A 115,343-nucleotide genomic window follows, 5' to 3' on the forward strand; every position below is an offset into this window, starting at 1 on the left:
TCGGGCTGATGAAGCGGGTGGAGGCGTTCATCGCGAAGGGCATCAACGCCACATCCCAGCCAGACAGATAGCCGGGCAGTTCGTCGTAGGTTTTGCTGCCCAGGTAATGGATGTTGTCGGCCTGGGGCAAATCGGCCGAGTCGATCTTGGCCACCGGCCCGATCATCACGAACTGCCACTGCGGCCGCTGCACGGCAATCGTGCGCAATAGCTCCACATCGAAGCGCTCGTCGATCACGCCATAGAATCCGAGTCGCGGATGTGCAATGCCGGTTTGATCGGCAGGCTCCTGCTGCGGCGCGCGAGCTGCAGCAAAGTGCGCCACGTCCACACTGCTCGGAAACGCATGCGCGTTGGCATGCAGCGCGCGTTTGGCTTCCCATATGCTGTAGCCGCCGGTGAAAACCACATCGGCACGCTGCAGCAGTTCGCGCTCGCGTTGCACCAGTTCGGGCGGCGCACCGCGGAAAGCCGACAGCTCATCCATGCAATCGTAGACGATGGTGCGTGGATGCAGATGCGCACTGAAGCTCTGACTCATCGGCGTGTAGTACCACAGCAGCAGATCGCTCACGCCGAGCTCGGCCAGGTAGCCGTCCAGCAGCCGGCGCTGCACCTGCACGGCATCGTCGCCTTCGCGCCCGGCCGGCAAACGCGGCACCAGGACATGCACGCCGCCTTCCTCGCCACGCACCTGCAGCCACGGATCGGGCTCGTCGCAGGCAATGGGTTCTTCCCAGAATAGGACGTTGAAATCGCGTGCAAAGCGCGCCATCAGATGCTGCGGGCGCTGATAAACAAAGCTCCATCGCAGATGCGACAGACACAACAGCGTGGGCCGTGACGCGTCGAACTGCGGCGCACTGTCGGATGCAACGGCTCGGCGGGTCTTGCCGATAGCGTATTGGAACTGACCAGCCCAACTCATGGAATGTCCCCAGTAAAAGAAAAGAAAGAATCACCGCGCATCACGCGCGCGAAAGACGGTCGGCGACCACCAACGTGCGTGCCGGTTCGCTGCGCCGCCGCCCATCCGCCGTCAGCATCAGCCGGCGTGCCGGTGCAACGAGTTCGCGAGCAACCTCGCGTTCGGGTACGGTTGCCGGTGTGCGCTGCCGGGGCAGGCGCGAGGTGGCATAACCATCTGGGTACATCGACTGCCAGCGCCAGGTGTCGCGGCACATGCGGTCCAGGTCGTATTCGGCTTTCCAGCCCAACAGCCGATTGGCCAGCGCGGTACTGGCGAAATACACCGCCACATCGCCATCGCGGCGCGGCGCAATGCGCAGCGGGATGCGGCGACCGCTGGCACGCTCGAACGCGGCCGCCACTTCGCGCACGCTATAGCCGCGCCCGGTGCCGAGATTCACCACCAGCCCCTTGCGTTTGCGTTGCAGGTAATCGATAGCATCCACGTGCGCGCGTGCCAGATCCATCACATGCAGATAGTCGCGCACACCGGTGCCGTCTTCGGTGGGGTAGTCGTCGCCAAACACATGCAAGGTATCGCGGCGACCGACCGCAACCTGCGCGATGTACGGCATCAAATTGTTCGGCACCCCGCGCGGGTCTTCGCCCAGATAGCCGCTGGGATGCGCACCGACCGGGTTGAAGTAGCGCAGCAGCGCCGCGTTGAACTCCGGCCAGGCCGCGCTCAGATCGCCGATCATTTCTTCCATCATCAGCTTGGTGCGCCCGTACGGATTGATCGCCTTCAACGGCGCGCTTTCCTTGATCGGGCTGATGTTGGCGTCGCCATACACGGTGGCAGACGAACTGAACACCAGGTTGGACACCTTGGCGATGCGCATTGCACGCAACAGCGACAGCGTGCCGGTGACATTGTTGTTGAAATACAGCAGCGGCTCGCGCACCGATTCGCCCACCGCCTTGAGCGCAGCGAAATGCAGCACCGCATCGATGCGTTTGCTGATCAGCAGCTCTGCGAGCTCGGGTGCACGCACATCCATGCGATGGAATTCCGGTCGAAATCTCATCAGATGCTGCAGATGATCGAGCACGCGTTCGGACGAATTGCTGAAATTATCGACGATGCACACATCGTGTCCACGTCGCGCCAGTTCGACGCAGGTATGTGAGCCGATATAGCCGGTACCGCCGGTGACCAAAATTCTCATTGTTGTCTGCCTTGTGGGAGCGCTGACGCGCTAGCCTGCCAATGGCGCGGATGCACCACCTCGCACGTTTCGATGCGTGTTGCGTGATGTCATCGCGCCAGCAGTGCTGAGCACCTGTGCCACGCACGAATGGCGGGCAGGTCTGGGCGAGAAGTAAGGGGGGGCGTGCATCACGTCCAACGCAACTTATGTTAGGTGGCGCGGCGTGAGAGCAGACGCAGTGGTTGGTGTGCGCCATGCGAGTACAACGTTGACCGGATGCTCACTGCCTCTGTGTGTTTTCGTTCGTTCGCTGATTGCCAATGCAATGCGGCTGATCAACCATCGGATGCGACGCAGCATCAAGCGTGCCGGGCAACAAAAAGCCCGCATCACTGCGCAAGTGACGCGGGCGTGGCGACACCTTGAATATCGCGTTACAGAGTGACTGCACCGCCGGAAATCATCAGTAAGGTGCCCGACGTATAACTGGCCGTATCGGATGCCAGCATGACATACGCCGATGCCAGCTCGACCGGCTGACCAGGACGGCCCATCGGCGTTTGGCTGCCGAAATTTTCTACCGAATCTTCGTCCATGCCCGACGGAATGAACGGCGTCCAGATCGGGCCCGGCAGCACGGCGTTGACGCGAATGTTTTTCTCGGCCAACACGCCGGCCAAGCCAATGGTGAGGTTGGCCAAGGCGCCCTTGGTGGCCGCGTAGGGCAGGATGTTCGGCGTCGGCTTCTTCGACTGCACCGAGGCGGTGTTGATGATGGAGCCGCCATCGGTCATCAACGGCACCGACAAGCGCACCAGGTTGAACACCGCATGCACGTTGGTGTCGAAGGTCTTGCGCCACTCGTCCAGAGTGATGTCTTCAAAGCTCTGGAAATACTTCTGATAGCCGGCGTTGTTGACCAGGATATCCAGACCACCGAACGTGCTGTTGACCTTGTCGATCAACGCTGCAGCCTGGCTGGGGTCGCTGATGTCGCAGCCGACCAGCAATGCGTTGACGCCGGCCTTTTCAATCAGCGCGCCGATCCTGGCCGCGTCTTCCTGCTCATCGGGAAGAAAGGCAATCGCCACATCGGCGCCTTCGCGCGCATACGCGATTGCCACCGCAGCGCCGATGCCGCTGTCGCCGCCGGTGATCAGCGCACGCTTGCCTTTCAGCTGGCCGTGACCGACGTAGCTGTCTTCGCCATGGTCCGGGCGCGGGTCCATCTTCTCGGTCCGGCCCGGGAAGCTCTGCTGCTGTGGCTTGAACGGCGGGCGCGGGTAATTAGGCAAGGGCATTGGGTGTCTCCTGACGGCGGGGGTCACGGGTCTGAGCGTCAGTGTGGTCACGCAGACGTAAACATCCGGGCTAAGCCATGTGGGCGGCATGTGTGTTGCGCGCCGGGAAATGGCTCGCGTATTCACGCCATGCGCAATACCACTGCGTGCACTGGATATGTTCGGTACCCAAACTTCATGTGCTTTTGCCGACCACGCTCGATACTGCGCGCATCGTCAGGAGGTCAACCATGTTCTTCCGCCGCAATGGGCTGTCGTTGTGTTTGCTTGCGCTCACGCTGTTGTTTATCGGTTGCCAGATCTACGCCGGGTTGCATGCGTTTAACGAAGAGTTGACCGAGCAGGGTCAGGCGACGCTGCAGCTGGCTGCGTATCTGCACAGCCCGCACTTCATGTCTGCACTGTTCGAGAACTGGGAGAGCGAGTTTCTGCAGATGGGCATGTATGTGTTGTTGACGGTGAAACTGCGTCAAGTAGGCTCAGCCGAGTCGCGTCCGCTCGATCCGAAGGAAGAAACCACCGACATCAAACCCGGTGCAACGCCATGGCCGGTGCGCGCTGGCGGGCTATGGCGACGCTTGTACGAGCATTCGCTGGCGATCGCCTTCGGCGCGTTGTTCCTGATGAGCTTTGTGCTGCACTTTATCGGTAGCTGGCGGCTGGCGTTGCTGGAGCATGCGCAAAAAGACTTGCCGCCGATCACCGTGCTCGACCATTTCACCAGCGCATCGTTCTGGTTCGAGTCGATGCAGAACTGGCAGAGCGAATTTCTGGCAGTGTTTGCGTTGGTGGTGTTGACCATCTGGTTGCGGCAGAAGGATTCGCCGCAGTCCAAGCCGGTGCAGGCACCGCATTCGCAGACCGGCGGGTAGCGCCGCCATCAGACCTGCTGCGCTGCCATCAGGCGGGCGCGGTCGACTTTGTCGACAGGCATCACTTCACGCCATCACATGTCTTCGTTCACCACCGTGCAATGCGCCAATGCCTAGCGTGGTGCCACGACGACGCAGGAGAGCAGCATGGGTAGCGAACCGAAAAAGCCATGGGGTCCGGAAGATGATCAGCAAAAGCCATTCACCCCGCAGGAGCAGCGCAACGAGGACGTTGAATGGAAGGTGCACGACATGCCCGACGACGATCCGGAAGTGAACAAGGCCGATCCAGAGCATGATTACGAACGCCCGGATGGTTCGGAAAAACGCTGAGGCCATCCAGCGACCAGACAGAAAAGCGCCCGCAGATGCGGGCGCTTTTCATTTCAGGCGTTCGTCGAGTTAACCCACACTGCGTTGCCTCGACGCCACGCGAGGCAACAGCGCTCAATGACCAGGGAGATACCCCAAGTCTGCTGCGGTCTTGCCGCGCAACAATCGATAGACCATCGGTCTTGAGGATCAACCAGGTACTGCCAAGCAGCGCATATGGCGGCGCGCACGCAGCGCCGCCATATGCGCTGCTTGGCGCACCACGCACGACCACGCTGCGTGCCGGGCATGTCACCTCGCCAGGCATGCCGTACCCAGCTGCGCAGGCGAACTCAACAGCAGGTCGGCTCACGCGCCGTGCAGAAAATGAAGATCGTGAGCGCGCCCTGCACGCCATCTCCACAGTCGGCGCGTAGGCTGTTGGTCATCCAGCGAACTCGGCGCATGTCGTCGAGCGGATTGGTCCGACGCCGCGACTGGTGTCGCTCACGTCAGCGCCGGCTGACATTCTGCGTTGCGATGCAACAGCGCAAGCGAGCTGATCCACGCATCGATCAAGATGGCGTCCGCGTTCGGACTGGCGTGGCAGCCGTTGCAAACCTTGCACTCCTTGGCGTTTCGGCACTTTCGACGCGGCGACCGACCCCGGCCATGACGCTTGGCACTGGCATAATCCAGCGCTGCCGTGCGTACTTCGCTCACATTCACTGCGGCGAGCTCGATTTGGGGGAGAGCGCCGCACGGCGCATATGTCGTGACAGCAGCATGCAATCTCGATGTGATGCGCAGACGCGGGTTCGCGCCGCTGTCACAATTCTCAATTGAACATATCTAGTCATTGCGGACAGAAGCGCTCATGGACCCTCTTTCCTGCGCCATCATCGACGACGACGTGGAGTTCTGCGATCAGGTGGTTGAGTTAGCCACCGATAGCGGCTTCCGTGCCAAGGGCATCCACACCCTCGGCGAAGCCAGCCATTGGCTGGACAGCAACTTCCCCGACTTGCTGGTCGTGGATGTTGGTCTGCCCGATGGCAGCGGTTTCGATCTCATCGAACGGCTCGACCCGGATCACACGCCACAGATTGTGGTGGTGTCGGGCGATTACGCCTACGAAACCCAGGGCCGCGCGCAGCAATTCGGCGTCAGCGAGTTTCTCACCAAGCCTTTCGAGCCGGAACGTCTGGAGCGGGTGCTCGGCGGGCTGCGTGAAGCGCAGCGGGGCAACCTGGGCATCGTCGGCAATAGCGACAGCGTTGTGCTGCTGCGCAAGGACATCGTGCGCGTGGCGCCGACCGATCTGAATGTGCTGGTGACCGGCGAAACCGGTACCGGTAAGGATCTGGTCGCGCGGGCCATCCACCGTGTGTCCGGCCGTCGCGGTCGCTTCGTGCCGGTCAACTGCGGCGCGATTCCGGAAGAACTGCTGGCCAGCCAGTTGTTCGGTCACGAGCGCGGCAGCTTCACCGGTGCCGATCGTCGGCATGCCGGGTTCCTGGAACAAGCCGCCGATGGCACGTTGTTCCTGGACGAAATCGGCGAAATGCCCAAGCGCCTGCAGGTGTACCTGCTGCGGGCGATCGAATCGCGCAGCTTCATGCGTGTTGGCGGTAACGAGGAAATCCCGTTGGAGGCCCGCGTTGTGGCTGCCACGCATCAGCATGTGCAGCGCGAGCACGCTGTGCTGCGCGAGGATCTGTTCTATCGCCTCAACGAATACCCAATCCAGGTGCCGCCGCTGCGCGAACGGCGCGGCGACGCGCGTCTGCTGGGCCTGCGCGTGATCGACGAGCTCAACGTGCAGTATGGCGAGCGCAAGCTGCCAACCAAATCGTTGCTCCGCTATCTGGCGTATCACACCTGGCCGGGCAACGTGCGCGAACTGCGCTCGTTCATTCGCTATCTGTATCTGCGTTCGGATGGGGATCTATTGAGCGCGCCGGAGATCGAGCAGACCGTGCCGCAGGCCGATCAGGACGGGTTGTTGATTCCGGCTGGCTGGACCATGCGTCAGGCCGAAGACGCCATGATCGAAGCCACACTGGCACGCACGCGCTTCAACAAGAAGGCTGCGGCGCGTGAGCTGGGGATCAGCGTGCGTACGCTGCACAACCGGCTCAGCGACAAGGACACCTAGTGCCCGATGCATCACAGGGGCAGCGGCGCGACCTGCTGCACAAGTTGCGCAACCGTCTCAACGTGATGGGCTTTGCGCTGTACGCCATACGCAACGAATCCTCCAAGCCGCTGGAAACGCTACGCAGCGCGCATCAGTCCGCTGTCGAGCTGCTCAATCAAATCGGCGCAGAAGAACGCGCCCTGCAGCATGCCGTTGACGCATCCACAAAGACACCACACGCGGATGGCAGCGATCAGTGATGCTCGGCTGGCTTGGACTGGTTGCTCAGCAGCGTCGTGATCGTGCGCGGGTTGTACGGCTTCATGCAATACGACAGATGCGCGAAGCGCTGCGGCAAGGTGTAGCGGTCGTAGCCCGAGCAAAACGAAAACGGTACACCGCGCTCCATCAAGGCATCGGCCACCGGAAACACCGGCTGGCCGCGCACATTGACGTCCAGCAACGCCCCATCGATGGCTTGGCCCGAATTGACTAGCGACAGGGCGTCGGGCACATTGCCGACGGGCCCGACCACGCTGACGCCGGCTTCCATCAATAAGTCGTTGAGAGATTCAGCCAGTAAATAATCATCCTCGACCACGAGGATGCGGCGGCCGTTGAGTGAATTGTCGAGCATGGGAAACTCCAGGGCGTTGGCGCAATCACAGACGCGCGTTCGCATGGTGCGCGTAGCCCGGGTTAATGCCGTGCGTAAGCAGGCGCTTCCAAGACCGGTCTCTGCAACGCGCTGCGCACCTGCATGCGCGTGGTGCGTGACAGTCGAGACGGGTTGGGCGATGATCACAGATTGCGCTTGAAGTCCGGCGCTGCCGATGTGATCGCTGCCATGACCGACGACGAATCTTCCCACGACGACACCGCGCCTGATCCCACCACGCATTCGCCATTGTTCATCCTTGGAGTCGGCGCTGCCGGCCTGGATGCGACCCGCTTGGCCGAATTGCTCGACGCGGTCGCAGGCGCTTCCAATCTGGCCATCATGTTGTTGCTACGTGACCGCCAGTTGCTGGACGAGCAGTGCCTGCGTGAATTGCTCGGCAAACAGGCCACGTTGTTGGTGGTGCCCAAAGATGGCGATCGGTTGCAGCCGGGCCGGTTTTATCTGCCGCCCAGCGATACCTTGGTGACCTTGGAAGAAGGTCGTCTGCGTCTGCGCACACTACTGGATGACGAAAGCGATCATGGGTTGATCGACAGCTTCTTCGTGTCGATGGCGCACGATCAGGACGGCAATGTGATCGGCCTGATCATGGGTCGCTTCGATGGCGACGGCACCTTGGGCACTGCGGCGATCAAGGAGTGCGGTGGCCTGGCGCTGGTGGTGGACGATGCCTTGTTGCAAGGGCTGGATCTGCGCAGCGCTAGCAACCCGGCCGCGATCACCGACGATATCCTGCCGCTGCCACGCGTAGCCGCGCGCATTGCTGCGCATATGCAGCGTCATCACGGCTTCGGGCATCCCGCGCCGGTGGGTGTGCGCAACGGCAGCGAAAACGACAAGCTCAGCCAGGTCGCCGGCATCTTGCGCAATACCACCGGCCACGATTTCCACGGTTACAAGCGAGCCACGTTTTTGCGCCGCGTACAGCGGCGCATGCAGGTGGTGCAGGTGGAAACGCTGGAGCAGTATCTGGAAGTGCTGCGCAATCGCTTCGACGAGCCGTTGCAACTGTTCAACGATCTGCTGATTGGCGTGACCCAGTTCTTCCGCGACCGCCGCGAGTTCGAGTTTCTTGAGCAGCAGGTGATTCCGCGGTTGTTTCAGGGCAAGCACGTGGGCGACAGTCTGCGCGTGTGGGTATTGGGCTGTTCCACCGGTGAAGAAGCGTATTCGTTGGCGATGCTGTTGCGCGAGCATGCCGACACGGTAGATGCCGCGCCACGCATCCAGATCTTTGCCAGCGACATCGATGGGCGCGCGTTGGCCACTGCGCGGGTGGGGCGCTACGCGTCCAGCATTGTGGGTGAAGTTTCACCGAAACGCTTGCGACGCTGGTTCGTCAAGGAGGGCGACACCTATGTGGTGAGCAAGGAGTTGCGTGAGTTGTGCGTGTTCTCCCAGCACAGCATCGTCAAGGACCCGCCGTTCTCGCGGCTGGATCTGGTGTCGTGCCGCAATCTGCTGATCTACCTGGATGCCGAACTGCAGAACCGGGTGATCCCGATCTTTCATTTCGCGCTCAAGCCGGGCGGCTATTTGTTTCTGGGCAATGCCGAAAATGTCTCACGGCATGCGCAGTTGTTCTCTCCGGTGGAGCGCAGCTTCCGCGTGTTCCAGCGGATCGATGCCGACAGCCGCGTGCATGCCACGTTCCCCAGCTTGCCGCTTGCGCCTGCCGGGTGCGTGCCGGCGCCGCCGCAGCGGCAGCGGCAGCGCACCTCCAGCAATGCGTTGGTGCGCGCCGGCGAGCGCATTGCCGACCGCTACGCGCCGGCCTATGCGGTGCTGGACGAACATTTCGATGTGCTGCACTTTTCCTCGCAAGCCGGGCGTTTCATTCGTCCCGGTAGCGGCGCGCCAACTCTCAATCTGCTCAATCTGATCCATCGCGATCTGCGCCTGGATCTGCGTAGCGCGCTCAGTCGCGCCGAGGTGGACAAGTCGCCGGTGCATGTCAAGGGCATCCAGGTGCACGAAGACGCATCGAGCTGGGCGGTGGATCTATTCGTGGAGCCAACCTCCGATTCGGAGGCTCCGCGTGGCTATGTAGTGCTGTTCCAGGAAGTGGAAGCGCGCGAACCGGTGGAGCTGCCCGTGCCGCGCGAAAGCATCCCCGACAACGAACATGTGCAGGTGCTGGAAAACGAACTGCGCATCACCCGTGAGCGGCTGCAGTCGATGATCGAAGAGCTGGAAAGCACCAACGAGGAACTCAAGTCCTCCAACGAGGAATACCAGTCGCTTAATGAAGAGCTGCAAAGCGCCAATGAGGAGCTGGAAACCTCCAAGGAAGAGTTGCAGTCGGTCAACGAGGAAGTCACCACCGTCAACGGCGAACTGGCTCATCGCGTGCAGGAGTTGGCGCATGCCAACAGCGATCTGAAGAACCTGCTGGAAAGCACCCAGATCGCCACGGTGTTCCTGGACAACGAGCTGCGTGTCACCAACTTTACCCCTGCCGTCACCGACATCCTGCCGCTGGTGGAAAGCGACATCCGCCGACCGATCAGCGACATCAAGATGCATGTCGACTATGACGAGCTACAGGACGATGTCCGCCGAGTGATCCGCACCCTGGCGGTGCTCGATCGCGAGGTCGAAAATCCCGGCACCCACGCGCGTTACATGGTGCGTATGCTGCCTTATCGCACGGTGGACAATTTCATTGGTGGCGCGGTGCTGACCTTCATGGACGTCACCCCGCTCACGCGCGCCGAGCAGGCGCTACGTAGCAGTGAGCAACGCCTACGTACCCTGATGGAAGGCATTCCGCAGCTGGTGTGGCGTTCGCTCGATGGCGGTCGCTGGACCTGGTCCAGCCCGCAATGGTCCAGCTACACCGGCTGGAGCGATGCCGAGAGCCTGGAGCTGGGCTGGTTGCAGGCGGTGCATCCGGACGAGCGCGAGCTGACCATGAAGGCGTGGCAGGAGAGTACGTCGAACGGCGAGCTGGATGTAGAGCACCGCCTGTTCAACGCGGCCGAGCATGGCTACCGCTGGTTTCATACGCGCGGCGCACCGGTGCGCGACGAGCGCGGCCAGGTATTGGAATGGCTGGGAACCTCGACCGAATCGGACAACCTGCGTCGCCTGCAGGAAGAACAACGCGTGCTGGTGAGCGAGTTGCAGCACCGCACCCGCAATCTGATCACCGTGGTGCAATCGGTCGCCAAGCAAACTGTGCAGACCAGCCAGAACATGCCGGAGTTCGCCGGCAAGTTCGAAGACAGGTTGTCTGCGCTGTCGCGCGTGCAAGGGTTGTTGTCGCAATCGGACAATATCCCGACCACCATCGGCGCGTTGCTGCGCATGGAACTGGATGCGCTCGGTGCCACGCCCGATCAGCAGCGCATCATGGTCGAAGGCCCGGACGTGGCGTTGCGCAAATCCGCCGTGCAGACACTGGCGCTGGCATTGCACGAGTTGGCGACCAACGCACTCAAGCACGGCGCGCTTGCGGTGGACACCGGCACCTTGTCGATTCGTTGGAATGTCGAGTCCAGCGGCGACACGCCAGTGCCAGTGCGCTTGGTGCTGCTGTGGATCGAGGAAGGGGTAAATCAAAAACTGCGTAACGATCGCGACAACGCCGGCGGGTTCGGCCGTCGCCTGATCGAAAAAGCCTTGCCGTACAGCCACGATGCGCAAACACGCTACGAGCTCAGCGACACGCGGCTGGAATGCGAGATCCAGTTGCCCCTTAACTCGCTGCAAGGTTGAGTTGGATTGCATGACCCCAGACGCGTGCAAGCGCGTCTGCACTGGGTGGAATTGATCGTGCGCACGGAGGCGTGCACGCCGATGCATTGAGTTGCATATTCGATTCGATGCATGACGCATCGCTTGATGGTGGGGTTCGCTGCAGCCACTGCTGTTTGCAACATGCGGCGTTAGAGTGGATGACAAAACGTCGCGAGCGGTCGCCGGGTGGGTGCGCACAGCCCGGAGGAACCGCGGCTTACGTGTGGTGCATCATGCCGATTCGGAGCACCGGCCGCGCCCGCCTTGCGGTGAGCGCAGTGGTTTTGTTGGCCACTCTTACGTTAGCGCGCTCACAACGCGCATGTCGCGCATTCGTTAGTGCACCACAGCAACCTCTGCTGCATGTATGGGCGACAGCACGTACATGCAAACGCGTACCGTATGGAAAATCCTGCGCGACGGTGCAGATCTTGCGGCATATTCGACCTTCGCATTGCGCGCGCAGCAACTGAGGCCGGGTAAAACGCTTGCAGCGTCCACATCTGCGAGAGTCAAAAACTTGGCTCGCATTGTGCTTAACCACTGATGTCGTCGAGATGCACACAGTGGAGTAGTCATGATTACGCGCATTCTTCAGTTGTCTGCCCGCGCGGCGAGCAACGCGTGGGTTGAGGTCGGTGTGGGTGCCGATGCCGACATTCTGGTCGCCGACCGTGGCGGCAAACGCGAGGAGCGTGCCACCTTCGGACGGCGCGCGCCGGGCCAGCAGCGTTCGATCCATATGCAAGAACCCGGTTGGTTGGGTGGCGTTGATCTGGCCATTTGGGAAACGCAGCGCTGCGCGATTCCGCTATGCGGATTCGCCTGTACGGCGTCGGCAGACGGTACCACCGCAGCCACTTGGCTGAGCCAGAATGGCGGTGCCGTGTACGCGGCTGGCCTGCGCAACGTGATGGATATCGGCGGCCGCTTGCAGATGGGATTTTCGTTGCTGGTCGCCTCATCGGTAAGCATGCCGACGCATCGGCCTCTGTGTATCGACGGCGATGTAGGGCAGTGGCTGCACGCTAGTGGCAACGAGGCCATGCGCCATCTCACCCCATGGCGGTTGGAGCGTTGCACTCCTGTTGCCGGTGTGCGGCCGGAATGGGCAAGCGAAGAGCGCTCGGCGCAGGTCGCGCGGGTGTGACCGATCATGCCAGGCAGCATAAGGAAGGGGCCCATCGGGGCCCTTCTTCGCTTCAGTTACCGGTTTCTGATCTCGGCGACAGGACAACAACACGAGTGATTCAACCCATCGCTAGCGCGTGCACACGATAGGCCGATTGACGTGCGTCGTGCGTATCGAGTTCGGAGGTATCGTGCATGGCAACTCCTGTGGCGTGCCAAAAAAGAAACCCGGGTCGCGAACGATCCGGGCCGGTAATGGGCGGCACCCATCCGGTTTAGCGCTGAATGTCGCCGGTGGTGGAGCCGGCACCTGGGCCTGCGCCCAGGTCGGCGCCCGTCACGCGATCCAGTTCCGGGTTGGACAGCAGACGCATCGACATCGCATCCAGTGCGGCCGTCTGGGTCGTATCCAGCGCTACCGTCGCCGAGCCATCGCCGCCATCGACCGCGGCCTGCAGCTCGCGGTCTGTCACCACTTCCCACTGCTCGCCAGCATTCCACGGGCCGACCATGTCGCCTTCGCCCTGCGAGTTGTTGTAGTACTTGTCGGTGAAGCGCGGATCGCCCGGAAGCTTGCCCGGCGGGAAGTTCGGCTCGATCGAGTACAACGCTTTTTCGAACGACTTTTGATGTGCCACTTCGCGCGTCATCAAAAAGCGCAATGCATCGACGATGCCCGGATCATCGGTCACGGTAATCAAACGCTCATAGACCAGCTTGGCACGTGCTTCGGCAGCGATATTCGAGCGCATGTCCGCGGTGGGGCAGCCGATCGAATCGACATACGCTGCGGTCCACGGCACACCACTGGAATTGACCAGTGCCGGACCACCGCCATACAGAATCTGCTGGGTGTGGCTGGTGCTGTTCTGGGTCATGGTGCGCATCTCCATGGCTTCTTCCATCCCCTCGGAGAGCACTGCTTTCGGACCCTTGTTGAGCATGGCGATGATCGAACCGATCACTTCCAAATGGCTGATTTCTTCGGTTGCAATATCGAACAACAGATCCTTGCGGCCCGGATCGTCTTCGCCCAATGCCTGGGTGAAATAACGCATCGCAGCGGCGAGTTCGCCCTGCGGGCCGCCGAACTGTTCGAGCATCAATGTGGCCAGATCCGGATTCGGTTCGGCAACGCGGACGGTGTACATCAAACGCTTGTTATGCATGAACATGGGTCGTGCTCCATGGCTGACGCCCGGTGACTGCGGCCACTCAAGGAGCGGGCAGAAACGTGGGGCTTTGGCTTTCGGGGGATGCCCGCAAAAGATGCGGGCCAACGCAGGGCGGCCGTGCCGACCTGCGCGATGACTCAAGCCGCTTTGCTGGCCTTGGATGCTTTTTCGTTACCGCCTTGCTCGGCGAGCGAAGTCAGCTTTTGATCGGTGGCCTTTTCTTCTTCCAGCGTCGCCAGCAGCAGCGGCAGCGCGTCGGCGTAGCCCAGTTGCTTGGCCATCGCGGCGATGGTGCCGTACGAGGCAATCTCGTAATGCTCCACCTTTTGCGCACCGCCGATCAGCGCGGCATCGCGCACCGGGCCTGCTTCGATCTCTTCGATCACCTCGCGGCTTTCTTCGACCAGGCCTTCCATTGCAGCGCATTTGATGCGCTTGAGCTTGATGCCCAGCGCCTCCACGACCTGATCGATGCGTTCAATCTGGCCCTGGGTTTCTTCCAGATGGAGTTCAAAAGCTTGTTTCAGCTTCGGCTCGGTTGCTGCGCTGGCCAAGCGCGGGAGGGACTTGGTCAGCTGCTTCTCCGCGCTGTAGATGTCCGACAGCTCGTGGATGAAAAGTTCTTCGACAGTCTTGATCGCCATGGATGGCTCCTTTCAAGTGGTTAGAGGGTTGAAACGATGCGATTCACCGCTTGGCGGTGACGCCTTCCAGTTGTTCGCGTTCGAGAAACGCGAGCACGATTGCCTCCTGATGCGCGAGGCGTTATGCGGCCATCTCGATCTCTTGCTGCAGGATGTTTTTGCAGCTCTGTGCCGCCTGCGTTTGGCCGGCAACGCGCGTTGCGACGACGAGTGCGCGATGGGTGGCGATCTCCAGATGTTCAAAGGCGTCGCTGATGCTCACGCCCTTGGCCACTTCATCGGTCATGACTTCATCAGTCATCAATGCATCGCCGGCGGCACGCATGCTGACCGTGACGCTGCCGAGCATGCCTTTGACGGTCGGAACGCTGCCACAGACCAGGTCCGGACACTGCCGCACACTTGCGGACTGCTGCTGCGTTTTTTGCACGTGTTGCTCCGGCCGCAGCTTGAACGCGGGGTAATGCGCAACGCGCGATGCCTTCGCGGTCGACAAGGTCTCAGCTTCCTGCTCCATCGCATCAGCATCCTGCAGCCACATCACCAAGCGTTCTCTGGATTGCACCGTCGTCATCGTCGTTCGTATCTCAGGGCAGTACCGCGTAGTCGCTAAGCTAGTCCGGTGAGTGTTAGCGCGATCGGTGGAAACGGTGATCCCGATGCGATGGCGACCTGTGCTGTGGCGCAGGCTTGGCGACAGTTGGATGACTCGATGGCGATCGAGCTGGAGCGTGCCAGGCTGGCATCGAATCCGTCCTGCAAGGTGCTGCGTGCACAGCTCTGGCGTGTATCGGTTTCTGCAGCGATGCAATCGCGCGGCACACTGATTGCGACCCCAGCATGACGCCTTGACGCCATCGCCCCCAGCACCGATTGCCATGGCCAGGACCTCGCTTCCGTTTTCGTCGCATCGCGCTTCGCGGGGCCGACCTCAGGGCCGGCAGCCATGTCAAATCGACGCAAGTCTGAATACGCACTGACGACAAGCGGCCGCTTCTGCGATCATTGCAGGCTTGTTGCCGGTTCACGGCGTCCTCACAGCTAGGCTCTTCATGTCCGAACAAACGCTACACCGCGACGTTGGCCCCTTCGCCCTCATGCTCACCGGCTTGGGTTCGATCATTGGTTCCGGTTGGTTGTTCGGTGCCTGGCGCGCGGCGGGATTGGCCGGTCCGGGCGCGATCTGGGCCTGGATTCTGGGCGCAGCGATCATCACCACCATCGCGCTGTCTTACGCCGAACTGGGCGCCATGTTCCCCGAATCTGGCGGCATGGTCCGCTACAGCCACTATTCGCATGGCTCGCTGGTCGGCTTCATCGCCGGCTGGGCCAACTGGATCGCGATCGTCTCGGTGATCCCGGTCGAGGCCGAGGCCTCGGTGCAATACATGGCCTCCTGGCCGTGGGCCTGGGCGCAAGGCTTGTATGCGCATGCGCCCGGTGGAGCAGGAGAGTTGTCGGTGCCCGGCCTGCTGATTTCGGCGGCGCTGGTGCTGGTGTATTTCTTCCTGAATTTCTGGAGCGTCAAGCTGTTCGCACGCTCCAACACCTTGATTACCGTGTTCAAGCTGGTGGTGCCGGCAGCGACCGGTGTGGCCTTGATCGCCAGCGGCTTCCATACCGAAAACTTCAGCGTCGGCGTCGACGGCGGTACACACCTGCTCGACTTGGCCGCGATACTGACCGCAGTAGCGACCGCCGGCATCGTCTTCAGCTTCAATGGTTTCCAGAGCCCGGTGAATCTGGCCGGCGAAGCGCGTAACCCGGGCCGCAGCATTCCGTTCGCAGTGTTGGGCTCGATCGCGCTGGCCACGGTGGTCTACGTGGTTTTGCAGGTGGCTTACATCGGCGCGGTGCCGCCGGATCTGCTGGCCAAGGCCGGCTGGCACGGCATCGATTTCCGCTCGCCGTTCGCCGAGCTGGCCATCATCGTCAACCTGCATTGGCTGGCGATGCTGCTGTACATCGATGCGTTCGTCAGCCCCAGCGGCACCGGCATCACCTACACCGCCACCACCGCGCGCATGGTCTACGGCATGGAAAAGAACGGCACCATGCCGTCAGTGCTGGGCAAGCTACACCCGGTCTGGGGCGTGCCGCGCATGGCGATGTTCTTCAACTTGGCGGTGTCGTTCGTGTTCCTGTTCTTTTTCCGCGGCTGGGGCACGCTGGCGGCGGTGATCTCGGTGGCGACCATCATTTCCTATCTCACCGGCCCGATCAGCGCGATGGCGCTGCGCCGCCACGCACCGGAACTGCATCGCCCGCTGCGCATCGCCGCGCTGCCGGTGCTGGCCGGCGTGGCATTCGTCATGGCGACCGAGCTGCTGTATTGGGCGCGCTGGCCGCTGACCGGCGAAATCATCCTGTTGATGGTCGTTGCCCTGCCGGTGTACTGCTACTACCAGGCCAAGCAGGGCTGGCCGGATCTGCGCCGCAACCTCAAGGGCGCGGCCTGGATGATCTGCTACCTGCCAGTGGTCGCGCTGCTGTCCTGGGCCGGCAGTAGCCATTTCGGCGGACAGGGCTACCTCGGCTACGGCACCGATCTGGCAGCGGTGGCCGCGGTCGGCCTGGTGTTCTACATCTGGGGCGTGCGCAGCGGTTGGCGCACGCCGTCGGTCGAGAAGGCGGTTGCGCAGGCCTGAGCGCCTTCAAGCAAGATCGCTGACAAAAAACGGCCGGTGCATGCGCGCCGGCCGTTTTTGTTTGCCTGTGCTGGCGTTCTTGCAACTGGATCAGGAATTGACCACCAGGCGCGGCGCCCCATCGAAGCGGTCGAGGTCGCGCAGCAGTTCGGTGTAGCGCCGCAGTCTGCCCATCTCACGCATGTTGACGATGTCCTCGTGGCGCAGCTCGCGCCTGGAGGTCACTTCCTGCTTGTAGCGCAGCACTTCCGGATAGCGACGCGTCATCTCCAGCGCATCGGCGACGCACTCGACCGAATCGGCGTCCGGTGTCACCCGTGCGCGGCTGTTGAATGCCCGCAACCAGCGCTCGAAACCGGCGCTGTGATCGAACAGATCGGCGATGTACCACATGATGAACAGGATCGACGCCCACGAGGTAAAGATGATCACCACGCGGCTGAAGGTCAGGTGGTAGTCGTTTTGCCAAAGCTGGTGCGTGATTACGCCCAGCAACACCAGCGAAATCGTTTGCCAGCCTATGATCGAGGCGATCACCCATTGTTTCTTGGCGACGCCGAGCAGGGTGAGTTCCTCGTCGAGCTGCTGGTCGGTCTTGTCGCGCCAGTAGGCGACCTGCTCGTCGAAAGAGCGCCGATGGAGTGCGTTGTCCTGCAATAGCAGGCCCAAACCCTGGAACAAAGCGATCATGACAGGCTCCTGACGAATGGCTGGTACGAACGACTTGCTGCACTGGCGGCTGCCGGTGCCCTGGAGCGACCAACCCAACGCCGGGCGATGCATGGCGTGCGTCGGACGCCCTTAGTTCTAGCACTTTCGCTGTGCTTGGCAATGCCTCAAACGAGCCGACGGCCGCGCAATCTTGCGCATCTGCGCACAAATCATTGAATTCATGCGGTTTGCGGGCGATGGCGCCAGATCGCAGCAATGCTGCATCGCTGATCTTGTTGCACTGCACACCTGATACTGCATCGTTGCCGCTGCCATCGAGCCACTGACCAGCCCGTGGTGCAACGGCCCCAGGCAGCTCACCGCATCGCCCACACTTGCGAGAAGCCGGAACAAGCGCCGCCGAGCAGGCTGATGCCCTGATAGGCGTGCAGGCGAGGCTGCGACATGGCCTTGCAACCGTCTGCGTATCATTGCCGTATGTCAGCCGTCCTGCGTGCCCTTACCGCCCCCGCCGCCGAACAGATCCGCCGTTGGGTCCTTGGCGCATTTCCGCGTGGCCAGAGCAGCATCGAATACGACCAACCGCTGGGCGATGCCGGCATCTTCGGGCCCGACAGCGTCACCTGGCGCGTGCATTCCGAATTCCCCGGCATGTTGTCCGGTGGGTTGTGCGCATTGATGCTGCAGCTGCTGCACCCGCGCGCGCTGGCCGGGGTCTACGATCATTCCAACTTTCGCGCCGACCTGACCGGGCGGCTGCGTCGCACCACCAATTTCGTTGCCGGCACCACCTACGCGCCACGTGGGGAAGCCGAACAGCTGATCGCTCGCGTATGCAACATTCATTCGCATATCCGCGGCCATACCGCCGATGGCGTGCCGTACGACGCCAACGATCCTGAACTGCTGACCTGGGTGCATGTCACCGAGGCCTACGGCTTTTTGCAGGGATGTCGGCGTTATTGCCGCGAGGTGCCTACCGCCATCGCCGACCGCTACTACGACGAGGCACGACGCGTGGCCGAAGCCTTGGGTGCCACCGATGTGCCCGCCGGCCAGGCGCAGGTGGATGCGTATTTCGCCAACGTGCGCGGGCAACTGTGCATGGACGCGCGCTCGCGCGAAGTGCTCGACATCCTCACCAGCATCCAGTTGCCAGTGCCGGCGGCAGGTCTGTCGCGCGGCGTGTTTCTCGGTGCCGGCACCGCGTTGTTGCCGAGCTGGGCCAGCGACATGCTCGGCCGCACCACGACGCAACGCGCGCAGGCGCGTGCGTCGGCACGTTTGCTACGAAGTTTGTCGCCATTGTTTCGTACGGCGCTACGCGATGGACTGTCTGCGCGTGCTTGCCGCCGCATGCAATTGCCGCCAGCGATATTGCTGAAGTGGCCTGAGGAGGTGTGAGGCAGCTGCTGCAGACCCACGTAGCCCGCTTTGCCCTGCGCGCAGCGCCAACTGCGCTGCAATCCTCGTCACCGCGCCCAACCACTACCAAATCTTTACCCGCTGCGTGGGCGCCAGATACAACTGCTCACCTTGCTTTACATCGAATGCCCGATACCAAGCATCAAGATTGCGCACGGTTTGCGCGCGGAAGCGGACGGGGGCGTGCACGTCGGTGAGCACTGCGTTGCGTAGCGCCGCATCGCGATACTTGCCGCGCCAGGCCTGCGCAAAGCCGAGGAAAAAGCGCTGATCCGGGCTGAACCCGTCGATGGTCTGCGGCTGCTTGCCTTGCAGCGATAACTGATACGCGTCGTAGGCAGTGTCCAGGCCGGCAACATCGGCGATGTTCTCACCCAGCGTCAGCTTGCCGTTGACCGACAAATCCTCGAACGGTTTGTAGGCACTGAACTGCGCGGCGAGCGCGTTGCCGGCGATCTGGAATTTCTTCAAGTCCTGCGGCGTCCACCAATTGTGCAACTCGCCGTGCTCGTCGAATAGCGCGCCCATGTTATCGAAGCTGTGGCTGATCTCATGGCCGATCACCGCGCCGATCGCGCCGTAATTCACTGCATCGTCGGCAGCCGGATCGAAGAACGGCGGCTGCAGAATCGCCGCCGGAAAGATCAGGCGGTTTTCCAGCGGCACATTCAGCGCATTGACCTCCTGCGGCAGCATGTACCACTCACGGCGATCGACCGCCTTGCCCAGCTTGGTCAGGTTGCGGCGGTACTCGAACAACGTGGCGCGTTCCTCATTGCCCAGCGCATCGTCGCGGCGCACGTCCAGCCCGCTGTAGTCGCGCCAGCTGTCCGGATAGCCCACCGCCACCGTCAAACCGGCGATCTTGGCCTTGGCACGCTGCTTGGTGTCCGGGGTCATCCATTCCAGCGCGTCGATGCGCTTGCCGAAGGCGGTGACGATGTTCTTGACCATCTTTTCGGCGCGCGTCTTGGTCTGCGCGCTGACGTACTTCTGTACGTAGCGTTTGCCAACCGCCTCACCCAACGCGGCATTGGTTGCGTCGATGGCGCGCTTCCAGCGTTGGCGTTGCTGTGGCGTGCCTTCCAGCGTGGTGCCGTAGAACGCGAAGCGCTCATCGGCGAATGCCTTGGACAGATAAGGTGAGGCGCGGTCCAGCGCGCGAAAACTCAGGTAGTCCTTCCAGGCCTGCAGCGACTCGGAGTGCACCAGCGCCGATAACCCGCTCACCGCTTGCGGTTGCCAGACGATGAAATCCTGCTGCGCTTTCAGACCTGCTGCCTCGAAGAACAGCGCCCAGTCCAGGCCGGGTGCCTTTGGCGGGAAGTCGGCCTGTGTCCAGGCATTGGCGCCGGCCTGCACATTGTTGGTCTGCTCGGCGGTGGCATGCACGCGCGCCATCGCGGTCTCCAGCATCAGGATGCGCTCGGCCTTGGCCGGCGCGTCGCCGATGCCGGCAAGTTTCAGCAGCTTGACGATATGCGCGCGGTAGGCCTCGCGCAGCTGCGTCATGCGCCCGTCATCCAGATAGAAGCTGCGGTCTGGCATGCCTAATCCGCCCTGCACCAGATATGGCACATAGCGGCCGGGATGATGCAGATCCTGCGAGACCCACAGGCCGAACAGATGGTCGGTATGGAAATTGGTGGCGTTGAGAAGATCCACATCGGTGCGCAACTGGCTGCCCAAGATGCGTGCCAGCGCCTGTTTGTCGTCCAGCTGCGCGATCGCATCCAGTTCCGGTTGGACCGGACGCACGCCCTTGACCTCGATGCTGGCTTCGTCCATGTAGGCGGCGTAGTAGTCGCCGATCTGCTTGTCTTCGCCGGTGACATGGTCATTGGCGGCTGCGCCTTCGATGATGTCGCGGCTATGCCGCTCGGTTTCGATGGCGATGCCGACGAAGCTGTTGAAACTGGAGCGATCTTCGGGAATCTGCGTGGTCTTGACCCAGTTGCCGCTGGCGTAACTGAAGAAGTCATCGCCCGGCACCACGCTGCGGTCCATGCCGGCAACATCGAAACCGAAATCGCCGAGCTTTGGTGCGCTGGGTGCAGGCTTGATGTGCGCGTTCTTGGCCGGCGCTGCGCTATCGCGGTGACACGCGGCCGTGGTCAGCAGCGCGGCAGACATGACAGCGATCAGAACGGGGCGGTGCAAAGGGGCCATGCGGCGCAACTCTTGAAACCTAAACAGACAGCGCAGTGTAAGTGGCCTGCAGTGCCGCGTCCCGGTTCGAGTGCGGGGTCCGCCGTGTAGCGGCATATTGCGGACACGCCCGGTTCAGCGCCGACGCTGGTACCAGAAGCCGAGTGCGTCGCGGGTCTGCAGCATGCGCCGCCCGTGCCACAGGAAGCGCAGCAGCAAGCCGAGGTGTTCGCGCTTGGAAAAGCTACGCAGCTTGCGGTCGGAGGTGTGTACGGTCTGGCGCAGGATCACAAAGCGCCCACAGCGCGCCAGCGCCCGGCTGAGTGCCACATCTTCGCCAGCGTAGTAACGCGTATCGAAGCCGCCCGCACTGACGAAAGCAATGCGTGTGCAGAACAAAAAGCATCCTGGTGCGATACCGCTGGTACGAAAAAACCAGCCAAAAAGCGCTTGCGCGACACGTTCGTACCACACGCGCTTGCCATGCAGATGCACCTGCGCGCCACCGCCTACCGCACCGGCATCCAGCGCTACCAATGCTGCGCCGACTACCTGCGGATTGATCAGCGTATCTGCATCCAGAAACAGCAGCCGGTCGCCTCGCGCCAGTTGTGCACCGGCGTTGCGGGTGGCCGCGATATGCCGCAGCTGCACTTCCAGCACCTGCGCGCCGTGTCTACGTGCCATGGCGGCAGTGTCGTCATCACAGGCGTCGGCCACCACGATCGCTTCGTAGTCCAGCTGCAGGGTCTGCGCACAGGCATGCAGGCACTGCAGCGTGTCGCCGATCAGTGCGGCTTCGTCATGGGCGGGAATCACGAAGGACAGCATTGGGCGTCTGGCTCGTGCGGTGGTGGTGCCAAGTGTGCGAGCCGTACTGGCGTGAGCGTGTGAGTCGTGCGCGGCCGCAAGCGTCTGCGGCCGCGCGGCGTCGACTCAGCGGTCGACTGCGCGCATCATCGCTTCCGGGTAACGCGTGCCGGACGCGGCCTGGGGCGGGAAGATCGCATCGATGCGTGCGAGTTCGTCCGGCATCAGCGCCACATCGAGCGCGCCGATGTTTTCTTCCAGATAGGCGAGGCGCTTGGTGCCGGGGATCGGCACTAGATCCTGGCCCTGCGCCAACACCCAGGCCAATGCCAGCTGGCCCGGAGTGATGCCCTTGTCGGTTGCGATGGCCTTCACCTGTTCCACCAGCTGCAAGTTACGGGTGAAGTTCTCGCCCTGGAAGCGCGGCGAATGGCGACGGTAATCATCGGCATCGAAATCGCCCGGCGACGAGAACGCGCCAGTGAGGAAACCGCGCCCCAGCGGCGAGTAGGGTACGAACCCGATACCTAGCTCGCGCACGGCAGCGAATACCCCGTTGTCTTCCGGCTCGCGCGACCATAACGAATATTCGGTCTGCACCGCGGTGATCGGATGCACCGCATGCGCGCGGCGAATGGTGGCTGCGGCCGCTTCCGACAGACCGAGAAAACGCACCTTGCCTTGCTCGACCAAACGCGACATCGCACCCACGGTGTCTTCGATCGGCACGTTGGGATCCACGCGGTGCTGGTAATACAGATCGATATGCTCCACGCCTAGGCGGTGCAGGCTGGCTTCGCAGGCGGACTGCACATAGTCCGGGCTGCCGTCGATGCCGCGCACCGACGGGTCGTTGGAATCGAGCTTGATGCCGAACTTGGTGGCCAGGAACACCTCGTGCCGGCGCGAAGCGATCGCCTTGCCGACCAACACTTCATTGGTGTGCGGGCCGTACATGTCGGCTGTGTCGAGCAGGCTGATGCCGTGATCGAGTGCGTGGTGGATCACGGCAATCGAAGCGGCTTCGTCGCTGCGATCGCCATAGAACGCGCTCATGCCCATGCAGCCGAGACCGAGGGCGGAAACGGTGGGGCCGGAACGGCCAAGCGTGCGGGTATGCATGGGGGAAGCTCCGTGCAGTAAAGAGGGAGGACGGTGCAAGAATGGCCGGCCGCGCGTTAGTGCCGCGTGGCCCGAACGGTAAAGCTGCGGTCGGTGTAATGACGCGCTGAGGGCTCCGGTTGCGGCGCGAGGCTTGTAGCGCTCTGAAGCATTCACGATGCGGTGCGTTTCAGTCTCATAGGCTGAGACGCCATCGCCGCATGCTGACCGCGTGAAAATCCTCGACAAACTCGCCATTCTCGCCGACGCCGCCAAATACGACGCCTCCTGCGCCTCCAGTGGCGCGAACAAGCGCAATTCGCTCGGTACCGGCGGCATCGGTAGCACCGAGGGTATGGGCATCTGTCACTCCTACACGCCCGACGGCCGCTGTGTGTCGTTGCTGAAGATCTTGCTGACCAACTTCTGCGTGTTCGACTGCTCGTATTGCGTCAATCGCGTCTCCAGCAACGTGCGCCGCGCGCGCTTCACACCGGAAGAAGTGGTCACGCTGACGTTGGACTTTTACAAGCGCAATTACATCGAAGGCTTGTTTCTCTCCAGCGGCATCATCCGCAACTCCGACTACACAATGGAGCAGCTGGTGGAAGTGGCGCGGCAGCTGCGCGAGGTGCATCACTTCGCCGGCTACATCCATCTCAAGACCATCCCCGATGCAACGCCGGAGTTGTTGGCGGCGGCCGGTCGCTATGCCGATCGTCTGAGCATCAACGTGGAGCTGCCGACCGAACAGGGATTGACGCTGCTGGCGCCGGAAAAAAGCGTTGGCGGCATTCGCTCGGCGATGGGCGAACTGCGTTGGCGCATCGAAGAAAATCAGCTCGAGCGCAAGGCGGAAAAAGTGCGCCGCGCCAAGCCACCGCGCTTCGCACCGGCCGGGCAAAGCACGCAGATGATCGTGGGCGCCGACGACGCCAACGATCGCAGCATTCTGGACACCAGCCACACTCTCTATGGCAATTATCGAATGCGCCGGGTGTACTACTCAGCGTTCAGCCCGATCCCGGATGCGTCATCCAAATTGCCGCTGCAGCCACCGCCGCTGCAACGCGAGCATCGGCTGTATCAGGCCGATTGGCTGCTGCGTTTCTACGCGTTCAGCGTGGAAGAAATCGCGCCGGCAAACTCCAGCGGCATGCTCGATCTGGACGTGGACCCGAAGCTGGCATGGGCGTTGCGTAATCCGGAGCGCTTTCCGGTGGATTTGAATGCGGCACCGCGCGAGATGCTGCTACGGGTACCGGGCCTGGGCACGCGCAACGTGGAGCGCTTGTTGTTGTCGCGACGGCATGCGCGGTTGCGGGTAGGCGATCTGGTGCGGTTGCGGGTGCCGATGAAGAAGCTGCTGCCGTTCGTGAGTGTGCTGGATCATCATCCGCGCCAGCGCTTGGATGATCCGGCCAGGTTGCGTGCGCAGTTAGCGCCAGCGCCGCGACAGGCAGGTTTGTTCGATTAAGCCCACGTGTGGTGGCGCTGCCTTTCCTTCTCTCGTCTGGGCGCTGTCTCCTTCATGGGGAAATGTGCCCGACGGGCAGATGAGCAGACGGCTGCCCGCAGTGGTGCCGCTGACTGACTGCCGTTCACGCCTGTGACGCTGCGCGTTTTGGTGCAGCAGAATTGTCAGCGATAAGCAGCGGCAACAACTCAAAAAAACAGCAACAACCCAACGATAGCGACGGCAGTCACCGTGGCGAGGTTGCGCATCTTGAGAGGTCAGGTGTAAGCGATGTTCAGCGCCGAAGTAGAGCCGGTTTGGAGTTTTGATTCGTGGCGTGCGCTGGCGCGGGCGGGATGGCGCGCGAAGGTGGAGCCGGATTCGATTGCGTGGAATGGTGGAGCGCAGGGTGGGTTGTTGATGGGGCCGGGAGTGCTGGATTTGCCGGCGGTTCTGGCCGCGCCGCGCGTATCAGCGGAGTTTTTGCAAATGGCAGGGGCGGTGGTGTGTCATCGTGATCCGCAGCGGTATGCGGTGCTGTATCGGTTGTTGTGGCGGTTGGCGTCCGGAGAGCGGGCGTTGCTGGAGCGGGCGACCGATGTCGATGTGCATCGGGTGGTGCAGTGGCAGAAAACAGTGCAGCGCGACTCGCACAAGATGAAGGCGTTTGTGCGCTTTCGGCGCCTGCCCGGCGACGAAGAAGACTTCATGGCATGGTTCGAGCCCGAGCATTGGATCGTGGATCGGGTGGCGCCATTTTTCGCGCGCCGATTCGCTGGCATGCGTTGGGCGATTCTCACACCGTATCGCAGTGTGCGTTGGGATGGCGAGGCATTAACGTTCGGCGAGGGCGCGGTGCGTACGCAGGTGCCGGCCGACGATGCGCAGGAAACCCTGTGGCGTACGTACTACGCGCACATCTTCAATCCGGCGCGGCTCAATCCCACCATAATGCGGCAGGAAATGCCGCAAAAATACTGGAAGAACCTGCCCGAAGCGACCTTTTTGCCGGAGCTGATCCGCAAAGCCGGTGTGCGGGTGCGCGAGATGGCCGAGCGTGCCCCCGAGCCGGTGCGGCGGCGGGTTCCGCTGGCGCCAACACCGGTTCCAGAAGTGGCAACCCAAAGCCTGGCGCAGTTGCGCGTGGCTGCGCGCGATTGCCGGCGTTGCGAATTGTGGCAACCGGCAACGCAGACGGTGTTCGGTGAAGGGCCGAACGATGCCTCGGTGATGGTGATCGGCGAGCAGCCGGGTGATGAGGAGGACCTGAGCGGGCGTCCGTTTGTTGGGCCAGCCGGGCGTTTGTTCAATATGGCGCTGGGCGAGCTGGGTGTCGACCGTGAAACGTTCTATGTGACCAATGCGGTCAAGCATTTCCGTTTTGAGCAGCGCGGGAAGCGCCGTCTGCATCGCAATCCAGAACGTTCGCATATGCAGGCATGCAGCGGATGGTTGCTGGCCGAGCGCGCGCAACTGCGTCCGGCGCAGATCGTGTGTTTGGGCGCGATTGCAGCGCAAGCGGTGTTGGGCAAAGGTTTTCGGTTGATGCAGGAGCGCGGGCAGTGGCAACGCTTGGACGATGGCACGCCTGTGTTGACAACCGTGCATCCGTCCTGGGTGTTGCGCCAGCCATCCGCCGCGCGCGAAGAAGGCTACCGAGGGTTTGTCGAGGACTTGCGCCAATTGCTGGACCCACCGATGCCGGTGGAACGTTCGATCGGGGCTTGAAAAATAAGCGTGCAAGCGCCGGCGCACGGTGTCCGGGAACCGGAACGCCAAGCGGCACCCCTGGCGAACCAGGGGTGCCGTCACCGCCGCTTCGCGGCCGGGTAGCGGTGCAGGAAATAGGGCTCCACGCATCGTGCAGATTGTGACTTGAATCTTTCTGCACAGATGTAGAAAGCGCACGTGGATGCGGCAAGACGATGTCGGTAATGCGCCGCGTCCACGGCACTTCTGTTTGAATCGCGCGACTGGACCTTTTACATCGAGATCAGCAATGCACCTGCGCGCGATCGCATTTTGTCAGCGACGTGGAAGCGTAAAAAAATCACCACCAAACAAGTTCTGTCGACCCGCTGCAGCGCCCATCGGCGGAATAAAAGGACATTCCGCCGATGGGGTCATGCGGACGTCACGAAAGACGCTCGCATGCGACCACAGGCAGTTACGGCATCAGCACCTTGTCCACCACGTGGATCACGCCATTGCTCTGCATGACATCGGCAATGGTGACGTTGGCGGTGTTGCCCTTGACGTCGGTAATGGTGACCTTCTTGCCCTTGAGCTTTGCGGTCAGCGGTTCGCCCTGCACGGTGGTCAGCGTGGCGCTACCGCCGCCGGCCTTGATCTTGGCGATCAGCGAGGCGGCATCCACCTTGCCGGGCACCACGTGATAGGTCAGTACCTTGGTCAGGTTGGGCTTGGATGCTGGCTTCAACAGCGTTTCAACCGTGCCGGACGGCAGTGCGGCAAATGCTTCATTGGTCGGAGCGAACACGGTGAACGGCCCCGGGCCTTTCAGCGTGTCGACCAGGCCGGCGGCCTTGACTGCGGCGACCAGGGTGGTGTGGTCCTTGGAGTTGACCGCGTTGTCGACGATATCCTTGGTGGCCAGCATCGGCGCACCGCCTACCATGGGATTGGACGCAGCGTAGGCGGGGGCCATGGCGCTGGTCAGGGCAATGGCAGCGGCAACGGCAAGCGACTGGAATGAAGTCTTCATGAGGCATCGATCCTTTGGGTAAGCGATCGCCTGGATGGCAACCGTCGACCTGGATATTCGCACCAATGCAACGCGGATGCATTACGTGATTTTTTACATGGACGTGCTGCACTGCAACGCGATTGCGGACGCGTCGGGATGGATTGCGCTGGATCCATGGCCTAAGGTTGAGGCTGCTCGATCGGTGGCGGTGACGCGTGTTTTTCGTGCCGATGCAGGTTTACGTTGCGCACTTTGGCGTCGATCAAGCAAGCGCAATCGTTCATGGGATGTGCTGACAACTTGCGTTAATAACGTGAGTGCTGGACCCCATCCGGGTCCCACCATGAGAGGCGATTAATGACTAAGAGCGTCTAACAAAACCCAGGAAGAAGCCGTAAGCAGATGATGGAGCAAGCAAGCGAGAGCAACGCCAAGTGGAGATCGATGCGGCGTTCAAAGCGGATGCGCAGTTTGCCCATGCCTGCGAACCAGGCATGGGTGCGCTCGACGACCCAGCGATGACGGCCCAACCGGTGGTTGCGCGCGATCCCCTTGCGTGCGATCCGCGCAATGATGCCGCGCTGCTTGAGGAAGGCGCGACAGCGGTCGATGTCGTAAGCCTTGTCGGCGTGCAATTTGTCTGGCCAACGTCGCGGGCGCCCTGGTTTGCCACCAATTGGCGGCAAGGCGTCGATCAACTCCTCGAACACGACCGAGTCGTGCCGATTGGCGCCGGTGACGCACACCGCCAAGGGGATGCCGTTGCGATCGACGATCAGATGCCGTTTGCTGCCGAGTTTGCCGCGATCGGTCGGGTTCGGCCCGGTGTATGGGCCCCCGGGGGGAGGCTACGCTAGCGGCGTCCAGACCAGCTCGGCTCAGGTCCAGCGTCTGAGCGCGACATAGCTCGGCCAGCAACACCTGATGCAGACGATGCCACACACCGGCGGCCTGCCAATCACGCAACCGACGCCAGCAGGTCATGCCGCTGCCGTAGCCCAGCTCCATAGGCAGGTCTTCCCACGGCACGCCCGTGCGCAGGACATAGACGATGCCGTTGAGGGCTTGCTGATCACTGATACGCGGCCGTCCACCTTTGGGCGAACGCTTCACTTGCGGAATCAGCGGCTCGATGCGCTTCCACAGCGCAATGGGGATCTCTTTGCGACGTGTCATGTCCGCAATTTTGCCACCGGCGAGACAAGATTCAAGGGGTTTTGTTAGACGCTCTAAGAAGGTGCAGAAAATGACGTCAGGAAACAGTGAATTCAGTCGATCAATGATGCGGGCATGGTTGGTGGCAGTCGCGCTGACGTCTTTCGCCACCGCGCAGGCAGTGGCCGCCACGCCAACGCCCACTTCAGCACCGACTGCCGCGGCCCCGGCGCGTGTCACTTATCGACCCGGACAGACATGGGTCGTCCCGGACGAGTGGGAGTTCACGGTCAATTCTGCGCGCGTGGCCAACGTGAAAATTCATGACGATGGCGGCGGATCTTGGCATCCCACCCAAGTGATCCTGTTGAGCTATAGCTACAAAAATATCGGGTTCGATGACAGTGCCAACTACAAGGGTGGCGGTCCATCGACGCTTGCTTTTTCGAAGGCGCATATCGAGGTGGTCGACGCGAACGATGCACACAACGGCGGTGCAGGCAACTACCCTGTGCGCATAAAGCTCGTCGAAGATGCAACGGGTCAAGCGGTTGGGCAGCAGATGGTTGGCGCGCAGTGGCCGTACGCTTTCGAGAAGAAACCCAAGGCGGTCAAGGCGACGGTGAGTCACTACGATTCCAAGCTGACATTGCATAAAGCGACCTTCCTGGTGCCGGTCGAGGTCACTCGGCAATCGATGCCGCACGCAAAGACGCACGTTCACCGAACCTGATCGCTTCTAGAGGCGATCTGCACAGGTATGCAGTCGGGATGCGTGCCAGGGCAGGGGGCGGCGTCTGTCGACGGTTTGCTTCTAACTTCTGCGATGAGACGGCCAGGCAGCGATGTTTGTCGCGCGCCACCCGGCGTTGCAAGGACGCTACTAGGAGACGGCATGCCCCACGCGGCGTGCCGTCTCATTGAGCGGTAGTTGGATCCGTTTTCGGCCGCGGCCTTAGCAGCGTGCCTTCCGGCGCCCACCTGGCAACGCACCGCCTACATGTCGCCGATGGCATGCATCCGGTGCAACCGGTCGTGGCTCATGCAAACGTCGTGGCGATGCGCAGCGCTTCGTCCATGCTGTCGGCTGCGGTCAGATTGAATCGGTCGAGCACTTCCGATGGTCTCTGCAAGCGGGCCATCGGCCTTGATGAAGTATTCGCGCATCATCGTGTTGCCTTTCCATTCGGTTGCGTATCCAACAGCGTCTGGTCGACCAGCACCAGCACCGAAATTGGATCCAGCGCTCTCATAGCGGTCCGTCGTGCAGCGCCGCGGGCGGGCCACAACGGCGCGGTGGTTTCATCACCGATTGCAAACCGGTATGGTCCCATAGCCGTGTTGTTTGGCGTCGCAATATGCGATACCGCACGTGCAGCCGTTTCTTCTTCCAGGTTTTTCATGCATTCGATCGATGTCGTCCTCGCCATGTTGCTGGCGGTCGCGGCCAGCGGTTATCTGATCCGTATTCTGCCGTTCTTGCTGCCGTTGCCCTTGGTCCAGATCGCGCTTGGCGCGGTGGTCTCCGGTGTGTTCGATGCAGGCCACGAACTGGAACCGGAGCTGTTCTTTCTGTTGTTTCTGCCGCCGCTGCTGTTCCTGGATGGCTGGCGCATTCCCAAACAAGGCTTGTTCCGCGACAAGGCGGCCATCCTCGAACTGGCGCTGGGTCTGGTGGTGTTCACCGTGGTCGGAGCTGGCCTGTTGATCCACTGGCTGATCCCGGCGATGCCGCAGGCGGTGGCGTTCGCGCTGGCGGCGATCATCTCGCCGACCGACCCGGTGGCGGTATCTTCGATCGCCTCCAAAGTGCGAATTCCCAGGCGTTTGAAGCACATCCTGGAAGGCGAGTCGTTGCTCAACGATGCGTCCGGCCTGGTGTGTTTCCAGTTCGCAGTGGCGGCTGTGTTGACGGGCACTTTTTCGATCGCCACTGCCTCGCTGACCTTCCTGTGGATGGCGTTGGCCGGGCTCGCGTTGGGTGTGGCGACCACGTTCGGTCTGAGCCGCATCCAGGCCTGGATCTGGCGCCATTTCGGCGAGGAGCCGGGTTCGGCGATTCTGGTCAACCTGCTCACTCCGTTCGCGGCGTATCTGCTGGCCGAAGCCTTCCATGCCTCGGGCATCCTGGCCGCGGTGGCCGCCGGCGTCACCATGAGTTACGTGGAAATGGCCGGCAACGCGCCGGGCAATATGCGTCTGCAGCGCTCGGCGGTGTGGGACACGGTGCAATTCACCTTCAACGGCATCATCTTCGTGCTGCTGGGCGAGCAGTTGCCGGGGATCCTGGACGGTGCAGTACGCAGCGTTCAGCAGGCCGGGCACGTCAATCCGTGGTGGCTGGCGGTCTATGTGCTGACCATCAGCACTAGCCTGATGGCACTGCGTTTTGTGTGGGTTTTCCTGTCGTTGCGCTGGAACATCTTCAAGGCGCAGCGGCGTGGCGAGCAGCATGTCAGCCCGCCTTGGCGGATCGTGGTTGCGGTGTCGCTGGCCGGCGTGCGCGGCGCGATCACCCTGGCCGGCGTGCTCACACTGCCGTTGATGCTGGAAGACGGCTCGCCGTTTCCGGCCCGCCAGTTGGCGATTTTTCTGGCCGCCTCGGTGATCCTGGTCTCGTTGCTGGTGGCCAGCGTGGCGTTGCCGCGCCTGCTGCGCGGGCTGGAGTTGCCGGAAGAAGAAGACGAGCAGCTGAAGGAAGAACTGGCCGTCAAGGCCGCCTCGCAGGCCGCGCTGGAGGCAGTGGAAAAACTGCGCCAGCGGTTGGTGGAGGGCAGCAAGCATGCCGAGCGTTACAACGCTGCGGCCAATCAGGTCAGTCAGCGTTATCAGCGCAAGCTGGGCGCGGTGGACATGGCCGAAACCGATCCGGAAGAAGCCTGTGCCTACGAACAGGCGCTGTGCCAGTTCCGTCACGCGGCGTTGATGGCAGAGCGTAACGAGCTGTTCAAGCTTGCGCGCCGCCACGAGATCTCCGACGATCTGTCGCGCCGGTTGGTGCGCAATCTGGATTTGATCGAGTCGCGTAAACGCGCGTAAGTATTGAGTAGCTTCTGCGACCGATGCGTTGTACTGCCGATCCTGTCAATCCTCCCGGCATGCCGAGTGAGCATCTTATTTCTGTGGGCGCGGCTTCGCTTGCCGATACTGACGCTTGTCGCCCGCCTGTTCTCCTTTGGGATCGTCGTTCGAGCAAATGCGTCCGCCGCAAATGACAGCATCAGAAGCATAGAAGGCTTGGACGATTGGGACAGCTTTTTCGTAGCGCTGGAGTTCCTCTTTCGCTGCTGACAACTCACGCCCGTAATAGCCCAGCAGCCTCCAGCCGATGAGCATCACCAGTATCAAGATGGAACTAGCGGCGCCGAACCAGATCCAGACAGTTTTGTTTGCCCATTGTAGTCGCGCAGATGTGACTGACACGGCACGGTCGTATTCGGCGGCAACCGGCGACACCGCTTCTCTGGCTTCCTGAGCGATCTGAGTGCTGGCGCCGCTTACGATACCCGACACTTCTCTGCGGAACTGGCTCACCTGGTGTTGAAGCGACTGAATCTGTTGGTTGAATGAGGCACTCATTCCTGTTTCCCGCTGCGCCATTTCCGAGTGCACCATCAAGATGACCTTAATGGTTTCCTCAAGTTTTCCTTGGGCCGACGCCAACTCATGATTATCCATTTTACTTTCCTTGAGATTCGTTCCGGACAGTAGTCTCACATGCTCATTGTTGGTCCTTGGCGCGTTTGAGTATGTTGCTGTTCTTGTAATCGCTGTTGTTCCTGTTGCTCGGCTAGTAACTGATCGCTTCTCTGCGCCATTGCCAGCCCCTCGCACGATTGCGAAAAATCAATGGCGATACGGTCGAGTTCGTTGCTATCACCAGCTATCAGCGCCGCATGAGTTCTATTGATGAAAGGATCATCGAATAGTCCTTTGACAGACCAAGGCGTCTGCCTGTCTTCTGATGTATCACGCACGCGCTCATCGGCAGCGGAGATGAGTGGTGGAAGGAATGTAGCGTGATTGGAGGGCATCGGATCGATGGGTTTATTGGATATGCTGTAGGCGTCAGTTGCGAGATGACTCTCCCCGGTATCCACGCCTGATGTGATCTCGATACTTCGCAGAGCTATCATCGGCGTGACAATAGTCGCCTGATTGGTAAAGAGTTGCTGCGAATCTTGTTTGTTGATCGGTACGACTGAAATCGGCGTGTTCGCTGCCGCCTGGAAGGCTTGCACATCTGCTTGAGCAGGTCGTAGCAATGGGGCGTTGGGATCGATGCGCAGCAAGCGCTCGCCAGGGAACCTCTGAACAACGCACTTCAAATGCGCGACACTACACACCTACGTTGAGGAGTCATCCATGCAACTGACGTTCGGTGACGCTGAAGGTTTGGGCAAGCGCAAGCAGACTCGCCGCGAGATCTTCCTGGCCGAGATGGAGCAGGTGGTTCCGTGGAGGCATTTGCTCGGACTGATCGCGCCGCACTATCCGGTGTCGGGGCGGCCTGGTCGACAGCCGTACGCACTGGCGACGATGTTGCGGATTCATTTGCTGCAGCAGTGGTATGCGTTGAGCGATCCGGCGATGGAAGAAGCGTTGCACGAGATCCGGACCTTGCGCCGTTTTGCCCGGCTCGGCGGTTTGGACAATGTTCCCGACGAGACCACGATTCTCAACTTTCGCCGCTTGCTGGAAACCCATGGCCTTGCAGCGCGGATGCTGGAGGCCGTCAACGCGGATCTGGTGCGCAAGGGTCAGAGCCTGCGGTCCGGCACGATCGTCGATGCAACCCTGATCGCTGCGCCCAGTTCGACCAAGAACACCGACCGCGCGCGCGACCCTGAAATGCATCAGACCAAGAAAGGCAATCAGTGGTATTTTGGGATGAAGGCACCCATCGGCGTGGATGAGTTTTCCGGGCTGGTGCACCACGTCCGTTGTACGGCTGCCAATGTGGCCGATGTCACGGTGACCCACGCATTGCTGCACGGCAAAGAAGACAGTGTGTTCGGCGACAGCGGCTACACCGGTGCGGACAAACGCGAAGAACTGCAGACCTGCAAGGCTGGTTTTTTCATTGCCGCCAAGCGTTCGACGATTCAAGCCATTGGCAACAAACGCGAGCGCCGCCAGGAAGAACGTTGGGAATACTTCAAAGCAAGTGTGCGTGCGAAGGTGGAGCATCCATTCCGCGTGATCAAACGCCAGTTTGGCTACACCAAGGTCCGCTATCGCGGCCTGGCCAAGAACACCGCGCATGTGCTGACCCTGTTCGCACTATCCAATCTGTGGATGGTGCGCCGGCAGTTGCTGCCGGCCAGGGGATAATGCTGTCTGGCGCCAGCCAACGCCGCAAGAAACCGTAGAAATCGTATCGTACGCATCAACTCTGTGCGCTATTGGCACGCAGCAGGCTCGAATTTTAGAGGTCTGGTGCGTTGTTCAGACCTTCCCTAACAACCTCAAAAGACTCGACCAATGTGCTCGCAAGTCGTTGATTCGCATAGCGCGCAATTTATGGAGCCGAGGTTTTTAGAGGCGCCCCGAACATCACGATGCCCGTCAGTGAACCAATCGCGTTCTAATCGCTCACACTGGATCTATGAGCGCACCGCCGCTCTTAACCCCCAGAAGCCGCTGCCGCGTCCGCCTAGAACCGGCTGCATCGATCTCCACCTGGCGCTGTTGCCGCTGGCCCGTTCCATTATCTGCTGACGGCGGCTTCCTGGGTTTTGTTGGCCGATCTTGGCGCGATGTCAGCGCACCGCATCGACGATGAGCCGTGCGCAGTGTTCACACGCACAGAGCGAATCGCTTAGCCACCTCGAAGGAGCGAAGAGAGATCATGGGGCTGGCTCCACGCGTTGGTCACGCTCGGTATCGCGACAACGCGATACTGCATGCCGCAGATACAACCGATCTGCTGCTCGCAAGCCCCATAACGCAATAGCCATTCGGGAATAAGCTATGCACCACGTTTTCAGTTGGGTCCAGTGTCATCCTCGTTGAATGTCGGTAGTGACGCTTGCGACATAGCAGTGGTGCGCTGCGGCCCTGTAGCTTCTGGATGCAGTGCATCCCGGTTGAATGCAAGGGTGGAACTCGACGGCTCGGACTGGGCTGAGCCCGAAGGTCCAGCCAGCTCCTCCTCCGCGGGCATATTGAGATCCCAGTTATGCGGCAGCTGCGGCCGACCACCTGAAGGAGTAGGTGGAAACAAGGGTGAGTAAGAAGACCCAGACGGTTCAGCTCTGTTTCCAAGGTCATGCGTCTGTACATTAGGCGGCTGTACATCAGTAGTAACCATCGCGCGCACTCGTGTCAGCATGTCTATAATGTGGGAGCGTTGAGTCGCGCCCTTGCCATCCATGTAGAGATCCAAATCGTCATCCAACGTTTGGTCGTGCAAACGCGACGCGATCGTACGCTTGTTGTTCGCCTTTAGCCAAGCGCTGAAGTGACGCAAATACGCTGACGTCTTACCAGCGTAGGTTTCATTGTTCTTGTATATCTTCCCGCCGCTCGACTCCCATAAATGAGCTTTATATTGCTCGCTGAGTTGGTCATCGTCTGGGAGGATATCACGGGTACTACGCCTCTTCGCTAAGTCCGTCTTTCCGTTGCTTTTGAATATCTGCAATTGCCGCAGCGCCGGACCCAACTTTTCGCTGCCTGTCATGCCCGTCCTTACGAAGGCGCGGACGTCATCTGTCAAGGTTTCGGACTTCAGTCTGCCCGGCTTGCACAATGGATCTTTCTTCTGGGCATGGAGCCATTTACTGAAGGCGCGCAATACGCTTGCATATTGGGGGCTAGCAGAAAGCGCCTCTTTGATGAGTTCTTTATCACCGTCCGCAGCCTCATGGCGGCGACGACTCGCCGGCTTTACCGTTCTGTCGGTGCGAGATAGCATGCGACGCAGATGCGTCAGTGCCGCGGGCAGATGATCTTGATTCAACGTTTCTCGGAAAATCTTGGCATCGCTATTCAGCGCGTTCTTGTCTGTGCGGAGCCGGCGTCGCAGATCAGGCTTGCTTTGATTCTGGAGCCACTCGCTAAAATGTACCAACACATTGGTGTAGGCTCTTATGGTAAAGAACTTTTTCTTGCCCTTCTCGGCGGCGTCTAAAAACTCTCCAATGAGCTCCTTGTCGGCTGGATAGAGTGTATTGAAGCCCGGCATCGCGGTCCCGTTTTGCATTGCGCGTCTTAGGTTGGCGAACGGCCTGCTGCGCCTATCGACCACGCTGCTGGGCCTAGCGCTCGAGGTTGATGGACGATCCACTGGCGCCCGCCGTTTTTTATGGACTGCGACGTGTTTAGAAGCAGGCTGCTGCGCTGTTGTCCCCCGGGGCTCAGGCGCATCAGCACGCGAAAGCTGAGGATGATGAACATGACTGTTGGGGGGCAGGTTGTCGTGTTCCAGCGCGAAGGGAAACGGCCTCGATGTGCCGCTCCGAGCCGGATGCACGCCAGATCCCGGCGCCGAACGCACAGCAGATGCCTCGGTGCGACGGCGCTTATTCGGTCGAGCTGCCAGTTCACTGAGGACGCCAGGGGGCGTTGAGGACGACAGCATTCCGGACGGACCGGCGCCCAGGCTCGCCGCCTGGCCAGTCGCCTGCTCTGGCACGCTTTGGTAGGTGCTCTGGGCATGCGTCCGACGATTGCTGCTCTTTGTGCTCCGCATTTTTTTCGCTCCGCTTCATGATGAAAAAGACGGCTTGTTCCTGGATCTGGTCAAGCTGATGCGGCTCAGGGATACCCGCTGAACAACGCCAGCTCTCGCGCATTGGCCTCAATTGATGAGTTTGCTTCCCGTCTGGTCGAAGCGCTGCTGATCCAGCTCTCACTATCCAGTTCTCAAATATCAAGAATCGTGATCGATCGATTGAAAAGCCGGTGCGCAGATTGCGAAGGCGTAGTGGGTTTGCCGAACATCAACGTAAGTGTTTTAGTAAAAAGGGGTCGCGGGCTCCCTGCATAATATTTCGATGCGTGGCATGTGTGAACGTCAACGTGGTGTTTGCGTCAAAACATTCACAACCATGCGTTGTGTCACTAACTAGAACGGCCTGGGGCCTATGAGCGCACTGCCACTCTTAACCCCCAGAAGCCGCTGCCGCGTCCGCCTAGGACCGGCTGCATCGATCTCCACCTGGCGTTGTTCCCGCTGGCCCGTTCCATCATCTGCTGACGGCGGCTTTCTGGGTTTTGTTGGCCGCCCTTGGCGCGATTTTCCAGTTGGGTCAGGCGTCATCCTCGTCAAAGGTCGGTAGTGAGGCTTGCGACATCGCGGTGGTGCGTTGCGACCCTGTAGCGTCTGGATACCGTGCATCCCGGTCGAATGCAAAAGCTGACCACGAAGCTCCGCTCACCTCCGCCGCGGGCATGTTGAGGTCCCAGCTACGTTGAGGCGCCTGCGGCTCGGGCGGGGCTGAGCCCGAAGGTCCCGCCAGCTCCTCCGCCGCGGATATATTAAGATCCCAGCTGTGCGACGTTTGCGGCTGATCACCCGAATGAGTGGGTGCAACCATGGAGGGGTAAGAAGGCCCCGACGGTTCAGCTCTGCCTCCGAGGTCAGGCGACTGCGCGTTAAGAGGAAGCATTTCGCGCATTTTCTTCAGCATGCCTTTCATGGAACCGACGTGTTGTGAGTTTCCCTCACTGGTGTAGAGAGCCAAATCGTCATCCAACGTTGAATCGTGCAAACGCGACGCCATTGTCGCTTTTGCCTTATCATCTAGCCAGGCGCTAAATGGGATCATACGGGATGACGTCTTTTCGGCGTAGCTTTGCTGGTTATAGTATGTCTTCCCGCGACTGCTTTCCCACAAAGCCTTTTTATATTTCTCTCTGAGTTGGCGGTCGGCTTCGGGTATTTTACGCGGACTATGCCTCTTCACGAAGTCCGTCTCTCCGCTGAGGTAAAATTTCTGCAGTTTCCGCAATGCACTGACTGACTTTTCACTGCTCGCCATGCGCGTGTTTGCGAAGGCTTCGGCCTCATGCATCAAGGTTTTGGAGTGCAGTCTGCCCGGTTCGCACAATCCCTCTTTATTCTGGGCATGGAGCCATGCACTGAGCGCGCGCAACGTGCTTGCATAATCGGGGTAAGCAGAAAGCGCATTAGTGATGAACTTTTCATCACCGCCATGAGCCTCATGGTGGCTGTAATCCCGGATCTTTACCGTTCCGTCTTTGTCAGATACCATGATATTCAGATGGTTCAGTGCCGCGTTCAGACGATTGGTTTTTTTCCCGTTTTGAAAACTAAGGACATCGGGTTTCAGCCCGTGGACATCGAGTTTCAGCCCGTCCTGGTTTTTGAGGAACCGGTCTGGCAGACCAGCCTTTTTCTCGTCCCTGAGCCAATTGCTAAAACGTATCAACAGATAGATGTAGCTTCTTGCGGTATTGACGTTGCTCTGCGCCTTCTCGATGCCTTTTATAAACTGCTCGATAAGTCCCTGGTCGGCTGGACAGAGTGCATTGAAGCTTGACGGCCCGGTCGCGCTTCGTATCTTGTCTCTTAGCTGGGCGAACTCGCTGCGCCTGTCGCCCGAGGTTGATGGACGATCCACTGGTGCCCGCCGTTCTTTATGGACTGCGACGTGTTTAGAAGCAGGCTGCTGCGCTGTTGTTCCCTGGGGCTCAGGCGCATCAGCGCGCGAAAGCTTAGGATGATGAAGATGACTGTTGGGGGGCAGGTTGTCGTGTTCCAGCGCGAAGGGAAACGGCCTCGATGTGCCGCTCCGAGCCGGATGCACGCCAGATCCCGGCGCCGAACGCACAGCAGATGCCTCGGTGCGACGGCGCTTATTCGGTCGAGCTGCCAGTTCACTGAGGACGCCAGGGGGCGTTGAGGACGACAGCATTCCGGACGGACCGGCGCCCAGGCTCGCCACCTGGCCAGTCGCCTGCTCTGGCACGCTTTGATAGGTGCTCTGGGCGTGCGTCCGACGATTGCTGCTCTTTGTGCTCCGCATTTTTTTCGCTCCGCTTCATGATGAAAAAGACGGCTTGTTCCTGGATCTGGTCAAGCTGATGCGGCTCAGGGATACCCGCTGAACAACGCCAGCTCTCGCGCATTGGCCTCAATTGATGAGCTTGCTTCCCGTCTGGTCGAAGCGCTGCTGATCGAGCTCTCACTATCCAGTTCTCAAGTATCAAGAATCGTGATCGATCGATTGAAAAGCCGGTGCGCAGATTGCGAAGGCGTAGTGGGTTTGCCGAACATCAACGTAAGTGTTTTAGTAAAAAGGGGCTGCGGGCTCCCTGCAGAATAATTTCGATGCGTGGCATGTGTGAATGTCAACGTGGTGCTTGTGTCAAAACATCCACAACCATGCGTTGTGTCACTGACTAGAGCGTGTTATGAACTTTGCCCTTGTCACGCTAACGTATACGGATGAAGCCTCGTAAGCCTTATTCCACCGATATTTCCGACGAAGAATGGGCCTTTGCGGCTCCCTATTTGACGCTGATGGACGTGCAGGCACCGCAGCGCAAGTATGAGCTACGCGCGATGTTCAACGCACTGCGGTGGATCGCGCGCGCCGGCGCACCATGGCGATTGCTTCCCAACGATTTTCCGCCCTGGGAAGCGGTGTATCAGCAAACACAGCGCTGGCTGCAAGCGGGCTGCTTTGAGGCCATGGTCAGTGATCTGCGCTCACTCTTGCGTGTGGCGCAAGGGAAAAAAGGCCAGCCGAGCGCGGTCATTTTCGATGCTCGCACGCTGCAGTCCACCTGCGAAAGCGGGCCGCGTGCTGGATACGATGGCTATAAACGCAAGAAAGGCAGCAAGGTACACATGGCCGTCGATACGCTTGGACATCTGCTCGCTGTCCAGGTGACGCCGGCTAATGAGCAGGAGCGCGCGCAAGTCCGATCGTTGGCACAAGAGGTACAACACGTGACCGGTGAAACGGTCAAGATCGCCTTTGTTGATCAGGGCTACACCGGTCAAGAACCGGCGCAGGCGGCCACGGAAGAAGGCATTGAGTTGCAAGTGATCAAGCTGCAAGAAGCGAAAAAAGGCTTTGTCTTGCTGCCGCGCCGTTGGGTTGTCGAGCGCAGCTTCGGATGGGCCAATCGTTTCAGACGGCTGGCACGCGACTACGAGCGATTGCCGGAAACCTTGGCCGGTTTGCACTTCGTCGTCTTCACGATCCTGATGCTTGGAAATGCAGCCACCCTCTTTCAAAGTTCATAACACGCTCTAGAACGGCCTGGGGACTATGAGCGCACTGCCACTCTTAACCTCCAGAAGCTGCTGCCGCGTCCGCCTAGGACCGGCTGCATGGATCTCCACCTGGCGTTGTTCCCGCTGGCCCGTTCCATTATCTGCTGACGGCGGCTTCCTGGGTTTTGTTGGCCGCTCTTGGCGCGATGTCAGCGCACCGCATCGACGATGAGCCGTGCGCAGTGTTCACACGCACAGAGCGAACCGCTTAGCCACCTCGAAGGAGCGAAGAGAGATCATGGGGCTGGCTCCACGTGTTGGTCACGCTCGGTATCGCGACAACGCGATACTGCATGCCGCAGATACAACCGATCTGCTGCTCGCAAGCCCCATAACGCAATAGCCATTCGGGAATAAGCTATGCACCACGTTTTCAGTTGGGTCCAGTGTCATCCTCGTTGAATGTCGGTAGTGACGCTTGCGACATAGCGGTGGTGCGCTGCGGCCCTGTAGCTTCTGGATGCAGTGCATCCCGATTGAATGCAAGGGTGGAACTCGACGGCTCGGACTGGGCTGAGCCCGAAGCTCCACTCACCTCCGCCGCGGGCATGTTGAGGTCCCAGCTACGTTGAGGCGCCTGCGGCTCGGGCGGGGCTGACCCTGAAGGTCCCACCAGCTCCTCCGCGGAAATATTGAGATCCCAGCTGTGCGACGTCTGCGGCGCACCACCCGAATGAGTGGGTGCAACCATGGAAGGGTAAGAAGACCCCGACGGTTCAGCACTGCTTCCAAGGCCGGGCGGCTGCACGTTAGGAGTAGGCATTTCGCGCACCTGCCTCAGCATGCTTATTATGTCACAGTGGTAAATTGATTCCTTGGTAGCTTTATAGAGATCCAAATCGGTATCCAATGTTGGGTCGTGCAAACGCGACGCCATCGAATCCTTTCCTTGTGCCTGTAGCCAGGCGCTGAATCGGCGCGCATAGGATGACTTCTTACCAGCGTAGGTTTCCTTGTTAGGGTATGTCTTTCCGTCGCTGGCCACCCATAATTTATGTTTATATTGCTCGATGAGTTGCTGGTCGTCTTTGGGGAGATTACGGGTATTAAGCCTCTTCACTACGTCCGTCTTTCCGGTGTCGTAAAAGGTCTCCAATTGCCACAGCGCCCTAACCGCCTTTTGACTGCCCCCCAAGCGCGTTGTTGCGAAGGCTTTGGCGTCGTCCCTCAAGGCTTGGGAGTGCAGTCTGCCCGGTTTGCATAATGGCTCTTTACGGTTGATATAGAGCCACTCACTGAGTCCACGCAATGAGGCTGCATAATCGGGCATGGTAGAAAGCGCATTATTGATGAATGCTTCATCACCTTCAGTAGCCTTATGGCGGCTATAGCTCCGGATCTTTATCGGTTCGTGGGTTGGAGATGCCACTTGACGCAGATGCGTCAGTGCCGCGGCCAGACGAGCGCCTTTGGTCCATTTTTGGAAATTAGAGGTATCTGCTGTCTGCGTGTTTTTGTCTTTGGACACAAAGCTTTGCAGACTACCCTTGTTCTCCTGGCTGAGCCATTTGCCAAAATTTATCAAGACACTGAGGTAGCCATTTACGGTCGTGAAGCTGCCCTCCCCCTTCTCGGCGCCTTCTACAAACTCGGTGATGAGTTCCTTGTCGGCTCTACAGAGCTTATCGAAACCTGATGGCCCGGTCCCGCTTTGCATCTTGTCTTTTAGCTTGGCGAATAACCTACTGCGCTGGGCGGACAAGCTGCTGGACCCAGCGTCCAAAGTTGATGGAAGATCCGCTGGCGCCCGACGTTCCCTATTAACTGCGACGTCTGCAGAAGCAGGCCGCTGCTCTGTTGCCCCTTGGGGCTCAGGCGCATCAGCGCGCCAAAGTGGAGATTGATGAAGATGACTGTTGGGGGGCTGGTCGTCGTGCTCCAGCGCGAAGGGAAACGATATTGATGTGCCGTTCGGCGCCGGAAGCACGCCAGATGCCTCGGTGCGACGGAGCTTACTCGGTCGGGCTGCAAATTGGCTGAGGACGCCAGAGGGCTCCGAGGGCGACGACATTCCGGACGCACCGGTGCCCGGGATCGCCGGCCGGCCAGTCGCCTGCTCTGGCAGGCTTTGGTAAGTGCTTTGGGCATGCGCCCGACGATTGCTGCTCTTGTGGCTCCACATTTTTTTCGCTCCGCTTCATGATGAAAAAGACGGCTCGTTACTGGATCTCGTCAAGCTGATGCAGCTCAGGGATATCCGCTGAACACTGCAAGCTCTCGCGTATTGGCCCACTGATGACCTTGCTTCCCGTTTGGTCGAAGCGCTACTGATCCAGCCCTCAGGCATGAGGTATCGTGACCTATCGATCGCACACCCGGTACGCAGATGGCGAAGGCGTAGCGGCTTTGCCGAACCTCACCGTGAGCGTCTTAGAAGGGAGCCTGCGGACTCCCTGTGTCGAATAATTTCGATGCGTGGCATGTGTGAATGTCAACGTGGTGCTTGCGTCAAAACTGCAACAACCATGCGTTGTGTCACTCACTGAACGGTCTCGGAGCCACCGAGTGAACCAATCGCGTTCGAATCGGTCACACTGGGTCTATGAACGCACCGCCGCTCTTACCCCCAGAAGCCGCTGCCGCCCCCTCCGAGGACCGGTTGCATCGTCAGTTCACTTTGCTGCGCGAGTCGCTGGCGCAGCGCATCGTTGGTCAATCGGCGCTTGTCGAGCGGCTGTTGATCGCGTTGTTGGCCGATGGCCACCTGTTGGTCGAAGGCGCGCCCGGGCTGGCCAAGACCACTGCGATCCGTGCGCTGGCCTCGCGGCTGGAGGCCGACTTCGCGCGGGTACAGTTCACGCCGGATCTGCTGCCTGCCGATTTGACCGGCACCGAGATCTGGCGGCCGCAGGACAGCCGCTTCGAGTTCATGCCGGGGCCGATCTTCCATCCGATCCTGCTGGCCGACGAGATCAACCGTGCCCCGGCCAAGGTGCAGTCGGCGCTGCTGGAAGCCATGGGCGAGCGCCAGGTCACGGTCGGTCGGCATACGTATGCGCTGCCGCAGCTGTTTCTGGTGATGGCGACGCAGAACCCGATCGAGCAGGAGGGCACCTTCCCCTTACCCGAGGCGCAGTTGGATCGCTTTCTGATGCATGTGCGCATCGGCTATCCGCAGGCCGATGCGGAGGCGGAAATCCTGCGCCTGGCGCGCGAGGCTGCGCGCGATACCTTGGAAAAGCACGAGACCGTGCCCGACAAGATTCCGCTGGAGGATATCTTCGCTGCACGACGTGTGGTGCTGGACGTGCATCTGGCGCCGCAGTTGGAACGCTATCTGATCGAGATCGTGCTCGCTTCGCGCGATGCGCAGCGCTACGACCCGGCGTTGGCGCGGCGGATCGCCTGGGGCGCGAGTCCGCGTGGCTCGATTGCGTTGGAGCGTTGCGCGCGCGCGCGCGCGTGGCTGGCCGGGCGCGACTACGTAACGCCAGACGATATCCGCGCAATCGCGCCGGACGTGCTGCGTCATCGCGTGCTGCCCAGCTATGAAGCCACCGCCGAAGGGTGGGATGGCGAGCGTCTGGTTGCCGCGTTGCTGGAAAAGATTCCGCTGCCCTGATCAGGTAGCGTTTCGCTGAGGTATGCCGCCCTCTTGCCAAACTCCGATGTCTTCGATGCCTTCTTCGTCCCCTGAAATCGCTCCGTCGTCCGTCGCCGGTGATGGCCTGCGCCCTAGCCTTGCGGAGTTGATCGCTCTGCGCGGTACCGCGATCCATCGCGGGCAACCGGGGCGCGGTCGCCATGGATTGGTCGGACCGGTGCCGGCGGCAACGCGCGGGCGCGGGATGGAGTACGCCGAGTCACGCGAGTATGTGGCAGGCGACGATGCGCGGCACATCGATTGGCGCGTTACCGCGCGCACCGGGCGGGCACATACCAAATTATTCCAGGCCGAGCGCGAGCGCTTGAGCCTGATCGTTGCCGACACCTCGCCGGCGCTCTTTTTCGGCACGCGGGTGCGCTACAAATCGGTGCAGGCGGCACGCGCCGGCGCCGTTGCGGCGTGGCTGGCGCTGCGGCAAGGCGACCGGATCGCGGCACTGCGCGGCACTGCCAGCGAGGCGCCGATTGCGCCGCGTTCCGGTCAACGCGGTGTGTTGCCGATCCTGGATGCATTGACGCGTTGGTATGCGCAACCGCCGCACGGCGATGCGGGACTGGATGTTGCGCTGGATCATGCCGCGCGCCTGTTACGTCCCGGTGCACGCCTGACCGTGCTGGCCGATGCACGCAGTGCCAGCAGGATTTCCACCACGCGCTGGTCGGGCTTAGCCTTGCATCATGAGGTGGTAGTGATCGTTCTGGTCGACCCATTGGAGCTGGCGCCGCCTGCACGCGCACTGGCATTCGATGCAGGTGGCGAACGCATTGCGATAGATCTCTCCAGCCAGGCCGGATGCGCGCGCTGGCAGGACGAATTCGTAGCGCCGCTGGAACAACTCACCTCGCTGCTGCGCGCGCGGGGTGTGCGTCTGCACCGCCTGTCTACCGACGATACCAGCGACGCCTGGTTGGGCGGCAGCACGACCGGGTGCGGTGGATGACGGTGGCACCGCAATCGCTGCCTCTGCGTGATGTCCACCTGCCGCCGTCGCCATCGTGGTGGCCACTGTCGCTTGGCTGGTGGCTGGTGATCGCCGCAGTCGTGCTGGTGCTTGGTGCCGCATGGTTCTGGTGGTGGCGCCGCAGACGTCAGCAACGCCGCTGGTTGGCAGCATTCGATGCCGAACTGCAGAGCGCAACAACACCTGCACAGCGCTTGGCGAGGTTGTCGGTGCTGTTGCGGCGGGCGGCTCGTACTGTCGATGCGCAAGCCGATCGGCTGCAAGGCGAGGCGTGGTTGCAGTTTCTGGATGGACGTAACAGCAAGGGCCATACGTTTTCACAGGGTCCGGGCCGGGCCGTCCTGGACGGCGGTTTTCAACGCACACCGGTCGTTGCCGACCTGGATGCGGTGCAAGTGCTGGCGCGGCAGCGCTTCGTGAGTCTGATGCGGGGTCAGCGATGAACTGGCTGCAGTGGTCGCAATGGCAGGACGCGTTTGCGCACTGTGGGTGGCCGTGGGCGTGGTGGTTGTTGCCACTGCCGTTGCTGATGTGGTTCTGGCCGCAGCGCCGCGCTGATGCAGCCGCGCTACGCGTGCCGTATGCGGATCAGTTGCATGCGGTTGCGCGGGCGCAACGCGTGTCTGCGCTGCGGATGCCGCGCTGGCTGGCATGGTTGGGTTGGTTTCTGTTGTGCGCGGCGCTTGCGCGTCCGCAACAATTAGGCGAAGTAATTCAGCCACCGCGCGAGGCGCGGCAGATGATGCTGGCGGTGGATCTGTCCGGCAGCATGAGCGAGCCGGACATGGTGCTCGGCGGCAACGTGGTGGATCGGCTGACGGCCGCCAAAGCGGTGTTATCAGATTTTCTGGATCGGCGCGATGGCGATCGCGTCGGCCTACTGGTGTTCGGCCAGCGCGCGTATGCACTGACACCGTTAACCGCAGACCTGACCTCCGTGCGCGACCAGTTGGCCGATAGCGTGGTGGGGCTGGCCGGGCGCGAAACCGCGATTGGCGATGCGATCGCGTTGTCGGTCAAACGTCTGCGCGAGCAGAAGCAGGGGCAACGCGTGGTGGTATTGCTCACCGACGGCGTCAACACAGCAGGCGTGGTCAATCCGTTAAAGGCCGCCGAACTTGCCAAAGCCGAAGGTGTGCGTGTGCATACGATCGCGTTCGGCGGCAGTGGGAGTTATTCGTTGTTCGGCGTGCCGATTCCGGCCGGTGGCAACGACGATATCGATGAAGACGGGCTGCGCAAGATTGCCGAGCAGACCGGTGGGCGCTTCTTCCGCGCCCGCGACACCGAAGAGCTGGCTGGCATCTACGCCGAGCTGGATCGGCTTGAGCCGGTCAAGGAGCTCGGGCCATCGGTGCAACCGCGCGTGGAGCGTTACTACTGGCCATTGGGCGCGGCGATCATCATTGCGCTGCTGGCCTACGTGTTGCCGCGGAGATGGCGATGAACGCGCTGACTGAGCTGACAGGCTTGTTGCAGTCGTTGCATATGCTGCGTCCGACGTTGCTATGGGCGCTGCTGGTGATCGTGCCGGCAGCGGTGCTGTGGCAGTGGCGTCGACGCGATGCGGAAGTGTGGCGGCAGAATGTGGATGCGCATCTGTTGCCCAAGTTGCTGGTCGCCGGTGGCCGGCGTGGCTGGCTGGGGTTCGTGCTGGCGGCGCTGACGTATGCGCTGGCGGTGGTGGCGATGAGCGGACCGAGCTGGCGGCAGACCGAGCGACCGGTGTATCACTCCAGCACGCCCTTGGTCGTAGTGCTGGACTTGTCGTCCAGTATCAACGCGACCGATTTGCCGCCATCGCGCCTGCTGCAGGCGCGTGCCAAATTGGCCACTCTGTTGCGCAAGCGCGCCGGTGGCGAAGTCGCGTTGTTGGTCTATGCCGGCGAAAGCTTCACGGTTGCGCCGCTCACCGAAGACACCGCCAATGTAGCGTTGTTTCTGGATGCGCTGTCGCCATCGGTGATGCCGGTGGACGGCAAGCGTGCCGATACCGCCATCGATGCGGCGACCCGGCTGTTGCTGCAAGCAGGCTTCAAGCAGGGAGCTATTTTGTTGGTGAGCGATAGCGCGGATCGGTCGGCCGAAAGTTCCGCACGGCTGGCGCGCTCGCGTGGGTTCAAGGTGTCTGCGCTCGGTGTGGGTGGCGAGCGCGGGGCTGCCTATCGCACGACGAGCGGCGAGATAACGCAGGCGAAACTGGATGAAGGCAGTCTGCGCGATCTGGCCGGGCAGGGCGGTGGCCGCTATGCGCGCATTGCGGCCGACGATTCGGATCTGCGTGCACTGGGGGTGCTCGATCTTTCGCAACAGCCGCTGGCAGATGAAACGGCAGAGTCTAATGGCGGCAAGACCTGGCTGGACGAAGGCTATTGGCTGCTGCTGCCGGTGATGCTGCTGGCGCTACTGGCGTTTCGACGACGCGCGGTCGTGGCGGTACTGGCATTGGTGTGCGTGTTACCACTTTCCCCGCCGGCACACGCTGCCGATGGCACCTTGTGGCAGCGCGCCGATCAGGTGCAGCAACAACGCTTGGATGCCGGCGTGCAGGCCTATCGCAAAGGCGATTTCGCGGCGGCGCAGAGTGCCTTTGAAGGTGTGCCGACCGATGAGGGTTTGTACAACCTCGGCAACGCGTTGGCGCGACAGGGCCAGTACGACGAGGCGATTGCGGCCTACGACCGTGCGCTGAAGCAACATCCCAATCAGCTCGATGCGATCGCCAATCGTGCGGCGGTCGATGCTGCGCGCAAGCGCCAGCAGCAAAACAACAAGGACGGCAAAGGCCAATCCAACGATCAGAACAAATCTGGTCAGAACAAACCCGGCCAAGGTCAGTCCAAGCAGAACAAGCAGGACGATCAAACGTCCGGCCAAGATGGGCAGAACAAGCAGGACACGCAAGGCAAGCAGGACGGCAAGGATCCGCCATCTGACTCGAAGACGCCGCAGGACGGAAAGTCGCAAGACCAACAGTCCAAAAATGGGCAAGGCGAGCACAGTAAGCAGGACGCACAGCCGCAGTCGTCCGATGTAAAAGTGCAGCAACAGGCCGACGCCGCGCAGCGGCAAAAGATGCAGCAAGCCATGGCGCAGGCCGGCGACAAGCGTGCAGATGCAAACGGCAAGCAGGAAGCCGCCGCCTCAAGCGAGACGCCCGAACAACGCGCGCAGCGCCAGGCAGTGGATGCATGGCTGCGGCGGGTGCCGGATGATCCGGGCAGCTTGCTGCGAACCAAATTCAGGCTCGAACACGAACGCAGGCAACGGGACGAACGATGATCGGCACACACCACTTGCGCCGCGCGGTGATTGGCATGTTGACCAGCGTGGTGCTGCTTACCTGCGCACCGGTGGGTGCGGTAACGCGCGCGTGGTTGGATCGCGACAGCGCCAACACAGGCGACGTGGTCACGTTGAATATCGAGACCGACCAACGGGGTGTCGAGCCGGATTACACGCCGCTACGCAACGACTTTGCGCTGGGTGCCAAGAGCGCCAATCAACAGATGCAGGTGACCTACGGCTCGGTGGCCGTGCGCGCATTGTTCGGTGTGGTGCTGACGCCGCGAAAGAGCGGCGAGCTGATCGTGCCGGCGATACGCGTCGGCAATGAACGCACCGAGCCACTACGGCTGCAGGTGGTCGCATCTGCAAACGATGCCGGCAGCGACAATGGCGCCGTCAGCGGGCCGACAGCGGCGCAGGGCAACGAAGATGCCTTTGTCGAAACGCAGGTGGACGACCCGCAGCCCTACGTGCAGCAGAGCGTGGGTGTGGTGGTGCGCTTGTACCTGGCTACCCAGCTGGCGTCTGGTGAACTGGATCTGGAGGCGCCCGATGGTGCATCGATGCAACGTGTTGGCGATGACGTCAGCTCGGTCAGGCTGATCAATAATCGCCAGTACAACGTGGTGGAGCGGCGCTATCTGCTGGTACCCGAGCGCAGTGGTCGTCTGGTGCTGCCCTCTGCGCGTTTCAGTGGCCGTTCGGTCGGCGGGTTTTTCGACGATTACTTCGGTCGCGGCAATGGCGAGCTGAGTGCGCGCAGCGCCAGCATTCCGTTGCAGGTGCGCGCGCAACCTGCCAACGCGCCACAGCCATGGTTGCCGCTGCGTCGCTTGCAGTTGCGCTATACCGCCACGCCGCAGCGCGCGACTGCCGGTGAAGCGGCGCAGATTGTGGTGGAAGCTGACGCACGCGGTGCCACCCAGGCGCAGTTCCCGGAATTGCCGACCCCGAGCGTGCCCGATGCGCAGGTGTTCGCTGAGCCGGCGCAGTACGAAGAACGTTTCGTTGACGGCTCGCCACAGCTGCGGCTGACCCGGCGTTATTCGATCGTGCCCAACCGCGCCGGCCCGTTGGTGGTGCCCGGCTTGCAAGTGGCGTGGTGGGATGTCGGCGCGGCGGCGGCAAAGACCGCGTCGTTGCCGGATCTCACATTGGATGTGGCTGCGGGCAGCGGCGCCTTTGCGACGCCTGCGCCGGCACCAGCTGCGATGCCGTCAGCCAATCACGCTGCGCCAGCTCCGGCGGCCAGCATGCTCAGCCTGCAACAACCGTCGGCCGCGCAACGGCCGTGGGGTTGGATCGCGGCGGCGATCGGTTTCGCGCTGTTGTGGATCGTCACGCTGGTGTGGGCTTTGCTGCGGCCACGCGGCGGTTCGCCCGGTGTGGCGGTGATCAATGGCGGTGATGTGCCTGCGCCCGGCCGGCGCGCGACCCATGGCATGGCCGAGTTGCGGCGCGCGCTCGATACCGGCGGCATGGATGATGTGGCCGCCGTGCTGTGCGGCATGGCCGGTGTTGCCGATATCGACAGCGTGCTGGCGGCGTTGGCAGATCCGGCGCAGCGGGCAGCGGTGGCGCAGATGCAGCGCGCCCGTTGGGGTAGCGATGGCGACGTGACAGGCGCGCGTGCGGTATTGTGCGAGGCCTTCGCCAATGGGCCGCGCTGGCGGCATACCATAGCTGCGGAGCCGGAGGTGCTGGCGCCGCTGTATCCGCCATCGCCCTGAGTGGCTGCGCTGCATCAGCAGCGCTCCGACCGGCTTGCAAAGCGCGGTAAGCAACTGACGGATAGTCGCGGACGGCGCGCTCAGAATTGCAAGGTCTCGCACCCGTTGCTCCGAGCGCCGCAGTCCCGTAGTCGGTAAATTTTTGTCACCCGCTCCAAGTCCTGCCTCCCTCATCTCACGCCTAGGGCGTACCTACCCGTGGGCAGGTGCGCTGCGGCAGGCCGGGGAGATGGCCGCAGCGATGGCATTTGTTAAGCTACGGTCTTTGTGTCCAGATCGAGGCCCGACCAGATGACTGCACCCCCAGCCACCCACCGCCCGGGCCTGTCCCTTCATTGGAAGATGGGCATTGGTTTCGCCGTCGGCCTATTGCTGGGTCTGGCCGTCTACTACCTGGCCGGCAGCGACGCCGACTGGGTGCATGTGGTGACCAAGTACATCACCACGCCGTTCTCGCAGATTTTCCTCAATCTGATCTTCATGCTGATTGTGCCGCTGCTGTTTTCGGCGCTGGTAGTGGGCATTTCCGAAATGGGCGACATTCGAGCGCTCGGCCGCGTGGGTTGGCGCACCTTGGGCTACACCGTCGTGCTGTCGGGTGTGGCGGTATTGCTTGGCCTGGTGCTGGTCAACGTGTTACGGCCTGGGGCGGGCGTAGATCCGCAACTGGCCAACCAGTTGATCCAGGAAAACGCCGAGCGTACCCGCGAGATCATTTCCAGCTCCGGCACCCAGCCGCAGGGCATGGACATGTTGTTGTCGATCGTGCCCAGCAATGTGATTGCCGCGGCGTCCAGCAACGGCGCGATCCTGTCGCTGATGTTCTTCGCGGTGATGTTCGGTGTGGGCATGGTGCTCACCGACGATGAAAAGGTCGCAACGCTCAAGCGCGGCATCGAGGGTATCTTCGAAATCTCGATGACCTTGATCGGCCTTGTAATCCGCCTCGCGCCCTATGCGGTGGCGTGTTTCATGTTCAATCTGGCTGCGCTGTTCGGATTCGACCTGCTGATTCGCCTAGGCGCCTACGTCGGCGTGGTAGTGCTCGCGCTGGGTCTGCACATGGTGGTCAGTTACGGGCTGGCGGTGAAGTTCGCCGGGCGCTCGCCGATCGGCTTTTTCAAGCAGAGCCAGGAGGCCACCATGATGGCGTTCTCCACGGCCTCCAGTAACGCGACGCTGCCGACCGCTCTGCGCGTGGCCGATGAGATGGGCTTGCTGCCGCGCGTGTCGCGCTTCGTGCTGACCGTGGGCGCTACTGCCAACCAGAACGGCACGGCGTTGTTCGAAGGCGTGACGGTGATCTTCCTGGCGCAGTTTTTCAACGTGGACCTGAGTATCGGCCAGCAATTCATGGTGATGCTGGTCTGCATCCTGGGCGGCATCGGCACCGCCGGCGTGCCCTCCGGCTCGCTGCCGGTGGTAGCGCTAATTTGCGCGATGGTCGGCGTCAACCCGGTTGGCATCGGCATGATCCTGGGCGTCAATCACTTTCTGGATATGTGCCGCACCGCGTTGAATGTGACGGGTGATCTGGTGTTGACGACGTTGGTGGTCAAGGGCGAGGAATAGGGAGTCGGGAGTGGGCAATCGCTAAAGCGGGCTGTTGCGATCGGCAGCTGTGATGCGAGCTCTCGCGATCGCAACAGTGGCTGCTTTGGCCGGTGGCGTCATAGACCAACTGGCAACACTGCATCCGATTCCTCATTCCCGACGCCCCCTTCCGCTAACACACTCTGTGGGAGAATAAGCAGCTCCTCTTCCCATAGACGCCCATGACCCAGCCCACCCGTCGCCAGCTGGCCAACGCCATCCGTTTTCTCGCCGCTGATGCGGTCGAAGCCGCCAAATCCGGCCATCCCGGCATGCCCATGGGCATGGCCGATATTGCCGAAGTGCTGTGGAACGATTTCTTCCGCCATAACCCGAACAACCCACAGTGGTTCAACCGCGACCGCTTCGTGCTGTCCAACGGGCATGGCTCGATGCTGCAGTACGCGCTGCTGCACTTGTCCGGTTACGACCTGCCGATCGAGCAGCTCAAGCAGTTCCGTCAGCTACACAGCAAGACCGCCGGTCACCCCGAGCGCAGCGAAACCCCCGGCGTAGAGACCACCACCGGTCCGCTCGGGCAGGGCTTTGCCAATGCAGTCGGTTTCGCGCTGGCCGAGAAGTTGCTGGCGCAGCGCTACAACCGCCCGGAGCTGCAGATCGTCGACCACCGCACCTGGGTATTCATGGGCGACGGTTGCATGATGGAAGGAATTTCGCACGAAGCTGCGTCGCTGGCCGGTACCTGGGGCCTGGGCAAGCTGGTCGCGTTCTGGGACAACAACCAGATCTCCATCGACGGCAACACTGCCGGCTGGTTTAGCGACAACACCCCGGAGCGTTTCGAAGCGTACGGCTGGCACGTGATTGGCGATGTGGACGGACACGACGCCGAGAAGATCAAGGCCGCCATCGAAACCGCGCTGGACACTACCGACAAGCCCACCCTGATCTGCTGCCGCACCAAGATCGGGTTCGGCGCGCCGAGCAAGGCCGGCAAGGAATCCTCGCACGGCGCGCCGCTGGGCAAGGAAGAACTGGAAGGCGCGCGCAAGGCGCTCGACTGGCCGTACGGCCCGTTCGAAATTCCGGAAGAAATCTATGCCGGCTGGCGCGCCAATGGCACCGGCACGTTGCGGCAGGCCGAGTGGGAGCAGCTGTTCGATACGTACAGCAAGCAGTACGGCAGCCAGGCCGACGAACTGATCCGTCGCTCGCATGGCGAACTGCCGGCCGAGTTCATCGCCCAGGCCGATGCCTACATCGCCAAGGCGCAGGAGGACGCTCAGACCATCGCCTCGCGCAAAGCTTCACAGCTGGCGATCGAAGCGTTCGCGCCGCTGCTGCCCGAACTGATCGGCGGTTCGGCCGATCTGGCGCATTCCAACCTGACCTTGTGGAAGGCCAGCAAGTCGGTAGCTACCGATGACCCGGATGCCAACTACGTGTATTACGGCGTACGCGAGTTCGGCATGACCGCCATTGCCAATGGTCTGGCACTGCATGGCGGCTTCATTCCGTTCGACGCCACCTTCCTGGTGTTCAGCGATTACGCACGCAACGGCGTGCGCATGAGCGCGTTGAATCCGGCGCATGCCATCCACGTGTACACGCACGATTCGATCGGCCTGGGCGAAGACGGTCCGACCCATCAGCCGGTGGAGCACCTGGCCTCGCTGCGCTACATCCCTAACAACGATGTGTGGCGCCCGGGCGATGCGGTGGAGTCGGCAGTCAGCTGGAAAGCCGCCATCACCCGCAAGGACGGCCCTAGCTGTCTGGTGTTCAGTCGCCAGAACCTGCAACACCAGCCGCGCAGCGCCGAGCAACTCAAACTGATCGAACGTGGTGGTTACGTGCTGGCCGATGCCGAAGGCGGTACGCCGGACGTGATCCTGATCGGCACCGGTTCGGAAGTTGGCCTGGCGGTGGACGCCAAGAAGACTCTGGATGCGGCCGGTTTGAAGACGCGCGTGGTGTCGATGCCGTCCACCGATGTATTCGATCGCCAGGATGCGGCCTATCGCGAGTCTGTGTTGCCGAACGCGGTGCGCAAGCGTGTGGCGGTGGAAGCGGGCGTGACCGGCTTCTGGCGCAAGTACGTGGGCCTGGATGGCGATGTGGTCGGCATCGACACCTTCGGTGCCTCGGCGCCGGCAGATCAGTTGTATGCGTACTTCAAGATCACCGCCGAGCATGTGGTCGCGGCGGCCCAGGCGCTGTAATGCTTTGCGTCTTGAGTTGAAGAAAAAGCCGGCGAAAGCCGGCTTTTTTGTCGCGTGGTATTCAACGCGCGATGCGTCATCGTTCAACGCAGCGTTGTGCGTTTCAGTGCGCAGCGTTCGCCAGCACCGATACGCGGATCCTGCTGGTCAGCCCTTGAAGGGTGCCCCCAGCATCGTCGGGTTGGGTGCGTGGTAGCAGCAAAAATTCGTTCAGCGACAGCGAGCGGGTGAAGTTCTTCGCACGCGGTTTCTACATCGACTGCTACCAGTTCGACGGAATCCCAGCCTACCCGGATCAGACCTGGAGCTATGGCGACTCGGCGCTGGACGCGACGTTGTACGACCGCGTTGAAGTGCTGCGCGGCGCGACCGATTTGCTGACCGGCTCGGGGAATCCGTCGGCATCGATCAACCTGGTGCGCAAGCATGCGTTCAACAGCGACTTCACCGGCACGGTGTTGGCGGGTGGTGGCGATTTCAACAAGACCCGCAGCGTGGTCGACGTCACCGTGCCGCTGACGCCCAACGGCAATATGCGCGCTCGCGTGGTCGGCGTGTCTCAGGACGGCGAGTTGGACATGGACCGCTACAACCTGCGCAAGAAGATCGGCTCGGCGATCATCGATGCCGACCTTACCGACAACACCTTGCTGAGCGTGGACTACAAATATAGGTTTGCAACGGTCGGCAAGGGACCGCGCCCGCTACCTGCCGCGTGTTCTTTCGTGTGCATGACCGAGCCATCGCATCACTGCAAAGTTTGATCGCCATGCAACACGGGGTAAGGATTCAACACGTCGCCCTTCCACCAGTGTTTTTCTGGACCCAAGCGATGGATTTCGAAATGCAGATGCGGTGCCGCAGGATTCGCGTCGCCGGTACTGCCGACATAGCCAATAATCTGACCGCGCTTGATGGACTGTTTTTCAGCCAAGCCATCGGCGTAGCTTTCCAGATGCGCGTAGTAGTAGCAATACGTGCCATTCGGGTCGAACTGATACAGCGTCAAGCCGCCGCGTTCGCTGGTGAAGAGTTTCTCGACCGTGCCGTCCGTAACTGCAACCACCGGTGTTCCGGTCGGCGCAAGGATGTCGATGGCATCGTGCACGCGGCCTTCGCTGCGTGCGTCGGTGAAAGTGTCCTGCAACTGGCTGTTGCTGATCCCTTGCACTGGAATCAGCAGGCCGGTTTCTGAAACTGCGGTGTCAGCAGATGGCGCGGGCGTTGTTGCCACAGACGTGTTGATTGGAGCCGCATCGGTCGCGGGAGCTGCGACAGAGGCGGCAACCGCTGGTGCTGGTGCTGGTGCAGAAGATGCCGCCAGTTCAGCACGCGCGCCGCGCTCTGTTGCCACAGGCGCCGTATTCGACGATGACATGGTGGTCTCTGCTTCCGGCGCGCTATGTTCCAGCCACCAATAACCAGCTGCGCCCAGCAGTACACCCAATACCAACGTGATCAGCAGTTTCATGCTTACTCCTGCATGACAACCGGCACCGACGGGCCGACCACGCTGGCCAGGTTGACGACGTCCCAGTTGGTCAGGCGCACGCAACCATGCGATTCGGTCTTGCCGATACGGCCGGGCTCCGGGGTGCCATGCAGGCCGTAATGCGGCTTGGAAAGGTCAATCCACACACGGCCGACCGGGTTGTTCGGGCCTGGTGGCAGTGTCGCTTTCTGATCGCCTTTTTTCGCATCCCAGAAAAGCTTGGGGTTGTACTTGAACACCGGGGCGCGCGAGATGCCGAGGATTTTCCAGCGGCCGATCGGCAGTGGATCGTGCTTGCTACCCGAAGACACCGGGAACTGCGCGTACAGCTTGCCGTCGGCATCGAACAGACGCAGCGTCGAGTCGGATTTGTCGATCACCAGTTTGGCCGGCTTGGCCAGTGGCGGGACACCGTCGATGTTCGGCACTTGGATCACGCTGCCGGCCTTGCTCAGGTCCACGCCGGGATTGAGTTGGCGTAGCAGTTCGGGGGCTGCATGGAAACGTTCGCCCAGTGCTTCGTCGACCGAGGTGTAGCCGAGCGAAGGCAATTTGGCCTGCTCTGCCGGGCCCTTGGGAATCGGCTGGAACGGGCCGGCCACGTCGGCATCGGTGAGGGTGTATTGCACCAGTGCCGGCGTGGTGTCGGCTTGCAATGCCTGCCAAGTTGCGTCATCCAGCTCGCCGGTTACCTTGATCGAGTGTGCGGCCTGAAACCCGGAAACAGCACGCTTTTGATTGGAGCCACGTTCGCCATCGATCTGCCCCGGCGAAAAATGCCCGCGATCCAGCAATACCTGCGCGTGCAGGTCCGAACGTGGGCCGGTCGGCACGACGTTCGCGGCGGGCGCGGTTGCAGGTGCAGGTGCAGCGGCGGGCTGCGGCGCCTGCGCCAGTGCAGAGATCGAGGGGCCCAGTGCGAGGGCGAGCAAACAGGTGCGAGCGTAGGAGCGTGGAGACATAAGCAGGTCCGATAGATGTATGCGCATACATTGCCCGATCGGCCTGCGTTTTTTGCGTGAAATGGCTGCACCCGGACTAACTGAGAGTGCGGTATCGATGCGGGGAATAGGTGATGGTGTGAGGTGTGGTTCCGCTTTGCGATCTCATACATGCGACACCGACACCGACACCGACACCGACACCGACACGGCGCGCTGTGTCGTGCACTTGTGCGTGGGCGATCTCACTGCATCGACCGACAACCGGTCACCTGCGTTGCGCCCAAACGCTCGGCTGAGGAAATCTGCGGTGATGTCAGCAGAAAGATCAGCGTCGTCGGCTTTGCTCGGATGCAGATCGGGATTGAGCTTGGAGATGCCGACCACCTTCTGGGTGTCGTCGCTGGAGTACACCGTTTCGCCGGAAATCAGGGCTGAAGGTCGGGCGTCTGAAACTGCGGTGCAGCCAGGTGCGGTAGACGGTGAGGTCATCCGGACGATAGTTGATACAGATGTCCGGCAGTACGTGCTGCCGGTACCGATGAAGCTGCCTGTGCTGCCATCGCCGCTGGATTGCCCGGAATCGGCACAGCGACTTGACAAGCGCTCTGTTTACAGGCGTAATCGCTAAAAATTACAGGCGTAATCGGATGTCGATCAGCGATGCAGAGACAGTGGTGATGCAAGTACTCTGGGACAGTGCGCCGCGCACGGCGGAGGACGTTGTCGCCTCGTTGTCGCACACCGGTTGGGCCGAGCCGACTATCAAGACCTTGCTTAATCGTCTGCTCACCAAGGGCGCCATCTCAGCCGAAAAGCAAGGCCGCAAGTACCACTATTCGCCATTGCTGCAACGCGACCAGTGGGTGCAACAACAGAGCGAAGGTTTGCTGCAACGGCTGTTCGGTGGACGAGTCGCGCCGCTGGTGGCGCACTTCAGCGAGCGCGGAAAACTCAACGCGTCCGATATTGCGGAATTGACGCGGCTGCTCAAGGAGTTGGACGATGCGCCTTGACCCATTGGTGCTGCTGCAAGCCATGCTCTGCATCACGGCCGCGCTGTTGGCGTGCTTGTTCCTGCGTCGTCCGCTGCGTGCCTGGCTGGGCGCAACAGCGGCGTATGCGATCTGGGCAAGCGTGCCGCTAGCGTTGATGGCAGCCGCGCTGCCAGGCCGGCCGACAAGTGCAGCATTGCTGAAATTGCCCGCGCTGGTTGCCATGCCGCTTCCGCTCACCACGCACGGCGGCGAACACGGATGGACGCAGTTCCTTGTGGCCGCGTGGCTTGCCGGTGCCGCAGTGATGGCGGTCGTTCTGTGGTGGCGTCAGCAGCGTTTCGTGCGCAGCATGGGGCCGCTGCATGCGTTGGACAACGTGTTGTGGATGGCGACGCATGACGTCGGTCTGCCGGCAGCGTTGGGGATCTGGCGCCCGGGTATCGTGGTGCCGATGGATTTCAATGCGCGCTACACCGCTGGCGAGCGTGCCCTGATCCTGACGCTGCGCCGCGGCGACTTGCATGCCAATTTGCTGGCGGCACTGCTGCTCTGCATCGCTTGGTTCAACCCGCTGATGCACTTGGCATGGCGCGCGTTCCGGCTGGATCAGGAACTGGCCTGCGATGCCGCGGTACTGGCGCGGTACCCCAGCAAGCGACGCAGCTATGCGACCACGATGCTCAAGTGCCAGCTTGGCAGTGGGTGGACCCCACTGGCCTGCCATTGGGTGTCGTCGCATCCGTTAGCGCATTGCCGCATTGTGCGGTCCGGTGACGAATGTGCGGCGTGCCCGTTGGAAGATGGGCATGGTGCTGTCGCTGGCACTGATCGGGAGCGCCGTTTGCTGGGCCGTGCAGCCCGCGCGCATGGTTGCAACGGTGCGACCGACACTGGCGCCCGGCAACGCGCTGGATTTCGCCACGCTGCAACCGCCGAAATATCCGCGCAATGCATTTGCTGCAGCGATCGAGGGCTTTGTCGAACTGCAGATCGAGGTGGACGTGCGAGGGGCGCCACAGCACATCGCTATTGTGCAAAGCCGGCCCGCCGGCGTGTTCGATCAGGGTGGTCGATGCAGCGCGCCAATGGCGGTTTAAACCTGCGCGTGTGGATGGCAAGGCGGTGACCTCCAGGGTCCGCGTGCCGGTCAGGTTCGAACTGGATGCTTCGGATGAAACAGTCACCAACGCTGACGCTGACGTCGGCGCAAGGAGAGCAGATACCGCGCAGGCAGATCGTCTTGCCGGGTGCGCCTGGGCACACTGTGCGATTGGCGGAGCGTTGCGATGAGTCACCGTTTGACATGCAGCGCAATCGTGCTTCTAGCTCTCAGCGGATGTGCGATCCGGCAAGTGCAGGAGCAGGAGCGCAGCCAGCGCGAAGATTCCGTGGATCAGCGCATGCTGACCTCGCAGTCGGGCGGAGGTGGCGACGCATCCATCGAACCCTACACACTGGCGCCAACGCAGCGGTTCCGCATGCCGCGCGCGCTGCACAGCGACGCGCCGGTATTGCCAGCCGATTCGCCACGGCAAACCTTGCCGCCGACACACCGTGTGCGCCCATGTGATCGTCACGGCCGACGGCGCCGTGCAGCGCGTCGACCCCATGTCCGATCGCGACGAATGCGCAGCCGGGCTGCTGCCGGACAATGCCGATCTGGTGCAGGCGGTGAGCACCACGGTGCTGCAGTGGAGGTTTGTGCCGGCCGCGATGTGCACGTTTGCGCCAGGTGTCGCACAACCGGCGGCGCTGGACGATTGCACCGGCGCCGATCGCCAGGACCCGGTCCCGGTGACGCTGTCGTTCGCGTTCACCTTTGAAGTACGGCAAGGCAAGGTAAGCGTGCGCACGGGCAAGGTCGCGCGATGACAAGCGATGCGTGCCGGCCAGCCCGCGCATACGGCAAAGCGACCACACCAGCGCTTGTGGCAGCCGACGCTGCGAACAGTCCTCAGGTCCTCGTAACCAACGCACAGAACGTGCGGTGCCCGCGTTTACAACTGCTGTTCCGAGCGGCGACCACACCCGCCAGAATCGTCACGCAAGCGCTGCGCTATAGCAGTCACTCCAGCGCATGCACGCTGTCGGCAATACGTTGCACTTCGTCGGGATTGTGGCTGACGTAGAGCATCGGCAAGCGGATCTCGTCGCGCACGCGCTGCAGGTAAGGGATCAATTCTTCGCGGCGCGCCCGATCCAGCGCCGACAACGGTTCATCGAATAACAGGATTGCCGGCTGCGACAACAGCGCCCGCCCAATCGCCACGCGCTGCGCCTCGCCACCGGAGAGATTGCGCGGCCGGCGTTGCAATAGCGGGCCGATGCCCAGCAACGCCACCACATCGTCGAACCCGAACGGCGAGGTGCCACGCGCATGCCGGCCGTAGCGCAGGTTGCGCCGCACATCCAGATGCGGGAACAACCGCGCATCCTGAAACACGTAGCCGATCTTGCGCGTGTGCGTGGGCAGGTTCACGCCTTGTCGATCGTCGTACAGACACCGCCCATCAATGCGGATATGCCCGGCATGCGGATGCACCAGCCCGGCAATCGCATTGAGCACGGTGGTCTTGCCGGCGCCGGACGGACCAACCAGCGCCACCACGCGCGCAGCGTCCTGGATGCGGATACGCCGCTGGAAGTTGCCGCGCCGCAGCTGCAGGTCGATATCGAGCATCAGTCTTCCTCGCGCGGATGCGGCCTGCGCACCAGCCACTCGGACAGCAACAGCGCCGCCAGCGAGATCGCCAATGCAACGCCTGCCAGTCGCCACACGCCCGATTCCATGCCCGGCACCTGCATCAAGCCGTAGACGGCCGACGACAAGGTCTGCGTCTCGCCCGGAATGTTGGAGACGAATGTGATGGTCGCGCCGAATTCGCCCAAGGCCTTGGCGAACGCCAGAACCACGCCGGCAACCAAGCCCGGCCAGGCCAGCGGCAGAGTGATGCTGAAGAACACCCGCCACGGTCCTGCGCCCAGTGTGGCGGCGGCCGCTTCCAGGCGCTGATCGGTCGCTTCGATCGACAAACGAATCGCGCGCACCATCAACGGAAATCCCATGACTGCACACGCCAACGCCGCGCCGGTCCAACGGAAGGCGAACTGGATGCCGAGGTGTTCCAGCAGCCAGCTGCCGACCGGCCCCTGCGTGCCCAGCACCACCAGCAACGCATATCCGGTGATTACCGGCGGCATCACCAACGGCAGATGCAGCAGTGCGTCCAGCAGCGCCTTGCCCGGAAAGCGGCGCCGCGCCAGCAGCCAGCCGCAGGCGATGCCCGGCGGCAGGCTGGCGAGTGCAGCGACGGTGGCAACCTTGAGACTCAAGCCGATTGCAGTCAGCTCTTCCGGGGTGAACATCGACAAGCGGTGTGCCTCAATCCTTCAACGAAAAGCCACGACGGCTGAAGATCGCTTTGGCCGGCGCACTGCCCAGCCATTGCACGAACGCGGCCTTAGCGGGATTGCTGCTGTTCTTGAGCACAGCAACCGGATACACGATCGCATCGTGGCTGTCGTCGGGAAAGGTGGCGACTACGCGCACCTTGGCATCGGCACGTGCGTCCGAGCCGTACACGATGCCCAGCGGCGCTTCGCCACGCGACACCAGCATCAGTGCGGCGCGCACACTCTCTGATTCGGCGAGGCGGTTGCGCAAACCATCCCACTGACCGAGCTTGCGCAACGCGGCGGCGGCATATTTGCCGGCCGGCACGCTGTTGGTCTGGCCAACGGCCAGGCGCCCGCTCGCCCCAAGCGCCCTGGTAATGGCGCCTGGCGTGCGCGGATCCACGCGGACCTTGCTGTTGGCCGGTGCGATCAACACCAGCGTATTGCCGAGCAGATTGTGGCGCTGCGCAGGCACGACCAGGCCGCGCTGCTGCAGATAGTCCATCCACGCCAGATCGGCCGAAAAGAACACGTCTGCCGGTGCGCCTTGTTCGATCTGACGCGCCAGCGCGGAGCTCGCTGCATACGACATACGTATCGGCGTGCCGGATGCTTTTTCGTAAGCGGCCGCGGCTTCGTCCATCGATTCCTTCAGGCTTGCGGCGGCAAACACCGTCACCGGCGCGGTCTGTGCAGTGGCCAACACCGGCACGGCAAGCATCAGCACGCAGAACGCGCGCTGCCAAAAACCGATTGTGCGCATGTGCAAGCTCCAGCAGGGTCAGGCATCGATCATAACGGCTGCGCGCTGTGACCCGCGTGGCGAGCACGAACGAACGCTACGAACGCTACGGAGCCACGCCTTTGCAGCGTCCCGCCTGAAGATTGGCCTGCAAAGCGGGCCTGATCAGTTTGGGCTCGGGCAAGGTGGCATCGCGCGCTTGGCGCTGGGCCACGAATGCGTCGATGTCGGCTCCATCGCGCACATGGATGTTGCTGCGCCGCTGTGCGCCGATGCTGGTCTGGTGCGCCACGGCGCGACCGCCCGGGCCGTAGTCGTGGCAGACGAACACACGCGTGCTCTCCGGCAGTGTGTACAGGCGTTGGATGGAGGCATACAGCTGCCGCGCATCGCCACCGGGAAAGTCGCAACGCGCCGTGCCCGTGTCGGGCATGAACAGCGAATCGCCAGGAAACAGCGCATCGCCGATCAGATACGCGATGCTGTCGCTGGTGTGCCCAGGCACGGCGATGATGCGTGCGGCGATGCCGCCGAGCATGAAGTGTTCGTCGTCGGCAAACAGATGATCGAATTGCGAGCCGTCTGCACGAAAGTCCTCCGGCAACGCATAACGCGGCGCAAGCGTCTGCTGCACATCCCGAATCCCTTCACCGATACCGATGCGCGCCTGCGGCCAGTGCTGTTTCAGCCATTGCGCGGCCGACAGATGATCGGCATGCGCGTGGGTTTCCAGCAGCCACTGCACCTGCCACCCGTGGTGCCGGATAGTAGCGACGATGGCTTGCGCCGCGTGCGTGCCGACTTCGCCTGTGTCCGCCGCGTAGTCCAGCGCCGGATCGATCACCGCAGCCGCACCGGACGCCGCATCGGCGACCACATAGGTGAAGGTGTTGCTGTCGGCATGAAAGAACGCAAGGACTTGGGGCTGCATCGGCGTCTCCACGTCAGGGGCTTGCCAGCGCCGCATTAAGGACGGCGGCCAGTCGATCGCCGGCGACACGCAATTGGGTTTCGGCAATCGGACGATAGGTCGCGATGTAGCTGCCAGGCAATACGTGCGCGCTTGGGTACACGCCCGGCGTGACGGCGATCTTGCACGAGGCTTGCGCCCAGGCCGCAGCGGGCGGCGGCAGCACCAACGACACTACGGCGGCGGCCGGCAATGCCAACAAGCGTTGCAGATAGGCATCGTCGCTGAGATGGCGGTCGTTGAGCATGCCGCTATCCCACAACGCGTGCAGATTGCTGCCCTTGCCATCGACCTGCAGCTGGAAATCGTTGCCGCCCTTGTCGTGCGCGTAACCTGCGTGCAGGGGCTGATGGATATCGCCGACAAAATGCACCACGAACTTCAAGGCCTGGCGGCGCAAGGCCAGCGGTTGGCTGCGGTCGCCGAGCAATGCGGTTTGCTTCTCCAGCGCGTCGATCACGCAGTTGCCATCCGGGCAATCGCGTGGGGCCGCGTAGCGGCAGTCGTGTTCGGCAAGGTTGACGTAATGCCACGGCCCGGAGCGCTTGCCCAGATCCAGATCGTACTCGCGCACTTCGTCGGCCCAGGTGGCCACCCCATGCAGCGTAGGGTCCGGCTCGCCAGCAAGCAACTGCGCCACCTGCGCACGCGCTTGCGTACTCAGCTCGGTTTCGGCAACACGCGCCACCAGGCGGTGGCCCTGCGCGCCCCAGGCGAATGCGCTGGTGGGCTGGAATGCTGCAGCAACGGCTGCAGCGAGAACGAATGCATACGGGGATAACGTCTTCATCCCGTAATTGTACGCATCGCTTTGGGACGGGTTGATGGCCGTCCCGGTCGAGCCACAGCTCACGCCTCGGCATGGCGTCTGCAACGATCAGAAATAGACTAGATACGACACACCGCAGGTCAGCGGATCGATCTTCGCCTTGCCCAACCGCGCGCCGTTGAAGTCGACGTTGCTGCGCGAGTCGGCCCAGCGTGCATCCACACGCAAGCCGCTGCGCTCGTTGAAAATGAAGTCCACCCCGACATGCGCGGTGGCACCGACCGAGTCTTCGAAGCTCAGCTCGCCATTGCCGAACGCTTTGTCGGTGTCTTCGCCGAGGAAGGCGGTGTAGTTGATGCCGATGCCCACGAACGGCGACACCGTGCCGTAGCCGTTGATGTGATATTGCAACAGCACGCTCGGCGGCACCGACCAATAACTGCCGACCTTACCGACGCCTTCGAGTTCCAGGTCGTGTTTGCCCGCGACCGCGGCGTGTACCTCGATGCCGAGGTTGTTGCGGATGAAGTATTCGTAGGTGAACGAGAGCGTCGGTGCGCCCTTGATCTCGGCACGTGTGCCGCCGAAGGTGCCGCTGTTTGATGTGGGCGAGACATAGCCGACGCCGTAGCCGGTCGTCCAGTGGCCGGCCGACTGGGCAAGGGCGGGTGGAGCCGAGGCGGCCATTGCGATGGCGAGGGCGGTGCGAATCAGCGTGTTCATGGAATTCCCGGTTGGTCGGACAGGTGGTCGACGTGACTAGCCTGTCCGCACTCCGGCGGTGGATCCACGTCCCTGGACAGCAAGTGTGCCAGAGATGCACCGCGCACGCCCCCCGGATTCAGAACCGGTGCACGTACGCCACTTCGTAGACCAGTGGGTCGATGTTGGCCGTGCCGATAATGAATCCGATCGTCATAGCCAGCCGATATTGTGGGCAGTCACGTGCGGGGCGTCATGCCTGCAGGTGCCGACCAAGGCAGCATCACCAAGTCGTCCAACAGCGGAGCCTGCCGACAGATTTCCGATTCCCGGCCAACCAAGTACGACGCTGCTAGAATGGCGTTCCCTTTCCATCCGCCGCGCCGTCGCGGCCGCAGGAGCTAGTGAACATGGCAATCAAGGTTGGCATCAACGGATTCGGTCGCATCGGCCGCAACGTGCTGCGCTCTGCTGTGCAGAACTTCGCCAATGACATCGAGATCGTGGCCATCAATGACCTGCTCGAGCCCGACTATCTGGCTTACATGCTGCAGTACGACTCGGTGCATGGCCGCTTCAAGGCCGAGGTGTCGGTCGACGGCAACACACTGATCATCAACGGTAAGAAGATTCGCCTGACCCAGGAGCGCGACCCGGCCAACCTCAAGTGGGATGCCGTCGGCGCCGAGGTGGTGATCGAGTCCACCGGATTGTTCTTGACCAAGGAAACCGCACAGAAGCACATCGACGCGGGCGCCAAGAAAGTGATCCTGTCGGCACCGTCCAAGGACGACACTCCGATGTTCGTCTACGGCGTCAACGACCAGAGCTACAAGGGCGAAGCGATCGTCTCCAATGCCTCGTGCACTACCAACTGCCTGGCGCCGTTGGCCAAGGTGATCAACGACAAGTGGGGCATCAAGCGCGGCCTGATGACCACCGTGCACGCGGCCACTGCCACCCAGAAGACTGTTGACGGCCCATCGAACAAGGACTGGCGCGGTGGACGCGGCATTCTGGAGAACATCATTCCGTCTTCGACCGGCGCTGCCAAGGCCGTGGGCGTGGTGATTCCGGAGCTCAACAAGAAGCTCACCGGCATGAGCTTCCGCGTGCCGACCTCCGACGTCTCGGTGGTCGACCTCACCGTCGAACTGGAAAAGCCGGCCACGTACGCCGAGATCTGCGCCGAAGTGAAGGCACAGAGCGAAGGCGCCCTGAAGGGCATCCTGGGTTACACCGAAGACAAAGTGGTGGCTACCGATTTCCGCGGCGAAACCTGCACCTCGGTGTTCGACGCCGACGCCGGCATCGCGCTGGACTCGACTTTCGTCAAGCTGGTGTCCTGGTACGACAACGAGTGGGGCTATTCCAACAAGTGCCTGGAAATGGTGCGCGTTGTCGCGAAGTAATCACTGCGCCCATGTGACTGCACCCATGTGACCGCTAATTGGTAGCAGAAGCCCCATGAAAATTCTGGGAGGACTTTTTACAGTCCTCCCATGACTTGGCGAACTCCCTCCTCACTCAAGTGGTTGATCGTAAAGCACTCCCGATTGCAGGGGGAGGTTGAGCTGCTGCGCCGGGAGGCAGAAGAGCTGGATTCTCAAGTTGTCGCGCAGCGACAGCGCTTGGAGAGGGCAGAGAAGAACCTTCTTGCCATCGAGACATCTCTTGGTATGCACGAAGTGCAAGTCGATGTTGGTGACATTGCCGCAGTCATTCCTCACGTCAATCAACCTATTTATAGGCACGGTGACCTAACTCGAAACTTGTATGCCGCGCTGAGAATCGCGGGGGATTGGCTGACAACCGGCGAGTTGGTTGAGCGCCTGACGGGGCACACTTACGAGAATTGCGACCGCAAGTTGTACGAGAGGATCCGGCGGTCGTTTCGGAAACGCCTGACCTCATTGGTTTCCAAGGGAAGTGTAGAGCGAGAGTTTTCCCAGGGCACCACGGATTGCCGACAGAATCATACCCGCTGGCGTCTGCTGTCCGGCAGACACTAGCTAGCACTTACGGACGTCGCTTACGGATGATGTTGAGAGAAATGAAAGGATGGAATCCCCGAAGCTCGGGCAGACCTCCGGCCGCAGGCTGAGCCATGCGCCTCACAGCTCAACGTTGCAGCATTGCCTCTCTTACCATAATCGTCTCCAGCTCGAAGTTGTCCAGAAGCCCTTCGACGCGTGCGGCGTCTGCATCGGCCTGTGCCGAGGATGCGCATTCAACCGACCAGCTGTGGCGAACCCTCCATGCCTTCGAAGGTCGATAGAACTGCGCTCCTTGTTGCTCGATAAATCCTTGCCGGCGGAGAAAGGCAGGCAAGTGGGGATTCACGACACTGCCGACATACGTCGCATCCCACGGGTTGAGCTCATCACATAGTTCAAGGAAACCAGTGAACCAGCCTCGGCCTTCATATCGCGGATTGGCAACGACTTGCGCAATGTTGAGCACGTGAACGCGCCGACCAAATCCATCTAGATTATGGATAGCCGGATGCACCTGAACTCTGAAGCCTCCTCGTTTTAGGGATGGTCTGATCAATGAGACCCGAGGACGCGGGACGTGCATTTCTCCAAGGAACTGCGTTTGGATCGTCGGAATTTGCACCATTTTCGGCGCGATCCGGACGTCATATCCCGATTACGGGCGCACGCTCCCCGCGGCGGACAGTAGCTGCTTGCGCTTCATCCACAGGTTTGACAGCGCAAACAACGTCAGCACCTGCGCCGTGTTCTTGACCAGGCCGCGATAGCGGACCTTGGTGTAGCCGAACTGGCGCTTGATCACGCGAAACGGATGTTCCACCTTTGCGCGCACACTGGCTTTGAAGTGTTCCCAACGCGCTTCCCGAGCACGCTCACGTTTGTTGCCAATGGCTCGCATCGTCGAGCGTTTAGCGGCAATGAAAAATGCTGCCTCGCAGGTCTGCAGTTCTTCGCGTTTGTCTGCACCGGTGTAGCCGCTGTCGCCAAACACACTGTCTTCCTTACCGTGCAGGAGCGCGTGCGTCACCGTGACATCGGCGACATTGGCCGCTGTGCAATGGACGTGGTGCACCAGCCCGGAAAACTCATCCACGCCGATGTGCGCCTTCATCCCGAAATACCACTGATTGCCCTTCCTGGTCTGATGCATTTCAGGGTCGCGCGCATGGTCGGCGTTCTTGGTCGAACTGGGCGCAGCGATCAGGGTTGCATCGACGATCGTGCCCGACCGTAAGCTCTGGCCCTTGCGCGCCAGATGCGCGTTGACGGCCTTCAGCATCTGCGCGGCAAGGTCATGGGTCTCCAGCAGGCGCCGAAAGTTGAGAATCGTGGTCTCGTCCGGCACGTTGTCCAAGCCGCCGAGCTGGGCAAACCGCCGCAAGGTCGGGATCTCGTGCAGCGCTTCTTCCATCGCCGGATCGCTCAACGCATACCACTGCTGCAGCAGATGAATCCGCAACATCGTCGCCAGTGCATACGGCTGCCGACCGGGCCGCCCCGATACCGGATAGTGCGGCGCGATCAGCCCGAGCAGTTGCTGCCACGGAACGACCTGCTCCATCTGCGCCAGGAAGATCTCGCGGCGGGTCTGCTTGCGCTTGCCCAGGCCCTCGGCGTCACCGAACGTCAGCTGCATGGATCACTCCTCAACATGAGGCGGGTAGTGTCGCGTATCTGTGGTGCGTTGTTCAGAGGTTCCTTAGATCCACACGGTTCGTTATACCCCCTACTTTTACGAGTCTTAGCCACGTAAGCAACTGAAGCTCTACGCTCGGAATCCTGTTGAGCTGAGTGTTGGTCATCATGCGCGATCCTTTTTAATCATTCTGGTGGCTTTCACGCCGGCACCAGGCTATCCCTGCCCAGGAAATAGTCTATGTCCAACTCGGTCTCGCGGTGATTGCCTTGGAAGTATCCCCGCCACCAGGTTGATCGGGGTGACTGGACCATGCTTTTGAGAAGAGCGTGAACCCGAGATCTCTGGCAAGCCCGACGGAAATTCTCCCTCCAGACCATTTCGCACGCGTAGTCCTGGATGTACTTTGGGCGGAACCCGTGCGAAACGCCGTACTCGTGGCGTCGAATCCTACTGTTCCAGCTCTCCGCCGCGTTGTTATTCACTCCTTCGTCAGTGGAGTACTCGTGGGAGTGCTGGACAGAGTAGTGCTCAAACCAGCTACCCAGCCGATTATAAGCCGGGCTCTCATCTGACATCACCAGCGATCCTCGCTGGATGAAGCGCTGGGCGAGTGCGATGACATTGGCCTCGTTCTCTGCCCTGCACACGAACGCCATCACGCGCTCGGAGCCGGCCCCTTTATCCCCTGTCTGACAGATGGAAATCACGACCCGCTTTTTCATGCGCTTGCGCCAGTTCCTGCGCGTCATTCCTGCAGAAACCCATGGCTTGGAGGGATCATTTGGAGGTTTCTTGCCGTACCGAACTTTCAGTGCGTCCTTAGGCATTTTGGTCCGCCGATTCGGTCGCCGTGGCTTCCCGCCCAAGTAGATGCCGTCCATGTGTACGATGCCTTGCAGCGGCGTGAGATCCATACTGTTAACTAGCGTCTCTCGGATCTTGCCAAAGTTGATCTGCGCAGTTTTGATCTGGACCCCAAGCTCGCGGGCAGACTCTGCGAGGGACCTGCCCTTTGCCCCGCTTTCGAAGAACAACAGCAGACCGATCAAACGACGGTAGGAGAGTTTGCGCGCGTGGAAGGCCGTGCGGCTGGTGGCACTAAATTCGTGACCACAATCCGCACAACGCCATCGCCGCTTTCCGTTGCGGCGGTAGTGCCGGCGGAAGGTGCCGCAGTCTGGACACGCCTGTTCCGTTTCGCTTCCCCATCTCAGTTGCGCGAAGAGCGCTTCTGCCTGGTCTTCGGTTAGATCTCTACATATCCCTGCATAGTTGTGCGCCTCCTTGGAGTGCAAGAAGTTCTTTTTGGCCATGTGAACGCCCATATAACGATCTCGCCCCCTGGCGTGCTGCCGGGAGGGACGGGCTGGCTGAGCCAGCGGCCGGGCGCACGATGACCTCCTGCCTGGTCGGTTGAGGTCCAGGCAGTTGCATCCATCGAGCGGAAATGCATAATTAGGCGTGCAGGCCCGTCAAGATCTGCACCCCACAAGAGCCTAGGACTGCCCCTGCAAGGGCCCCTAGGCTTTTGTGCATCTGGCTCCCGGGTTCTTGATCCGGTGCTTACGGCATAGTTGTTCTCCTCCTAGTCCTCGGTACCAAGGCCGGCTACGGCTGTTTCGCCCAGATCGCACGGACCATCCTTTCCTGCAGCATTGGCGTGGCCTTGCACATCAATTTGGTACAGGTACTCGGCTACAGCGCGTGCAGTGGCGAACCATCCGCGCCGACCGGATAGCAACTGCATCTCTACAGGCAGCCTTCCCCGACGCCTCGCCTGCCTCACTGCGGCCGCGCTTGGATACCGAAGGACACTAGCCAGATCAGCGACGGAAAGGAGTTCGCCAAACTGCTGAGTCAACCGAGCCTCTCGTTGATCAATCTCGGCTTGGCGGTTAGGGCGACGTGTCACAGCGTAACTGCCTGTAGAGCGAAGTTGCACGTAGTGTCGCTTGCCTGACTTATGCGCATGGGGGAATAATCAGGACGCAAGAGAAACCTGTCATTTTTTCCCCCAAGTCACCCCTACATGTCGCCGCCTCCGAAGCCAAGCTGCAGCTCTCCGGTGAACTGGCGGACCCTACGTGGGAGCATGTGGCTCGACTATTGCTTGTCTAGATCGGGAGTAACGCCCTACCGTTTCGCGATCGACTACATGGCGGACGACAGCGCGGACAGCAGGCTCGTTTCCAAATGGCTCAGTGGTAAAGCAAGTCCGACTCGCGCATCGGTCCTTCGAGTTGCAGGCCTGCCCGACAGGCGGCACAGAGCACCAGCCAAATCCATTCCTAACTCAATCTGGCTGTTCGACACTGCTTCACTACTTGGACCTGAGGCTCCCACTCGGAAGCGAGTGACAGCGCTGATCGATGAGCGCTTGAGCAAGGCAGGAGCCAGTTCCTGGCGTTGGAATTTTCCCGAAGAGCATGCGCCGTTTTCTTACGCATCCACTCGCTATGACACGAGGGAGCTAGAGGCGAGAGCTGACATCTGGGGACTCTTAGCTCTAGTGTGTCTTATGTGGGAGGCGGAGCTCTTGCATCTCACCATTCATGCCGAGCTCTTTAGAGCGTGTTATGAACTTTGAAAGAGGGTGGCTGCATTTCCAAGCATCAGGATCGTGAAGACGACGAAGTGCAAACCGGCCAAGGTTTCCGGCAATCGCTCGTAGTCGCGTGCCAGCCGTCTGAAACGATTGGCCCATCCGAAGCTGCGCTCGACAACCCAACGGCGCGGCAGCAAGACAAAGCCTTTTTTCGCTTCTTGCAGCTTGATCACGTGCAACTCAATGCCTTCTTCCGTGGCCGCCTGCGCCGGTTCTTGACCGGTGTAGCCCTGATCAACAAAGGCGATCTTGACCGTTTCACCGGTCACGTGTTGTACCTCTTGTGCCAACGATCGGACTTGCGCGCGCTCCTGCTCATTAGCCGGCGTCACCTGGACAGCGAGCAGATGTCCAAGCGTATCGACGGCCATGTGTACCTTGCTGCCTTTCTTGCGTTTATAGCCATCGTATCCAGCACGCGGCCCGCTTTCGCAGGTGGACTGCAGCGTGCGAGCATCGAAAATGACCGCGCTCGGCTGGCCTTTTTTCCCTTGCGCCACACGCAAGAGTGAGCGCAGATCACTGACCATGGCCTCAAAGCAGCCCGCTTGCAGCCAGCGCTGTGTTTGTTGATACACCGCTTCCCAGGGCGGAAAATCGTTGGGAAGCAATCGCCATGGTGCGCCGGCGCGCGCGATCCACCGCAGTGCGTTGAACATCGCGCGTAGCTCATACTTGCGCTGCGGTGCCTGCACGTCCATCAGCGTCAAATAGGGAGCCGCAAAGGCCCATTCTTCGTCGGAAATATCGGTGGAATAAGGCTTACGAGGCTTCATCCGTATACGTTAGCGTGACAAGGGCAAAGTTCATAACACGCTCTAAGACTGCCAACCGAATGATATCCGCCATAATCGAGCCCCCTTGGATATTGCCCTATAGAGCTGCTATCAGTTCCCTGATTCCCAGCTTTAGGGACCGAGTGCTTCTGACATACCTGCGCACGGATAGCGCAGGTAACGAGCGTGCATTTGGCTCTTGAAGCATCGAGATGCATGAAGATGTAAGGAGTCGCAACCGAATCGGATGGCTTGCCAGGAAGCTCAGTGAGCCCAACTCTCATTGTCCCTTCCCGCTAGCGCATCAATGAAGGCCCAGCGAAATGCATCCGCGTCGATCGCCGCGTGATGCTTGTGATTGGCCAGGCCGGGATTATCGCTGAAGTACTTATCGATTCCGCTACGCACGTCCTCCCTGAGGATCAGCGTCGTGAACACCGGCGGTGCCGGCGGCATGGCCTGCACGATGCATATCGGCAAGTCGAATCCATCCGGCGCTGAAGAAATAACGAGCAGTCGATAGTCGAATAACACGAACGGCCTTTCGAAGCGGGCGAGGAATGTGCGCAGACTTTTTTGTAAAGTCTAAAGAGGCCTTAGGTACTTCTCCTCGATCTAGCAACGGATACACCACTTGGCGGACGAAGTCTGTTGGCCGCTCTGGCAGAGTCGCGACCTCTGAGTAGAATCGATGTCCATCATCGGAAGTCAGAGCCGAGATGACTAGTTCGCGCCCCGCCTGATCAGCTCATTCGGTATCGAGGAATAGGCGCCTGGGCTTCTCAGTGTCGTGACCATCAATAACGGCATGCCCAGGCGAGGAGGCAACAAGCTCCCAATTTATGGGGTGCGCCACGTATTGCGCGTTCCTTACTAGGCACTTAATGCGAAGCTGGTCCTATACACCGAGCGCGTTCACGTGTGGGCTTGCGCTTATTTCCAACCCATATGGTGCCAGCAGCGGCCCGAGCAAGCGCAGAGTGATTAGGTGAAAATTATTTCTCTTTATTTATCAATATCTTATCAAATAGAGCTCCGCTACGACATCTCCCACTGGCGGAGCTCGCCAGGCAGATCCTTGTCTACTGGAGCTGTCCGCCAGTAGACTGCTGCCATGGCCCTTTCTGCACTCCCTGACGACGTCCAATTCTCCGGTCACGAAACCTTCCCGTTGCGGCAATTGTGGCTGCGAAAGGCTTACGAGGCTGCGCAAGACCCTGATTTTTATGGCAATGCCAAGCTGGCGTTCGTGCCCGAAACTGGGATGCGGCGTTTTGGGGTCGGTAAGAATATGGTCTCCGCGATCCGCCACTGGGCGTTGGCGTGTGATGTTCTGGAAGAGAAGCCTGCAGGGAAGATGGTGGTCGGCACGGTCGGTCGAGCGCTGTTTGGCAACCGTGGTCTGGATCCCTATCTGGAAAAGCCGGCAAGTGCGTGGTGGGTGCATTGGCTGCTCGCCGGACGCGCCAAGCGTTCGACCACGTGGTGGTGGGTCTTCAATCGTATCAATCAGCAAACCTTCGAGTCCGAAAAGGTTGCTATAGCGCTTGCCCATGCAGCCGAGCAGGCCGGGCACCGTGTCTCCTACGTCACCCTAAAGCGGGACGTGGATGTGTGCCTGCGCTGCTATGTGGCACGCCGCGACGGGCGTGGGGTCGATGACGCGGCTGAACCGCTCCTGGCAGATCTCGGTCTGTTAGCCGAAGGGCCGATTGGCACGTTCCGGTTCCGGCGTGGAGCCCAGTCTTCGCTGCCCGATGGGCTGTTCGCGCTCGCGCTGCTCGACTTCTGGGAGAGCAAAACGCGCTCCAGTGGTTCGGGCCAGGGCACTTTGTCTTTCGAAGCCATTGCGCATGAGTTCGGTGCGCCGGGTCGGGTGTTTAAACTGGACGAGAATTCGGTGGGCGATCGTCTGACGAACCTGGAAGAAATCTCTGAAGGACAGTTGCGCTGGAGTGACACGGCGGGCGTTCGGCAGGTCAGTCTTTTGCTGACCGAACCGCTTGACGCGCTCAAACAACGACTTCTGAAGCACGCATATGGCAAGTAACGTGGAGCTGCGCATACAAGTCACGCCGCGCTTCCAGCGCTCTGTGCAGCTGGAATCCGACCTTGCGCGCGCCGATGCGTTGGATGGGTACATCTGTCAGTCAAGCTCACGCAATGCACTTGCTGTGGTGGCGAATCACATCAACGAATCCCAGCAGCGCGCCTTTACATGGACAGGGCCGTATGGGGGGGGCAAGTCGACTCTCGCCCTGGCCTTAGCGCAGCTGGCCGGTGGGATGCCGGCGGTCCGCAGGCGTGCCAAACAGGCACTCAATGTCGATGCCGAAGACGAGATCTGGAAAGCCTTCGGCAGCAAGAAGCCGTGGTTGGTCGTGCCTGTCGTGGGACGCCGTCAGGCCCTTGGGGAGGCTCTTGGCCAGGCTATCGACAAGCATGCGCCTCAGCGCGGGCCCAAACGCATGCGCAACGGGCAACGTGATGTGATCTCCGAGTTGGTGCGGCGCGCGGAGACGGGCGAGCACGGTGGCGTGGTGGTGGTGCTCGACGAGATGGGCAAGCTGCTGGAAGCAGCAGCTGCCGCGGGAGAAGACATCTATCTGCTGCAAGAGCTGGCCGAAGCCGCCAGTCGCAGCGATGGCAAGCTGGTGGTCATTGGCATCCTGCACCAGGCGTTTGATCAATACGCTTCGCGCTCAGGTCGGGATGTCCAAAGCGAATGGGCCAAGGTCCAAGGGCGCTTTGTAGATGTGCCGGTGGTGGCCGGCACCGACGAGGTCATTGCGTTGATTGGTGGCGCTATCCGCTGCGAGGAACTGCATCCCGGAAGCCGAAAGGTGACCGACGTGATTGCCGGGGCGATTCAACGCCGTAGGCCGGCATCGCCTGCAACCTTGGCCCACACCCTGGATGAGTGCTGGCCGCTGCACCCGGTGACAGCAGCCCTACTAGGCCCATGTTCCCGCCGCCGCTTCGGGCAGAACGAGCGCAGCGTGTTCGGCTTTCTGAGCTCGGCTGAGCCTCTGGGCTTCCGTGAGTTTCTGGCTGGCCACACTCGCAAGAGTATCGGGTACTACCAACCGGCGTACTTTTGGGACTATCTTCGCGCCAATTTCGAGCCTGCGATCTTGGCATCGGCTGACGGCCACCGATGGGCAATCAGCGCCGAAGCCATCGAGCGCGTGGAAGCGCGGTTCCGCGAACCGCACGTCTCTTTGGCCAAGACGATCGCGCTGATCGAGCTGTTCCGGAATGGCTCGGGGCTGGCTGCCAGTCACGACGTACTTGAGAACTCGGTAAACGACGTCTCGCCAAAGGCCGTCAAGGTCGCACTGGAAGAACTTGCCGCGGCCAGTATCGTCATCTACCGCAAGCACAACGAAGCTTGGGCCATTTATGCGGGCAGTGACTTCGATATCGACGCCGCTGTGGATACTGCCAAGCGTGAGCGCAGCCAAAGCATCGACGAACAGCTCAAGCAACTGGGCGTCTTGCCACCTTTGACCGCGCGCAAACACTACTCCAAGACCGGCACGCTGCGGTGGTTCGAAAGATCCGTCGTGACACCAAACGGTGCGCTGGGGGCCCATGCGCCGTCCAAGAAAGCGCCGACCGGGCGCTTCGCGCTGCTCGTGCCCAACGAAGAGAGCACCTCTGAACAGTTGGCGCAGACGGCTCACGACCTGGCTAAGACCGCCGAGGACCCGCTGACCTTGTTCGGCGTCCCCAAGGGACATCATCGCCTTGTCGAGTATGCCAGTGAGCTGGCCGCGCTGGAACATGTGGCCGAAAGCACCCCTTCGCTGGAAAGTGATGGCGTTGCCCGGCGCGAAATCCACGCGCGACTGCAGCAGCTGCGCGGTGACCTCGACGCGGCATTGCGCGATGCCTTCGCGACGGCAACCTGGTACAGCGCAAGCAAGATCTTCCACCCGACGGCCGAAGAGGGCCTATCGCCTACGGCCAGCCGCGTATGTGATGCCGCCTTCAAGAGTGCACCGCAGATCTCCAGCGAATTGGTTAATCGCGATGTGCTTTCGTCCAATGCCGCCAAGGCACAGCGTCTTTTGATGCACCGCATGCTCTCGCACGGTGAACACCCCGAACTAGATTATTCGGGCTACCCAGCTGAGGCGGGCCTGTACCACACCATCCTGGCGCCACTTGGTTTGCATCGGACGGTCAAGAAGCGCGGGACTTTCTCTTCGCCTGAATTGTCTAAAGAGATGGAGGGTGCACGTTCTCTGGTGCCGTTGTGGCAGGCCTGGTGTGAGCTGCTTCAGGGCAGCGATGGTGCGATCACACTGGCACAGCTCTACGACGTGGCAAGGCAGATTCCCTATGGGGTCAAGCAAGGCGTACTACCCATCCTCGCGCTCGCGTTCTTGCTGGCCCACCGCAGCGAGATCGCGTTGTATGTCGATGAAATGTTCTGCGCGGATTTGACCGATGCAGATGTGGATGAGTGGCTCCAGGACCCTTCACGCATTAGCTGGAAATGGGTGCGCATGGATGCCTCGGCCAAGCAGATGTTGACCCGCTTGGCAGCCCGGCTGGAAGAGGCGACGCAGCGTCCGGTCTCGGCCGATCCGCTCGACTCTGCACGAGCCCTGGTGTCTTGGGCCTTGTCGCTTCCGCAGTGGACACAGCGTACGGCGAAGGTCAGCGACGTGTCGCGCAACACTCGAACGCTCCTCCTGCGGGCCTCAGATCCTGTTAAAACGATTTTCGTCGACCTTCCTGAGGTGCTCGACACGGGCCGTGATGGCAAAGCACTGGTCGACAAGATCGGAAAGGTCGTTGAGGAGCTCAATCAGGCCTATCCAGCCGCATTGAAGGCGCTGGAGGGCAAACTTCTCAGTAGCATCGACCATGGCGATGCATTTGATTCGTTGGAACAGCGGGCCCTGGCGGTCCGAGGTGTGAGTGGCGACCTGAAGCTGGAGGCATTTGCCAGCCGGCTCGCGACCTATACCGGAAGTGATGCAGACATCGAAAGCCTGGCGGCGCTAGCAGTCAGCAAGCCTGCCAGAGAGTTCAGCGATCACGATCTGGACCAGGCCGCTGTGCAGCTCTCGCAGTGGGCCTTCGAGTTTCGCCGGATCGAGGCGCTTGCTTCGGTGCACGGACGCTCGGCTGGTCGTCGCGCACTAGCCGTAGTGTTCGGAGGTCAGAATACGGTCTCGGCCACGATCGATGTGGCCGAGTCCGATGCGCCCGTCATCCATCGTGTTCGAGATAGCTTGATTGAGCATCTACGCGGCAATGGCGTGAAGCCAAACTTGATCCTCGCTGCACTCGTGGAGGCAGGTGCCAAGGTGCTTGAAGAGTTGCAGGTACAAGGAGGCAAACGTGGCTGACCGGCATGTATTAGGTATATCGGGGGGCAAAGACAGCGCGGCGCTTGCGGTCTATATGCGCCTGCATCATCCCGAGCTCGATCTTCAGTACTTCTTCACTGACACCGGCAAAGAGCTGCCGGAGGTATATGAATTCCTGGGTAGTCTTGAAGGCTTCCTTGGCAAGCCGATTTTGCGCTTGAATCCGCAGCGTGACTTCGACTTCTGGCTGCGCGAGTATGGTCACTTCCTGCCCTCGGTAAACACGCGCTGGTGTACCCGTCAGCTGAAGCTGGTGCCCTTTCGCAATTGGATCAAGCCTTGGCTAGAGGCAGGCGATTTCGTGCACAGCTATGTTGCCATTCGCGCCGACGAGTCGCATCGAGAAGGGTATGATTCAGGGCATCAGAATCTGACGGTACATCTGCCCTTCCGCGAAGCGGGCGTCGATCATGCCGGGGTCATGGATCTACTGCAGGGCGCAGGTGTAGGCTTGCCTAAGTACTACAACTGGCGTTCACGCAGTGGATGTACGTTCTGCTTCTTCCAACAGAAGATCGAGTGGGTTCGCCTCAAACAACAACACCCGGATCGGTTCGAGGAAGCCAAGCGCTATGAGAAAAGCGCCATGGAGCACGGCTCACCTTTTACCTGGAGCGATCGGGAATCGTTGGAGGAGCTCGAGCAGCCTGAGCGCGTGAGCGCTATTGAACGCGAACATCAAGCTCGGCTGGCCCGCGCTCAGGCAAAAATTCGCCGCAACTCCCTACGCCCGCAAACGGAGGCCGAGTCGAACGCAATGGAAGATATCTTTGCAGGCGGCCAGGGTTGCTTGGTGTGCCATAAGTAGCATGATCCGTATGGCTAAGCGATCTGAGGAACCGTTGTACCTCGACTTCGCTGCGTCGACCCCGCCTGCGGATGAGGTCGTCGATGCGATGCTGCCTTGGCTGCGTCATGCCCATGCCAACCCACACTCCGAGCACTTCCACGGCCGCCGTACTGCGCTTGCCCTCGACGACGCTCGGGGGGCCGTGGCTGCTCTTATTGGTGGGCAGCCCGAAGGGGTCGTGTTCACCTCTGGCGCCACCGAGGCTAACAATCTGGCGTTGAAAGGCCTGCTCTCGGCAACCGGGGCGCGCAAACGTCTGTGGTTAGCGGATACAGAACACAAATCACTGCGAGAACCCGCGCGCCACCTCTCGCGTGCAGGCGTCACGGTCACACGGGTGGCGGTGCAGAGCACCGGACTCTTCGACGTTGCGGCGCTGATGGCAGCCTTAGACACCCCGGACTGCACTCCGGGATTGATCGCGGTGGGGCACGGCAATAATGAGGTCGGCACGCTTCAACCACTACCTGCATTGGCGGAGTGCGTTCATACCTATGGTCATCTGTTGCATGTCGACGCCAGCCAGTCAGCAGGACGCGTGCCGCTTGATGTCGAGGCGATCAACTGCGATCTGATGTGTTTGTCGAGCCACAAGCTCTATGGTCCTGCGGGCATCGGCGCCCTCTATGTGGCGCGCGACCTGCAGGAGCAACTAGAACCGCAGCTGCACGGTGGCGGGCAGGAAGGTGGCCTTAGGTCGGGCACCGTTCCCACTTTTCTCGCCGTCGGCTTTGGTACAGCGGCGACATTGGCCCGCAGACGCATAATTGAGGATGCCGAACATCAGCAGCGACTCGCCGCTGAATTTCTGGATACCTTGTCCGAGCAGGGCGTCGCCTTTCAACTGATTGGTCACCCCACGCAGCGTCTGCCAGGGCATTTAAGCCTGCGCTTCCCCGGCGTGGATGCTGAGGATCTCCTTGCTTTACTAGCGCCGGTACTGTCGGCCTCGACCGGCGCGGCATGCGCAGCCGGGGAGCTCCGTGCCTCTCACGTGCTGCGCGCCTTGGGCTTGGATGAAAGTGCTGCCAGTGAGGTGATCCGATTTACGTTTGGTCGATCCACGCGTGAAGAGGAACTCAGGCTGGCCGTAGAGCACACGGCAGCAGCCATTGGCCGCATTTACGAACGTAGTTGTTAGCCGTCGCCGTATCCGTGTGACCCGAGAAGCATGTATTTTTAGGCGAGATGCAGGACCCCCAGATCAGGAAAAAGGACGAACGTGGCAAACTTCTCGGTAGCGGCCAGGACGCTGATACATTTGGGTGCAGAACTCATCACTTCCGATGAGGTCGCCTTGAACGAGCTCATCAAAAACGCATTCGATGCTGAGTCCAAGCGGGTTCGTATCGAATTTCGCATCGGTTTACCACAGGCTGAGCTTGACCAACTTCTCGATCAAGCACGCTCGCACCCCTCCGGCGATGAGGATCTAAGCACCTTCGTCGACAACGTCGTCAAGCGCCTGTCCGCAGATCGCGAGGTTACGCCGCAGCATGTCGTAACCCCGATCGATTCATTGCAGGCCGCGGCAAGCTGGCCAGAAGTTGTAGCGTTGCTCGAGCGTATTAACACGATTACCGTCAGTGATCGCGGCAGCGGTATGAATGCACATGATCTGGAAAACGTGTTTCTGCAGATTGGCACGCCGTCACGCTACAACACGCAAACCAGCGAAGAACTTCAGCGCACGCTTCTTGGCAACAAGGGCATCGGTCGGCTGGCCATGATGCGACTGGGAGATAGAGCCACCGTCACATCCTGGACAGATCGAGAAAGCGCGCACCAGATCAACTTCGACTGGCGTGTCTTTGATAAGACTGACGAGATGCTCGAGCAGATACCTATCGATATCGTTCCAGCTGAGCCCAGTCATGACCATCCCACCGGCACAGTGATTGAGATTGCCGCCCTGCAATCGACATGGGATCGTGCACAAGTCGAGAAGCGCTTCGTCGATTCTTTCCTGCGCCGTCTGCAGAATCCGTTTCCCGACCTGACCAAGCAAGCTGTGTTTCCTATCGACGTACATTACAACGATGGGGGTCGTATCCCGATTGAAGGCATGAAGAAGGTCTTGAGCGAGCATGCTCAGGCTGACCTGGAGCTTGTGTTTACACCGGATGTGAAGGAGCCCAGCGACGTCGTGGTCATGACGACTCTTGTGGACCATCAGCGTGGCATCGACCCGCAGAAGGTTCTGCGAACGGCAGATGAGGTAATCCACAAATTGGAGGCTACGCCCGACGAGCTGCGCTCGATCGGTCCCTTCAAGGCGCGCATTCGGTGGTTCAACCGCGACACGCTGAGGGCGCAAACCGCTTTGCACGGCACTACGAAGGAGGCGAAGGCTGAACTAGACCTGTGGAGCGGCGGTGTTGCAATCTACCGTGACGGATTTCGGGTGGGCTTCTCCGGCCAGTCCTCAGGCGAGGACTGGCTGGCCATCGACAGCAGCGCGCTCAAGCGCGGCGGGTTCGCCGTCAATCGCATCCAGACTGTTGGTGCTGTCGAGATTAGTCGAATCGAGAACCCCAACCTGATTGACCGATCTAACCGCGAGGGCCTAATCGAGTCCCGGCAGACCCGCCTTGTGCGTAGCATTCTGTTTGACTACGCGATTGACGAGCTCCGGCGGCACATCACTCACGAAGGCGAAGAAGAAAAGCGCGGCCAGTTGAATGAGGTGACCAAATCCGCGCCGGAGACTATTCGCAATCGGATCAAGCAGGCCGAGCAGGGGTTAGCCGAGATCCGTGCGAGGGTTCCTGCGGATACCAAGAAGACAGTTGAGTCGATCGCCAAGCACTTGCACTTCATTAAGACCGAGACCAAACGCTTTGAGGAAGCGGCCAAGCAGGTGGGTGAGCGACGTGAAGACATTTTGGAACTAGCGGGCGTCGGCACGGTGATGTCGGGCGTCTTGCATGAACTGACGCGAACCACCGGTCATACCCGGCAGTTGCTGCAAAAATTGGCCAAGGACGAGTCGCCGTCGACCCGTGAGTTATTGATCAAACTCGATAACGAGATAAAGGCCATTAACACGCGCTTGCGGCAGCTCGATCCCTTGACGCCTTCAGGCCGTCACCGCAAGGAGCCCTTCGACCTAGCAGGGCTGCTGCAGACGATTCTGCGCGGCTACGAGGCGCGCTTTGAGCGGCACGAGATCAACGCGACGCTGATCACCTCCGGAGAGGACTCAATTAGTCCGTTTATGGTGAACATGGTGCGCGGCTTCGTCAGTCTGGCTGTGGAAAACTTGATCACTAACTCCGTGTACTGGCTGCAGCGCGGGTTAAAGGCTGGTGCAACGCGGCGAGAAATCCACCTGGAGCTTGATCCCGAGTCCAAGACCCTGTCGGTGTGGGATAACGGCCCTGGCATCACGTCGGCGGACAAGGACCGGGTGTTCACTGCGGGCTTCACCATGCGCCCGCGCGGGCAGGGCCTAGGGCTCTTTCTCGCGGCCGAGGTCGCGACCTATCATCAGGCCAAGTTGGTGCTCGACGGCGTCGACGACGATGGCCGCTACCGTGCCTTCGTACTGCAATTGCCCAAGGAATAGACATGGATGTGGCGGCTAAACTGAACGAGGCTCAGATCATACGGGTGGCGGTCATTGACGATGACCTGTCCGCCCGAATCACCCATGCGGACCTGCAGATCGCAGATGCCCATGTGGCTGCCTTATTGAATGACCTGACCGATCCCGACCGTGAAGAATACCTCGCGCTTCTGACTCGCGAGGGGCGCGTGCCCGACGAAATGGACGATCTCGTGGAACCCCTGGCTGAAGAAGCAATTCGTGTGCAAGCGCCTGAGCGCCTGCGCACCGCCGCCGAGGCCGTTCTGACAGCGCGTCGGGGACACGCCGCGCCAGTTCAACGGGTCATCGATCTGCTCAAGGAACTAGGGGTCGAGGCAGGCAACATCGATACATATTCGAGCCCCCAAATCCCGCACGACCAGCTCTACGATTTGATTATCGTGGACTACTTTCTGGTCGATGCCACGACAAATGCAACATTGCCGTTTATCCGCGAAGTGCGGGAAACCCATCAGGAGCTGGAGCGCCCCTTACAGGTCATCCTAATGTCCTCGCACGAGGAGCAGCTGAAGGCAGATTTCAAGACCATTCGCCCGGAGCTCAAGGTATCGAGCTCGCGCATGCGGATCATGGAAAAGCCTGCCACCGATACGCACCTAGTGGCATGGCGGGCGGCGCTGTGGCAATTGGCGAGCGACCGCGCGGATGTCACCAAGATGGAGCGCTTCATCAATGATGCGGGGACCGCGCTCGCCGCGGCCGCCAGTGCGACAGCCAGCAAGTTGTGGGAGTTGGACCTGCAGGCCATGGACCTGCTGCACGAGTTGGCGTCCAAGGACAACGACGATTACGTCCGTTACGTGGAAGACACGATCAGTCGGCGCTTGTTGTCCGATCTCGAAGCCGATGGCGGGATGCGCCCCGCGTTGCAGCAGTTAGATGCCAGCTTGCTCGATCATCGCGCCGCCAACCTGCTGTCACCTGTCGCCGAGGTCGGAGACTCGCGCGCGGCGATCCACGGCCTGATGCACAGCATGGAGTGGCGTGCCGGTGTAGTGGGCCTACCCCCGTACCCGGCGGGTGAGGGGCCTCTGGTGCAGGCGCACTGGATCCGCAAGCACCTTCGGTTCGGCATGGTGTTGCGTGACCCTGAAGGCACAGACTGGTTGAACCTGACCCAGGCTTGCGATCTGGCGCAGACGAAAGAGTCCGAGTTCAACAGCTCCACCGTCCTGTTCGTGCGTGGCCAACGCACGCTGCCGGCGGTCACGCTTGATGGCAATTACTACGTGCCGATGAGCGCCATGATGGCCAACTCAGAGAATCACGTATTGACGTGGAATCTACGCGACGTTCGTGCCGAGTCGATCTTGTCCTTCGGCGTCACTTACGGCGTTGGCTGGCAAATGGTCGGTGAAATGCGCCCGGATGTGGCGCAGAACATTGCGGCCCAGTATGGGGCACGTGCAGCCCGAGTGGGATTGCCAGTTACGCTGTCGGTCTGGCGGCTGGCTGGCGTTGCGACACTGCTCGCAGACCTGCGTGTAGCCGTGGCCGATGCGCCTGTGGACGGACTATCGCAGGTGGGACATGCCATTCAGCGGGCCAAGGCCAAGCAGCACGAACTTCACCTCGATCTATCGTCTGTAAACGATTTGCTTACCGCACATAGCGAAGCCCTCGATGCCAACGTGGTGCGGCTGTTGACCGGCCTTACCATTAAACCGCGGGGGAAAACCGACATAGGTGGTCGTATTGTCTGCGTGTACTGCACCGCTTCGCCAACAGCAGAAGAGGCGCTTCAGGCTTTGGACGCGGGATTTCTGCAAGATGTCAGGAACAATACAAAGTTCATCATCCTACTGTGGAGCGCTTCCTGAGCGCAGACATAGGAAAACGTTGCGGGCCAGACAAGCGCTGGGCATCCTGGTTGCTCTACGTAAGTTAGCAGGTTCACCCATGTGGTACTCCACATGCAATGGTGGTGCCCCTGGCCGGGATCGAACCGGCACTTGCCGCTTATCTGGCGCTGACGGGATATAAATCCGCTGCTCTACCAATTGAGCTACAGGGGCGTGATCGGTTGGATCACACCCGTATTCGGAAGTAGCAAGGATCGTAGAGTCTCAGCATGAAAAAAGGATAGCACGCTCACATCGCATTGCATCCTTAGCCAATGGATAAGACGCGGACGGACCGGTCTAGAATTTGGGGCATCTGCTACCAAATAGCGCATGTGACGAACAAAGGCCCCGGCATGCCGGGGCCTTTGTTTTTTGACTATTGGCTTTTTGATATTTTCTGCGCGATCACACTTGTTCCCGCCGCCACAAGATGTGGACTTTGAGGTGCGCATGTACGCTAATTTGCGCGCACGGCGGCCGTTCCCGTGTCGTGTACGAAGGATCGGGGAACTCCATGGATCGAGAGAATAACGATGAATAAGTTTTTAGTAGGCGCTTTAGCGCTCGGTGTGGTGATTGGGTTTTCGCTGCCGTTGAACAGCTGGGCGGCGAAAAAACATACTGGTACGCCGGCCTGGATGAATGCTGACGGTGAAGTGATAAAGTCGTCCGACGTCGAGGCTGGCTATGGCGAGACCGTCAAGGGAGCCAATGACTATGAGGGCGAAATCACCGGCAAGCCTGCACCGGGCAGTAAGTTTACCCAGCTGAAGATCGGCATGCCGATGAAGCAGGTCACCGATCTGATCGGGCAGCCGACTGACCAGGGTTCCTATGTCACCGGCAAAGCCTTCATCCCGTTCTTCTAGGGTGGAGATCGCTATCGCTATGAGATGGCCTGCAAAGGCTAGGGTCGTCTGGTGTTCGCCGGCAAATCTTCGCCGGCAAATCGATGGATACCAGCGGCAACCTGATCTGGATCATCCACAACAAGAACGATAGCGGCTACCGCGAATGGGTTTGAAACGCCCGGTTCTTCCGGGCGTTTTTTAGGTCTGCAGCTCTGTGCATGGCGCCGTTACGTGCGGCTATCGTTCACCGCATTCCGCAACGGCCTCCCTGATGCAGGGGGAGCGCTGCCCAGAGACGTGTCGTGCCTGTGGGCATTCGGCTGGATGCCGGCTCAGGAGTTGGTGCGTTGAAAATGATAATCGTATTGATAGCGCTTGGCGCTTGGTGCTGCTTGCTGTGCGGGTGCAGCGGCACGGCTTTGCGTTGGCGTTGCAAGGCGGTGTCATCGGCGGATTGCTGCTGACCGTGTTCGGGGCCTTCAAGTTGTACGGATTACTGGGCGCCGGCCTGGCGATGGGCATCAGCGTGGCGCTGATTGCCGGGCGCTCGATGCGGAACTGGACGATGTCACCGCGCCCGCATAATCGCGGTGGCTGGAATTGCCGGGCATCGCACAGGACGCGACCGTGGTGGGTGCCTTGCCCCGGTCGATTTCCGATCATCCACGTCGATGCCAGCGGCGGTCACGCCGGGACGGCCGAACGAATCGCGGAAAGCCGCTACGCCGATGACGCACCGTGACCGTGCCGTGGTTGCGGGCTGGCGGCGCCTGGCTGGTCGGCGGTTTGGCACTGCGTGTGCTGCATAGCGTTGGCCGCCAATCGTAACGACTGACTCCCATATGCGTCGCAGTACGGTTTGCCGCTGCGGCGCGAAGGTCCGACAATGGGCCTCCCCCCGTCGCCAAGGCAGTCGCATTGCCCGTCGTGTTCGACCGACCACAGTTCGCGCGCCCCGCGCTTGCGGCGGCGATGCGCGTGGGATCCATCGACAAGCCTGCGTCGTGGCGCAAGGCCGGCATTCAACGGCTGAGCCATGGCCTCTGCCAGCGCAGCGCTCAGACGTGGGCGTTCTCTGCATTAGCTGCGTCTCCGATCCCCATTGCCGATTCTCCATTCCCCCGACTTAACGAGCTAAGCCCATGTCCATTGTCCGCATGACCGACCTCGACCTGACCGGCAAGCGCGTGCTGATCCGCCAGGATCTCAACGTGCCGATCGACAACGGCCAGATCACCTCCGAGCAGCGCATCACCGCCTCGGTGCCCACCATCAAATTGGCGCTGGAAAAGGGCGCTGCGGTGATGGTCACCTCGCACTTGGGCCGCCCCAAGGAAGGCCGCTGGACCGAACAAGATTCGCTGGCGCCGGTGGCCGCGCGTCTGACCGCTCTGCTGGGCGTGGACGTGCCGTTGGTGCGCGACTGGGTCGATGGCGTGGAGGTCGCGCCGGGCCAGGTGGTGTTGCTGGAAAACTGCCGCATGAATGTCGGCGAGGGCAAGGACGACCAGACGCTGGCGCGCAAGTACGCCGCGCTGTGCGATGTGTTCGTCATGGATGCGTTTGGCACTGCGCATCGCGCGCAGGCGTCTACGCATGGCGTGATCGGTTTCGCTCCCGTTGCTGCGGGCGGCCCGCTGTTGATGGCCGAGCTTGACGCGCTGGCCAAGGCGCTGGACAACCCGGCCAAGCCGTTGCTGGCGATTGTGGCCGGCAGCAAGGTGTCGACCAAGCTGGAGCTGCTGTCCAACCTGGTCAACAAGGTCGACCAGCTCATCGTGGGCGGCGGCATCGCCAACACCTTCATCGCCGCCGCCGGGCATGACGTTGGCAAGTCCTTGAACGAGCCGGATTTGATTCCGACCGCCAACCAGATCGTCGCCGATGCCAGGACGCGCGGCGCAGAGATTCCGTTGCCCACCGATGTGGTCGTCGCCAAGCAGTTCCTGCCCGATGCCGACGCCAGCGTGAAGTCGCTCGCTGAAGTCGAGGCCGATGATCTGATTCTGGACATCGGGCCACAGACTGCCGCGCGCTATGCCGAGCTGATCGCCAAGGCCGGTACCGTGGTGTGGAACGGGCCGGTTGGTGTGTTCGAATTCGAGCCCTTCAGCCACGGCACCGAAACGCTGGCGCGTGCCATCGCCGGTTCCAAAGCGTTCTCGATTGCCGGCGGTGGCGACACCTTGGCTGCGGTAGACAAGTACGACATCGCCAACGACGTGACTTACATCTCCACCGGTGGCGGCGCGTTCCTCGAATTTCTGGAAGGCAAGACCCTGCCGGCCGTGGCTGCACTCCAGGCCCGCGGCAAGTGAGTGCAGCCACGCTGTTCTTCGATCTGGACGGCACCCTGGTCGATTCGGAGCCGGGCATCGTCGCCAGCATCGTGCATGCCTTCGACGAAGTGGGGCAGCCGCGTCCATCGGCGCAGACGCTGCGCGCGTGGATCGGCCCGCCACTGCGCGACAGCTTTAACGAATGCTTTCCGGATGATCCGGAACTGGTGCAGCGCGTGCTGGCGTCGTATCGCGGGCGTTACGACGCAGTGGGTTGGACCGAGCTCAGCGTGTTCGATGGCATCGATAATGTGATTGCAAGCCTGCATCGCGCTGGTCATCGCTTGGCGGTGGTTACGTCAAAGAACGAACGCTACGCGCGCCGCATCGTCGAGCATTTGCCGTTCGGGGCTTGCTTCGAAGAGGTGATCGGTGCCAGCGAAGACGGCGAGCGCCGCTTCAAGCCGGGGCTGATCGCCGAAGCATTGCGTCGTTTGAATATCGAAAAAACCGGCTGCGTGATGATCGGCGACCGTCGCATGGATATCGACGGTGCCAACCACCACGGCATCCACAGCATCGGCGTGTTGTGGGGCTTCGGCGACGAAGCCGAGTTGCGCGCCGCAGGCGCCGGCGCAATCGCGCACGAGCCCGCCGAATTGCGTGCATTGATCGACGCGTAAACAGTCTGTTCTTCACTGCCGCCGCGTTAGGGTTGCACCCGCATCGTCAGCCCGCAGCACGGGCGCGCTGCGCAAGCGTACGTACTGTCCCGCATTGTATTCACGACATGCCGGAATACGAGGGTGGCTATGCCGCAATGCCATTCTTGGGACGTAACGCGTGTGTTAAGTTCCGCGGCTTGTATAGGGGAGGCCATCATGAAAGAGCGTCAACGCCGCACCAAGATCCTCGCCACACTCGGACCGGCAACGGATCCGCCCGGTGTGCTGGACGCCTTGTTCAAGGCGGGCGTCAACGTGGTGCGCCTCAACTTCAGCCATGGCGACCCGTCCGGCCAGGCCAAGCGTGCCGCTGAAGTGCGTGCCGCCGCCGTGCGCGTCGGCGCCGAAGTCGGCATCCTGGCCGATCTGCCGGGGCCGAAGATCCGCATCGAACGCTTCGCCGAAGGCAAGATCAAGCTGCGCATGGGCGAGCGCTTCGACCTGGTCGCCGATGCCAACGCGCCGGCCGGCGACCAGCATCAGGTGGGCGTCAGCTACCTGGGCTTGCCGCAGGACGTGACCGCCGGCGACGTGCTGCTGCTCGACGATGGCCTGGTGCAGTTGCAGGTGACCGAAGTCCAGGGGCAGCGCATCGTCACCACCGTGCTCAACGATGGCGTGTTGTCCGACCGCAAGGGTTTGAACAAGCAGGGCGGCGGTCTGTCGCTGGGCGCGTTGACCGAGCGCGACAAGGAGCTGATCGGCATCGTCGCCAAGATCGGCGTGGACTTCATCGCAGTGTCGTTCTGCCGCAACGCCGAAGACATGAACGATGCGCGCCGCATCGCGCGCCAGCACGGCTGCGATGCCGCGCTGGTGTCCAAGATCGAGCGCACCGAAGCGATCGAGAACCTGGTCGAGATCGTCGAAGCCTCCGATGTGGTGATGGTTGCGCGTGGCGATCTGGGCGTGGAAATCGGCGACGCCGAATTGCCGGGATTGCAGAAGAAGATCATCCGCGAATCGCTGGCGCAGAACAAAGTGGTGATTACCGCCACGCAGATGCTGCAATCGATGGTGGAAAGCCCGATCCCGACCCGCGCCGAAGTGCTCGACGTGGCCAACGCCGTCATCGATGGTACCGATGCGGTGATGCTCTCGGCCGAAACCGCCGCCGGCGCCTACCCGGTGCGTGCGGTGGAAGCGATGGCGCGTATCTGTCTGGGTGCCGAGCGTCAGTTCGAATTCGATACCGATTTCCAAGCGGCGCAACGCAATCTGCAGCGCGCCGACCAGGCGATCGCGATGGCCACCATGTTCCTGTCCGAGCACATCGGTCTGGCCGGTGTCGTTGCGTTGACCGAGTCAGGCGGCACGCCGCGTTACCTGTCGCGTTTTCGCTCCAACATGCCGATCTACGCTTTCACCCGTCACGATGGCGCACGCCGCCACATGGCGATGATGCGTGGTGTGTTCCCGATCAGCTTCGACAGCCGCGGCCTGACCCCGCGCGAAGCCGCGCGTGCGGCGATCCGTCTGCTGGTGGAGAACGAGCGCATGGGACCCGGTGCACGCGTGGTGTTCACCAGCGGCGAGCACATGGAAACACACGGTGCCACCAACACGCTGCGTCTGCTGGAAGTGGGCGAAGACGGCCGCGCCAGCGGCTTGGGCGAGCTGTAACGTCTGGGCTGATCGCATTGTGCGTCGTCGTTTGATGCGTGACGTGAGTAAGCGGCGTTGTGTGCAAACACGGCGGCGGCCTGCGGGTCGCCGTTGTGCTGTGTGAGGTCTGGTGTGTTGCACAGTGCGCCTGCATGCAGCATGCAGCATGCAGCATGCAGCGTCGCGCCAAGGCGCCACGCCATCGGCATCATCTGATGAGCGTCCCACTCCAATCGCGCAAGCGGATCGCGATCGATAACAGCAGCTGCAACCCGCGCGCGTGTCGATAGCTGGTATCGAATCTTCATCGTTCCACGCCCTGACCGCCGTACATGCAAGCATCCACACCGTGCGCGTCGCTGCATTGTCTCAAGTGCCCTACTGCTAGCGGTAGCGTCAGCACTCACCCCGTTGGCGGCGCACGCACCGCGATGCGAGCCGCGCCGCATATCCTGTCGCGTAAAATCCGTGTAATCGGTTGCAGACATTCCGTGAAGAAATGTGTACGACGTTCGTCGCTATACTTTCGTTATCCCCCCGTAGCTGCCACAGGAACTACATGAGCATCGAACAGCTTGCCGAAACCGCCCAGGCCATGGTCGCCCCGGGCAAGGGCATCATCGCCATCGACGAATCGACCAGCACGATCGCCAAGCGTTTTGCCAGCGTCGGTATCGAGAACATCGAAGAAAACCGTCGCGCTTACCGCGAACTGCTGCTGACCACGCCCAAGCTGAGCCACTACATCTCCGGCGCCATTCTGTTCGATGAGACCATCCGTCAGAAGACCAAGGACGGCATGCCGTTCGCCGAGTACATGACCGCGCACGGCATCATCCCAGGCATCAAGGTCGACAAGGGCGCGCAGGCGCTGGCCGGTATGCCGGGCGAGCTGGTGACCGAAGGCCTGGACGGGCTACGGGCACGGCTTGAGGAGTACTACACGCTGGGCGCGCGTTTCGCCAAGTGGCGCGCGGTCATCAACATCGGCGAAGACATCCCGTCCGGCACCTGCATCGAGGCCAACTCGCATGCGCTGGCGCGCTACGCCGCGCTGTGTCAGGAGCAGGGCCTGGTGCCGATGGTCGAGCCGGAAGTGATCATGGACGGCGACCACGACATCGAGACCTGCTACGAAGTCACCGAAGCTACGCTGCGTTCGCTATTCGGCGCACTGTATGAGCAGAATGTCGTGCTCGAAGGCACCATCCTGAAGGCCTCGATGGTCATCTCGGGCAAGGGCTGCGAAGAGCAGGCAAGCGTCGAAGAAGTGGCCGAGTCCACCGTGATGTGCCTGAAGTCCACCGTGCCGGCGATCCTGCCGGGCATCGTGTTCCTGTCCGGCGGCCAGACCGACGAGCAATCCACCGCGCACCTCAACGAGATGCACCAGCTCGGCAATCTGCCGTGGCCGCTGAGCTTCTCTTATGGCCGCGCCATGCAGCAGGCCGCACTGAAGCTGTGGGCCAAGGACATGACCGGCAACTTCGCCAAGGCGCAGCAGATCATTTATGAGCGCGCCAAGGAAAACGGCCTGGCCGCGCTGGGCAAGTGGAAGGGCTGATCGTTTCGGCGGCCGCAAGGCCAGATCGCTTGTAAGACGCAAGATGCCGGCAGCAATGCCGGCGTTTTTGTTTGCATCGATAGAGCAGCATCCATGTGATGTCGAGTCGTGCATTTACTCATCACTTCCCTCGAACCGACATCAGGCACTGGCGCAACCCTTGATCAGGCGAGATGCAGATTCACGCATGCACTGAAGTCTTGAAGGAATGTCAGGGGTAGTGGATTGCGTTGAACAACACGCGCCTTGCCAAACGCAACGAGCGCCTCGCGGCGCTCATTACCTCAACACCCTGTGATCGCCTGCGTCGGGCAGTTGGCAGTTGGCAGTTGGCAGTTGCCGTTTGCTGAGCAGCCAAGGCTTGCTGATACGTTTTGTAGGTCGCCTCGTTGTAGGCCACCAACACGATGTGCTTGGGCACCTTGTGCGAGCGCTGCCAGTGGCGTGTTTCGGTCACGGCAATGCGCGCAGCCTGATACAGCGGGTAGCCGTAGATGCCGCAGCTGATCGCCGGAAACGCGATCGAATGCAGCATCATTTGCTCGGCCAATTTCAGCGATTGCCAATAGCAGTTGGCCAGTTGCTCCGGCTCGTTGTGCTTGCCGTCGCGCCATACCGGACCGACAGTATGAAATATATGGCGTGCCTTGAGATTGAAGCCGTCGGTGATGCGGACTTCGCCGGTGGGACAACGCATGCCCGGCCCAATTTGCGGCACTGCTTTGCAGGCTTCCAACAAGCGCGGGCCAGCAGCACGATGGATGGCGCCATCGACGCCTCCACCGCCCAGCAGTGATGCGTTGGCGGCGTTGACGATGACGTCAACATCGAGTTCGGTGATGTCGCCTTGCCGGACTTCGATTCTCATAGCGTGATAGTTATGGGGCTTGCATGATGGGCGCATGATGGGTCAGGCGCTTCGGAGCCTGCACGCTAGCGGCGATTCATCTGATCTGCTGAACCCTTCGGACGCGTCCGATTCGACGCTGATACCGGCCGCTTGCAAATCTTTTGAGACGATCGACTATCTCAATGGCCCATCGCCTACTTCTTACTCACTCAACGCGACGAGCCAGCGGCGAACGCGCGCGCAGTAGTCGTTGATATCACGTGCGAATTCGGCACGCAGCCGCGCTTTATCGTCAGGATGAAGCGGCTCACCGCCACGGTCGAGCCGATCGATCAGGGAAGGCCAGCCAGCCAGTCATCGTCGGAGCCTTCGTTGATGTCGGCGAACAGTGGTGTGGAGAAGTAACGCTCGCCAGTGTCGGGCAACATCGCCAGCACCACCGCACCTGGCACCGCGCTTTCGGCCACGTGCAGTGCAGTGGCGACGGTGGCACCGCCGGAGATGCCGGTGAAGATGCCTTCCTCAGCAGCCAGGCGACGCGCCACGCTGATCGCGTCGGTGTCTTCCACGCTCAGCACTTCATGTGCGACGTCGCGATTGAGCACTTCCGGCACGAAGTCCGGGGTCCAGCCCTGGATCTTGTGCGGCTTCCAGTCATGGCCCTGCAACAGCGCCGCGCCGGCCGGCTCGGTGGCGGTAATGCGCACTTCCGGGCGGGCCACCCGCAACACTTCGCCCACACCGGTGAGTGTGCCGCCGGTGCCCCAGCCGGTGACGAAATGGTCCAGCCGGTGGCCGGCGAAATCGCGCAGGATTTCAGCCGCAGTGGTGTTGCGGTGATAGGCCGGATTGGCAGGGTTGGCGAACTGGCTGGCCAGGAACCAGCCGTGCTGCTCGGCCAGCTCCCTGGCCTTGCGCACCATGCCGCTGCCGCGCTCGGCGGCCGGGGTCAGGATCACCTTGGCACCATAGGCGCGCATCAGCTTGCGGCGCTCGATGGAAAAGGTTTCCACCATGGTGGCGACGAACTTGTAGCCGCGCGCGGCGGCCACCATCGCCAAGGCAACGCCGGTGTTGCCGGAAGTGGCTTCGACAATGGTGTCGCCGGGCTTGAGCAGTCCACGCTGCTCGGCGTCCAGCACGATTGCCAGCGCCAGCCGGTCCTTGACCGAGCCGCCCGGATTGAATGCCTCTACCTTGACGTACAGGGTCACGTGCTCGGGTGCTAGGCGATGGAGTTTGACCACCGGGGTGCGGCCGATGGTGTCGAGAATGTTGTCGTACAGGGCCATGGGGTCTCCGTCGAAATCAGGCTGCGTGGGCGAGTGTGGGCGCGTCGGGCGTTGTAATGGGTGAGTGCAGGGGCGGTTGCCCGCTCAGCGGCGGCGCGCCGAACCAGTGCAGTGTCCCGGCCAGCGCCGCCACTTCGCCCAGAATCAGCAAGGCCGGCGCACGCACCGCATGCTGCTGTGCGCTCGCGGCCAGGCTGGCCAGCGTGCCGGTGATCACGCGTTGCTGCGGGCGCGAGCCATTTTCGACCAGTGCGAACGGGGTGGTGGGCGCGCGGCCGGCCTGCAGCAGGCGCTGCTGGATGTCGCCCAGCCCCGCCACGCCCATGTAAAAGGCCAATGTCTGGCGATCCTGGCCGAGCGCGTGCCAGTCGAGCGTGTCCAGCGAATCCTTGCAGTGCGCGGTGATCAGTCGCAGCGATTGCGCGTAGTCGCGATGGGTCAGCGGAATGCCGGCATAGGCGGCGCAGGCGATCGCGGCGGTAATGCCGGGAATGACCTGGAAGCCGATACCGTGGTCGCGCAGGAATTCCAGCTCTTCGCCGCCGCGACCGAACACGAACGGGTCGCCGCCTTTCAGCCGCACTACGCGGCGACCGGCGCGTGCGTGTTCGCGCATCAGTGCGTGGATCTGCTCCTGACGGGTGCTGTGACCTTGCGCGGCCTTGCCGACTTCGATGGAGAGTGCACCAGGGTGTGCAAGGCTCAGGATCTGTGGGCTGACCAGGCGGTCGTAGAGCACTACATCGGCCTGTCTCAGCGCGCGCAGCGCGTGCCAAGTGAGTAGGCCGGGATCGCCGGGGCCGGCGCCGACCAGGGTCACGCTGCCGGAGGAGAGCGTGCCGGCGGCGGTGCGGGGGATGGAGGAGCGCGCCGGTAATGACGCGGAAGCCGCGTGCGCCGCGGCATGGGTGAGCAGGCGGCGGCTGTTCGCAGCGCTGCGTAGTGCGTCGTTGAGCTCCGGAGTATCGCTGGCGGCGATGGTGAGCCAGATGGGGTGATCGGGGAGATCCAACCATGTCGGGTCGAACTGGCCAAGCAACCAGGTCACTCGCCCGGCTTGTGCCCAGCTGCGCAACTGCGGGGTGAGCTCCAGCGCACCGACCAGCGGCATCGCGCCGGACTGCAGCAGGTTTGCGGTGGCGCGCTCGGCATCGGCACCGCCACCGACTACCAGGACGGCACGGTCACGCAGGTCGGCACGGAGCAGGAATGCAGAGGTCACGGACTGAAGCATCGACAAGGGAGGGCAGACCGTAACGCCGCCTTATAGCCGTCGGAAATGACTTCATACTCCCTGAAAATAGCGTTCGGTTATAAGCTGGCTCGCAGAAGTCCTCTACAGTCGAGTCCCTGTCGCGTTTCGCGCTTTCTTGGAGACAGCCAATGACGCTGACCCAACTTCGCTATCTGGTTGCCATCGCCGATGCCGAGCTGAACATCACGTTGGCCGCAGCGCGCGTGCATGCGACCCAGCCCGGTCTGTCCAAACAGCTCAAACAGCTGGAGGACGAGCTGGGTTTTCTGTTGTTCGTGCGCAAGGGGCGCAGCCTGGATGCGGTGACGCCGGCCGGCGTGGAGGTGATTGAACGTGCGCGTGCGGTACTGTCTGAAGCCAATAACATCCGCACTTACGCGGCCAATCAGCGCCGCGAGAGCCATGGTCAGCTGACCCTGACCACCACCCACACTCAGGCGCGCTTTGTGCTGCCGCCAGCGGTGGCACAGATCAAGCACGCCTACCCGCAGGTGAGCGTGCATCTGCAGCAGGCGGCCGAAAGCGCGGCGCTGGATCTGCTCAGCCAGGGCGACTCCGATATCGCCGTGGTCAGTACCGCCGGTGGCGAGCCGAGTGCCGGCATCGCGGTGCCGCTGTACCGCTGGCGCCGGTTGGTGATCGTGCCGCGCGGCCACCCGCTGGATCAGCTACGCAGCGCGCCCGACATGCAGGCGCTGTCGCAGCACCCGCTGATCAGCTACGAATCCTCCACGCGGCCGGGCTCATCGCTGCAGCGTGCATTTGCGCAGGTCGGGTTGGCGCCGAGCATCGCGCTCACTGCGCTGGATGCGGACCTGATCAAGACCTATGTGCGCGCCGGCTTGGGTGTCGGCCTGGTGGCAGAGATGGCTGTCAGCGCCAGCGACGAGGATCTGCGCGCCTGGGCCGCACCGGTGCCGATCGCCGAGTGCATCGCCTGGGCGGTGTTGCCGCGCGACCGGGTGCTGCGCGACTACGCTTTGGACCTGGTGCATGTACTGGCGCCGCAGATCGACAAGCGCGACCTGCGCCGCGTGCTGGACGGCAACCAGGCACCGGCCTGGCCGCTGCCGCCGACCTGGGAGTCGCTGACCCAGACCATCACCAGCTGAGCGGTTGTGGAGGCGACTGCGTCGCTATTAGGTTGCTTGGTCGACACACGAAACCTGCATGGCCCGCGACGCGTACACTGTGGCTTCCACGCGCGGGCGGTGTACCCGGGGCCGACCACGCGCGAGGTCCTGTTAGCCGCTCCGAGGCATTGCAACCGATGACCGAGACACTGCGTCCGCCACTCAGCAGGGTGTGGTCTCCCGAACCGGACGGCGGTATGTCGCTGCAACTATCGGCCGGCATCGATGGGCGCGAGCATGAGGTACTGACGGTACAGGCCGACCCGCACGACGAATCGTTGTGGGTTGTGCTGCACGCTGGCGGCACGCAGGTGCAGATTCCGTTGGCCGTGCTGCGCCAGGTGCTGGAGGTTGCGGCGGAGGATGTGCATTCGGCGGACTGGTTTGCGCGGCAGGATGCAGAGGCGTCTGAATTCTGACTGCACGCGTCAGGGCTAGCCAGCCCGCGTTATCCGCGTGCATCAAGTTGCGCTTGGCCCTGTCGAACACCTTGATGGCAACCGTGACACGCCATCCTCGGACGTCTAGGGGTGGACGGTGTAGAACCGGCGATGCAGTGGATCGCGTCGCCGGTTTGTCTGGTGGTGTGGTCGTAGGTTGCTGGCGCTGTCGCATCACTGTTGCGTAAGGCTGCGCGATGCAGCGGTCTCGCGCACCCGGACCCTGGGGAGAGACGTGGCGTGCTTGGTGGCATGAGCCCGGGTCCGCTTCTTTTTCGCCAATCTTCCAGTAGCTGCCCTCAGGCCAGCGGAATCCGTACCGAAAAACAGGTGCCGCCTTCCGGGCGCGAACGCACGTCCACCTCGCACCTCAGCGTTTCGGCAGTGCGGTGCACGATCCACAGACCGATGCCCAATCCATCGCTGCGCGGATCGGCCTGGCGGAATGCCTGAAACACCTGATCGGGTTGATCCAGATTCAAACCGATGCCGCTGTCGATGATTTCCACCACCGCGAAACCGGGGCGGCGACGGGTGCCGACCAGCACGCTTCCGCGTTCGGTGTATTTGATGGCATTGCCGACCAGGTTGCCGATCAAAGTGGTCAGCAAGGTGGGGTGGCTGCGCACGCGCAGCGAGGTGGGCACATGACGTAGCGCCAGGCATTTGTCGATCGCCGGCTGCCGCCACACGCCCAGCACCGCATGCAGCACGTCTTCCAGCGGCATCTGTTGCAGATCCGGCGTGGCGGTCTTGCTTGCGGCCGCCAGCGTGGCGATTTCGTCGAGGCTGCGCGTCACCAGACCGATGGCATCGCGCGCGGTCACCAGGATCGGGATGGAGTCGACATTGGCATGCCGGCGCATCTTGTCGATGGCGTAGGCGGCAGTGCGCAATGGGGTCTTCAGATCATGCCCGGCAATGGCCATCAGCCGGCTGCGGTAGCGGTCAGATTCTTCGGCGATCAGCAGCGCACGGCGCAGTTCCAGCTGCGCCATGGTCTGACGAGCCAGCGCACGTAGCGCTTCGATCTGCTCGTCGGTGAGCTGACGCGGCTGCCGGTCAAGCACGCAGACCGTGCCCAGCGGCAGGCCGTCGGCAGTCCTGAGCACGGCGCCAGCATAGAAGTACAGCGGCGCTTCGCCAGTGACCAGCGGATTGCGTGCAAAGCGCACGTCGCTGCGGGTGTCGGGGACCACCAGTACGTCATTATCGAGCAACGCATGCGCGCACATCGATTTGAACAGCGGCGTCTCGCGCTCGCCCAGGCCGCGCTCGCTCTTGAACCACTGGCGGTCGTCATCCACCAGGCTGATCAAGGCGATCGGGGTCTGGCAGATGATCGAGGCGAGCCGGGTGATGTCTTCGAAGGCCGCCTCGCGTGGCGTATCGAGAATGCGGTAGCCGCGCAGCGCTTGGAGGCGCAATGCTTCGCTGGGCGGTTTAGGCGCGCAGGGAAATGGCTCAGCCGCTGGATCGGACAGGACGGTGCTCATGCGCGCGCAGCATAATTAGGATGGTATGCAAGCATAGGGCATGACAGAGTGCGTCATGTGTCCCCGATCACATCCCCGCCTGGAAGTGTGACTGCCGACCTGGACAATTAAGGATGTGAGTGACGTTTGAGTGATGATGGCAGGCGCCGGTTGAATTGCGAGATGTCGGTGCCTGCGACGTCTCACCCGCGACGTCTCAAACGTGTGTAGCCTGCGCGTGCCCGGTGCCGTTTAGTGCGGGCGCCCGATCCGATCCAGAGTGCGACATCCGGTCGCGCACCGGCTGCAACCATCGCTCCCAAGCACCCGGCGGCATACACTTAAACGATGCTGCGTTCGTTCCGCCGTCACCGGTTGCTGCACCTGCTTGCCTGTCTGGCGGTGGCGCTGATGCTGGTGGCTCCGCTGATCAGTCGTTTGAGCCAGGCGCAGGCGGGCGAGCCGATGTGCATGAATGGGCCGGCTCTTGATGCGAGCAGTTCGCTGCATGCCGATCATCTGTCCATGCCGCTGCAGACTGCGGCGCATCGGCACGCCAGTGCTGATACGACAGCGCACCTTGCCGGTGGCCACGACGCGGCCATGCATGGCGAAGCCTGCGACTACTGCGTACTGGCCGCGCGGTTGCTGCCATGGCTGGCATGGGTGGTGCTGTGTCTGTTGCAACTCCGGCCACCGCCGGTTCCAGTGCACGTCAAGGCGCAGACATGGTCGGCCTTGCGCTGGGCCGCCCTTGGGGCACGTGGGCCACCGCTGCACGCGTGAGCCTTGCCCCATCGCGAGCGTCCACGCTGTTGCGTTCATTGCGCGCCTGATCCTTCGGCGTGTCTGCAAGCAGAGCGACGGACACTCGTTCCTTAAGTTAAGTGATGCCTGCGCCCGCTGTTGCGGCGTCGCACGGCTGTGTTGCCGTACTGCGACGGCGAAGGGTTGGACATGTGTTTGCGGTTGTTGAAAACGATGTGGTATGCGCCGTCATTGGCGCTGGTGTGGGCACCTGTATGCCATGTGCAGGCACAGGACGCGGCATTGACGCTGGGCAAGGTGCAGGTGAGCGAACAAAGTCAGCGCAGCCCGAGCACGGCGCGGGTGCTGAGTTCGGTGGATGTGATCGGCGGCGAGCTGCTGCACGATCAACATGTGGACTACAGCTGGGAATTGCTGATGCGTGCGCCGGGCGTGCAGGTCACCCAGTTCCGCATGGGGACCGATGCGGGGCGGTTCTCGTTCCGTGGCTTCAATGGCGAGGGGCGGATCAATGCGGTGAAGCTGCTGATCGATGGCATCCCCAGCAACGACAATGCCGGCGGCATGCCGTATCTGGATGCGGTGTTTCCACAGGACATCAGTGCGATCGAAATCGTGCGCGGCACTAACGACGCACGCTACGGTTCGAACGCGATCGCCGGCAGCGTGGATGTGCTGACCCGCATCGGTGGCAACGATGGCCTGTTGAGCGTGACCGCCGGCAGCTTCGGTGCACGTGAGGTGCAACTGGGCAAGGGCTTGGAGCACGGCGCGTGGAGCCAGAACTATGGGTTGGCGTGGCGCGATTCCGATGGCTATCGCGCGCACGCCGACGCGCGCAAACGCAGCGTGGCCGGCAAGTGGTTCTACACCGATCCGGACGGCGCTTTCCGTGCCGGGCTTACCACGCGCTACTACGACAACCATGCGCTGGAAGCCGGTTATCTGGATGCGGCCGCCGCGCGTATAGCGCCGCGCAGTTCGCCCACGTATGCGCAAGACGATAGAAGCGAACGCAGCGTGCGCCAGACTGCGTTGCACGCCGAGGGCGAGCTTGCTGCGGATGCGCGATGGAGCGCCAAGGCCTACCAGAACGACTATCGCAATCAGCGCTGGGTACGGTTTTCTGCCGCCGGCCTGCAACAGGAGCGCGATACCGATGAAACCCACCGCGGCCTGTTGTTGCGCGGCAACTGGCAGCCCGACGGGGGCGCGCTGGCGGCCAATCTCCAAGCCGGCGTGGATGCGCAGTGGCAGGACAATCGGTCGCAGCGCTACCGCACCGTCGCACGCGTGCGCGGTGCGCAATTGCGCAACTGGAACTACGACCTGCGTACGCGCGGTGCGTATGTGCAGGCGGTGCTGTCGACTGTTCCACGTTTGCAGTTAGTGCCGGGGTATCGCATCGACCGCGTCGATGGCGAGCTGCACGATGTGCTGGCCGGCATCTACGCGCCGACCTACGATTACGGCACCATCAAGCAGCCCAAGTTCAGTGCCAGCTATGAATTTGCCGAGCAGAGCAGCGTCTACGCAAATTGGGGCCGCACCTTCCAGATCGGCAGCGGCGATGGTGCTTATCGGCGCCAGCCGGCATCTCTTGGCCCGTCGATCAACGCTGGTTGGGAGGCCGGTTTCAAGTTCGCACCGTCGGCCGTGATGGACGGGCGCCTGGCGTATTGGGAACAACGTGCCTCTGGCGAGGTCGCGACCATTTTAGGAGTGAACGGCGTGGCCGGTGTCGGCGATGTCGCCAACGTGGGGCGCACGCTGCGGCGCGGCTGGGATGCACAGCTCAACCTGCAGCCGGCCGAACACTGGCGTATGTGGATGTCGTATTCGCGCCAGAAAGCCAGCATCGCCACGCCCGATCCGAGTGCTCCGGCCACGCGCGGCAAAGAGATCGAAAACGTGCCGCATTGGTTGGCGACCGCCGGGCTTGAGTGGCAGGTCAGTGGAGCCGTACAGCTGAGCGCCTGGGGCAATGCGCAAGGCGATTATTATCTGGAGCGCAGCAATACGCTGGGCCGCACCGGTGGTTACGCCTTGCTCAATCTGGGCGCGCGCTGGAACGTGGATGCGCGCAATGCGCTCAGCCTGCAGCTGCGTAATATTACCGATCGTGCGTATGTGTACGCCTGGTACGACAGCGGCAGTTCCGGGTATTCGCCGGGTGATGGGCGTGCGCTGTCGCTGTCGTGGGACTGGAGTTTCTGATGCACGCAATCACCGCCCGAGGCGGCGTGACCGAGGCACTTCAGGACAGCCGCTGGCGCTTTTATCGTGCGGTGTGGCGCTGGCATTTCTATGCCGGCCTGCTGGTGCTGCCTTTCATCATCTGGCTGGCGCTGACCGGTGCTGCGTTTTTGTATCAGGAGGCGATTGATCGTACCGTGCACCATGGCCTGAAAGTGGTGCCGGTGGGCGAGACGCGCGTCTGCGCGCAGCGATTGGTCGATGCCGCTCAGCGTGCTTATGGCGGCACATTGTTCCGCTTCACCACGCCTAAGCGTGCCGACGCCAGTGCCGAGATCGGGCTGGTCGATGCGCAGGGCGCGCGGCAGGTGGTCTATGTCGATCCGTATCGCGCTCGGGTGCTTGGCACGCTGCCGGAGCATGGCACGCTGGCCTGGACGATTCGCCGGCTGCACAGTCTTGAATTGCTCGGCCCGTTTGCGCGCGGGTTGATCGAGATGGCGGCGGGGTGGGCCATCGTGCTGGTGCTTACCGGGGTGTATCTGTGGTGGCCGCGCGGACGACGCGGCGGGGTGGTCAGTGTGCGCGGCAAGCCGGTGCAACGGTTGTTCTGGCGCGATCTGCATGCGGTGACCGGCGCAGGTATCGGTGCGATATTACTGTTCCTGGCGCTGACCGGCATGCCGTGGTCGTGGCTGTGGGGCGCGCAGGTCAATCGCTGGGCCAATGGACATGATTTTGGATATCCCGCTGGCCTGCGCGTGCAGCAACCGATGTCGCAACAGCGGCTTGTCGACAGTGGTGATCCTGCGTGGTCGTTGCGACAGGCGCGCGTGCCACAATCTGTGGTACCCGGGGGCGGAGTTGCTGCGTTGGATGCGCGGTTGCGTTCTGCACGTGCAGAACACTCAGAGCACTCAGAACACGGTGGCGCCGGCAGCGTCGCTGCGCCGGGACTTGGGGCGATGGGGCTGGATGCGGCGATGGAGCGCTTCGAGTCGCGCGGTATTGCACCGGGCTACAGCGTGGCGCCGCCGCGTGGTCCTACCGGCGTGTATACCGCCTCGGTCTATCCGGCCGATCTGCAACGTCAGCGCGTGATGCATCTGGATCAATACAGCGGAGCGGTGCTGCTGGACATGACCTACCGCAATTACGGACCGGTGGGGCGCGCGCTGGAATGGGGCATCAACGTGCATCTGGGCCAGCAGTATGGCACTGCCAATCAAGTGATCCTGTTGCTGGCTTGCGCGGCGATCGTGCTGTTGTGCGTCAGCGCTGCAGTGATGTGGTGGAAGCGGCGCCCGGTCGGCGGGCTGGGCGTGCCGCCAATGCCTGCCGATCCTGGCACGCTGCGCGGCCTGATGGTGGTGCTGGTGATGTGCGGGCTGATCTTTCCGCTGGTCGGTGTGTCGTTGTTGATGATGTGGCTGCTGGATCGGTATTGGATTGGCCGATCGCAGCGCTGTTGATCAGATGTCTTCGTGGATGCCGCACTCGCGTTTGAGCCCGAAAAAGCGCGTGTCCTCTTCGCGCATGCCCGGTTCCCAGCGACGCGTGGTGTGGAAGTCGCCGATCGAGACGTAGCCCTGTTCCCACAGCGGGTGATACGGCAGATCGTGCGCTTGCAGGTATTGCCACACATCGCGATCGGTCCAATCGGCGATCGGGCTGATCTTGTAGCGGTCGCCGCGCTTCTGCACGATCGGCGTCTGCGCGCGGCCGCCGGACTGGCTGCGGCGCAGGCCGGTAAACCAGGTGCCAACGTTGAGCTCGTCCAACGCGCGCCGCATCGGCTCGACCTTGCGCAGGTTGTTGTACTGGTCGATGCCGACCATGCCTTGCTCCCACAAGCGGCCGTGGCGCGCTTCCATCCAGGCGCGGCTGACCAGCGGTCGGTACACCTTTAGATTGAGCTTGAGCCGGTCGGTCAAGGCGTCGGCAAAGCGGTAGGTTTCCGGGAACAGATAACCGGTGTCGATCAGGATCACCGGAATGTCCGGGCGCTGCTGGGTGAGCAGGTGCAGCGTCACCGCCGATTGCGCGCCGAAGCTGGACGACAACGCTGCATCCTGCCGGCCATGTTGCAATGCCCAGGCCACGCGTTCGTCGGCACGCAATGTGTCCAGGTGTGCGTTGAGCGCGTCCAGCTCGTCCAGCGCGGAAGAGGGGGCGGTCGAGGTGACAGGCAGCGCGGTCATGCGAGCAATTCCAGGTCGAGGTAACGGTGCGTGGGGTAGGGTGGCAGCGCGATCAGACCGCTGCGATGCAGGAAATCGCCGAAGCCTTCGTCGTTGGCTTGATCGCGTTCGGCGGCGTAGCGGGCTAGCAGCGGCTCCAGTGCGGCCAGGATCTCGGCTTCGGTGATGTTGTCGCGATACAGCGTGTTCAACCGCTGGCCGCGCCGATCGCCGCCCAGCATCAGGTTGTAGCGGCCGGGTGCCTTGCCCACCAGCGCGATCTCGGCCAGGTACGGCCGCGAGCACCCGTTGGGGCAGCCGGACAGGCGCAGCACGATCGGCGTGTCGGCCAGCCCGTGCTGCTGCAGCAGCGGCTGCAAGGCGGCGCTGAAATCGGGTAGATAGCGCTCTGCCTCGGCCATCGCCAGGCCGCAGGTGGGAAGCGCCACGCAGGCCATCGCGCCGCGTGCCAGTGCAGTGGCAGCGTGATTGCCGGCATCCAGCGCGTATTGCGCGACCACCGCATCGACCCGTGCGCGCTCGCTGGCCAGCACACCGGCAATCACCAGGTTTTGGTTGGGCGTCATGCGGAACTCGCCGAAATTCAATTGCGCGATCGCACGCAGCCCGCTCAGATGCGCCGCGGTCTCGGTATCGGCGATGCGTCCGGCCGGCAACGACAGGGTCAGATGCCACAGCCCGTTGTCGCCCTCGACCCAGCCATAGCGGTCGCCGTTGTGCTCGAACGCGAACTGCTTTGCCGGCTGCAGTGCAAACCCGGCACGGCGTTCGATCTCGGCCACGATGGTGTCCAGGCCATGATCGTCGATGGTGTACTTCAAGCGCGCACGCTTGCGCACCGCACGGTTGCCGAAGTCGCGCTGGGTTGTCACCACTGCAGTGGCGATGTCGAGCAATTGATCGCGGGTGACAAACCCGATCACATTGGCCACGCGTGGCCAGGTTTCTGCATCGCCGTGGCTGGCACCCATGCCACCGCCGATGCTGATGTTGTAGCCGAGCAATTGCTCGTTGCGCAGGATCGCAATGAAACCCAGATCGTTGGCGAACACGTCCACATCGTTGAGCGGCGGCGCGGCGAAACCAATCTTGAATTTACGCGGAAGATAACGATCGCCGTAGATCGGTTCTTCTTCGCTGCCCGAGCCGGACACGCGCTCTTCGTCCAGCCAGATTTCGTAGTACGCCCGCGTATTGGGCAGCAGATGCTCGGACACGCGCGCGGCATCGGCATACAGCGTGGCGTGCGCCTGCGACACCAGCGGGTTGGCGGCCACCTGCACATTGCGATTGACGTCGCCGCACGCAGCCAGCGTGTCGATCAAGGTCGCATTGATCGCCTGCATGGTCGCCTTGAGTTCGCGCTTGATCACGCCATGGAACTGAAAGGCCTGGCGCGTGGTGATGCGCAACGAATGATTGGCGTAACGCGTGGCGATGCCATCCAGCGCCAGCCACTGCGTGGGCGAAATCACCCCGCCCGGCGTGCGTGTGCGGATCATGAACTGATACGCCGGTTCGAGCTTTTGCCGACGCCGCTCATCGCGAATATCGCGGTCGTCCTGCTGATAGCTGCCGTGATACTTGATCAGCGTTTGATCGTCCTCACGCAACGCACCGGTCACCGCATCGGCCAGGCTTTGTTCCAGCGATCCGCGCAAACGGCGACTTTCGGATTTGATGTCTTCGACGGAATGGCTCATGACGGGATTGGGCATTCGTGATTCGGGATTGGCAAAAAGAAACAACGAGCAGCGACACCACAACACCAGGACCCCAGGAGCCCGCCGTTGCGAATCCCCAATCCCGACTCCTCAACCTCCGATTTAATACACATCGCGCGCATACCGCCCCTCCGCCTGCAACCGGGTGAGGTATGCCGCAGCGGCCTCGATCTCCAGGGCTCCATGGGTGGCGACGATGTCCAGCAGGGCAGCGTGCACGTCCTTGCCCATGCGGGTGGCACCGCAGACATAGACATGCGCGCCGCCTTGCAGCCAGGCGTAGACCTCGGCGCCGCGGGCGCGCAGGCGGTGTTGGACGTAGATCTTTTCGGCCTGGTCGCGTGAGAACGCCACCTCCAGTGCATGCAGTTCACCGCGCTGCAGGGCTTGCTGCCACTCGGCCTGATAGAGGAAATCGGTATTGAAATGCGGGGCGCCGAAGAACAGCCAGTTGCGGCCCCTGGCGCCGGTTTCGGCGCGTTCCTGCACAAAGCCGCGAAACGGTGCCACGCCGGTGCCCGGGCCGATCATCAGAATGTCGCGGTCGGGGTCGGCCGGTACGCGGAAGCGTTCGTTGGGTTCGATGTAGACCGGGGCGGTATCGCCCTCGGCAAGCGCGGCGAGAAAGCCGCTGGCCGAGCCCAGGTGCGCATGACCATGCGCCTGGTAAGTGATTTCGTCCACGACCAGATGGGCCTCATCGCCCACACGTTTGCGGCTGGAGGCGATGGAGTACAGGCGTGGGGTAAGCGGACGCAGGGCGGCCAGCAGGCTGCCGTGGTCCCAATCCGCCGGCCAGCGTCGCAGCACATCGATCACTTGGTGATCGCAGAGCAACGACGCCAGGCCGGCGGTCTGGGTCGGGGTGAGCAGCGCTTGCAGGTCGTCGGCGCGCGCGCGCTCTGCATGGGCGCTTAGAAACGGCCGCGACAGCCTGGTCAGTTCGCGCCGGGTGGCAAGCCACTCGTTCAACGCCAGAGTCTCTTCGCCAACGGTGACCGCGGCATGACCGTCCAGCTGCAGCGTCTGCAGCAATGCATCCACCAAGGCGGGCGGATTGCGATGACGGATGCCCAACGCATCGCCGGGCGCGTAATTCAGGCCGCTGCCTTCCAGCGAAAATTCCAGATGCCGCACGCGCTTGCCGGGCAGGGCATAAACGCGGAAGCCCGGGCCTTTGAAGTCGCGTCCGCTGACGATCTGATTGGCCAGCAACTCGGCCGCGAAAGGATGCTGGTGTGACCACACCGGCGCGGCCGGGCTGCTGCGCAGCGGGGTGACTGTCGCTGAATGCGGGCCGCTCTTGAGCTGCTCGCGCGCATGCTTCAACGCCTGCGTGCGCCATGGCGCGGCGACGCTGTCGATGTCCAGATCGGCTTCGCCACGCGGCTGTACGCGGCTGCCGCCGAGTTCGGCCAGGCGTTCGTCGATGCGCCGCGCGATGCCGCAGAAATCCGCGTAACTTGAATCGCCCAGTCCCAGCACCGCGTATTTGAGGTCAGGCAGCTTGGGCGCGCGCCGGCTGGCCAGAAATTCGACCAGGCCGATCGCATCGTCCGGCGGGTCGCCTTCGCCCTGGGTGCTGATCACCACATACAGCAAGCGCTCGCTGGCCAGCTCGCGGGTGGGGTAGCTATCGGCGCGCAGCAAACGCACGCTCAAGCCGGCAGCGTCGGCCTCGGCGGCGAGGTGCTCGGCTTCGCGGCGCGCATTGCCGGTCTGGCTGCCGTACACCACCGTCAGGCGTTGGCTCTCCTGGGCGAGAGCATGCGGCTGCCCCCCCGGCAGCACGGCCAGCGAGCGCGGCGGGTGGCCTTGTGCCAGCCCGGCGGTGTAGCCGGACAGCCACCACAACGATGCCGCATCCAGGCCGTCGACCAACCGGTCCAGCAGCACCTTGCGCTCGTCGGGCAAGGGGCTGGGCGGTAGCGCGGAACGGGTGGCGGTCATTCGGATCCGTGGGTTCTGATTTAGATGACCGATGTTATGGAAGCGTTGCGGCAACCAGAAAGGATGAGCCGTTATCGCGTTATGCCGGCCGCTTATTTCGGTCCTGCCTACGCTCGCCACACACTGCAGGACCCTGCCCCCGCCATCGTTTGGTCCGCCCGCCGATGCCCACGACATCCCGATGACCCTGCCCCTGTCGCACCTCGATCGGCTCGAAGCCGAAAGCATCCACATCCTGCGCGAAGTCGCTGCCGAGTTCCGGGCCCCGCTGATGCTGTACTCGGTGGGCAAGGACAGCTCGGTGCTGTTGCATCTGCTTCTCAAGGCGTTTGCGCCATCGCCCCCGCCGATTCCGCTGTTGCACGTGGACACGCGCTGGAAGTTTCGCGAGATGATCGCCTTCCGCGAACGCCGCGCGACCGAGACCGGCGTAGACCTGCGCGTGCACATCAACCCCGACGGCGTCGCACAGGACATCGGCCCGATCAGCCATGGCGCTGCGGTGCATACCGACATCATGAAGACGCAGGGCCTGAAACAGGCGCTGGAGCAGGGCGACTTCGATGCGGCCATTGGTGGGGCGCGCCGCGACGAAGAAAAATCGCGCGCCAAGGAGCGGGTGTTCTCGTTCCGCAATGCGCGCCATCGCTGGGACCCGAAAAACCAGCGCCCGGAGCTGTGGAATCTCTACAACGCGCGCACCAAGCCCGGCGAAAGCGTGCGTGTGTTTCCGTTGTCCAATTGGACCGAGCTGGATATCTGGCTGTACATCTACCGCGAGGCGATTCCGGTGGTGCCGCTGTATTTCGCCGCACCGCGCCCGGTGGTGGAGCGCGACGGCGCATTGATCATGGTCGATGACGATCGCTTGCCCCTGCACGCGGGCGAAACCCCGCAGCTGCGCTCGGTGCGCTTCCGCACACTGGGCTGCTATCCGCTGACCGGCGCGATCGAATCCACCGCCGACACGCTGGAAGCGGTCATCGCCGAAATGCTGGTCAGCACCAGCTCCGAGCGCCAGGGCCGCATGATCGATCATGCGCCAGGTGCATCGATGGAACAGAAAAAGCTTGAGGGGTATTTCTGATGGGCAGGGATTGGGGAATCGGCATTGGGGATTCGCAACAGCGGTTCGCCGCAGACGGAACAAGGGAAGGGGCCGCCTTTGCGACCCCCGACTCCGGACTCCCCAATCCCGGCGCCATCGGCGCCTATTTGCATCAACACGAATCCAAACCACTGCTGCGCTTGATCACCTGCGGCAGTGTGGACGATGGCAAGAGCACGCTGATCGGGCGGTTGTTGTACGACAGCAAGCGCCTGTTCGACGATCAACTTGCTGCGCTGGAAGGCGATAGCCGGCGGCATGGTACGCAGGGCGAGGGCATCGACTATGCGCTGCTGATGGATGGGCTGGCCGCCGAGCGGGAGCAGGGCATCACTATCGATGTGGCGTATCGCTATTTCGATACCGACCAGCGCAAGTTCATCGTTGCCGATTGCCCCGGCCATGAGCAGTACACGCGCAATATGGCCACAGGTGCATCCACTGCCGATGTCGCGGTGGTGCTTGTGGATGCGCGCAAGGGCGTGTTGACGCAGACGCGCCGGCACAGTTACATCGTGTCGTTACTGGGTATTGGCCATGTGGTGCTGGCGGTCAACAAGATGGATCTTGTGGATTACAACGCGCAGGTGTTCGCCGACATCGCCGAGGACTATCGTGCGATGGCAGCGCAGTTGGGCATTGCCGATGTGCAGTACATTCCGCTGTCGGCGTTGAATGGCGAAAATCTGTCCAGTGCCTCGACACGGATGCCGTGGTACAGCGGCCCGCATTTGCTGCAGCATCTTGAAACCGTGCAAATGGAGCCGCCCGAGGCCGGCAGTGGGTTGCGCTTGCCGGTGCAGTGGGTCAATCGCCCAAACCAGCATTTCCGCGGCTATGCCGGCACCATTGCCGCCGGTCGGGTGCGTCCTGGCGATGCAGTGGTCGTGGTGCCGTCGGGGCGTCGTGCACACGTGGCCGCAGTGCTGGATGTCAATGGCGAAGTGAGCAGCGCACGCGCCGGTCAGGCGGTGACGCTGACCTTGCGCGAAGAGATCGACATCAGCCGCGGCGACATCATCGCCGCGGTCGACGATCCGCCAGAAGTGGCCGACCAGTTTGCCGCGCATCTGCTTTGGATGGACGATGCCGCGCTGCTGCCCGGGCGGCCTTATTGGCTCAAGATCGGCACACGCACGAGCACCGCGAGCATCAGCGAGATCAAGCACAAGGTCGATGTGAACACGCAGGAACGTCTGGCGGCCAAGCGCCTGGAGCTCAACGAAGTGGGTTACTGCAATCTCGCGCTGGACGAGCCGATCGCGTTTTCGCCGTATGCGCGCAATCGTGTGCTGGGCGGTTTCATCCTGATCGACCGGCAGAGCAACGCCACTGTCGCAGCCGGTACGTTGGAATTCGCGTTGCGCCGCGCCGGCAACGTGCGTTGGCAGCATCTGGATGTGGACCGCAGCGCACGTGCGCGCATCAAGGGGCAGGCGCCGCGCGTGTTGTGGTTCACCGGCTTGTCGGGCGCTGGTAAATCCACTGTCGCCAACTTGGTCGACAAACGCCTGCATGCGTTGGGGTATCACACCTTCATCCTGGACGGCGACAATCTGCGCCACGGGCTCAATCGCGATCTGGGCTTTACAGACGAAGATCGTGTCGAAAATATCCGCCGCGTGGCCGAGGTGGCGCGCTTGATGGCCGATGCGGGCCTGATCGTGCTGGTGAGTTTCATCTCGCCGTTCCGGGCCGAGCGACAACTGGCGCGTGAGCGCTTCGATCAAGATGAGTTCGTTGAAGTGTTCGTCGATGTGCCGCTTGCGGTCGCTGAAGCGCGCGACGTGAAGGGGCTGTACCGCAAGGCGAGGGCTGGGCAGATTCCCAACTTTACCGGCATCGATTCACCGTATGAGCCGCCCGAGGCGCCGGAGATCCATCTTCATGCCGATGGAGAGGATGTAGAAACGCTGGCGCGCCACGTGCTCGAGTTTCTTGCGCTGGAACGCTGAAAATGTCTGACACGACGGAGCGCGCGGTCATCCGGGTGGGGTGGCCGCGCGTGGAACTGCAGCGCATGCATCACTCCAAGCAGTGTCTGAGTGCCGGTCGCGCCCGTTTGGCGGCTGCGCAGCCGTGTCGATAGCCGTGATAACCAGCGCATCGCGCCGACGACAGCAAGGGTCTTTGGTCATGGTGCAAAGCGCGCCCTTTCAGTCAACTCCATGGCGGCCAGGTCGTTAAACTTTCGATGTACCCCGCCAGGATGTCCCGATGCTTGTTCGACCCAGCGCGCGCTTCGGTGCCGCGCTCTTGTTGACCGTGGTGCTGGCCGGCTGTAGCCGTCAGGCCAGCGCGCCGACCGCGGCCAAACCCATCCCGGTCTCGGTGCAGGCGGTGACCACCCAAGCCTGGAACTCGACCGTGCAGTCCATCGCCACCGTGCGTGCGCGCGAATCGGTGGCGCTAACCGCTGCAGTGAGCGATGTGGTGGAACAGGTCTATTTCGACAGCGGCGATGAGGTCAAGGCCGGGCAATTGCTGCTGCGTCTGCGCGGCAACGCGCAGCAGGCTGCATTGACGGCCGCGCAAGCCACGTTCGAAGAAACCGATCAATTGTATCGCCGCCAGTTGAGTCTGGTCGGTCTGCAGTTGGTGGCCAAATCCACCGTGGATACGCAACGCGCGCTGCGCGATGCAGCCCAAGCGCGCGTGCAACAGATGCGCGCGGAGATCAACGACCGCGAAGTGCGCGCGCCGTTCTCCGGCGTGCTCGGCATCCGTCAGATCAGCCCGGGCTCGTTGATCACTTCGAGCACGGTGATCGCCACGCTGGACGATGTGGAGCGCATGTATGTGGACTTCCAGGTGCCGGAATCGCAGTTGGGTCTGGTGCAGCTCGGCAACGCAGTCAGCGGCAGTGCGGCGGCGTATCCGGGTGCGCAGTTCGACGGCAAGGTGGCGGCGATCGATTCGCGTATCGAACAGACCACGCGCTCGGTGACCGTGCGCGCGGATTTCCCCAACGGCGATCGCCGGCTGCGCCCAGGCATGTTGCTCGACGTCAGGCTGTTTCAACCAGCGCGTCAGGCAGTGGTGATCCCGGAGATTGCGGTGGTGCAGGTGGGGCGCGAGTCCTATGTATTCCGGGTCAAGCCCGACAGCAGCGTGGAGCGTGCCGATGTGCGGCTGGGCGAGCGGCGTGCTGGCAAGGTGGAAATTCTCGAAGGCCTCAGCGCCGGTGAGCGCATCGTGGTGGATGGCACCGGCAAGCTGCGCCCTGGCGTAAAGGTGGTCGATCGGGCCGCGCCCGCTGCGGCCCGCCCGCAGGCAGCACGATGAAACTCTCCGATCTGTCCATTACCCGCCCGGTGATGGCGGTGGTGATGAGCCTGTTGCTGATCGTGCTGGGTGTGATGTCGTTCACCCGGCTCACGCTGCGCGAGTTGCCGGCGATCGACCCGCCCATCGTCTCGGTGGAGGTGGAGTACGCCGGCGCCTCCGCGGCAGTGGTGGAAAGCCGCATCACCCAGGTGCTGGAAGACGCATTGGCCGGCATCGAAGGCATTGAAACCATCGAAGCACGCAGCCGCAATGGCTCGTCGGAGATCAGCATCGAGTTCGTGCAATCGCGCGATGTAGAAGCGGCCGCCAACGATGTGCGCGATGCGGTCAGTCGGGTGTCCGACCGCATGCCAGACCAGGCGCGCCCGCCGGAAATCTCCAAGGTCGAGGCCGATGCCGACCCAATCCTGTGGCTCAACATGAGCTCCAGCAAGATGGACACGCTGCAGCTGTCCGATTACGCCGAACGCTATGTGGTCGATCGCTTCTCCAGCCTGGATGGCGTGGCGCAGGTGCGTATCGGCGGACGTCAGCGCTATGCAATGCGCATCTGGCTGGATCGCGATCAACTTGCCGCACGCGCGCTGACTGTGGCCGATGTGGAAACCGCACTGCAGAACGAGAATGTGGAGTTGCCGGCCGGCAGCATCGAATCGTCGCAGCGCGATTTCACCTTGCGCGTGGAGCGCAGTTATCTCAAACCCGAAGACTTCGCCAAACTGCCTTTGAGCAAGGGCCAGGGCGGCTATGCGGTGCGGTTAGGCGATGTGGCCAAGGTCGAGCTGACCTCGGCCGAGCGGCGTGCGTATTTCCAGAGCAACGGCGTGCCCAATGTGGGTTTGGGCATCGTACGCAACTCCACCGCCAATGCGCTGGATGTGGCACGCGAAGCGCGCGCGCAGGCCGAAGAAGTGCAGAAGTCGCTGCCGCAGGGCACCAACATTTTCGTTGCCTTCGACACGACGACCTTTATCGATGCGGCAGTGGAGCGCGTGTATCACACGCTGGTCGAAGCAGTGGTGCTGGTGCTGGTGGTGATCTGGGTGTTTCTGGGCAGCGCACGCGCCGCGTTGATTCCTGCGGTGACGGTGCCGGTGTGTCTGATCGCCGCCTTCATCGCGTTGTACGCATTCGATTTTTCGATCAACTTGCTTACCTTGCTGGCGCTGGTGCTGTGTATCGGCCTGGTGGTGGACGATGCCATCGTGGTGGTGGAAAACATCCAGCGCCGCATCGATCTGGGCGAACCGCCGCTGGTGGCCGCCAAGCGCGGTACCGGCCAGGTCGCGTTTGCAGTCATCGCAACCACCGCAGTGCTGGTGGCGGTGTTCTTGCCGGTCGGCTTTCTGGAGGGCACTACCGGCCGCTTGTTCCGCGAGTTGGCAGTGGCGTTGGCCGCAGCGGTAGCGATCTCTGCATTCGTGGCGCTGACGCTTACGCCGATGATGTCGTCAAAGCTGTTGCGCTCGCACGGGCAGGCCAAACCGAATCGCTTCCATCGCTGGTTCGATGGACGCATGCAGGCGGTGTCCGGTGCGTACGGACGTTCGTTGGAGCGGCATGTGCATCGCACCTGGATCTTCGCGCTGCTGATGCTGTTGGCGCTCGGTGCCAGTGCGTTGCTGATGACCCGCATTCCTTCCGAGCTGGCGCCTGCGGAAGATCGCGGCAATTTCCAGATCATGATCGACGGCCCGGAAGGCGCCGGCTTCGATTACACCGTGAAGCAGATGCATCAGGTCGAAGCCATCCTGAGTCCCTACGTCGGCCCGGACAAACCCATCGTACGCGCCAATCCGCGCGTGCCCGGCGGCTTTGGCAGCAGCGAGGAAATGCACACCGGACGCGTCAACGTGTTCTTGCAGGACTGGGAAAAGCGCAGCCGCCCGACTACCGAAGTGGCCGATGAGCTGCAGCAAAAACTCACTGTGCTTAGCGGTGTGCGCGCACGCACACAGGTGAGCGGCGGGCTGGTGCGCAGCCGCGGGCAGCCGTTCCAATTGGTGTTGGGCGGCCCGGATTATGCCGAGATCGCGCAATGGCGCGACCGCATTCTGCAGCGCATGGAAGCTAATCCCGGCCTGGTCGGCCCGGACTCGGATTACAAGGAAACCCGGCCGCAGATGCGCGTCAATATCGACCGCCTGCGTGCGGCCGATCTGGGCGTGCCGGTGGCCGCGATCGGTGGGGCGCTGGAAGCCTTGATGGGCTCGCGTCGTGTCACCACCTTCGTCGACAACGGCGAGGAATACGACGTGATGCTGCAAGCCGATCGCGAAGGCCGGATGTCGCCGGAAGACCTCACCGCGATTCGCGTGCGCTCTACACGTGGCGAGCTGATTCCGCTCTCCAACCTGGTCACGCTGAGCGAAGTGGCCGAAGCCGGTACCTTGAACCGCTTCAATCGCCTGCGTGCGATCACCATCAGCGCCGGTCTGGCACCGGGCTATCCGCTCGGTGAGGCGATTGCCTGGGCGCAACAGACCGCGCAGGAAGAAGTGCCCGAGTATGCGCAGGTGGATTGGAAGGGCGAATCGCGCGAATTCCAGCAATCCGGCAGTGCGGTGTTGCTGACCTTCGGCATCGCCTTGCTGGTGGTGTATCTGGTGTTGGCCGCGCAGTTCGAAAGCTTCGCGCATCCCCTGGTGATCATGCTCACTGTGCCGTTGGCGGTGCTGGGTGCGCTGGTCGGTTTATGGGTTACCGGCGGCACGCTCAACTTGTTCAGTCAGATCGGCATCGTGATGTTGGTGGGCCTTTGCGCCAAGAACGGCATCCTGATCGTGGAGTTCGCCAACCAGTTGCGCGACGAGGGCCGCAGCGTGCATAAGGCGATCGTGGAATCTGCATCGGTGCGTTTGCGCCCGATCCTGATGACCTCGATCGCCACCGTGGTCGGTGCGATTCCGTTGGTGGTGGCCGGCGGACCCGGCTCGGCCAGCCGTGCCACTATCGGTGTGGTGGTGATCTTCGGCGTGTCGTTGTCCACGCTGCTGTCGCTGTACGTGGTGCCGGCGTTCTACAGCCTGATCGCGCCGTATACCAAGTCGCCCGAAGCGGTGGCACGCGAGTTGGAAACCCTCGAAGCGCAGACGCCGTCGGTGGGTGGACACGCATAAAGTGGGCTGGCCCCGCAGTGCACGGCCGGCCGCGAGGTGCGGCTGTGTTCTGGCGTTATGTGCCCTACGTGCGAGGTTTGGACGACTCATCGGCACTGCAACCCAGAAGGCATCGTGCTGCGCCGTTGGCGTCAGGACGACCTGGACGCCTTGTTGCGTCATGCCAATGACCCGCTGATGCCGCGTGGGTTGAGCGATCGTTTTCCGTATCCGTACACGCGCCGCGCAGTCAGCACAGGATTGAGTGTCCATCAGGAAGTGCTAAATTCCTGGCCTGGACAGCCTGAAGATGCATGGTGATGAATCGCAGTAATGCTACGCCCAGGGTTTCCTAGACATCTCAAGGCCATGGAAAATGGTCAATTCGGAGGTGTCTATGAGCAGCAAGCGGTATACGGATGAATTCAAGATCGAGGCGGTCCGGCAAGTGACCGATCGTGGTTTCAAGGTGGCAGAAGTCGCGGAGCGACTGGGTGTCACCACGCACAGCCTCTACGCCTGGCTGCGCAAGTTCGGCAAGCCTGGCGTGGTGCAGCGCGCCGAGGTGGACCAGAGCGCCGAGGTTCGGCGGCTGAAGGCAGAGTTGCGTCGAGTGACCGAGGAGCGCGACATCCTAAAAAAGGCCGCCGCGTACTTTGCCAAGGGGTAAGGGCAAAGTACGCCTTCATGCAAGCCCACTGTGGGGAATTCAGGGTGTGTGCGATGTGCCGGGTATTGCGGGTCAACCGGTCGGGCTATTACGCCTGGTTGTGCTCGCCCAACAGTGAGCGCGCCAAGGAAGATGAGCGCTTGCTTGGACTGATCAAGCACCACTGGCTGGCCAACGGCAGTGTCTATGGGCATCGCAAGATCACCAGGGATCTGCGCGATCTGGGTGAGCGTTGCAGTCGCCATCGGGTGCATCGGCTGATGCGCACCGAGGGACTGCGTGCCCAGGTGGGCTATGGTCGCAAACCGCGCTTCCATGGAGGAATGCAGTGCAAGGCGGCGGCCAACCTGCTTGACCGACAGTTCGACGTGACTGAGCCGGACACGACCTGGGCGAGCGATTTCACCTTCATCCGCACGCATGAAGGCTGGATGTACTTGGCTGTTGTGATCGATCTGTTTTCCCGGCAGGTTGTCGGCTGGGCGATGCGCGATCGGGCCGACACCGAGTTGGTCGTGCAGGCCTTGTTGTCTGCGGTGTGGCGGCGCAAACCCAACGCTGGTTGCTTGGTTCATTCGGACCAAGGGTCTGTCTACACCAGCGATGACTGGCGCAGTTTCCTGGTGTCCCATGGCGTGGTGTGCAGCATGAGTCGGCGTGGCAACTGCCACGACAACGCACCCGTGGAGAGCTTCTTCGGACTGCTCAAACGCGAGCGGATCAGGCGGCGGACCTATTCCACCAAGGACGCCGCTCGCGCCGAGGTATTCGACTACATCGAGATGTTCTACAACCCCAACCGCCGCCACGGTTCAACTGGCGACCTGTCCCCTGTAGAGTTTGAACGGCGCTACGCGCAACGAGGGTCTTGAGGGTCTACGGAACCCTGGGCGTATCAAACGTCAATCCAACCCGTATGGCCATCCTTGAATTTTTCTGAGCTGCCTACGCGGCAGTGAACTCATCCAGAGCTTCAGTAGCAGCCTTTGATGTTTTCTGAGCTGCCTACGCGGCAGTGAACACAACGCGTCACTGCCAGCATCCGGACATCCCTGTCTGAGCTGCCTACGCGGCAGTGAACGTCCACCGGTGGCGCGTATGCCGAGTGCATCATTTCTGAGCTGCCTACGCGGCAGTGAACAGATCCTCGATCCCGGGGTTCTTGTGGCAGTATTTCTGAGCTGCCTACGCGGCAGTGAACTCTCCTGCAAGATTTGAGGAAGATCCCGACACTTTCTGAGCTGCCTACGCGGCAGTGAACCGAGTTACTGCTCCCTTTGTAAATTTCAGCCATTTCTGAGCTGCCTACGCGGCAGTGAACAGTCGCTACGACTGGCATGAGTTTTGGTTTAATTTCTGAGCTGCCTACGCGGCAGTGAACCGAAGCAAGGTGCGACACCGACTGCCCTGGGATTTCTGAGCTGCCTACGCGGCAGTGAACGATGTACTTTTCGAAAATGATTTCCCCATAGATTTCTGAGCTGCCTACGCGGCAGTGAACAGAGGTCCTGACTTCTGCAATCAGGGCATCTATTTCTGAGCTGCCTACGCGGCAGTGAACAGGTCACGAATGTATTCTTAACGCGCTGCTTATTTCTGAGCTGCCTACGCGGCAGTGAACTGTCGCGGAATTCGGTTTCGGTGTGGCGCAAATTTCTGAGCTGCCTACGCGGCAGTGAACTCCGAGGCGATGATGCCGTCTTTGTATGCAATTTTCTGAGCTGCCTACGCGGCAGTGAACCTGCTTGCGTATTGTCCCCGTCTGCTCCTACATTTCTGAGCTGCCTACGCGGCAGTGAACGTCTTGATACGGAAGTTCCTCCCCCTGCTGCATTTCTGAGCTGCCTACGCGGCAGTGAACCTCCCTGAACATGTTGTTCAAGAGGACGTGGATTTCTGAGCTGCCTACGCGGCAGTGAACATGCAGAGAGTACAGTCTGCAAGGGTGCGGCTTTTCTGAGCTGCCTACGCGGCAGTGAACGAAACCTCTGCATACGGCTGGGGCTCGTAGGTTTTCTGAGCTGCCTACGCGGCATTGAACCTACCCAGGTGCGCGCGACACCCGTCGTTGGTTTTCTGAGCTGCCTACGCGGCAGTGAACCGACCACTGGCGAACCTCTTCGGCGTCGTCGATTTCTGAGCTGCCTACGCGGCAGTGAAAGGATGGAAAGCTCTACGGGCACAAATGGTTTTTTTCTGAGCTGCCTACGCGGCAGTGAACTCATGTCGGTAGCTTGCATCTTGGTAGCGCTGTTTCTGAGCTGCCTACGCGGCAGTGAACAGTACGAAACTCTGAGCCGTTCTGCCATAGCATTTCTGAGCTGCCTACGCGGCAGTGAACTGCTGAGCCTAGTCGCGCTAGGGCTGCACGCATTTCTGAGCTGCCTACGCGGCAGTGAACAGTTTCAGCGGGTATTTGCCCAGAAGATCGTCTTTCTGAGCTGCCTACGCGGCAGTGAACGGGCTGCACGCAGGAAGCCATGAGGCGGTCGTTTTCTGAGCTGCCTACGCGGCAGTGAACACTCAGCACAGCTAAAGCGGGTGCTGCCGTACTTTCTGAGCTGCCTACGCGGCAGTGAACCCCGAGGAGGGCAACTTTGGTGCACACAGCTCTTTCTGAGCTGCCTACGCGGCAGTGAACCTTGCAGCAGTCTTTCTCCGCCAGCACGTGCGTTTCTGAGCTGCCTACGCGGCAGTGAACGGGGACCTACTCCGGTGGTGCTCCGGACGGATTTTCTGAGCTGCCTACGCGGCAGTGAACACTGGAGTGCGGGCCAACCCACAGTAACAGTATTTCTGAGCTGCCTACGCGGCAGTGAACTCTACTACTCCGGTATCCCACTTCTTAATTTGTTTCTGAGCTGCCTACGCGGCAGTGAACTCATGATGAATAATGCTGTCTGGGCCGACCAATTTCTGAGCTGCCTACGCGGCAGTGAACGGCGGTACCCTGATTGTTTATCACTGCTCCTTTTTCTGAGCTGCCTACGCGGCAGTGAACTTCGCTGAGTGCCTTTCGCCGTGATGCCCGTATTTCTGAGCTGCCTACGCGGCAGTGAACAAGGATCAGACCTTTATTTTCCGCAACCATCATTTCTGAGCTGCCTACGCGGCAGTGAACCCGGACAGACTATGCTTAAAGATAGTCGGATTTTTCTGAGCTGCCTACGCGGCAGTGAACCGTTGCAGCGATCAGATTTGTTCCTCGAAGCTTTTCTGAGCTGCCTACGCGGCAGTGAACTCCTGGACACCATATCCAGGACATGACCGTAATTTCTGAGCTGCCTACGCGGCAGT

Annotated in this window: 84 protein-coding genes, 1 tRNA gene, 1 other RNA gene, 7 pseudogenes and 1 CRISPR repeat array (2 of these 94 cut by a window edge); of the genes and pseudogenes, 51 read left to right on the forward strand and 42 right to left on the reverse strand. The window is 61.7% G+C overall.

All coding sequences use genetic code 11. The features are described 5' to 3' along the window. The 3 genes from PD885_RS02330 to PD885_RS02340 form a co-directional block, all read right to left on the reverse strand. Positions 1-928, reverse strand: partial view of a glycosyltransferase family 1 protein gene (locus PD885_RS02330; protein ID WP_002803061.1) — the 5' portion only. 257 nt of this gene lie to the left of the window's left edge; 928 of the gene's 1,185 nt are visible here — the first part of the coding sequence; it begins with the start codon at positions 926-928; its stop codon lies off the left edge, out of view. A 40-nt stretch (positions 929-968) separates the two neighbouring features. Then, complete coding sequence (galE, locus tag PD885_RS02335; protein WP_002803062.1) at positions 969-2,138, reverse strand: UDP-glucose 4-epimerase GalE; 1,170 nt, start codon at positions 2,136-2,138, stop codon at positions 969-971. A 416-nt stretch (positions 2,139-2,554) separates the two neighbouring features. Further along, a complete protein-coding gene (locus PD885_RS02340) occupies positions 2,555-3,421 on the reverse strand; it encodes a glucose 1-dehydrogenase (protein ID WP_002803064.1) in 867 nt (288 codons plus the stop codon). Positions 3,422-3,651: 230 nt separating this feature from the next. Here PD885_RS02340 and PD885_RS02345 point away from each other — a divergent pair, with 230 nt between their 5' ends. The 4 genes from PD885_RS02345 (at position 3,652) to PD885_RS02370 (ending at position 7,005) form a co-directional block, all read left to right on the forward strand. Continuing rightward, on the forward strand, positions 3,652-4,293 hold the full coding sequence (locus tag PD885_RS02345; protein ID WP_002803066.1) for a DUF6766 family protein: 642 nt from the start codon (positions 3,652-3,654) through the stop codon (positions 4,291-4,293). Positions 4,294-4,440: 147 nt separating this feature from the next. Continuing rightward, the gene (locus PD885_RS02350) at positions 4,441-4,626 is read left to right on the forward strand and encodes a hypothetical protein (protein WP_002803068.1); all 186 of its coding nucleotides are present in this window, start codon (positions 4,441-4,443) and stop codon (positions 4,624-4,626) included. Between the two features lie 856 nt (positions 4,627-5,482). After that, the gene (locus PD885_RS02365) at positions 5,483-6,763 is read left to right on the forward strand and encodes a sigma-54-dependent transcriptional regulator (protein ID WP_002803074.1); all 1,281 of its coding nucleotides are present in this window, start codon (positions 5,483-5,485) and stop codon (positions 6,761-6,763) included. Beyond that, a complete protein-coding gene (locus PD885_RS02370) occupies positions 6,763-7,005 on the forward strand; it encodes a hypothetical protein (RefSeq protein ID WP_172404506.1) in 243 nt (80 codons plus the stop codon). Before PD885_RS02365 ends, PD885_RS02370 begins: the two co-directional genes overlap by 1 nt. On the opposite strand, the gene PD885_RS02375 is transcribed toward PD885_RS02370, so the two are convergent. Next, a complete protein-coding gene (locus PD885_RS02375; RefSeq protein WP_002803079.1) occupies positions 6,999-7,382 on the reverse strand; it encodes a response regulator in 384 nt (127 codons plus the stop codon). The two genes, PD885_RS02370 and PD885_RS02375, sit on opposite strands and share 7 nt — an antisense overlap. A 210-nt stretch (positions 7,383-7,592) precedes the next feature. Here PD885_RS02375 and PD885_RS02380 point away from each other — a divergent pair, with 210 nt between their 5' ends. Beyond that, entirely contained in the window at positions 7,593-11,147 is a 3,555-nt protein-coding gene (locus PD885_RS02380; protein ID WP_088057093.1) for a CheR family methyltransferase, read from the forward strand. Between the two features lie 177 nt (positions 11,148-11,324). Here the strand turns inward: PD885_RS02380 and PD885_RS02385 are convergent. Continuing rightward, positions 11,325-11,400: non-coding RNA, sX9 sRNA (locus tag PD885_RS02385), on the reverse strand. Positions 11,401-11,745: 345 nt separating this feature from the next. On the opposite strand from PD885_RS02385, the gene PD885_RS02395 reads away from it, so the two are divergent. Then, a complete protein-coding gene (locus PD885_RS02395; RefSeq protein ID WP_002803083.1) occupies positions 11,746-12,318 on the forward strand; it encodes a hypothetical protein in 573 nt (190 codons plus the stop codon). 256 nt (positions 12,319-12,574) lie between these two features. Here PD885_RS02395 and PD885_RS02400 read toward each other — a convergent pair whose 3' ends face one another. From PD885_RS02400 to PD885_RS02410, 3 genes and pseudogenes are all read right to left on the reverse strand, one after another. Continuing rightward, complete coding sequence (locus PD885_RS02400; protein WP_002803085.1) at positions 12,575-13,474, reverse strand: manganese catalase family protein; 900 nt, start codon at positions 13,472-13,474, stop codon at positions 12,575-12,577. Positions 13,475-13,611: 137 nt separating this feature from the next. Then, the gene (locus tag PD885_RS02405) at positions 13,612-14,118 is read right to left on the reverse strand and encodes a YciE/YciF ferroxidase family protein (RefSeq protein ID WP_002803088.1); all 507 of its coding nucleotides are present in this window, start codon (positions 14,116-14,118) and stop codon (positions 13,612-13,614) included. 43 nt (positions 14,119-14,161) lie between these two features. Further along, positions 14,162-14,692: pseudogene (locus tag PD885_RS02410) on the reverse strand (DUF892 family protein). 478 nt (positions 14,693-15,170) lie between these two features. Between PD885_RS02410 and PD885_RS02420 the strand changes: the two are divergent. Next, entirely contained in the window at positions 15,171-16,766 is a 1,596-nt protein-coding gene (locus tag PD885_RS02420; protein ID WP_002803093.1) for an APC family permease, read from the forward strand. A 90-nt stretch (positions 16,767-16,856) separates the two neighbouring features. On the opposite strand, the gene PD885_RS02425 is transcribed toward PD885_RS02420, so the two are convergent. Beyond that, positions 16,857-17,549: a hypothetical protein gene (locus PD885_RS02425; RefSeq protein ID WP_002803094.1), complete on the reverse strand. Its 693-nt coding sequence runs from the start codon at positions 17,547-17,549 to the stop codon at positions 16,857-16,859. 366 nt (positions 17,550-17,915) lie between these two features. On the opposite strand from PD885_RS02425, the gene PD885_RS02430 reads away from it, so the two are divergent. Next, positions 17,916-18,842: an oxygenase MpaB family protein gene (locus PD885_RS02430; protein WP_040762124.1), complete on the forward strand. Its 927-nt coding sequence runs from the start codon at positions 17,916-17,918 to the stop codon at positions 18,840-18,842. 84 nt (positions 18,843-18,926) lie between these two features. Here the strand turns inward: PD885_RS02430 and PD885_RS02435 are convergent, their stop codons facing one another. From PD885_RS02435 to PD885_RS02445, 3 genes are all read right to left on the reverse strand, one after another. After that, a complete protein-coding gene (locus tag PD885_RS02435; RefSeq protein WP_002803097.1) occupies positions 18,927-20,996 on the reverse strand; it encodes a M13 family metallopeptidase in 2,070 nt (689 codons plus the stop codon). Between the two features lie 150 nt (positions 20,997-21,146). Beyond that, complete coding sequence (locus PD885_RS02440; RefSeq protein WP_002803098.1) at positions 21,147-21,842, reverse strand: glycosyltransferase; 696 nt, start codon at positions 21,840-21,842, stop codon at positions 21,147-21,149. Between the two features lie 105 nt (positions 21,843-21,947). Next, positions 21,948-22,943 (reverse strand): aldo/keto reductase, encoded by a 996-nt coding sequence (locus PD885_RS02445; protein ID WP_002803099.1) that lies wholly within the window; start codon positions 22,941-22,943, stop codon positions 21,948-21,950. 211 nt (positions 22,944-23,154) lie between these two features. On the opposite strand from PD885_RS02445, the gene PD885_RS02450 reads away from it, so the two are divergent. Both PD885_RS02450 and PD885_RS02455 read left to right on the forward strand, forming a co-directional pair. After that, complete coding sequence (locus PD885_RS02450) at positions 23,155-24,399, forward strand: putative DNA modification/repair radical SAM protein (RefSeq protein WP_002803100.1); 1,245 nt, start codon at positions 23,155-23,157, stop codon at positions 24,397-24,399. A gap of 270 nt (positions 24,400-24,669) precedes the next feature. Next, a complete protein-coding gene (locus PD885_RS02455; RefSeq protein ID WP_002803101.1) occupies positions 24,670-26,106 on the forward strand; it encodes a UdgX family uracil-DNA binding protein in 1,437 nt (478 codons plus the stop codon). Between the two features lie 439 nt (positions 26,107-26,545). Here PD885_RS02455 and PD885_RS02460 read toward each other — a convergent pair whose 3' ends face one another. Both PD885_RS02460 and PD885_RS02465 read right to left on the reverse strand, forming a co-directional pair. Further along, positions 26,546-27,103: a fasciclin domain-containing protein gene (locus PD885_RS02460; protein ID WP_002803102.1), complete on the reverse strand. Its 558-nt coding sequence runs from the start codon at positions 27,101-27,103 to the stop codon at positions 26,546-26,548. Positions 27,104-27,456: 353 nt separating this feature from the next. Continuing rightward, positions 27,457-28,261 (reverse strand): IS5 family transposase gene (locus PD885_RS02465; protein ID WP_088056625.1). Its coding sequence is split into 2 segments (ribosomal slippage): positions 27,457-27,931 and positions 27,930-28,261, totalling 807 coding nucleotides; the frame shifts between segments, so codons are not numbered across the junction. 70 nt (positions 28,262-28,331) lie between these two features. Here PD885_RS02465 and PD885_RS02470 point away from each other — a divergent pair. Further along, on the forward strand, positions 28,332-28,973 hold the full coding sequence (locus tag PD885_RS02470; RefSeq protein WP_231892686.1) for a hypothetical protein: 642 nt from the start codon (positions 28,332-28,334) through the stop codon (positions 28,971-28,973). 433 nt (positions 28,974-29,406) lie between these two features. Here PD885_RS02470 and PD885_RS02475 read toward each other — a convergent pair whose 3' ends face one another. After that, entirely contained in the window at positions 29,407-29,643 is a 237-nt protein-coding gene (locus PD885_RS02475; RefSeq protein ID WP_002803111.1) for a hypothetical protein, read from the reverse strand. Between PD885_RS02475 and PD885_RS02480 the strand changes: the two genes are divergently transcribed. Continuing rightward, positions 29,642-31,279, forward strand: a complete 1,638-nt coding sequence (locus tag PD885_RS02480) for a Na+/H+ antiporter (RefSeq protein WP_002803113.1) — start codon at positions 29,642-29,644, stop codon at positions 31,277-31,279. The two genes, PD885_RS02475 and PD885_RS02480, sit on opposite strands and share 2 nt — an antisense overlap. A gap of 75 nt (positions 31,280-31,354) precedes the next feature. Here the strand turns inward: PD885_RS02480 and PD885_RS21865 are convergent, their stop codons facing one another. Together PD885_RS21865 and PD885_RS02490 are read right to left on the reverse strand one after the other, a co-directional pair. Further along, positions 31,355-31,918, reverse strand: a complete 564-nt coding sequence (locus tag PD885_RS21865) for a hypothetical protein (protein WP_002803115.1) — start codon at positions 31,916-31,918, stop codon at positions 31,355-31,357. A gap of 35 nt (positions 31,919-31,953) precedes the next feature. Next, positions 31,954-32,532, reverse strand: coding sequence for a hypothetical protein (locus tag PD885_RS02490; RefSeq protein ID WP_065975424.1), 579 nt, complete (start codon positions 32,530-32,532; stop codon positions 31,954-31,956). A 73-nt stretch (positions 32,533-32,605) separates the two neighbouring features. On the opposite strand from PD885_RS02490, the gene PD885_RS02495 reads away from it, so the two are divergent. Next, entirely contained in the window at positions 32,606-33,574 is a 969-nt protein-coding gene (locus tag PD885_RS02495; protein WP_002807946.1) for an IS5 family transposase, read from the forward strand. Positions 33,575-34,226: 652 nt separating this feature from the next. Here PD885_RS02495 and PD885_RS21870 read toward each other — a convergent pair. Further along, complete coding sequence (locus PD885_RS21870) at positions 34,227-35,429, reverse strand: hypothetical protein (protein ID WP_002802464.1); 1,203 nt, start codon at positions 35,427-35,429, stop codon at positions 34,227-34,229. 1,066 nt (positions 35,430-36,495) lie between these two features. Then, complete coding sequence (locus PD885_RS02505; protein ID WP_231892685.1) at positions 36,496-38,235, reverse strand: hypothetical protein; 1,740 nt, start codon at positions 38,233-38,235, stop codon at positions 36,496-36,498. Positions 38,236-38,657: 422 nt separating this feature from the next. On the opposite strand from PD885_RS02505, the gene PD885_RS02510 reads away from it, so the two are divergent. Further along, positions 38,658-39,464: an IS5 family transposase gene (locus PD885_RS02510; protein WP_002802516.1), complete on the forward strand. Its 807-nt coding sequence runs from the start codon at positions 38,658-38,660 to the stop codon at positions 39,462-39,464. 403 nt (positions 39,465-39,867) lie between these two features. Here the strand turns inward: PD885_RS02510 and PD885_RS21875 are convergent, their stop codons facing one another. Next, positions 39,868-41,196: a hypothetical protein gene (locus tag PD885_RS21875; RefSeq protein WP_231892684.1), complete on the reverse strand. Its 1,329-nt coding sequence runs from the start codon at positions 41,194-41,196 to the stop codon at positions 39,868-39,870. Between the two features lie 840 nt (positions 41,197-42,036). On the opposite strand from PD885_RS21875, the gene PD885_RS02520 reads away from it, so the two are divergent. The 9 genes and pseudogenes from PD885_RS02520 to PD885_RS02560 form a co-directional block, all read left to right on the forward strand. After that, a complete protein-coding gene (locus PD885_RS02520) occupies positions 42,037-43,056 on the forward strand; it encodes an AAA family ATPase (protein WP_002802468.1) in 1,020 nt (339 codons plus the stop codon). 22 nt (positions 43,057-43,078) lie between these two features. After that, positions 43,079-44,041, forward strand: a complete 963-nt coding sequence (locus tag PD885_RS02525) for a DUF58 domain-containing protein (protein ID WP_040762011.1) — start codon at positions 43,079-43,081, stop codon at positions 44,039-44,041. Positions 44,042-44,043: 2 nt separating this feature from the next. Continuing rightward, positions 44,044-44,505, forward strand: coding sequence for a DUF4381 domain-containing protein (locus tag PD885_RS02530; RefSeq protein WP_002802470.1), 462 nt, complete (start codon positions 44,044-44,046; stop codon positions 44,503-44,505). After that, the gene (locus PD885_RS02535; RefSeq protein ID WP_002802471.1) at positions 44,502-45,509 is read left to right on the forward strand and encodes a vWA domain-containing protein; all 1,008 of its coding nucleotides are present in this window, start codon (positions 44,502-44,504) and stop codon (positions 45,507-45,509) included. The genes PD885_RS02530 and PD885_RS02535 overlap by 4 nt, the downstream gene beginning before the upstream one ends. Continuing rightward, complete coding sequence (locus PD885_RS02540) at positions 45,506-47,344, forward strand: vWA domain-containing protein (protein WP_088057094.1); 1,839 nt, start codon at positions 45,506-45,508, stop codon at positions 47,342-47,344. The genes PD885_RS02535 and PD885_RS02540 overlap by 4 nt, the downstream gene beginning before the upstream one ends. Further along, complete coding sequence (locus PD885_RS02545) at positions 47,341-49,080, forward strand: BatD family protein (protein WP_002802474.1); 1,740 nt, start codon at positions 47,341-47,343, stop codon at positions 49,078-49,080. Before PD885_RS02540 ends, PD885_RS02545 begins: the two co-directional genes overlap by 4 nt. A 291-nt stretch (positions 49,081-49,371) precedes the next feature. Further along, positions 49,372-50,652, forward strand: a complete 1,281-nt coding sequence (locus tag PD885_RS02550; protein ID WP_172402109.1) for a dicarboxylate/amino acid:cation symporter — start codon at positions 49,372-49,374, stop codon at positions 50,650-50,652. Between the two features lie 203 nt (positions 50,653-50,855). Beyond that, complete coding sequence (tkt, locus tag PD885_RS02555) at positions 50,856-52,856, forward strand: transketolase (RefSeq protein WP_002802476.1); 2,001 nt, start codon at positions 50,856-50,858, stop codon at positions 52,854-52,856. A 206-nt stretch (positions 52,857-53,062) separates the two neighbouring features. Then, positions 53,063-53,530, forward strand: a pseudogene (locus tag PD885_RS02560) (TonB-dependent receptor plug domain-containing protein); the annotation flags it as partial. A 74-nt stretch (positions 53,531-53,604) separates the two neighbouring features. Here PD885_RS02560 and PD885_RS02565 read toward each other — a convergent pair. The 3 genes and pseudogenes from PD885_RS02565 to PD885_RS02575 form a co-directional block, all read right to left on the reverse strand. After that, a complete protein-coding gene (locus tag PD885_RS02565) occupies positions 53,605-54,327 on the reverse strand; it encodes a M23 family metallopeptidase (RefSeq protein ID WP_088056626.1) in 723 nt (240 codons plus the stop codon). Positions 54,328-54,329: 2 nt separating this feature from the next. Then, positions 54,330-55,253: a L,D-transpeptidase family protein gene (locus tag PD885_RS02570; protein ID WP_172402143.1), complete on the reverse strand. Its 924-nt coding sequence runs from the start codon at positions 55,251-55,253 to the stop codon at positions 54,330-54,332. A 351-nt stretch (positions 55,254-55,604) separates the two neighbouring features. After that, positions 55,605-55,892 (reverse strand): annotated as a pseudogene (locus tag PD885_RS02575) (TonB-dependent receptor); the annotation flags it as partial. 47 nt (positions 55,893-55,939) lie between these two features. Between PD885_RS02575 and PD885_RS02580 the strand changes: the two are divergent. The 3 genes and pseudogenes from PD885_RS02580 (at position 55,940) to PD885_RS02590 (ending at position 58,159) form a co-directional block, all read left to right on the forward strand. Beyond that, a complete protein-coding gene (locus tag PD885_RS02580) occupies positions 55,940-56,305 on the forward strand; it encodes a BlaI/MecI/CopY family transcriptional regulator (RefSeq protein WP_088056628.1) in 366 nt (121 codons plus the stop codon). Continuing rightward, positions 56,295-57,577, forward strand: a pseudogene (locus tag PD885_RS02585) (TonB family protein). Before PD885_RS02580 ends, PD885_RS02585 begins: the two are co-directional and overlap by 11 nt. Then, a pseudogene (locus tag PD885_RS02590) lies at positions 57,574-58,159 on the forward strand (hypothetical protein). The pseudogenes PD885_RS02585 and PD885_RS02590 overlap by 4 nt, the downstream one beginning before the upstream one ends. A 193-nt stretch (positions 58,160-58,352) precedes the next feature. Here PD885_RS02590 and modC read toward each other — a convergent pair. The 6 genes from modC to PD885_RS02620 form a co-directional block, all read right to left on the reverse strand. After that, positions 58,353-58,967, reverse strand: a complete 615-nt coding sequence (gene modC / locus PD885_RS02595; protein ID WP_088056629.1) for a molybdenum ABC transporter ATP-binding protein — start codon at positions 58,965-58,967, stop codon at positions 58,353-58,355. Further along, positions 58,967-59,653 (reverse strand): molybdate ABC transporter permease subunit, encoded by a 687-nt coding sequence (gene modB / locus PD885_RS02600; RefSeq protein WP_172402144.1) that lies wholly within the window; start codon positions 59,651-59,653, stop codon positions 58,967-58,969. The genes modC and modB overlap by 1 nt, the downstream gene beginning before the upstream one ends. 16 nt (positions 59,654-59,669) lie before the next feature. After that, a complete protein-coding gene (gene modA, locus PD885_RS02605; protein WP_002802489.1) occupies positions 59,670-60,446 on the reverse strand; it encodes a molybdate ABC transporter substrate-binding protein in 777 nt (258 codons plus the stop codon). Between the two features lie 85 nt (positions 60,447-60,531). Then, complete coding sequence (locus PD885_RS02610) at positions 60,532-61,356, reverse strand: MBL fold metallo-hydrolase (protein WP_002802491.1); 825 nt, start codon at positions 61,354-61,356, stop codon at positions 60,532-60,534. 13 nt (positions 61,357-61,369) lie between these two features. Beyond that, entirely contained in the window at positions 61,370-62,185 is an 816-nt protein-coding gene (locus tag PD885_RS02615) for a S1/P1 nuclease (protein WP_002802493.1), read from the reverse strand. An 87-nt stretch (positions 62,186-62,272) separates the two neighbouring features. Further along, on the reverse strand, positions 62,273-62,887 hold the full coding sequence (locus PD885_RS02620) for an OmpW/AlkL family protein (protein WP_002802502.1): 615 nt from the start codon (positions 62,885-62,887) through the stop codon (positions 62,273-62,275). Between the two features lie 389 nt (positions 62,888-63,276). Here PD885_RS02620 and gap point away from each other — a divergent pair, with 389 nt between their 5' ends. Together gap and PD885_RS02630 are read left to right on the forward strand one after the other, a co-directional pair. Beyond that, the gene (gap, locus tag PD885_RS02625) at positions 63,277-64,278 is read left to right on the forward strand and encodes a type I glyceraldehyde-3-phosphate dehydrogenase (protein ID WP_002802504.1); all 1,002 of its coding nucleotides are present in this window, start codon (positions 63,277-63,279) and stop codon (positions 64,276-64,278) included. A gap of 144 nt (positions 64,279-64,422) precedes the next feature. Continuing rightward, positions 64,423-64,878 carry a hypothetical protein gene (locus PD885_RS02630; protein ID WP_231892683.1) on the forward strand — a complete coding sequence of 152 codons (456 nt, stop codon included), beginning with the start codon at positions 64,423-64,425 and terminating at the stop codon, positions 64,876-64,878. Positions 64,879-64,987: 109 nt separating this feature from the next. Here the strand turns inward: PD885_RS02630 and PD885_RS02635 are convergent, their stop codons facing one another. The 5 genes from PD885_RS02635 to PD885_RS02660 all read right to left on the reverse strand — a co-directional run bounded on the left by PD885_RS02635 (position 64,988) and on the right by PD885_RS02660 (position 70,417). Continuing rightward, positions 64,988-65,488: a hypothetical protein gene (locus PD885_RS02635; RefSeq protein ID WP_082244177.1), complete on the reverse strand. Its 501-nt coding sequence runs from the start codon at positions 65,486-65,488 to the stop codon at positions 64,988-64,990. Between the two features lie 30 nt (positions 65,489-65,518). Then, the gene (locus PD885_RS02640) at positions 65,519-66,499 is read right to left on the reverse strand and encodes an IS5 family transposase (protein ID WP_065975420.1); all 981 of its coding nucleotides are present in this window, start codon (positions 66,497-66,499) and stop codon (positions 65,519-65,521) included. Between the two features lie 200 nt (positions 66,500-66,699). Further along, positions 66,700-67,815, reverse strand: coding sequence for an IS1595 family transposase (locus PD885_RS02645; protein WP_159087658.1), 1,116 nt, complete (start codon positions 67,813-67,815; stop codon positions 66,700-66,702). 1,261 nt (positions 67,816-69,076) lie between these two features. Next, a complete protein-coding gene (locus tag PD885_RS02655) occupies positions 69,077-69,883 on the reverse strand; it encodes an IS5 family transposase (RefSeq protein ID WP_002801519.1) in 807 nt (268 codons plus the stop codon). Positions 69,884-70,147: 264 nt separating this feature from the next. Continuing rightward, positions 70,148-70,417: a hypothetical protein gene (locus tag PD885_RS02660; protein ID WP_002802525.1), complete on the reverse strand. Its 270-nt coding sequence runs from the start codon at positions 70,415-70,417 to the stop codon at positions 70,148-70,150. Between the two features lie 580 nt (positions 70,418-70,997). On the opposite strand from PD885_RS02660, the gene PD885_RS02665 reads away from it, so the two are divergent. The 6 genes from PD885_RS02665 (at position 70,998) to PD885_RS02690 (ending at position 81,550) form a co-directional block, all read left to right on the forward strand. After that, the gene (locus PD885_RS02665) at positions 70,998-71,933 is read left to right on the forward strand and encodes a DUF4007 family protein (RefSeq protein ID WP_040762016.1); all 936 of its coding nucleotides are present in this window, start codon (positions 70,998-71,000) and stop codon (positions 71,931-71,933) included. Next, positions 71,923-75,249 (forward strand): hypothetical protein, encoded by a 3,327-nt coding sequence (locus PD885_RS02670; protein ID WP_040762018.1) that lies wholly within the window; start codon positions 71,923-71,925, stop codon positions 75,247-75,249. The genes PD885_RS02665 and PD885_RS02670 overlap by 11 nt, the downstream gene beginning before the upstream one ends. Next, a complete protein-coding gene (locus PD885_RS02675; RefSeq protein WP_002802532.1) occupies positions 75,242-76,078 on the forward strand; it encodes a phosphoadenosine phosphosulfate reductase family protein in 837 nt (278 codons plus the stop codon). Before PD885_RS02670 ends, PD885_RS02675 begins: the two co-directional genes overlap by 8 nt. Before the next feature lie 34 nt (positions 76,079-76,112). Next, a complete protein-coding gene (locus PD885_RS02680; RefSeq protein WP_159087661.1) occupies positions 76,113-77,261 on the forward strand; it encodes a cysteine desulfurase family protein in 1,149 nt (382 codons plus the stop codon). A 156-nt stretch (positions 77,262-77,417) separates the two neighbouring features. Then, a complete protein-coding gene (locus tag PD885_RS02685) occupies positions 77,418-79,688 on the forward strand; it encodes an ATP-binding protein (RefSeq protein ID WP_197493700.1) in 2,271 nt (756 codons plus the stop codon). A 2-nt stretch (positions 79,689-79,690) separates the two neighbouring features. Further along, the gene (locus PD885_RS02690) at positions 79,691-81,550 is read left to right on the forward strand and encodes a hypothetical protein (protein ID WP_088056632.1); all 1,860 of its coding nucleotides are present in this window, start codon (positions 79,691-79,693) and stop codon (positions 81,548-81,550) included. Positions 81,551-81,652: 102 nt separating this feature from the next. Here PD885_RS02690 and PD885_RS02695 read toward each other — a convergent pair. After that, a tRNA-Ile gene (locus PD885_RS02695) sits at positions 81,653-81,745 on the reverse strand. A 362-nt stretch (positions 81,746-82,107) separates the two neighbouring features. On the opposite strand from PD885_RS02695, the pseudogene PD885_RS02700 reads away from it, so the two are divergent. From PD885_RS02700 to PD885_RS02725, 6 genes and pseudogenes are all read left to right on the forward strand, one after another. Then, positions 82,108-82,598: pseudogene (locus tag PD885_RS02700) on the forward strand (hypothetical protein). A 212-nt stretch (positions 82,599-82,810) separates the two neighbouring features. Next, positions 82,811-83,167, forward strand: a complete 357-nt coding sequence (locus PD885_RS22380; protein ID WP_261340634.1) for a DUF2339 domain-containing protein — start codon at positions 82,811-82,813, stop codon at positions 83,165-83,167. A 400-nt stretch (positions 83,168-83,567) separates the two neighbouring features. After that, a complete protein-coding gene (locus tag PD885_RS02710; protein ID WP_002802546.1) occupies positions 83,568-84,743 on the forward strand; it encodes a phosphoglycerate kinase in 1,176 nt (391 codons plus the stop codon). Then, complete coding sequence (locus PD885_RS02715) at positions 84,740-85,387, forward strand: HAD family hydrolase (protein ID WP_002802548.1); 648 nt, start codon at positions 84,740-84,742, stop codon at positions 85,385-85,387. The genes PD885_RS02710 and PD885_RS02715 overlap by 4 nt, the downstream gene beginning before the upstream one ends. Before the next feature lie 198 nt (positions 85,388-85,585). Continuing rightward, positions 85,586-87,052, forward strand: coding sequence for a pyruvate kinase (pyk, locus tag PD885_RS02720; RefSeq protein ID WP_002802550.1), 1,467 nt, complete (start codon positions 85,586-85,588; stop codon positions 87,050-87,052). Between the two features lie 541 nt (positions 87,053-87,593). Further along, entirely contained in the window at positions 87,594-88,598 is a 1,005-nt protein-coding gene (locus PD885_RS02725) for a class I fructose-bisphosphate aldolase (protein WP_088056633.1), read from the forward strand. Positions 88,599-88,809: 211 nt separating this feature from the next. Here the strand turns inward: PD885_RS02725 and PD885_RS02730 are convergent, their stop codons facing one another. From PD885_RS02730 to cobA, 3 genes are all read right to left on the reverse strand, one after another. Next, entirely contained in the window at positions 88,810-89,466 is a 657-nt protein-coding gene (locus tag PD885_RS02730) for an O-acetyl-ADP-ribose deacetylase (RefSeq protein ID WP_002802554.1), read from the reverse strand. Between the two features lie 314 nt (positions 89,467-89,780). Further along, positions 89,781-90,740: a cysteine synthase A gene (gene cysK / locus PD885_RS02735; RefSeq protein ID WP_002802556.1), complete on the reverse strand. Its 960-nt coding sequence runs from the start codon at positions 90,738-90,740 to the stop codon at positions 89,781-89,783. 16 nt (positions 90,741-90,756) lie between these two features. Then, positions 90,757-91,962 carry a uroporphyrinogen-III C-methyltransferase gene (gene cobA, locus PD885_RS02740; protein ID WP_088057095.1) on the reverse strand — a complete coding sequence of 402 codons (1,206 nt, stop codon included), beginning with the start codon at positions 91,960-91,962 and terminating at the stop codon, positions 90,757-90,759. Positions 91,963-92,123: 161 nt separating this feature from the next. Here cobA and PD885_RS02745 point away from each other — a divergent pair, with 161 nt between their 5' ends. Then, on the forward strand, positions 92,124-93,107 hold the full coding sequence (locus PD885_RS02745) for a LysR family transcriptional regulator (protein WP_002802569.1): 984 nt from the start codon (positions 92,124-92,126) through the stop codon (positions 93,105-93,107). Positions 93,108-93,265: 158 nt separating this feature from the next. Further along, the gene (locus PD885_RS02750; RefSeq protein ID WP_002802571.1) at positions 93,266-93,547 is read left to right on the forward strand and encodes a hypothetical protein; all 282 of its coding nucleotides are present in this window, start codon (positions 93,266-93,268) and stop codon (positions 93,545-93,547) included. Positions 93,548-93,867: 320 nt separating this feature from the next. Here PD885_RS02750 and PD885_RS02755 read toward each other — a convergent pair whose 3' ends face one another. After that, positions 93,868-95,064: a sensor histidine kinase gene (locus PD885_RS02755; protein ID WP_002802573.1), complete on the reverse strand. Its 1,197-nt coding sequence runs from the start codon at positions 95,062-95,064 to the stop codon at positions 93,868-93,870. 327 nt (positions 95,065-95,391) lie between these two features. Here PD885_RS02755 and PD885_RS02760 point away from each other — a divergent pair, with 327 nt between their 5' ends. From PD885_RS02760 to PD885_RS02770, 3 genes are all read left to right on the forward strand, one after another. Next, the gene (locus PD885_RS02760; protein ID WP_002802575.1) at positions 95,392-95,829 is read left to right on the forward strand and encodes a DUF2946 family protein; all 438 of its coding nucleotides are present in this window, start codon (positions 95,392-95,394) and stop codon (positions 95,827-95,829) included. A gap of 195 nt (positions 95,830-96,024) precedes the next feature. After that, positions 96,025-98,028 (forward strand): TonB-dependent receptor, encoded by a 2,004-nt coding sequence (locus tag PD885_RS02765; RefSeq protein ID WP_040762045.1) that lies wholly within the window; start codon positions 96,025-96,027, stop codon positions 98,026-98,028. Further along, the gene (locus PD885_RS02770; RefSeq protein ID WP_088056634.1) at positions 98,028-99,479 is read left to right on the forward strand and encodes a PepSY-associated TM helix domain-containing protein; all 1,452 of its coding nucleotides are present in this window, start codon (positions 98,028-98,030) and stop codon (positions 99,477-99,479) included. Before PD885_RS02765 ends, PD885_RS02770 begins: the two co-directional genes overlap by 1 nt. Here the strand turns inward: PD885_RS02770 and PD885_RS02775 are convergent, their stop codons facing one another. From PD885_RS02775 to PD885_RS02785, 3 genes are all read right to left on the reverse strand, one after another. Next, complete coding sequence (locus PD885_RS02775) at positions 99,480-100,208, reverse strand: phosphoadenylyl-sulfate reductase (protein WP_002802582.1); 729 nt, start codon at positions 100,206-100,208, stop codon at positions 99,480-99,482. Continuing rightward, entirely contained in the window at positions 100,205-101,911 is a 1,707-nt protein-coding gene (cysI, locus tag PD885_RS02780; RefSeq protein WP_002802589.1) for an assimilatory sulfite reductase (NADPH) hemoprotein subunit, read from the reverse strand. Before cysI ends, PD885_RS02775 begins: the two co-directional genes overlap by 4 nt. 123 nt (positions 101,912-102,034) lie before the next feature. Next, positions 102,035-103,882 (reverse strand): assimilatory sulfite reductase (NADPH) flavoprotein subunit, encoded by a 1,848-nt coding sequence (locus tag PD885_RS02785; RefSeq protein WP_002802590.1) that lies wholly within the window; start codon positions 103,880-103,882, stop codon positions 102,035-102,037. A 181-nt stretch (positions 103,883-104,063) separates the two neighbouring features. Here PD885_RS02785 and cysD point away from each other — a divergent pair, with 181 nt between their 5' ends. The 6 genes and pseudogenes from cysD (at position 104,064) to PD885_RS02815 (ending at position 112,918) form a co-directional block, all read left to right on the forward strand. Further along, positions 104,064-104,969, forward strand: a complete 906-nt coding sequence (gene cysD, locus PD885_RS02790; protein ID WP_002802591.1) for a sulfate adenylyltransferase subunit CysD — start codon at positions 104,064-104,066, stop codon at positions 104,967-104,969. Next, positions 104,969-106,945, forward strand: a complete 1,977-nt coding sequence (gene cysN / locus PD885_RS02795; RefSeq protein ID WP_002802592.1) for a sulfate adenylyltransferase subunit CysN — start codon at positions 104,969-104,971, stop codon at positions 106,943-106,945. Before cysD ends, cysN begins: the two co-directional genes overlap by 1 nt. A 262-nt stretch (positions 106,946-107,207) precedes the next feature. Next, positions 107,208-108,275: an efflux RND transporter periplasmic adaptor subunit gene (locus tag PD885_RS02800; protein ID WP_002802593.1), complete on the forward strand. Its 1,068-nt coding sequence runs from the start codon at positions 107,208-107,210 to the stop codon at positions 108,273-108,275. Beyond that, complete coding sequence (locus PD885_RS02805; RefSeq protein WP_002802595.1) at positions 108,272-111,397, forward strand: efflux RND transporter permease subunit; 3,126 nt, start codon at positions 108,272-108,274, stop codon at positions 111,395-111,397. The genes PD885_RS02800 and PD885_RS02805 overlap by 4 nt, the downstream gene beginning before the upstream one ends. 57 nt (positions 111,398-111,454) lie before the next feature. After that, a pseudogene (locus tag PD885_RS21880) lies at positions 111,455-111,619 on the forward strand (GNAT family N-acetyltransferase); the annotation flags it as partial. 154 nt (positions 111,620-111,773) lie between these two features. After that, positions 111,774-112,918, forward strand: a protein-coding gene (locus tag PD885_RS02815; protein ID WP_088056635.1) for an IS3 family transposase whose coding sequence is annotated in 2 segments (ribosomal slippage) — positions 111,774-112,011 and positions 112,011-112,918 — 1,146 coding nt in all. Because the reading frame shifts where the segments join, the coding sequence is not laid out codon by codon here. A 61-nt stretch (positions 112,919-112,979) separates the two neighbouring features. Continuing rightward, positions 112,980-115,343: direct repeats of the CRISPR family, unit length 28 nt; unit sequence TTTCTGAGCTGCCTACGCGGCAGTGAAC (it continues 124 nt past the right edge of the window).

Origin of the sequence: Xanthomonas fragariae (assembly GCF_900183975.1) — a bacterium.
GTDB lineage: Bacteria > Pseudomonadota > Gammaproteobacteria > Xanthomonadales > Xanthomonadaceae > Xanthomonas > Xanthomonas fragariae.

Excerpts from the sequence above, each read along its gene's own strand:
- PD885_RS02580 (WP_088056628.1), top strand. The coding sequence starts at position 55,940 with ATGTCGATCAGCGATGCAGAGACAGTGGTGATGCAAGTACTCTGGGAC.
- PD885_RS02760 (WP_002802575.1), top strand. The coding sequence starts at position 95,392 with ATGCTGCGTTCGTTCCGCCGTCACCGGTTGCTGCACCTGCTTGCCTGT.
- pyk (WP_002802550.1), top strand. The coding sequence starts at position 85,586 with ATGAAAGAGCGTCAACGCCGCACCAAGATCCTCGCCACACTCGGACCG.
- cysN (WP_002802592.1), top strand. The coding sequence starts at position 104,969 with ATGGGCAGGGATTGGGGAATCGGCATTGGGGATTCGCAACAGCGGTTC.
- PD885_RS02495 (WP_002807946.1), top strand. The coding sequence starts at position 32,606 with ATGCAACTGACGTTCGGTGACGCTGAAGGTTTGGGCAAGCGCAAGCAG.
- PD885_RS02345 (WP_002803066.1), top strand. The coding sequence starts at position 3,652 with ATGTTCTTCCGCCGCAATGGGCTGTCGTTGTGTTTGCTTGCGCTCACG.
- PD885_RS02620 (WP_002802502.1), bottom strand. The coding sequence starts at position 62,887 with ATGAACACGCTGATTCGCACCGCCCTCGCCATCGCAATGGCCGCCTCG.
- PD885_RS02425 (WP_002803094.1), bottom strand. The coding sequence starts at position 17,549 with ATGCATCGCCCGGCGTTGGGTTGGTCGCTCCAGGGCACCGGCAGCCGC.
- PD885_RS02690 (WP_088056632.1), top strand. The coding sequence starts at position 79,691 with ATGGATGTGGCGGCTAAACTGAACGAGGCTCAGATCATACGGGTGGCG.
- PD885_RS02615 (WP_002802493.1), bottom strand. The coding sequence starts at position 62,185 with ATGAAGACGTTATCCCCGTATGCATTCGTTCTCGCTGCAGCCGTTGCT.
- cysI (WP_002802589.1), bottom strand. The coding sequence starts at position 101,911 with ATGAGCCATTCCGTCGAAGACATCAAATCCGAAAGTCGCCGTTTGCGC.
- PD885_RS02350 (WP_002803068.1), top strand. The coding sequence starts at position 4,441 with ATGGGTAGCGAACCGAAAAAGCCATGGGGTCCGGAAGATGATCAGCAA.
- PD885_RS02475 (WP_002803111.1), bottom strand. The coding sequence starts at position 29,643 with ATGAAAAACCTGGAAGAAGAAACGGCTGCACGTGCGGTATCGCATATT.
- PD885_RS02750 (WP_002802571.1), top strand. The coding sequence starts at position 93,266 with ATGACCGAGACACTGCGTCCGCCACTCAGCAGGGTGTGGTCTCCCGAA.
- PD885_RS02610 (WP_002802491.1), bottom strand. The coding sequence starts at position 61,356 with ATGCAGCCCCAAGTCCTTGCGTTCTTTCATGCCGACAGCAACACCTTC.
- gap (WP_002802504.1), top strand. The coding sequence starts at position 63,277 with ATGGCAATCAAGGTTGGCATCAACGGATTCGGTCGCATCGGCCGCAAC.
- PD885_RS02480 (WP_002803113.1), top strand. The coding sequence starts at position 29,642 with ATGCATTCGATCGATGTCGTCCTCGCCATGTTGCTGGCGGTCGCGGCC.
- PD885_RS02550 (WP_172402109.1), top strand. The coding sequence starts at position 49,372 with ATGACTGCACCCCCAGCCACCCACCGCCCGGGCCTGTCCCTTCATTGG.
- PD885_RS02395 (WP_002803083.1), top strand. The coding sequence starts at position 11,746 with ATGATTACGCGCATTCTTCAGTTGTCTGCCCGCGCGGCGAGCAACGCG.
- PD885_RS02460 (WP_002803102.1), bottom strand. The coding sequence starts at position 27,103 with ATGAAGACTTCATTCCAGTCGCTTGCCGTTGCCGCTGCCATTGCCCTG.
- PD885_RS02770 (WP_088056634.1), top strand. The coding sequence starts at position 98,028 with ATGCACGCAATCACCGCCCGAGGCGGCGTGACCGAGGCACTTCAGGAC.
- cysK (WP_002802556.1), bottom strand. The coding sequence starts at position 90,740 with ATGGCCCTGTACGACAACATTCTCGACACCATCGGCCGCACCCCGGTG.
- PD885_RS02665 (WP_040762016.1), top strand. The coding sequence starts at position 70,998 with ATGGCCCTTTCTGCACTCCCTGACGACGTCCAATTCTCCGGTCACGAA.
- modB (WP_172402144.1), bottom strand. The coding sequence starts at position 59,653 with ATGTTCACCCCGGAAGAGCTGACTGCAATCGGCTTGAGTCTCAAGGTT.
- modC (WP_088056629.1), bottom strand. The coding sequence starts at position 58,967 with ATGCTCGATATCGACCTGCAGCTGCGGCGCGGCAACTTCCAGCGGCGT.
- PD885_RS02745 (WP_002802569.1), top strand. The coding sequence starts at position 92,124 with ATGACGCTGACCCAACTTCGCTATCTGGTTGCCATCGCCGATGCCGAG.
- PD885_RS02405 (WP_002803088.1), bottom strand. The coding sequence starts at position 14,118 with ATGGCGATCAAGACTGTCGAAGAACTTTTCATCCACGAGCTGTCGGAC.
- PD885_RS02710 (WP_002802546.1), top strand. The coding sequence starts at position 83,568 with ATGTCCATTGTCCGCATGACCGACCTCGACCTGACCGGCAAGCGCGTG.
- PD885_RS02670 (WP_040762018.1), top strand. The coding sequence starts at position 71,923 with ATGGCAAGTAACGTGGAGCTGCGCATACAAGTCACGCCGCGCTTCCAG.
- PD885_RS02565 (WP_088056626.1), bottom strand. The coding sequence starts at position 54,327 with ATGAAACTGCTGATCACGTTGGTATTGGGTGTACTGCTGGGCGCAGCT.
- PD885_RS02765 (WP_040762045.1), top strand. The coding sequence starts at position 96,025 with ATGTGGTATGCGCCGTCATTGGCGCTGGTGTGGGCACCTGTATGCCAT.
- PD885_RS02380 (WP_088057093.1), top strand. The coding sequence starts at position 7,593 with ATGACCGACGACGAATCTTCCCACGACGACACCGCGCCTGATCCCACC.
- PD885_RS02375 (WP_002803079.1), bottom strand. The coding sequence starts at position 7,382 with ATGCTCGACAATTCACTCAACGGCCGCCGCATCCTCGTGGTCGAGGAT.
- PD885_RS02755 (WP_002802573.1), bottom strand. The coding sequence starts at position 95,064 with ATGAGCACCGTCCTGTCCGATCCAGCGGCTGAGCCATTTCCCTGCGCG.
- PD885_RS02545 (WP_002802474.1), top strand. The coding sequence starts at position 47,341 with ATGATCGGCACACACCACTTGCGCCGCGCGGTGATTGGCATGTTGACC.
- PD885_RS02365 (WP_002803074.1), top strand. The coding sequence starts at position 5,483 with ATGGACCCTCTTTCCTGCGCCATCATCGACGACGACGTGGAGTTCTGC.
- PD885_RS02655 (WP_002801519.1), bottom strand. The coding sequence starts at position 69,883 with ATGAAGCCTCGTAAGCCTTATTCCACCGATATTTCCGACGAAGAATGG.
- tkt (WP_002802476.1), top strand. The coding sequence starts at position 50,856 with ATGACCCAGCCCACCCGTCGCCAGCTGGCCAACGCCATCCGTTTTCTC.
- PD885_RS02640 (WP_065975420.1), bottom strand. The coding sequence starts at position 66,499 with ATGCAGCTGACGTTCGGTGACGCCGAGGGCCTGGGCAAGCGCAAGCAG.
- PD885_RS02520 (WP_002802468.1), top strand. The coding sequence starts at position 42,037 with ATGAACGCACCGCCGCTCTTACCCCCAGAAGCCGCTGCCGCCCCCTCC.
- PD885_RS21865 (WP_002803115.1), bottom strand. The coding sequence starts at position 31,918 with ATGGATAATCATGAGTTGGCGTCGGCCCAAGGAAAACTTGAGGAAACC.
- PD885_RS02505 (WP_231892685.1), bottom strand. The coding sequence starts at position 38,235 with ATGCGGAGCACAAAGAGCAGCAATCGTCGGACGCACGCCCAGAGCACC.
- PD885_RS02340 (WP_002803064.1), bottom strand. The coding sequence starts at position 3,421 with ATGCCCTTGCCTAATTACCCGCGCCCGCCGTTCAAGCCACAGCAGCAG.
- PD885_RS02785 (WP_002802590.1), bottom strand. The coding sequence starts at position 103,882 with ATGACCGCCACCCGTTCCGCGCTACCGCCCAGCCCCTTGCCCGACGAG.
- PD885_RS02435 (WP_002803097.1), bottom strand. The coding sequence starts at position 20,996 with ATGTCTGCCGCGCTGCTGACCACGGCCGCGTGTCACCGCGATAGCGCA.
- PD885_RS02440 (WP_002803098.1), bottom strand. The coding sequence starts at position 21,842 with ATGCTGTCCTTCGTGATTCCCGCCCATGACGAAGCCGCACTGATCGGC.
- cysD (WP_002802591.1), top strand. The coding sequence starts at position 104,064 with ATGACCCTGCCCCTGTCGCACCTCGATCGGCTCGAAGCCGAAAGCATC.
- PD885_RS02430 (WP_040762124.1), top strand. The coding sequence starts at position 17,916 with ATGTCAGCCGTCCTGCGTGCCCTTACCGCCCCCGCCGCCGAACAGATC.
- PD885_RS02525 (WP_040762011.1), top strand. The coding sequence starts at position 43,079 with ATGCCGCCCTCTTGCCAAACTCCGATGTCTTCGATGCCTTCTTCGTCC.
- modA (WP_002802489.1), bottom strand. The coding sequence starts at position 60,446 with ATGCGCACAATCGGTTTTTGGCAGCGCGCGTTCTGCGTGCTGATGCTT.
- PD885_RS02455 (WP_002803101.1), top strand. The coding sequence starts at position 24,670 with ATGTTCAGCGCCGAAGTAGAGCCGGTTTGGAGTTTTGATTCGTGGCGT.
- PD885_RS02805 (WP_002802595.1), top strand. The coding sequence starts at position 108,272 with ATGAAACTCTCCGATCTGTCCATTACCCGCCCGGTGATGGCGGTGGTG.
- PD885_RS02645 (WP_159087658.1), bottom strand. The coding sequence starts at position 67,815 with ATGGCCAAAAAGAACTTCTTGCACTCCAAGGAGGCGCACAACTATGCA.
- PD885_RS02510 (WP_002802516.1), top strand. The coding sequence starts at position 38,658 with ATGAAGCCTCGTAAGCCTTATTCCACCGATATTTCCGACGAAGAATGG.
- PD885_RS02470 (WP_231892686.1), top strand. The coding sequence starts at position 28,332 with ATGACGTCAGGAAACAGTGAATTCAGTCGATCAATGATGCGGGCATGG.
- PD885_RS21870 (WP_002802464.1), bottom strand. The coding sequence starts at position 35,429 with ATGCCGGGCTTCAATACACTCTATCCAGCCGACAAGGAGCTCATTGGA.
- PD885_RS02800 (WP_002802593.1), top strand. The coding sequence starts at position 107,208 with ATGCTTGTTCGACCCAGCGCGCGCTTCGGTGCCGCGCTCTTGTTGACC.
- PD885_RS02400 (WP_002803085.1), bottom strand. The coding sequence starts at position 13,474 with ATGTTCATGCATAACAAGCGTTTGATGTACACCGTCCGCGTTGCCGAA.
- PD885_RS02775 (WP_002802582.1), bottom strand. The coding sequence starts at position 100,208 with ATGACCGCGCTGCCTGTCACCTCGACCGCCCCCTCTTCCGCGCTGGAC.
- galE (WP_002803062.1), bottom strand. The coding sequence starts at position 2,138 with ATGAGAATTTTGGTCACCGGCGGTACCGGCTATATCGGCTCACATACC.
- PD885_RS02445 (WP_002803099.1), bottom strand. The coding sequence starts at position 22,943 with ATGCATACCCGCACGCTTGGCCGTTCCGGCCCCACCGTTTCCGCCCTC.
- PD885_RS02725 (WP_088056633.1), top strand. The coding sequence starts at position 87,594 with ATGAGCATCGAACAGCTTGCCGAAACCGCCCAGGCCATGGTCGCCCCG.
- PD885_RS02540 (WP_088057094.1), top strand. The coding sequence starts at position 45,506 with ATGAACGCGCTGACTGAGCTGACAGGCTTGTTGCAGTCGTTGCATATG.
- PD885_RS02535 (WP_002802471.1), top strand. The coding sequence starts at position 44,502 with ATGAACTGGCTGCAGTGGTCGCAATGGCAGGACGCGTTTGCGCACTGT.
- PD885_RS02635 (WP_082244177.1), bottom strand. The coding sequence starts at position 65,488 with ATGGTGCAAATTCCGACGATCCAAACGCAGTTCCTTGGAGAAATGCAC.
- PD885_RS02420 (WP_002803093.1), top strand. The coding sequence starts at position 15,171 with ATGTCCGAACAAACGCTACACCGCGACGTTGGCCCCTTCGCCCTCATG.
- PD885_RS02730 (WP_002802554.1), bottom strand. The coding sequence starts at position 89,466 with ATGAGAATCGAAGTCCGGCAAGGCGACATCACCGAACTCGATGTTGAC.